The organism is Streptomyces poonensis (assembly GCF_014650915.1).
Lineage (GTDB): Bacteria > Actinomycetota > Actinomycetes > Streptomycetales > Streptomycetaceae > Streptomyces > Streptomyces poonensis.
Genome location: NZ_BMVW01000001.1, coordinates 1,430,168 through 1,539,240 on the forward strand (window position 1 = coordinate 1,430,168; position 109,073 = coordinate 1,539,240).

At 70.8% G+C, this 109,073-nt stretch carries 119 protein-coding genes and 2 pseudogenes; 61 read left to right on the top strand and 60 right to left on the bottom strand.

The features are described 5' to 3' along the window. Positions 1 to 301 precede the first annotated feature (301 nt). Positions 302 to 985 (top strand): copper chaperone PCu(A)C domain-containing protein, encoded by a 684-nt coding sequence (locus IE242_RS06420; RefSeq protein ID WP_189856046.1) that lies wholly within the window; start codon positions 302 to 304, stop codon positions 983 to 985. A gap of 91 nt (positions 986 to 1,076) precedes the next feature. On the opposite strand, the gene phoP is transcribed toward IE242_RS06420, so the two are convergent. Both phoP and phoR read right to left on the bottom strand, forming a co-directional pair. After that, positions 1,077 to 1,748, bottom strand: coding sequence for a two-component system response regulator PhoP (gene phoP, locus IE242_RS06425; protein WP_010985401.1), 672 nt, complete (start codon positions 1,746 to 1,748; stop codon positions 1,077 to 1,079). Between the two features lie 5 nt (positions 1,749 to 1,753). Further along, positions 1,754 to 3,007, bottom strand: a complete 1,254-nt coding sequence (phoR, locus tag IE242_RS06430) for a two-component system sensor histidine kinase PhoR (RefSeq protein WP_189856048.1) — start codon at positions 3,005 to 3,007, stop codon at positions 1,754 to 1,756. A 479-nt stretch (positions 3,008 to 3,486) separates the two neighbouring features. On the opposite strand from phoR, the gene phoU reads away from it, so the two are divergent. Next, on the top strand, positions 3,487 to 4,176 hold the full coding sequence (gene phoU / locus IE242_RS06435; RefSeq protein WP_189856050.1) for a phosphate signaling complex protein PhoU: 690 nt from the start codon (positions 3,487 to 3,489) through the stop codon (positions 4,174 to 4,176). An 800-nt stretch (positions 4,177 to 4,976) separates the two neighbouring features. Then, a complete protein-coding gene (locus IE242_RS06440; protein ID WP_189856052.1) occupies positions 4,977 to 5,150 on the top strand; it encodes a hypothetical protein in 174 nt (57 codons plus the stop codon). A 128-nt stretch (positions 5,151 to 5,278) separates the two neighbouring features. On the opposite strand, the gene IE242_RS06445 is transcribed toward IE242_RS06440, so the two are convergent. After that, complete coding sequence (locus tag IE242_RS06445) at positions 5,279 to 5,776, bottom strand: Tautomerase enzyme (RefSeq protein ID WP_189856054.1); 498 nt, start codon at positions 5,774 to 5,776, stop codon at positions 5,279 to 5,281. A gap of 93 nt (positions 5,777 to 5,869) precedes the next feature. On the opposite strand from IE242_RS06445, the gene IE242_RS06450 reads away from it, so the two are divergent. After that, on the top strand, positions 5,870 to 6,391 hold the full coding sequence (locus IE242_RS06450) for a winged helix-turn-helix transcriptional regulator (RefSeq protein ID WP_229858255.1): 522 nt from the start codon (positions 5,870 to 5,872) through the stop codon (positions 6,389 to 6,391). 281 nt (positions 6,392 to 6,672) lie between these two features. On the opposite strand, the gene IE242_RS06455 is transcribed toward IE242_RS06450, so the two are convergent. From IE242_RS06455 to IE242_RS37380, 5 genes and pseudogenes are all read right to left on the bottom strand, one after another. After that, the gene (locus IE242_RS06455; protein ID WP_189856056.1) at positions 6,673 to 7,539 is read right to left on the bottom strand and encodes a tetratricopeptide repeat protein; all 867 of its coding nucleotides are present in this window, start codon (positions 7,537 to 7,539) and stop codon (positions 6,673 to 6,675) included. 419 nt (positions 7,540 to 7,958) lie between these two features. Continuing rightward, the gene (locus IE242_RS06460; RefSeq protein WP_189856058.1) at positions 7,959 to 8,192 is read right to left on the bottom strand and encodes a YozE family protein; all 234 of its coding nucleotides are present in this window, start codon (positions 8,190 to 8,192) and stop codon (positions 7,959 to 7,961) included. A 332-nt stretch (positions 8,193 to 8,524) separates the two neighbouring features. After that, on the bottom strand, positions 8,525 to 10,321 hold the full coding sequence (locus tag IE242_RS06465; protein ID WP_229858258.1) for an ATP-binding SpoIIE family protein phosphatase: 1,797 nt from the start codon (positions 10,319 to 10,321) through the stop codon (positions 8,525 to 8,527). A 1,146-nt stretch (positions 10,322 to 11,467) separates the two neighbouring features. After that, positions 11,468 to 11,716: a hypothetical protein gene (locus IE242_RS06470; protein WP_229858260.1), complete on the bottom strand. Its 249-nt coding sequence runs from the start codon at positions 11,714 to 11,716 to the stop codon at positions 11,468 to 11,470. A gap of 123 nt (positions 11,717 to 11,839) precedes the next feature. Next, positions 11,840 to 11,983: pseudogene (locus IE242_RS37380) on the bottom strand (ATP-binding protein); the annotation flags it as partial. 20 nt (positions 11,984 to 12,003) lie between these two features. Here IE242_RS37380 and IE242_RS06475 point away from each other — a divergent pair. Together IE242_RS06475 and IE242_RS06480 are read left to right on the top strand one after the other, a co-directional pair. Next, positions 12,004 to 12,189, top strand: a pseudogene (locus IE242_RS06475) (tyrosine-type recombinase/integrase); the annotation flags it as partial. Positions 12,190 to 12,248: 59 nt separating this feature from the next. After that, positions 12,249 to 12,524 carry a ribosomal protein L7/L12 gene (locus IE242_RS06480; RefSeq protein WP_189856062.1) on the top strand — a complete coding sequence of 92 codons (276 nt, stop codon included), beginning with the start codon at positions 12,249 to 12,251 and terminating at the stop codon, positions 12,522 to 12,524. A gap of 103 nt (positions 12,525 to 12,627) precedes the next feature. On the opposite strand, the gene IE242_RS06485 is transcribed toward IE242_RS06480, so the two are convergent. After that, positions 12,628 to 13,389 carry a phosphoglyceromutase gene (locus IE242_RS06485; protein ID WP_189856064.1) on the bottom strand — a complete coding sequence of 254 codons (762 nt, stop codon included), beginning with the start codon at positions 13,387 to 13,389 and terminating at the stop codon, positions 12,628 to 12,630. A gap of 184 nt (positions 13,390 to 13,573) precedes the next feature. Between IE242_RS06485 and IE242_RS06490 the strand changes: the two genes are divergently transcribed. Continuing rightward, positions 13,574 to 14,206, top strand: a complete 633-nt coding sequence (locus IE242_RS06490; protein WP_189856491.1) for an RraA family protein — start codon at positions 13,574 to 13,576, stop codon at positions 14,204 to 14,206. A 129-nt stretch (positions 14,207 to 14,335) separates the two neighbouring features. Further along, entirely contained in the window at positions 14,336 to 15,631 is a 1,296-nt protein-coding gene (locus IE242_RS06495; protein WP_189856066.1) for an MDR family MFS transporter, read from the top strand. A gap of 31 nt (positions 15,632 to 15,662) precedes the next feature. Here IE242_RS06495 and IE242_RS06500 read toward each other — a convergent pair whose 3' ends face one another. Both IE242_RS06500 and IE242_RS06505 read right to left on the bottom strand, forming a co-directional pair. Continuing rightward, positions 15,663 to 16,904 carry a helix-turn-helix domain-containing protein gene (locus tag IE242_RS06500; RefSeq protein ID WP_189856067.1) on the bottom strand — a complete coding sequence of 414 codons (1,242 nt, stop codon included), beginning with the start codon at positions 16,902 to 16,904 and terminating at the stop codon, positions 15,663 to 15,665. Further along, entirely contained in the window at positions 16,901 to 17,221 is a 321-nt protein-coding gene (locus IE242_RS06505; protein ID WP_189856069.1) for a putative quinol monooxygenase, read from the bottom strand. The genes IE242_RS06500 and IE242_RS06505 overlap by 4 nt, the downstream gene beginning before the upstream one ends. 169 nt (positions 17,222 to 17,390) lie before the next feature. Between IE242_RS06505 and IE242_RS06510 the strand changes: the two genes are divergently transcribed. The 6 genes from IE242_RS06510 to IE242_RS06535 all read left to right on the top strand — a co-directional run bounded on the left by IE242_RS06510 (position 17,391) and on the right by IE242_RS06535 (position 19,643). Beyond that, positions 17,391 to 17,735, top strand: a complete 345-nt coding sequence (locus IE242_RS06510) for a hypothetical protein (RefSeq protein ID WP_189856072.1) — start codon at positions 17,391 to 17,393, stop codon at positions 17,733 to 17,735. Beyond that, positions 17,732 to 18,085 (top strand): hypothetical protein, encoded by a 354-nt coding sequence (locus tag IE242_RS06515; protein ID WP_189856074.1) that lies wholly within the window; start codon positions 17,732 to 17,734, stop codon positions 18,083 to 18,085. Before IE242_RS06510 ends, IE242_RS06515 begins: the two co-directional genes overlap by 4 nt. A 203-nt stretch (positions 18,086 to 18,288) precedes the next feature. After that, positions 18,289 to 18,585 carry a hypothetical protein gene (locus tag IE242_RS06520; RefSeq protein WP_189856076.1) on the top strand — a complete coding sequence of 99 codons (297 nt, stop codon included), beginning with the start codon at positions 18,289 to 18,291 and terminating at the stop codon, positions 18,583 to 18,585. An 87-nt stretch (positions 18,586 to 18,672) separates the two neighbouring features. Continuing rightward, on the top strand, positions 18,673 to 18,915 hold the full coding sequence (locus IE242_RS06525; protein ID WP_189856078.1) for a hypothetical protein: 243 nt from the start codon (positions 18,673 to 18,675) through the stop codon (positions 18,913 to 18,915). Between the two features lie 83 nt (positions 18,916 to 18,998). Beyond that, the gene (locus IE242_RS06530) at positions 18,999 to 19,283 is read left to right on the top strand and encodes a hypothetical protein (protein WP_189856080.1); all 285 of its coding nucleotides are present in this window, start codon (positions 18,999 to 19,001) and stop codon (positions 19,281 to 19,283) included. An 87-nt stretch (positions 19,284 to 19,370) separates the two neighbouring features. Further along, complete coding sequence (locus tag IE242_RS06535; protein WP_189856082.1) at positions 19,371 to 19,643, top strand: hypothetical protein; 273 nt, start codon at positions 19,371 to 19,373, stop codon at positions 19,641 to 19,643. Positions 19,644 to 19,693: 50 nt separating this feature from the next. On the opposite strand, the gene IE242_RS06540 is transcribed toward IE242_RS06535, so the two are convergent. Next, positions 19,694 to 20,149, bottom strand: a complete 456-nt coding sequence (locus IE242_RS06540) for a DUF2000 family protein (RefSeq protein WP_373299461.1) — start codon at positions 20,147 to 20,149, stop codon at positions 19,694 to 19,696. 49 nt (positions 20,150 to 20,198) lie between these two features. On the opposite strand from IE242_RS06540, the gene IE242_RS06545 reads away from it, so the two are divergent. After that, positions 20,199 to 21,053 carry a helix-turn-helix transcriptional regulator gene (locus IE242_RS06545; RefSeq protein ID WP_189856086.1) on the top strand — a complete coding sequence of 285 codons (855 nt, stop codon included), beginning with the start codon at positions 20,199 to 20,201 and terminating at the stop codon, positions 21,051 to 21,053. A gap of 3 nt (positions 21,054 to 21,056) precedes the next feature. Here IE242_RS06545 and IE242_RS06550 read toward each other — a convergent pair whose 3' ends face one another. Both IE242_RS06550 and mshA read right to left on the bottom strand, forming a co-directional pair. After that, a complete protein-coding gene (locus tag IE242_RS06550) occupies positions 21,057 to 21,548 on the bottom strand; it encodes a type III secretion system chaperone family protein (RefSeq protein WP_189856088.1) in 492 nt (163 codons plus the stop codon). 32 nt (positions 21,549 to 21,580) lie between these two features. Then, the gene (mshA, locus tag IE242_RS06555) at positions 21,581 to 22,927 is read right to left on the bottom strand and encodes a D-inositol-3-phosphate glycosyltransferase (protein ID WP_189856090.1); all 1,347 of its coding nucleotides are present in this window, start codon (positions 22,925 to 22,927) and stop codon (positions 21,581 to 21,583) included. A 305-nt stretch (positions 22,928 to 23,232) separates the two neighbouring features. Here mshA and IE242_RS06560 point away from each other — a divergent pair, with 305 nt between their 5' ends. The 3 genes from IE242_RS06560 (at position 23,233) to IE242_RS06570 (ending at position 27,450) form a co-directional block, all read left to right on the top strand. Continuing rightward, the gene (locus tag IE242_RS06560; protein ID WP_189856092.1) at positions 23,233 to 24,051 is read left to right on the top strand and encodes a class I SAM-dependent methyltransferase; all 819 of its coding nucleotides are present in this window, start codon (positions 23,233 to 23,235) and stop codon (positions 24,049 to 24,051) included. 275 nt (positions 24,052 to 24,326) lie between these two features. Next, on the top strand, positions 24,327 to 25,445 hold the full coding sequence (locus tag IE242_RS06565) for a C40 family peptidase (RefSeq protein ID WP_189856094.1): 1,119 nt from the start codon (positions 24,327 to 24,329) through the stop codon (positions 25,443 to 25,445). 421 nt (positions 25,446 to 25,866) lie between these two features. Further along, positions 25,867 to 27,450, top strand: coding sequence for a PP2C family protein-serine/threonine phosphatase (locus IE242_RS06570; protein ID WP_189856095.1), 1,584 nt, complete (start codon positions 25,867 to 25,869; stop codon positions 27,448 to 27,450). A 74-nt stretch (positions 27,451 to 27,524) separates the two neighbouring features. On the opposite strand, the gene IE242_RS06575 is transcribed toward IE242_RS06570, so the two are convergent. From IE242_RS06575 to IE242_RS06585, 3 genes are all read right to left on the bottom strand, one after another. Next, positions 27,525 to 27,854, bottom strand: a complete 330-nt coding sequence (locus IE242_RS06575; protein WP_189856096.1) for a DUF2516 family protein — start codon at positions 27,852 to 27,854, stop codon at positions 27,525 to 27,527. 232 nt (positions 27,855 to 28,086) lie between these two features. Beyond that, positions 28,087 to 28,737, bottom strand: coding sequence for a hypothetical protein (locus IE242_RS06580; RefSeq protein WP_189856098.1), 651 nt, complete (start codon positions 28,735 to 28,737; stop codon positions 28,087 to 28,089). Between the two features lie 88 nt (positions 28,738 to 28,825). Then, entirely contained in the window at positions 28,826 to 29,437 is a 612-nt protein-coding gene (locus tag IE242_RS06585) for a helix-turn-helix domain-containing protein (protein WP_189856101.1), read from the bottom strand. A 248-nt stretch (positions 29,438 to 29,685) separates the two neighbouring features. On the opposite strand from IE242_RS06585, the gene IE242_RS06590 reads away from it, so the two are divergent. Together IE242_RS06590 and IE242_RS06595 are read left to right on the top strand one after the other, a co-directional pair. Beyond that, a complete protein-coding gene (locus tag IE242_RS06590) occupies positions 29,686 to 31,005 on the top strand; it encodes an aminotransferase class I/II-fold pyridoxal phosphate-dependent enzyme (protein WP_189856103.1) in 1,320 nt (439 codons plus the stop codon). A 247-nt stretch (positions 31,006 to 31,252) separates the two neighbouring features. Further along, the gene (locus tag IE242_RS06595; protein ID WP_189856105.1) at positions 31,253 to 31,972 is read left to right on the top strand and encodes a glutamine amidotransferase-related protein; all 720 of its coding nucleotides are present in this window, start codon (positions 31,253 to 31,255) and stop codon (positions 31,970 to 31,972) included. Positions 31,973 to 31,996: 24 nt separating this feature from the next. On the opposite strand, the gene IE242_RS06600 is transcribed toward IE242_RS06595, so the two are convergent. Continuing rightward, the gene (locus IE242_RS06600; RefSeq protein WP_189856107.1) at positions 31,997 to 32,548 is read right to left on the bottom strand and encodes a P-loop nucleotide/nucleoside kinase family protein; all 552 of its coding nucleotides are present in this window, start codon (positions 32,546 to 32,548) and stop codon (positions 31,997 to 31,999) included. 553 nt (positions 32,549 to 33,101) lie between these two features. Here IE242_RS06600 and IE242_RS06605 point away from each other — a divergent pair. Beyond that, on the top strand, positions 33,102 to 33,992 hold the full coding sequence (locus IE242_RS06605) for a nitroreductase/quinone reductase family protein (protein ID WP_189856109.1): 891 nt from the start codon (positions 33,102 to 33,104) through the stop codon (positions 33,990 to 33,992). A 30-nt stretch (positions 33,993 to 34,022) separates the two neighbouring features. Here the strand turns inward: IE242_RS06605 and IE242_RS06610 are convergent, their stop codons facing one another. The 5 genes from IE242_RS06610 to IE242_RS06630 all read right to left on the bottom strand — a co-directional run bounded on the left by IE242_RS06610 (position 34,023) and on the right by IE242_RS06630 (position 39,577). Beyond that, complete coding sequence (locus tag IE242_RS06610; protein WP_189856112.1) at positions 34,023 to 36,146, bottom strand: HelD family protein; 2,124 nt, start codon at positions 36,144 to 36,146, stop codon at positions 34,023 to 34,025. A 51-nt stretch (positions 36,147 to 36,197) separates the two neighbouring features. Further along, a complete protein-coding gene (locus IE242_RS38540) occupies positions 36,198 to 36,812 on the bottom strand; it encodes a TetR family transcriptional regulator (protein ID WP_189856114.1) in 615 nt (204 codons plus the stop codon). A 40-nt stretch (positions 36,813 to 36,852) separates the two neighbouring features. Then, positions 36,853 to 37,602, bottom strand: coding sequence for an HAD family hydrolase (locus IE242_RS06620; RefSeq protein WP_229858265.1), 750 nt, complete (start codon positions 37,600 to 37,602; stop codon positions 36,853 to 36,855). 134 nt (positions 37,603 to 37,736) lie between these two features. Continuing rightward, the gene (locus tag IE242_RS06625) at positions 37,737 to 38,612 is read right to left on the bottom strand and encodes a GntR family transcriptional regulator (RefSeq protein ID WP_189856118.1); all 876 of its coding nucleotides are present in this window, start codon (positions 38,610 to 38,612) and stop codon (positions 37,737 to 37,739) included. Between the two features lie 83 nt (positions 38,613 to 38,695). Then, positions 38,696 to 39,577 (bottom strand): GntR family transcriptional regulator, encoded by an 882-nt coding sequence (locus IE242_RS06630; RefSeq protein WP_373299462.1) that lies wholly within the window; start codon positions 39,575 to 39,577, stop codon positions 38,696 to 38,698. Positions 39,578 to 39,807: 230 nt separating this feature from the next. Between IE242_RS06630 and IE242_RS06635 the strand changes: the two genes are divergently transcribed. Next, positions 39,808 to 39,996, top strand: coding sequence for a hypothetical protein (locus IE242_RS06635; RefSeq protein WP_189856122.1), 189 nt, complete (start codon positions 39,808 to 39,810; stop codon positions 39,994 to 39,996). 55 nt (positions 39,997 to 40,051) lie between these two features. On the opposite strand, the gene IE242_RS06640 is transcribed toward IE242_RS06635, so the two are convergent. The 3 genes from IE242_RS06640 to IE242_RS06650 all read right to left on the bottom strand — a co-directional run bounded on the left by IE242_RS06640 (position 40,052) and on the right by IE242_RS06650 (position 43,453). Further along, positions 40,052 to 40,960, bottom strand: a complete 909-nt coding sequence (locus IE242_RS06640) for a winged helix-turn-helix domain-containing protein (RefSeq protein ID WP_189856124.1) — start codon at positions 40,958 to 40,960, stop codon at positions 40,052 to 40,054. A 502-nt stretch (positions 40,961 to 41,462) separates the two neighbouring features. Next, positions 41,463 to 42,440, bottom strand: coding sequence for an asparaginase (locus tag IE242_RS06645; RefSeq protein WP_189856126.1), 978 nt, complete (start codon positions 42,438 to 42,440; stop codon positions 41,463 to 41,465). 317 nt (positions 42,441 to 42,757) lie between these two features. After that, positions 42,758 to 43,453, bottom strand: coding sequence for an RsiG family protein (locus IE242_RS06650; protein WP_229858269.1), 696 nt, complete (start codon positions 43,451 to 43,453; stop codon positions 42,758 to 42,760). Positions 43,454 to 43,746: 293 nt separating this feature from the next. On the opposite strand from IE242_RS06650, the gene dtd reads away from it, so the two are divergent. Further along, positions 43,747 to 44,172 carry a D-aminoacyl-tRNA deacylase gene (gene dtd, locus IE242_RS06655; protein ID WP_189856128.1) on the top strand — a complete coding sequence of 142 codons (426 nt, stop codon included), beginning with the start codon at positions 43,747 to 43,749 and terminating at the stop codon, positions 44,170 to 44,172. A gap of 18 nt (positions 44,173 to 44,190) precedes the next feature. Here the strand turns inward: dtd and ygfZ are convergent, their stop codons facing one another. The 6 genes from ygfZ to IE242_RS06685 all read right to left on the bottom strand — a co-directional run bounded on the left by ygfZ (position 44,191) and on the right by IE242_RS06685 (position 48,983). After that, positions 44,191 to 45,156, bottom strand: coding sequence for a CAF17-like 4Fe-4S cluster assembly/insertion protein YgfZ (gene ygfZ / locus IE242_RS06660; RefSeq protein ID WP_189856130.1), 966 nt, complete (start codon positions 45,154 to 45,156; stop codon positions 44,191 to 44,193). 10 nt (positions 45,157 to 45,166) lie between these two features. Then, positions 45,167 to 45,604: a Fur family transcriptional regulator gene (locus tag IE242_RS06665; protein ID WP_189856132.1), complete on the bottom strand. Its 438-nt coding sequence runs from the start codon at positions 45,602 to 45,604 to the stop codon at positions 45,167 to 45,169. A gap of 86 nt (positions 45,605 to 45,690) precedes the next feature. Continuing rightward, positions 45,691 to 46,266, bottom strand: a complete 576-nt coding sequence (locus IE242_RS06670; protein WP_189856134.1) for a heme-binding beta-barrel domain-containing protein — start codon at positions 46,264 to 46,266, stop codon at positions 45,691 to 45,693. Between the two features lie 232 nt (positions 46,267 to 46,498). Beyond that, positions 46,499 to 47,428 (bottom strand): hypothetical protein, encoded by a 930-nt coding sequence (locus IE242_RS06675; protein ID WP_189856137.1) that lies wholly within the window; start codon positions 47,426 to 47,428, stop codon positions 46,499 to 46,501. Beyond that, positions 47,425 to 48,264 carry a hypothetical protein gene (locus IE242_RS06680; protein WP_229858272.1) on the bottom strand — a complete coding sequence of 280 codons (840 nt, stop codon included), beginning with the start codon at positions 48,262 to 48,264 and terminating at the stop codon, positions 47,425 to 47,427. The genes IE242_RS06675 and IE242_RS06680 overlap by 4 nt, the downstream gene beginning before the upstream one ends. Further along, positions 48,261 to 48,983 (bottom strand): hypothetical protein, encoded by a 723-nt coding sequence (locus IE242_RS06685; protein ID WP_308436751.1) that lies wholly within the window; start codon positions 48,981 to 48,983, stop codon positions 48,261 to 48,263. The genes IE242_RS06680 and IE242_RS06685 overlap by 4 nt, the downstream gene beginning before the upstream one ends. Before the next feature lie 166 nt (positions 48,984 to 49,149). On the opposite strand from IE242_RS06685, the gene IE242_RS06690 reads away from it, so the two are divergent. Then, complete coding sequence (locus IE242_RS06690) at positions 49,150 to 49,512, top strand: DsrE family protein (RefSeq protein ID WP_189856139.1); 363 nt, start codon at positions 49,150 to 49,152, stop codon at positions 49,510 to 49,512. A gap of 41 nt (positions 49,513 to 49,553) precedes the next feature. Here the strand turns inward: IE242_RS06690 and IE242_RS06695 are convergent, their stop codons facing one another. From IE242_RS06695 to IE242_RS06725, 8 genes are all read right to left on the bottom strand, one after another. After that, on the bottom strand, positions 49,554 to 49,853 hold the full coding sequence (locus tag IE242_RS06695; protein ID WP_189856141.1) for a DUF3099 domain-containing protein: 300 nt from the start codon (positions 49,851 to 49,853) through the stop codon (positions 49,554 to 49,556). A gap of 159 nt (positions 49,854 to 50,012) precedes the next feature. Continuing rightward, on the bottom strand, positions 50,013 to 50,300 hold the full coding sequence (locus IE242_RS06700) for a DUF1416 domain-containing protein (RefSeq protein WP_010351646.1): 288 nt from the start codon (positions 50,298 to 50,300) through the stop codon (positions 50,013 to 50,015). 47 nt (positions 50,301 to 50,347) lie between these two features. After that, positions 50,348 to 51,187, bottom strand: a complete 840-nt coding sequence (locus IE242_RS06705; protein WP_189856143.1) for a sulfurtransferase — start codon at positions 51,185 to 51,187, stop codon at positions 50,348 to 50,350. A 151-nt stretch (positions 51,188 to 51,338) separates the two neighbouring features. After that, positions 51,339 to 51,422, bottom strand: coding sequence for a putative leader peptide (locus IE242_RS39055; protein WP_350807544.1), 84 nt, complete (start codon positions 51,420 to 51,422; stop codon positions 51,339 to 51,341). 230 nt (positions 51,423 to 51,652) lie between these two features. Then, positions 51,653 to 52,387, bottom strand: coding sequence for an LmeA family phospholipid-binding protein (locus tag IE242_RS06710; RefSeq protein ID WP_189856145.1), 735 nt, complete (start codon positions 52,385 to 52,387; stop codon positions 51,653 to 51,655). 205 nt (positions 52,388 to 52,592) lie between these two features. Next, entirely contained in the window at positions 52,593 to 53,969 is a 1,377-nt protein-coding gene (locus tag IE242_RS06715; RefSeq protein ID WP_189856146.1) for a hypothetical protein, read from the bottom strand. Between the two features lie 8 nt (positions 53,970 to 53,977). Further along, positions 53,978 to 54,232: a MoaD/ThiS family protein gene (locus tag IE242_RS06720; RefSeq protein ID WP_189856149.1), complete on the bottom strand. Its 255-nt coding sequence runs from the start codon at positions 54,230 to 54,232 to the stop codon at positions 53,978 to 53,980. 150 nt (positions 54,233 to 54,382) lie between these two features. Next, positions 54,383 to 55,342: an alpha/beta hydrolase gene (locus tag IE242_RS06725; RefSeq protein ID WP_189856151.1), complete on the bottom strand. Its 960-nt coding sequence runs from the start codon at positions 55,340 to 55,342 to the stop codon at positions 54,383 to 54,385. 309 nt (positions 55,343 to 55,651) lie between these two features. Between IE242_RS06725 and IE242_RS06730 the strand changes: the two genes are divergently transcribed. The 5 genes from IE242_RS06730 (at position 55,652) to IE242_RS06750 (ending at position 61,008) form a co-directional block, all read left to right on the top strand. Next, on the top strand, positions 55,652 to 56,440 hold the full coding sequence (locus IE242_RS06730) for a winged helix-turn-helix transcriptional regulator (RefSeq protein WP_189856153.1): 789 nt from the start codon (positions 55,652 to 55,654) through the stop codon (positions 56,438 to 56,440). A 113-nt stretch (positions 56,441 to 56,553) separates the two neighbouring features. Continuing rightward, a complete protein-coding gene (locus tag IE242_RS06735) occupies positions 56,554 to 57,576 on the top strand; it encodes a LacI family DNA-binding transcriptional regulator (protein ID WP_189856155.1) in 1,023 nt (340 codons plus the stop codon). 113 nt (positions 57,577 to 57,689) lie between these two features. After that, complete coding sequence (locus IE242_RS06740; RefSeq protein ID WP_189856157.1) at positions 57,690 to 58,757, top strand: S1C family serine protease; 1,068 nt, start codon at positions 57,690 to 57,692, stop codon at positions 58,755 to 58,757. A 71-nt stretch (positions 58,758 to 58,828) separates the two neighbouring features. After that, entirely contained in the window at positions 58,829 to 59,569 is a 741-nt protein-coding gene (locus tag IE242_RS06745) for a response regulator transcription factor (RefSeq protein WP_189856158.1), read from the top strand. Beyond that, the gene (locus IE242_RS06750; protein ID WP_189856160.1) at positions 59,566 to 61,008 is read left to right on the top strand and encodes a sensor histidine kinase; all 1,443 of its coding nucleotides are present in this window, start codon (positions 59,566 to 59,568) and stop codon (positions 61,006 to 61,008) included. The genes IE242_RS06745 and IE242_RS06750 overlap by 4 nt, the downstream gene beginning before the upstream one ends. Here the strand turns inward: IE242_RS06750 and IE242_RS06755 are convergent. From IE242_RS06755 to IE242_RS06770, 4 genes are all read right to left on the bottom strand, one after another. Next, positions 60,983 to 61,342 (bottom strand): hypothetical protein, encoded by a 360-nt coding sequence (locus tag IE242_RS06755; protein WP_189856163.1) that lies wholly within the window; start codon positions 61,340 to 61,342, stop codon positions 60,983 to 60,985. The two genes, IE242_RS06750 and IE242_RS06755, sit on opposite strands and share 26 nt — an antisense overlap. Further along, positions 61,339 to 61,686: a DUF6247 family protein gene (locus tag IE242_RS06760; RefSeq protein WP_189856165.1), complete on the bottom strand. Its 348-nt coding sequence runs from the start codon at positions 61,684 to 61,686 to the stop codon at positions 61,339 to 61,341. Before IE242_RS06760 ends, IE242_RS06755 begins: the two co-directional genes overlap by 4 nt. Positions 61,687 to 61,883: 197 nt before the next feature. Then, positions 61,884 to 62,978: a winged helix DNA-binding domain-containing protein gene (locus IE242_RS06765; protein ID WP_189856167.1), complete on the bottom strand. Its 1,095-nt coding sequence runs from the start codon at positions 62,976 to 62,978 to the stop codon at positions 61,884 to 61,886. 85 nt (positions 62,979 to 63,063) lie between these two features. Next, positions 63,064 to 63,534, bottom strand: a complete 471-nt coding sequence (locus tag IE242_RS06770) for a VOC family protein (RefSeq protein WP_189856168.1) — start codon at positions 63,532 to 63,534, stop codon at positions 63,064 to 63,066. Between the two features lie 99 nt (positions 63,535 to 63,633). Here IE242_RS06770 and IE242_RS06775 point away from each other — a divergent pair, with 99 nt between their 5' ends. Then, positions 63,634 to 64,641, top strand: a complete 1,008-nt coding sequence (locus IE242_RS06775; RefSeq protein WP_189856170.1) for a helix-turn-helix transcriptional regulator — start codon at positions 63,634 to 63,636, stop codon at positions 64,639 to 64,641. Here the strand turns inward: IE242_RS06775 and IE242_RS06780 are convergent. From IE242_RS06780 to IE242_RS38805, 3 genes are read right to left on the bottom strand one after another with little or no spacing between them, the layout of a single operon-like run. Continuing rightward, the gene (locus tag IE242_RS06780) at positions 64,628 to 64,822 is read right to left on the bottom strand and encodes a DUF397 domain-containing protein (RefSeq protein ID WP_189856172.1); all 195 of its coding nucleotides are present in this window, start codon (positions 64,820 to 64,822) and stop codon (positions 64,628 to 64,630) included. The two genes, IE242_RS06775 and IE242_RS06780, sit on opposite strands and share 14 nt — an antisense overlap. Then, complete coding sequence (locus IE242_RS38800) at positions 64,819 to 65,223, bottom strand: DUF5753 domain-containing protein (protein ID WP_308436752.1); 405 nt, start codon at positions 65,221 to 65,223, stop codon at positions 64,819 to 64,821. The genes IE242_RS06780 and IE242_RS38800 overlap by 4 nt, the downstream gene beginning before the upstream one ends. A 7-nt stretch (positions 65,224 to 65,230) precedes the next feature. Beyond that, positions 65,231 to 65,629 carry a Scr1 family TA system antitoxin-like transcriptional regulator gene (locus tag IE242_RS38805; protein ID WP_308436753.1) on the bottom strand — a complete coding sequence of 133 codons (399 nt, stop codon included), beginning with the start codon at positions 65,627 to 65,629 and terminating at the stop codon, positions 65,231 to 65,233. Between the two features lie 127 nt (positions 65,630 to 65,756). On the opposite strand from IE242_RS38805, the gene IE242_RS06790 reads away from it, so the two are divergent. The 5 genes from IE242_RS06790 (at position 65,757) to IE242_RS06810 (ending at position 69,248) form a co-directional block, all read left to right on the top strand. Continuing rightward, positions 65,757 to 66,074, top strand: a complete 318-nt coding sequence (locus IE242_RS06790) for a hypothetical protein (protein ID WP_189856174.1) — start codon at positions 65,757 to 65,759, stop codon at positions 66,072 to 66,074. Next, positions 66,071 to 66,358 carry a hypothetical protein gene (locus tag IE242_RS06795; RefSeq protein WP_189856176.1) on the top strand — a complete coding sequence of 96 codons (288 nt, stop codon included), beginning with the start codon at positions 66,071 to 66,073 and terminating at the stop codon, positions 66,356 to 66,358. The genes IE242_RS06790 and IE242_RS06795 overlap by 4 nt, the downstream gene beginning before the upstream one ends. A 98-nt stretch (positions 66,359 to 66,456) precedes the next feature. Continuing rightward, a complete protein-coding gene (locus IE242_RS06800; protein WP_189856178.1) occupies positions 66,457 to 66,783 on the top strand; it encodes a DUF6247 family protein in 327 nt (108 codons plus the stop codon). After that, positions 66,780 to 67,019, top strand: a complete 240-nt coding sequence (locus tag IE242_RS06805; protein ID WP_189856180.1) for a hypothetical protein — start codon at positions 66,780 to 66,782, stop codon at positions 67,017 to 67,019. The genes IE242_RS06800 and IE242_RS06805 overlap by 4 nt, the downstream gene beginning before the upstream one ends. A gap of 102 nt (positions 67,020 to 67,121) precedes the next feature. After that, positions 67,122 to 69,248 (top strand): pectinesterase family protein, encoded by a 2,127-nt coding sequence (locus tag IE242_RS06810; RefSeq protein WP_189856182.1) that lies wholly within the window; start codon positions 67,122 to 67,124, stop codon positions 69,246 to 69,248. Between the two features lie 27 nt (positions 69,249 to 69,275). Here IE242_RS06810 and IE242_RS06815 read toward each other — a convergent pair whose 3' ends face one another. The 3 genes from IE242_RS06815 to IE242_RS06820 all read right to left on the bottom strand — a co-directional run bounded on the left by IE242_RS06815 (position 69,276) and on the right by IE242_RS06820 (position 73,349). Next, positions 69,276 to 71,000 (bottom strand): ABC transporter ATP-binding protein, encoded by a 1,725-nt coding sequence (locus tag IE242_RS06815; RefSeq protein WP_189856192.1) that lies wholly within the window; start codon positions 70,998 to 71,000, stop codon positions 69,276 to 69,278. A 101-nt stretch (positions 71,001 to 71,101) separates the two neighbouring features. After that, positions 71,102 to 71,224 carry a hypothetical protein gene (locus tag IE242_RS38545; protein WP_268249427.1) on the bottom strand — a complete coding sequence of 41 codons (123 nt, stop codon included), beginning with the start codon at positions 71,222 to 71,224 and terminating at the stop codon, positions 71,102 to 71,104. A 295-nt stretch (positions 71,225 to 71,519) separates the two neighbouring features. Continuing rightward, positions 71,520 to 73,349 carry a bifunctional metallophosphatase/5'-nucleotidase gene (locus IE242_RS06820; RefSeq protein WP_189856194.1) on the bottom strand — a complete coding sequence of 610 codons (1,830 nt, stop codon included), beginning with the start codon at positions 73,347 to 73,349 and terminating at the stop codon, positions 71,520 to 71,522. Positions 73,350 to 73,700: 351 nt separating this feature from the next. On the opposite strand from IE242_RS06820, the gene mshD reads away from it, so the two are divergent. The 7 genes from mshD to IE242_RS06855 all read left to right on the top strand — a co-directional run bounded on the left by mshD (position 73,701) and on the right by IE242_RS06855 (position 81,075). Next, complete coding sequence (gene mshD / locus IE242_RS06825; RefSeq protein ID WP_189856196.1) at positions 73,701 to 74,630, top strand: mycothiol synthase; 930 nt, start codon at positions 73,701 to 73,703, stop codon at positions 74,628 to 74,630. Positions 74,631 to 74,773: 143 nt separating this feature from the next. Continuing rightward, positions 74,774 to 75,196, top strand: a complete 423-nt coding sequence (locus IE242_RS06830) for a GntR family transcriptional regulator (protein WP_189856500.1) — start codon at positions 74,774 to 74,776, stop codon at positions 75,194 to 75,196. After that, positions 75,193 to 76,080, top strand: coding sequence for an ABC transporter ATP-binding protein (locus IE242_RS06835; RefSeq protein ID WP_189856198.1), 888 nt, complete (start codon positions 75,193 to 75,195; stop codon positions 76,078 to 76,080). The genes IE242_RS06830 and IE242_RS06835 overlap by 4 nt, the downstream gene beginning before the upstream one ends. After that, the gene (locus tag IE242_RS06840; RefSeq protein WP_189856200.1) at positions 76,077 to 77,078 is read left to right on the top strand and encodes an ABC-2 membrane transporter-related protein; all 1,002 of its coding nucleotides are present in this window, start codon (positions 76,077 to 76,079) and stop codon (positions 77,076 to 77,078) included. The genes IE242_RS06835 and IE242_RS06840 overlap by 4 nt, the downstream gene beginning before the upstream one ends. 121 nt (positions 77,079 to 77,199) lie before the next feature. Continuing rightward, the gene (locus tag IE242_RS06845; RefSeq protein ID WP_189856202.1) at positions 77,200 to 79,569 is read left to right on the top strand and encodes an RNA degradosome polyphosphate kinase; all 2,370 of its coding nucleotides are present in this window, start codon (positions 77,200 to 77,202) and stop codon (positions 79,567 to 79,569) included. Beyond that, a complete protein-coding gene (locus tag IE242_RS06850; protein WP_189856204.1) occupies positions 79,550 to 80,662 on the top strand; it encodes a CHAD domain-containing protein in 1,113 nt (370 codons plus the stop codon). Before IE242_RS06845 ends, IE242_RS06850 begins: the two co-directional genes overlap by 20 nt. Beyond that, positions 80,659 to 81,075, top strand: a complete 417-nt coding sequence (locus IE242_RS06855; protein WP_229858277.1) for an NUDIX hydrolase — start codon at positions 80,659 to 80,661, stop codon at positions 81,073 to 81,075. Before IE242_RS06850 ends, IE242_RS06855 begins: the two co-directional genes overlap by 4 nt. Here IE242_RS06855 and IE242_RS06860 read toward each other — a convergent pair. Continuing rightward, entirely contained in the window at positions 81,072 to 81,275 is a 204-nt protein-coding gene (locus IE242_RS06860; RefSeq protein WP_189856206.1) for a hypothetical protein, read from the bottom strand. The genes IE242_RS06855 and IE242_RS06860 overlap by 4 nt on opposite strands. Positions 81,276 to 81,391: 116 nt before the next feature. On the opposite strand from IE242_RS06860, the gene IE242_RS06865 reads away from it, so the two are divergent. Both IE242_RS06865 and IE242_RS06870 read left to right on the top strand, forming a co-directional pair. Then, a complete protein-coding gene (locus IE242_RS06865; RefSeq protein WP_189856208.1) occupies positions 81,392 to 82,273 on the top strand; it encodes an SCO4651 family lipoprotein in 882 nt (293 codons plus the stop codon). Positions 82,274 to 82,413: 140 nt separating this feature from the next. After that, positions 82,414 to 82,629 carry a hypothetical protein gene (locus tag IE242_RS06870; RefSeq protein WP_189856210.1) on the top strand — a complete coding sequence of 72 codons (216 nt, stop codon included), beginning with the start codon at positions 82,414 to 82,416 and terminating at the stop codon, positions 82,627 to 82,629. A gap of 59 nt (positions 82,630 to 82,688) precedes the next feature. Here IE242_RS06870 and IE242_RS06875 read toward each other — a convergent pair whose 3' ends face one another. Next, positions 82,689 to 83,048, bottom strand: coding sequence for a metal-sensitive transcriptional regulator (locus tag IE242_RS06875; protein WP_189856212.1), 360 nt, complete (start codon positions 83,046 to 83,048; stop codon positions 82,689 to 82,691). Positions 83,049 to 83,280: 232 nt separating this feature from the next. Here IE242_RS06875 and IE242_RS06880 point away from each other — a divergent pair, with 232 nt between their 5' ends. Together IE242_RS06880 and IE242_RS06885 are read left to right on the top strand one after the other, a co-directional pair. Then, the gene (locus IE242_RS06880) at positions 83,281 to 83,901 is read left to right on the top strand and encodes a DUF47 domain-containing protein (protein WP_189856214.1); all 621 of its coding nucleotides are present in this window, start codon (positions 83,281 to 83,283) and stop codon (positions 83,899 to 83,901) included. A 7-nt stretch (positions 83,902 to 83,908) separates the two neighbouring features. Beyond that, complete coding sequence (locus IE242_RS06885) at positions 83,909 to 84,904, top strand: inorganic phosphate transporter (protein WP_189856216.1); 996 nt, start codon at positions 83,909 to 83,911, stop codon at positions 84,902 to 84,904. Between the two features lie 131 nt (positions 84,905 to 85,035). Here IE242_RS06885 and pstB read toward each other — a convergent pair whose 3' ends face one another. From pstB to pstS, 4 genes are all read right to left on the bottom strand, one after another. Further along, on the bottom strand, positions 85,036 to 85,812 hold the full coding sequence (gene pstB / locus IE242_RS06890) for a phosphate ABC transporter ATP-binding protein PstB (protein ID WP_189856218.1): 777 nt from the start codon (positions 85,810 to 85,812) through the stop codon (positions 85,036 to 85,038). Positions 85,813 to 85,861: 49 nt separating this feature from the next. Beyond that, a complete protein-coding gene (gene pstA, locus IE242_RS06895) occupies positions 85,862 to 86,929 on the bottom strand; it encodes a phosphate ABC transporter permease PstA (RefSeq protein ID WP_189856220.1) in 1,068 nt (355 codons plus the stop codon). Next, on the bottom strand, positions 86,926 to 87,930 hold the full coding sequence (gene pstC, locus IE242_RS06900) for a phosphate ABC transporter permease subunit PstC (protein WP_189856222.1): 1,005 nt from the start codon (positions 87,928 to 87,930) through the stop codon (positions 86,926 to 86,928). The genes pstA and pstC overlap by 4 nt, the downstream gene beginning before the upstream one ends. Before the next feature lie 128 nt (positions 87,931 to 88,058). Next, the gene (gene pstS / locus IE242_RS06905; protein ID WP_189856224.1) at positions 88,059 to 89,186 is read right to left on the bottom strand and encodes a phosphate ABC transporter substrate-binding protein PstS; all 1,128 of its coding nucleotides are present in this window, start codon (positions 89,184 to 89,186) and stop codon (positions 88,059 to 88,061) included. 563 nt (positions 89,187 to 89,749) lie between these two features. Here pstS and IE242_RS06910 point away from each other — a divergent pair. After that, entirely contained in the window at positions 89,750 to 91,342 is a 1,593-nt protein-coding gene (locus IE242_RS06910) for an FAD-binding oxidoreductase (protein ID WP_189856226.1), read from the top strand. A gap of 24 nt (positions 91,343 to 91,366) precedes the next feature. On the opposite strand, the gene IE242_RS06915 is transcribed toward IE242_RS06910, so the two are convergent. The 3 genes from IE242_RS06915 to IE242_RS06925 all read right to left on the bottom strand — a co-directional run bounded on the left by IE242_RS06915 (position 91,367) and on the right by IE242_RS06925 (position 93,912). Further along, entirely contained in the window at positions 91,367 to 92,131 is a 765-nt protein-coding gene (locus tag IE242_RS06915) for a phosphatase PAP2 family protein (RefSeq protein WP_189856228.1), read from the bottom strand. 266 nt (positions 92,132 to 92,397) lie between these two features. Continuing rightward, the gene (locus tag IE242_RS06920; protein WP_189856230.1) at positions 92,398 to 93,399 is read right to left on the bottom strand and encodes a C40 family peptidase; all 1,002 of its coding nucleotides are present in this window, start codon (positions 93,397 to 93,399) and stop codon (positions 92,398 to 92,400) included. A 72-nt stretch (positions 93,400 to 93,471) separates the two neighbouring features. Next, positions 93,472 to 93,912 (bottom strand): ATP-binding protein, encoded by a 441-nt coding sequence (locus tag IE242_RS06925; protein WP_189856232.1) that lies wholly within the window; start codon positions 93,910 to 93,912, stop codon positions 93,472 to 93,474. 142 nt (positions 93,913 to 94,054) lie between these two features. Here IE242_RS06925 and IE242_RS06930 point away from each other — a divergent pair, with 142 nt between their 5' ends. The 10 genes from IE242_RS06930 (at position 94,055) to IE242_RS06975 (ending at position 104,547) form a co-directional block, all read left to right on the top strand. Next, positions 94,055 to 94,903 carry a helix-turn-helix domain-containing protein gene (locus IE242_RS06930; RefSeq protein ID WP_189856234.1) on the top strand — a complete coding sequence of 283 codons (849 nt, stop codon included), beginning with the start codon at positions 94,055 to 94,057 and terminating at the stop codon, positions 94,901 to 94,903. Between the two features lie 126 nt (positions 94,904 to 95,029). Continuing rightward, a complete protein-coding gene (locus IE242_RS39060) occupies positions 95,030 to 95,161 on the top strand; it encodes a DUF397 domain-containing protein (RefSeq protein ID WP_229858280.1) in 132 nt (43 codons plus the stop codon). Next, entirely contained in the window at positions 95,154 to 95,432 is a 279-nt protein-coding gene (locus tag IE242_RS06940) for a DUF397 domain-containing protein (protein WP_189856238.1), read from the top strand. The genes IE242_RS39060 and IE242_RS06940 overlap by 8 nt, the downstream gene beginning before the upstream one ends. Before the next feature lie 76 nt (positions 95,433 to 95,508). Further along, a complete protein-coding gene (locus tag IE242_RS06945; RefSeq protein WP_189856239.1) occupies positions 95,509 to 96,504 on the top strand; it encodes an ArsR/SmtB family transcription factor in 996 nt (331 codons plus the stop codon). 743 nt (positions 96,505 to 97,247) lie between these two features. Further along, on the top strand, positions 97,248 to 97,556 hold the full coding sequence (locus tag IE242_RS06950) for a DUF8827 family protein (protein WP_030576842.1): 309 nt from the start codon (positions 97,248 to 97,250) through the stop codon (positions 97,554 to 97,556). A gap of 235 nt (positions 97,557 to 97,791) precedes the next feature. After that, positions 97,792 to 98,643, top strand: coding sequence for a DUF8175 domain-containg protein (locus IE242_RS06955; protein ID WP_189856240.1), 852 nt, complete (start codon positions 97,792 to 97,794; stop codon positions 98,641 to 98,643). After that, positions 98,633 to 99,964 carry a hypothetical protein gene (locus IE242_RS06960; protein ID WP_189856241.1) on the top strand — a complete coding sequence of 444 codons (1,332 nt, stop codon included), beginning with the start codon at positions 98,633 to 98,635 and terminating at the stop codon, positions 99,962 to 99,964. The genes IE242_RS06955 and IE242_RS06960 overlap by 11 nt, the downstream gene beginning before the upstream one ends. Further along, the gene (locus IE242_RS06965; protein ID WP_189856242.1) at positions 99,961 to 101,523 is read left to right on the top strand and encodes an SCO6880 family protein; all 1,563 of its coding nucleotides are present in this window, start codon (positions 99,961 to 99,963) and stop codon (positions 101,521 to 101,523) included. Before IE242_RS06960 ends, IE242_RS06965 begins: the two co-directional genes overlap by 4 nt. A 10-nt stretch (positions 101,524 to 101,533) precedes the next feature. Beyond that, entirely contained in the window at positions 101,534 to 102,955 is a 1,422-nt protein-coding gene (locus IE242_RS06970) for an ATP-binding protein (RefSeq protein WP_189856243.1), read from the top strand. A gap of 71 nt (positions 102,956 to 103,026) precedes the next feature. Then, entirely contained in the window at positions 103,027 to 104,547 is a 1,521-nt protein-coding gene (locus IE242_RS06975; RefSeq protein WP_189856244.1) for a P-loop NTPase family protein, read from the top strand. Here the strand turns inward: IE242_RS06975 and IE242_RS06980 are convergent. After that, positions 104,544 to 105,140 carry a GNAT family N-acetyltransferase gene (locus IE242_RS06980; protein WP_189856245.1) on the bottom strand — a complete coding sequence of 199 codons (597 nt, stop codon included), beginning with the start codon at positions 105,138 to 105,140 and terminating at the stop codon, positions 104,544 to 104,546. The genes IE242_RS06975 and IE242_RS06980 overlap by 4 nt on opposite strands. A 94-nt stretch (positions 105,141 to 105,234) precedes the next feature. Here IE242_RS06980 and IE242_RS06985 point away from each other — a divergent pair, with 94 nt between their 5' ends. The 4 genes from IE242_RS06985 to IE242_RS07000 are packed head-to-tail and all read left to right on the top strand — an operon-like array spanning position 105,235 to position 108,951. Then, positions 105,235 to 106,176, top strand: coding sequence for an ATP-binding cassette domain-containing protein (locus tag IE242_RS06985; protein WP_189856246.1), 942 nt, complete (start codon positions 105,235 to 105,237; stop codon positions 106,174 to 106,176). Then, a complete protein-coding gene (locus IE242_RS06990) occupies positions 106,173 to 106,958 on the top strand; it encodes an ABC-2 transporter permease family protein (protein WP_189856247.1) in 786 nt (261 codons plus the stop codon). Before IE242_RS06985 ends, IE242_RS06990 begins: the two co-directional genes overlap by 4 nt. A gap of 11 nt (positions 106,959 to 106,969) precedes the next feature. After that, complete coding sequence (locus IE242_RS06995; protein ID WP_189856248.1) at positions 106,970 to 108,286, top strand: sensor histidine kinase; 1,317 nt, start codon at positions 106,970 to 106,972, stop codon at positions 108,284 to 108,286. Then, positions 108,283 to 108,951 (top strand): response regulator, encoded by a 669-nt coding sequence (locus tag IE242_RS07000; protein ID WP_189856249.1) that lies wholly within the window; start codon positions 108,283 to 108,285, stop codon positions 108,949 to 108,951. Before IE242_RS06995 ends, IE242_RS07000 begins: the two co-directional genes overlap by 4 nt. Positions 108,952 to 109,073: the final 122 nt, after the last annotated feature.

The following is a 109,073-nucleotide window of genomic DNA, read 5'->3' on the forward strand; positions in this document are numbered from 1 at the left end:
CCGGAACACCCCGGCACGTCTCCGCGCGTCCTCGGCGCATCTCCGGCGCATCCTTCGGACGTATCCCTTCCGGCCATCCCTCCGCGTCCGTCGAACGGCCCTACCTGATGCGCGCCGCGGGCCGTCGGCGGCGAATGGGCGTGCCCCTGCTCGGGGGAAGCCGGGCACTTGGGGAGGGTCGGGTGCCGCGTCCGGGGAACGGCTCGGTAACCTAAGCGCGCTGACAAACACTTAGGGCGGCTTTACCTCGGTACGGCCACCCGATCCACGTATCGCCCACGTTCAAGGAGTTGCCGCCGCCGTGAGCAGCAGCCTTCGACGCGGCGCCCTCGCCGCCGCCGCCATCGCGTTCTCGATCGCCTCGCTCGCCGCGTGCGGCGCCGGCAACAACGCCCAGACGCTGGAGATCAAGCCGGACCAGGCGGCGACGTCCGTCGGTGACCTCAAGGTCCAGAACGCGATCGTCATCACGCAGCCGGACCGTGAGTCGACGGGTCCGGCCGTCGTCTCCGCGACCCTGTTCAACAACGGCGACAGCGACCAGACGCTGGACGCCGTCAAGGTGGAGGGCACCGGCAAGACCGCCGAGATCCACCCCGCGGAGGGCGACGGCAAGCTGACCGTTCCCGCCGGCGGCCACATCACCCTGGGCGGCGAGGGCAACGCCTCCGCCGTACTGCCGAGCAGCCGTGAGGCCATCCAGGACGGCAACGCCCAGGAGATCACGTTCAGCTTCAGCGAGACCGGCGACGTGTCCCTGCGGGCGCTCGTCGTCCCGGCCGAGAGCTACTTCACCGGGTGGGGCCCGAGCGACGTGCCCGAGATCCCGGACGCCTCGGCCTCCGGCTCCGCCTCGCCCTCCGGGACGCCGTCCGACTCCGCGTCCGCCTCGGCCGACGCCTCGGCCTCGGCCTCGGCGAGCGAGAGCGTCGACCCCGACACGCACCCCTCCGGTCTCCCGACGCAGGGCAGCGACGAGCACTGATCCGTCGTACGGCGCGTCGCGTCGCCGTACAAGAAGGGCGGCCACCCCTGTCAGGGATGGCCGCCCTTCTCTCGTCTTCCCGCGGTCCTCTTTACGGCTCGAACTTGTAGCCGAGGCCGCGCACGGTCACCAGGTAGCGCGGCGCGCCCGGGTCCGGCTCGATCTTGGCGCGCAGCCGCTTGACGTGGACGTCGAGGGTCTTGGTGTCGCCCACGTAGTCGGCGCCCCACACGCGGTCGATCAGCTGCATACGGGTCAGGACGCGTCCGGCGTTGCGCAGGAGCATCTCCAGCAGGTCGAACTCCTTCAGCGGCAGGTCGACCTTGGAGCCCGAGACGGTGACCACGTGGCGGTCGACGTCCATCCGGACCGGGCCGGCCTCCAGCGCGGCCGGGGTGACCTCCTCGGGCTCACCGCGGCGGCGCAGTACGGCACGGATGCGCGCGACCAGCTCGCGCGAGGAGAACGGCTTGGTGACGTAGTCATCGGCTCCTATTTCCAGCCCGACGACCTTGTCGATCTCGCTGTCCTTGGCGGTGACCATGATCACCGGAACGTTGGAGCGGCCGCGCAGCTGGCGGCAGACCTCGGTGCCCGGCAGGCCGGGCAGCATCAGGTCGAGAAGGACGAGGTCGGCGCCGTTGCGCTCGAACTCGTCGAGGCCGTCGGGGCCGGTGGTCGCGATGGCGACCTCGAAGCCCTCCTTGCGGAGCATGTAGGACAGGGCGTCGGAGAAGGACTCCTCGTCCTCGACGACGAGCACTCGGGTCACGGAAGGACCTCCGGGGAGGGAAGCGAAGCGTACGGGGATGACTCGGTGGACTGCCCGTCCTCGTCGTCGAGGAGGGGGTGCTGGTGCGCACGGTCGCGGGACGCGCCCGCCTCCGGCAGCCTCAGGGTGAAGGTGGAGCCCTGACCCTCGGAGCTCCACACCGTGACCTCCCCGCCGTGCGAGGCGGCCACGTGCTTGACGATCGCGAGCCCGAGGCCCGTACCACCGGTGGCACGGGAGCGGGCCGGGTCGACGCGGTAGAAGCGCTCGAAAATGCGCTCCTTGTCCTTGTCCGAGATGCCGATGCCCTGGTCGGTCACCGCTATCTCGATCAGATCGCCGCCCGGAGCGGTCACCCGGCGTGCGGCGATGCCGACGCGGGTGCGGGCGGGCGAGTAGTTGACGGCGTTCTCGACGAGGTTGCCGAGAGCGGCGGCGAGCTGGCCGCGGTTGCCCCACACGTGCAGGTCCGCGGTCCCGCCGGCCGCCATGGTGATCTGCTTGGTCCCGGCCTGGTGGCGGCACCGGTCGATGGCCTCGACGACGAGCTCGTCGACGCGCACCGGCTCGGCGTCCTCCAGGGGGTCGTCGTTCTGGACCCGGGACAGGTCGATGAGCTCCTGCACCAGGTTGGTCAGCCGGGTCGCCTCTATCTGCATCCGGCCGGCGAAGCGCTCCACGGCCTCCGGGTCGTCGCTCGCGCCCATGACGGCCTCGGAGAGGAGCGAAAGCGCTCCCACCGGGGTCTTGAGCTCGTGGCTGACATTGGCCACGAAGTCCCGCCGTACGGCCTCGATGCGGCGGGCCTCGGTGAGATCCTCCACCAGCAGCAGCACCAGCCGTGAGCCGAGGGGCGCGACGCGCGCGGACACGGCGAGGGCCTCGCCGCGACCGGTGCCGCGGCGCGGCAGGTCCAGCTCGACCTGGCGTATCTCACCGTCCCTGCGCGTGTCGCGGGCCATCTGCAGCATGGGCTCGACGGCGAGCTTGCCGCCCCGTACCAGCCCGAGGGCGTACGCGGCGGAGCTGGCCTTCACCACGGCGTCGGCCTCGTCGAGCACGACGGCGGAGGAGCGGAGCACGGAGAGCACGGTGTCGACGCCGGGCGGCAGCACCGGGTCGGTGTGCAGCGAGGACCGGGTCGGACGTTTCTGCTCGCGCTCGCTGAAGCGGAACGCCAGCATGGCGATCACACCGGTGAGCACTCCGGCGATCGCTGCCGCTGCGGCGACCGCCGCGTTCACGTCCATGCATCCAGGTTAGGCACGAGATCAGGCCCGTCCACAGCCGTCCGGGTGGAAGCTGAATCACTCGTCGCCCAGAGTTCACCTTGGGGCCAGTACCGGTTCATTCGAGGTGTCGGAAACGGACGCGTGTGGGGCCGACCGTGGGACGTGGGTTCACAGGGCATACGACGTGTGGTGGCGTTCCCGTCGGCGTACGTCGTGGACATCGGGAGCGTCGTGAGCCTCCCGAGCATCGTAGGCAACGGGAGCTTCCGGAGTGACGGGAGCTTCCTGAGCGCCGTGAGCACGGAAGTACCGGAAATCCGGTGGTACGGGACGTACGGGAGGTACTGGCCTCAGCGAAGCACCGACGGCCGGCACCCCGGAGACGGCACATCCGCGACGACACCGCGGACTCGGGACGGCCACGCCCGGGAACAAGGAAGACCGGACACCAGAACCCTGGCACCCCGGAATGGACGCACAAGGAAGAGAGACCCCAGATGCGGGACGCGTACCACGAGGAACTTGACTCGATCGGTGAGAGCCTGGTCGAGATGGCCCGCCTGGTCGGGTCGGCGATCGGGCGCGCCACGACGGCGATCCTCGACGCCGACCTGAAGCTGGCGGAGCACGTCATCGAGGCCGACAAGAAGATCGACGACCTCCAGCACGACCTGGAGGCGCGTGCGATAGCCCTGCTGGCCCGCCAGCAGCCGGTGGCGACGGATCTCCGTATCGTCGTCACGTCGCTGCGGATGAGCGCCGACCTGGAGCGTTCGGGCGACCTGGCCCAGCACGTGGCGAAGCTGACCCGGCTGCGCTTCCCGGAGCGCGCGGTCCCGCAGGACCTGCACGCGACGATCCTGGAGATGGGCCAGCTCGCCCAGCGCCTGATGGCCAAGGCCGCCGAGGTCATCGTCACCAAGGACGTGGACCTGGCGCTGCAGCTGGAGCAGGACGACGACGCGATGGACCTGCTCCACCGCACCCTCTTCCAGCACCTGATGGACGACCGCTGGAGGCACGGCATCGAGACGGCCGTCGACGTGACCCTGCTGGGCCGCTACTACGAGCGCTTCGCCGACCACGCGGTGTCGGTCGCCAAGCGGGTGGTGTACCTGGTGACGGGTGAGCACGCGGACGAGCTCCAGACGGACATCCAGCCGGTCACGGGGACTGAGGGGGCCTGATCGCAGCGAGGGGAAGGCCGGAGAGCCTCTGTGCGCCGCCGTGTGCGCCGTTGCGGCTTCCACTCGAACGGGCATCCCATGGGCGTAGGCACCATGCTCCCCGCTCGAGGAGGGCCCAGACCGATGTCATCCGAATCCCCCATCACCCCTGACCCCACCCAGTCACGTGAGTCACAGGAACCCGCCGAGCCCAGGACCCTGCCCCTCATCGGCGCCTGCGGCTGCGGCTCGGGCTGCGGCTGCGGCTGCCAGTCGGGGGGTCCGTGTCAGTGCGGCTGACTGACGGCGTACGGGGTGCAGGCCTCGTACGGTGTGGAGGGCTCCGGGAATTCGCCACGTCCCGGGGCCCTTCGTCGTAGGTGGTCGTCGGTGGTGGTCGTCGGTGGTTGGTGGATCTGCACATTCACTGTGCAACTGGGTCACGAGGTTCGCCGGACCCGCACACGTGACGGACGGGCGACGTTCTGTTGGTGCGGAATGTCCCATCGGCCCACAGCCGCAGTACCGCATGACTTCCCGGTACCGCACCGGTGCCATGTGAAGAGGCTGGCCTCAACTCGTGACCGGACCCCCATGGATGAGTAGCCGACGCGCGCAATTTGCCTGGTCAGAGCGCCATTTGAGTGGGCGACCAAAGCACACCGTGATTTGATCCTTCGCACGGCCGGCCGCTTGTCCCCAGCGGAGCCGCGCCCTTGTGGAAATCCACGCACTCCATGCGAAGGGAAGTCTCACCATGAACTCCGCTCCCCAGGTCCGGACCGCCGAGATCTCCGACAACGAGCTCGACACCATCGCCGGTGGCAACCGCCGGTGTCGACAGCGGTGTCAGCACCAGCGCGGGCGCCGGCGTCTCCGTCGGCTTCACCGCGGCCGTCGGCGCGGGCGTGCTGGCCCAGGTCGACGGGCTGACGAGCGAGGTCCTGGGCAGCGCCGACGCGGTCGTCCAGGCCGGTGTCCACGTCTCCCTCTGACCGGCTGGCCGGCTGACCGGTCGGCTGGCTGATCGGTCAGCCGCCTGATCGGTCGGCCGACGCAGCGTCGAAGCCCTCTGCCCGCGGCTCGTCCGGACAGGTCCTGGCATCGACCCGCCGCGGGCTTGTCAGGGAAGGCGGCCGTGTTCGGCCCGGCTGGCGGCGATGCGCTGGGCGGCGAGGGCGCGGGCCCGTTCGGTGTCTCGGCCGGTGAGCCGGTTCAGAATGGCCGCGAGCGGGGTGATCCGCCCGCGGCCGCCCCAGTGGCCCTCGGGAACCTCGGTGGGAAACACCCAGATCCGTCCGGCGTCGCGGGGCCACGCGCCGTTCTCGGCGTCGAGGATCGCCTCGGTGATCTCTGCGACGACACTCGACCGTGCCCGCGCGTCCAACTGCCCTTCGGGCACGGAGGGGACGACCTTGTAGCGCGGCGCGTCCGCAGGCGTCCCGCCGACGTACACGGCCGCCGGGCGATGCACGAAGGCCCACGACACCGCCAAGGTTTCGGGGTCGTCAGGATCGAACCCTTCGTGGCGGATCAGGATTTCGGTGACTCTACGGACGAGGGCCGCCTCGGCCGGCGGGGCGAGCGCTCCCTCGGGGATGTACAGATCCAGCATGGGCATGGCCCACCTCCTGAGTTGCGTTTTTCTACTCAGCCAGCCGGACGCTAGAAGTCCTGAGTAGAAAATGTCAACCCAGGTCGTTAAGGTGGTGACGTGGAGTCAGAGCGCAGGATCGATCCGGTCAACTGCTCGGTGGCGCGCGCCTTGTCGGTGGTGGGCGAGCGCTGGTCGCTGCTCATCGTGCGCGAAGCCCTCGACGGCGCACGGCGGTTCGGGGAGCTCCGCGCCCGTCTCGGCATCGCCGGAAACCTGCTGTCCACCCGGCTCAGCACGCTGGTGGCGGCCGGAGTGATGAGGCGCGTTCCCTATCAGGACCCGGGTGACCGCCATCGCTACGAGTACGAGCTCACCGAACAGGGAATGGATCTGCGAATCACGCTGATGGCGCTGCTGGAGTGGGGCGACAAGTACCTCGCCGACCCACAGGGCCCGTCGGTCGTCGTACGGCACCGGGCCGCCGAGGGGGACGCCACCTGCGAGGAGCGAGTCAGGGTCGTCCTCGAATGCTCCGCGGGGCACACGCATGTGCCGCCGCAGTCCGTCCACCGGACACCTGGGCCTGGGGCCCGCTTCCTGGAGGCCTCTCCACGCCCGGGCGACACCGCTCAGGCCTGAGTGGCGTGAGTGGGCGCTCGGGATCACTCTTGCCGGGCCGGTGGGTGCTGACACACGTCGGCGCGGGCATGGTGGGGCACGCGGCGCACCTCAACGGAGCGACCGCTTCGTCGGCGAATGAGGAGAAGCCGTGCAAGGCGTCAGTCGGCCCTGGCCGAGCCGTCTCCGGGCCGTCAGGGCGGTTGAGTATCTGCGCATGTCAGAGGCTTGGTGTGCATTGGTCTACGTGACCACTGCGCGGCACGATTCTCTTGATCCAATCCCCGCTCACTTCCGGGGGATCAACCAAACAGCTCCAGTCCGTTCCAGCTGCGTTCGCCGTCCGTCGCCCACGCGTCCAGTAGCTGCCGGGCCTCGGTCTCAGGGGCGGCCAGCCAGACAGTCTGTGAGCCGCCGTGCGCCGACACGCTGCCCTCATCCCAGTCGACCCGGCCCTCGCTGCAGCATGCGCACAGCATGTGGAAGCTGCTCGCCGGCTCGGCGCCGAAGTCCTGCGCGAAGAATGAAGTCACCAGGGCGTCGACGTCGGATGCATCCGCCGCGTTCACGGTCGCACGCAGCGTCGGCAACGAAGAGGCCTCGAAGAGCAGCAGTTCGTCGAAGACAGCGACGCTCTGGCCGTTGTACGTCCGCTCGCCGATCGGCTCCCCGTCGTGCACGACGATCTCGCCGAAGCGACGGCCTTTCGTGGCAGGGACGTTCATCACACGTCCCCGCGTCGGGCAGAGCCGCTGGATCCAGACCACCTCGCGCTCGCCACCCGTGTCCAGCCGTACGCACGCCGGGCCGAAGGCGCCGTTGATCTCCCCCTCGCCCTCCGGCATCGGGATCCCGAAACCCTCCCAGGCGTCACGGGCGGTCGCCCAGTCACGCTGGATCGTGGCAGCGACCCCCAGGTTCCAGAACGCCGGGTCCTGCTCGCCGCGCGGCGAGCGGGCGGCAGCCTCACGGCCGAGTTCGTAGGCTTTCGCCCAATTGCGCAAGAACTTGTGCGCAAGCGCTGCGTCGTACCACCACACCGCGCTGGGGCCCTCGTCCGGATAGTGAGCAAGGACCTGCTCGTACAGGTCGGCGGAACGCAGCCACTCCTCCGCATCCCACATCTCGCGAGCCCGTTCCAGCAACTGCTTCGCCTCGGACTTCTCCACGCCCCTGCCCCTCCCTCTGACCAGGAAGGGAGTTTCGCACGACGACTGAAGGGGTGCTGGGAGGGGGCGTCGAAACGGTTGCGTTCAGCGGAGTGGTGTAGGGGTCCGGCCTGGCCGAGGCGGCGCGCACCCGCGCCGTGCGCGGGCTTGACGTCCGCATCCGCCGCTGGCACGGACGCACCTGACGGCCCAAGGACGGCCCAGCATTAATCAGAAGCCCCCTACCAGCGGAGAATCCGCAGGCAGGGGGCTTTCACGTACGCGCTTACTTCTTGCCCTGGGTCTGGCGGGCCCGTTTTCTGCCCCTGGTCAGCGGGTCGGGTACCTCACCTGACCTGCGGTCGAGTCGTCGTCAGCGGTCGTTGTCTGTCGTCGTTGGTCGTCGTCGGAGGGCCCGGAGAGGGCCCAGCCTCAGCCGCTCAGGCATCCTGTTGAGCCGCCCGGTACGCCTCGTACTGCACCCACGCACGTTCCAGTGCATCGACAGCCGCGGGGATGGCGCCGCACTCTTCGAGGTAGTCACGCTGGCCCGGCAGTCCCTTGCGTGAGGGCCAATCAGGATCAGCGGAGACGTCCCGGGCCAGGTCCCCGATAGCGCTGCGCTGATCGGCCTGGGTCTTCAGCCATGCGGTGAAGCTCTTCGACTTGGGCATGTGCGCATCCTTCCGCCGCCGGGTCGGGGCTAGCCCCAGTTGGGAGCGGCCTACAGCCGCGCGTCCCAAAGGGGTAAGACGCTTCCAGTGCGCAGACGCCCAGAACCGGCTATGACCTGGGATCCGACAAGCGACAAGACAGGACAAGGCAAGCCGCACGACAAGAGGGACGACAAGCGACGCGACAAGCGCACCCGCTCACTGAAGTTGCAGATCACGGACGTAAGTACTCACTCGTGGGGCCGCCGGGCCGGCCGGTGCAGTGGGTGGTCATGGACGCAAAACTGGAGGAAAACGAGCCGCAGTCGTAGCAACGCTTCACAGGGGGCGGCCTACGCCTCCGCACTGTGGTTGCTTGTGGCCAGGGTGAACCAGACGGTCTTGCCGTCCTCGGCGGGGCGGGTGCCCCAGGCGGCTGCGAGGGCGCCGACGAGGGCGAGGCCGCGGCCGGATTCGTCGGCGGTGTTGATTTGCCGCGGCTGGGGCAGGTGCGGGCTGCGGTCGGTCACCTCGATGGTGAGGTCGTACTCGGTGCGGCGCAGCAGCAGCCGGATCGGGCCCGCGGCGTGACAGACGGCGTTGGTGAGGATGTCGGAGGCCAGCAGGCAGGCGTCGTCGGCGATGCCGGCCAGGTGCCAGGCGGTCAGGGTGTCGGTGAGGAAGGCGCGCCCTGCGGGCACGGCGGCGGGTGTGGCATCCAGTTCGCGTCCGGCGGTGGCCAGCGGGGCCTGCGGGAGGCGGGCGAGCAGGAGGGTGACGTCGTCGTCGTGCCTGGCGGGCCCGGGCAGCAAGGCGGCAAGCACCTGGTCGGCGGCCTGCTCCAGGTCCGGCGCGGTGGCCAGCGCCGCGCCCAGCGCCGTCGCGAGGGCGTCCAGTCGGGTGTAGATGTCATGGCCAGGGGATTCGACCAGGCCGTCGGTGTACAGGGCGAGGGTGGAGCCTGGCGGCAGGGCGACGGTGACCTGCTGATGTGGTATCGCGCCCACGCCCAGCGGCACACTCACCGGCACCGGTAGGGTGCGGACCTTGCCGTCGGGAGCAACCAGCAGTACCGGCAGGTGGCCGGCGGAGCAGACGATGGCCTCACCGGCATCCGGATGGATCTCCAGATAGCAGCAGGTGATGAACTGGTCGGGCAGGTCAGCCACGACGGCGTCCAGGGTCTGCATCACCTGCCACGGCGGTATCCCGCTCTTGGCCAGCGCATGGGCGGCCGAGTACAGCCGGCCCATGACGGCGGCCGCCTCCAGGCCGCGCCCCATGACATCCCCGATCACGGCACCGACCCGGCGGGCGCCCAGCGGCACCAGGTCGAACCAGTCGCCGCCGACCCCCAGGCCCTGGGTGGCGGGCAGATAGCGGTGGGCGGTGGGCATCCCGGGCACCTTCGGCGGGACACCCATCAGGCTGCGCTGCAAGGTCAGGGCGACGTGCCGCTGCTCCTCGTACAGTTGGGCGAGTTCGGCCGCGGCCCGCTTCTGCTCGAGATCCCGTGCGATGGCGTAGGCACCGATGAGCCGGCCATTGGGCGTGCGGTTGGGCCACAGGGTGAGATCCACGTGAATCCGCCGCCCGGTGCGGGAGACGCGCCGGGCCTCGAAGTGCTCGATCCTCTCACCGCGGCTCAGCCGGCGCAGCAGCATTGCGGTCTCGTGCCCGCGCTCCGGCGGTGCCAGCATGGACACGTGGGCGCCGATGGCCTCCTGTGGCGTGTAGCCGTACAGCTGTTGGGCGGCGGTGTTCCAGTAGGTGATGCGCCCCTCCAGGGTTGTCGCCACGATCGCGTCGTGCGAGGACTCCACCAGAGCGGCGAGGTCGTGGTCGCCCCGGGTGACCCGGCGGGCCAGGTCCAGTGATCTGAGCGCCATCTCAGCCGCGGCACGGCGCCGCGCCACATGGACAACGAGCACACAGCCCAGCAGCAGCCCGCACCACCGCACGGTGAAGCCGACCGTCAGGAAGGTGCCGTCCAGCAGGCCGGCCACCAAGCCGGACAGTGCGGCCCAGCAGCCGACCAGCACACTGTGCCGGACGTCAAGCCAGGCACAGGCCAGCAGCGGGCCGAGCACCAGCAGCGCGATGACCTGCGGCCGGGCGCCGACCAGCACGTCCAGCGCGGCGATCAGCACGCAGATTCCCAGCGACAGAGGTAGAAGACAAGGCGGTGGGAGCGACCGTCCCGCCCCGGGAGCGGCGTTCATGCGCTGCTTCCTGTCGTGCGAGGCAGCGATGCGCCGATCAGTGAGCTTCATCTCGACCACGCAGGTAGTAATGACCCGATCCGATCACGCCACTGTCCCCCGGCGGGCCGGGGCCAACACGGTCTTGACCGCAACTTGGTGGAGCGTTTCCGAAATGGCGCGAAGGGTGTCGGTCCCGACCGCCCGAAGGACCGCCCTTCGGGCGGGCGCTCTTCGGGCGGGCGTTCTTCGGGCGCCCCACTCGCCATGGGAGCTCTCGTACGCGGGCGGCTACTGGGTAGTTGGTAGTGGGGTCTCCAGTAGAAACACCCCAGTAGAGACCTGTGACCGCGCTACTGGGGCGTCCTACTGAGGTGTCGTGCCCGCTACCCACTACCCAATAGCGCCCGCGGCCGTGATCGCGGGCCTGTGCCGGCGCCTGTCTGAGGACGCTGGTACGAGCAAGAAGAGCACCCCGGGCGGAGCATGCTCCTCTTGCTGTTCCGGCGCCCTGCCTGAGGACGACAATCCAGGGGCGGAAAGACGCGCACCCCCCGCTTGGAAGGCCGTCCTGAATGCCTTCCAAGGGGCAGGCGGCAGGTGTGGTCAACCGTCGCCGGGCCGCTCCGCTCTCTCGTGGTCTCGGTGGCTCTTCAGAGGGGGAGGGCGGCCGTACGTACCGCGCTCCTGCCCCTTCTGAAAAGCCCTCCTTCCTCCCCTAGAGAGTTGAGAGGTAACAGCGTCCGCAGCGTCCGCCGGGCCTTGCTCACCCCTGATGACCTGCGCTTTTCCTAGCGGACGCTAAACAAAATGTGTAGCGTCCGCTAGCGTCCAAGCACGCTCCGCTACTAAAAGCCTCCTTTTTCGCAGGTCAGAGCGGCTCTTAGTAGGAGCGGGTTGCGGACGCTGTGGACGCTAGCCCTCTGACGCGCACGATTGAAGAGACCACCCCCGACGGTGGAGGTAGTCTCTTCGATCTTGCCAACAGACTGGCCGCACAGCGCAGCGGCGCCCGTCTCAGCACGGCGGCCGTCGCGCGAGCGGAGCGAGCTGCCAAGGGGTGCGCGGCCGTAGGCCGCACCTTCTAGCCCTTGGCTACTGCGGCAGGAAGCCCGGCACTGCCTCACCAAGCTCCCGTAGACGCGCGAGGTAGTCCTGAGCGGAAGATTCGGACGCGTACCGGCGCCGCATCTCGGCTGCCAGTTCACGGCTCGTCATGATGAGCGACGGGACCGACCGGCGCTTCCCTTCGAGAGCACGCTCTCCCATGATCAACGCCTGTTCCAAGTCGCCCTCTCGCGCGGCCGTCACACCGAGCGTCACACGCGCTTCCGCGTTGCGCATGGGCGCGCGTCGGCGCAGCGTGCGCGGAGCGAGCCGGAGGCAGGAGCGCAGCGCGGAGCCGGGAAGCGCGCCCGGCGGAGCGGCAGCGCAGCCGGGGCTGGAACCCGTAGAGAAGGTTGTAACTCAGTGCCGTTCTGAGTGGCTGGTATCGGTGAAGAGCTCTGCGGTGACAGTGTGGCCGCCGTAGTAGCTGTCGTGGAAGACGACCCGGTGGGCGAGTGCGTTGACCAGGCACAGGCCGCGGCCGTGTTCGGCGTCCTGGTCGTGGTCTTGGTCGGCCTTGGGGGGGCATTCACGCGCTCCGGCACTTCTACGCCTCGGTGCTCCTGGACGCCGGGGAGAACATCAAGGCCCTCGCCGAGTACCTCGGCCACTCGGACCCGGGCCTGACCCTCCGCGTGTACGCGCACCTGATGCCGTCCAGCCAGGAGCGCACTCGCAAGGCCCTGGCCGCTGTCTTCGCTGCACACTGATCGACACGACGTGACAGCTGAAAGCTCGTACGGCTTCGGGCTGAGAAACGGGGAGAGCAATGGAAGACAAGCACTTCTTGCTGGTGTGCGACGACGTGCCCCATGACGTCGTGCTCACCGAACCCGGCGTACGCGTGCTCGACGTCGCCCAGGTGGTGCGCCGCCTGACGGGGTTGAGCGTCTGGCGCAGCAAGATCCTCGCAGCGCAGGTTCCCGCCGTGATCCTCGACGGCGTACCTCAGGAAGACGCCGAGGCAGCGGTCGCGGCCCTCCTCAATGCGGGAGCGCAGGCGGAGGTGAGGGAACGACCGCGGCCGGGCTCCCTCAAGCCTTGAAGACGGCCCGATCAAGCAGCCGACGGCCCAGAGACGGCCCAAGGCCAGCGGAAAGCCCCCTACCGACGGAGAACCCGCAGGTAGGGGGCTTCTTGGTACCGGCTTACTTCTTCTTGCCCTGGTTCTTGACCGCCTCGATGGCCGCCGCGGCGGCGTCCGCGTCGAGGTAGGTGCCCCCCGGGTTCAGGGGCTTGAACTCGGCGTCCAGCTCGTAGGTCAGCGGGATGCCGGTGGGGATGTTCAGGCCCGCGATGTCGGCGTCGGAGATGCCGTCCAGGTGCTTCACCAGGGCGCGGAGGCTGTTGCCGTGGGCGGCGATCAGGACCGTGCGGCCGGTGAGGAGGTCCGGGACGATGCTGTCGAACCAGTACGGCAGCATGCGGTGGACGACGTCCTTCAGGCACTCCGTGCGCGGGCGCAGCTCCGGCGGGAGGGTCGCGTAGCGCGCGTCGTGGAACTGGGAGTACTCGGCGTCCGCGTCCAGCGCGGGCGGCGGGGTGTCGTACGAGCGGCGCCACAGCATGAACTGCTCCTCGCCGAACTCGGCGAGGGTCTGGGCCTTGTCCTTGCCCTGGAGGGCACCGTAGTGGCGCTCGTTCAGGCGCCAGGAGCGGTGGACCGGGATCCAGTGGCGGTCCGCGGACTCCAGCGCGAGCTGCGCGGTGCGGATGGCGCGCTTCTGGAGGGACGTGTGGACCACGTCGGGCAGCAGGCCGGCGTCCTTGAGCAGCTCACCGCCGCGCGTCGCCTCCTTCTCGCCCTTCGGAGTGAGGTTGACGTCCACCCAGCCGGTGAACAGGTTCTTCTCGTTCCACTCGCTCTCGCCGTGGCGGAGGAGGATCAGCTTGTACGGTGCGTCGGCCATGGTCCTGAGCGTAATCGAAGCCCTTGATCCCTTGCGCGGGCGGGCCGGGGGCGAATGGCTGGCGGTGAGGGCGGCGCGTTCCCTGTTGTTCCGCCACCCGCTTCCCCATTTATCTTGACGTCAAGATACTTGCCGGGCAAGCTGCTGTCGGCCGCTCACTTCCGCACGACGCAGGAGGAAGACGATCAGCGAGTTCAGCGAGTTCAGCGAGTTCAAGAGCACGCCATCCACCGCCCTCGCCGACCTCCTCGGACGTCAGCAGGTGATGGACATCGGCATCCGCCCGCTGTGGACCCCGGTGCCACGCGTCGCCGGTCCCGCGTACACCGTGCGGTGCCCTCCCGGCGACAACCTCATGCTGCACGCGGCCATCTACCGCGCGGAGCCGGGATCGGTCGTGGTCGTCGAGTCGGGTGACGTCGACCACGCCCTCGCCGGCGGGAACGTGTGCGCCGTCGCCCAGCGGCGGGGGATCGCCGCGTTCGTGGTCGATGGAGTGATCCGGGACCTGGCCGAGGTGAGGGAGGCGGGCTTCCCCGTCTTCGCCCGGGGCGTCATCCCCATCCCCGGGACCAAGAAGGCCATCGGCTCGCTGGGCGGCGAGGTGCGCTGCGGCGGTGCGCTCGTGCACCCCGGGGACGTCGTGGTGGCCGACGAGGAGGGTGTCGTGGTCGTGCCCGGTGCCCGCCGGAAGGAGGTCCTCGATGCCGCCCGCGCCAAGCTGGCCAAGGAGGCCGGCGAGTCCCTCGACGCGTGGGAGGAGCAGCATCGCGCGCGCATCGATCAGCTCCTCACCCAGCACGGCTTCGACGGGTGACCGACCGGCCTCCCGCACCAGCCCTGACCGCGCCAATTGACTGCTTCCGTTAATTGACTGGCCTCCGCGCCCGTCACGCTCGTAAGTTGTGCCTACTTAGTGAGCCACTTACATCACCGGGGGATCCCCATGCCAGTCACCGCCGTGAGACGTGCCCTGCGGGAGACCGTCTCCGGGCTACCGCGCGAGTTCTGGTGGCTGTGGACCAGCACGCTCGTGAACCGGCTGGGGGCCTTCGTCGCCACGTTCATGACGCTGTACCTGACGCTCGACCGCGGGTACTCCGCCTCGTACGCGGGTCTGGTCGCCTCCCTGCACGGGCTCGGCGGGGTGATCTCCTCGCTCGGCGCGGGTGTTCTGACCGACCGGCTCGGGCGGCGGCCCACGCTGCTCGTCGCCCAGGCGTCGACGGCCGTGTCCGTCGCCCTGCTCGGCTTCATGCGCGACCCGGTCGCCATCGCCGCCGTAGCCTTCCTGGTCGGCGCGGCCAGCAATGCCTCCCGGCCCGCCGTGCAGGCGATGATGGCGGACATCGTCCGGCCCGAGGACCGGGTGCGCGCCTTCTCGCTCAACTACTGGGCGATCAACCTCGGGTTCGCGATCTCCTCCGTGGCCGCCGGGTTCATCGCCCAGGCCAGCTATCTCGCGGGGTTCCTGATCGAGGCCGGGATGACGATGGCCTGCGCGATCCTCGTCTTCGTGAAGCTGCCGGAGTCGCGGCCCGCGCAGGTCGCGAAGGAGCACGCCGGGTCCGGGGCGGAGGCGGAGATCGGGCTGGGCACCGTACTGCGCGACGGTCGCTTCATGAGCGTGGTCGGGCTGTCCTTCCTCGTCGCGCTCATCTTCCAGCAGTCGTCGATCGGGCTGCCGGTGGCCATGGGCGCGGCCGGGTTCACGTCCGCCGACTACGGGCTCGCCATCGCCGTCAACGGTGTGCTGATCGTCGTCCTCCAGATCCCCGTCACGCGTTTCATCGAGCACCGCGATCCGCGTCGCCTGCTCGTCATCTCGTCCGTCCTGGCCGGGTACGGCTTCGGGCTCACCGCCTTCGCCGGGTCGGTCGGTGTCATCGCGCTGACGGTGTGCGTGTGGACGCTGGCCGAGATCGTGAACGCGCCCACGCAGACCGGGCTGGTCGTACGGCTGTCGCCCACGCACGGGCGCGGGCGCTACCAGGGCATGTACACGATGTCGTGGTCCGTGGCCGGGCTCGTCGCTCCGCTGATGTCCGGGGCCATCGTCGACCGGTGGGGCGCGGAGTGGCTGTGGGCGCTGTGCGCGGTCGTGGGGACCGTGGCCGGGGTGGGGTACTGGGTGCTGATGCGGGGGCTGCCGCAGGATCAGGAGGAGTCGCCGGATCCGCTTCTCAAGGAACCTCGCTTGGCCACGTCCGGAGCCGAGGAGGCAGGGGTCGGTACCGCGTGACGGCCGATGGCCCGGCCCGACAGAGCACGGGTCATACCGACGCGTTCACGCGGTCCGCGAGAGCACGCAACTCGGGCGAGGCCGCGCGTCCGGCCATCAGCATCAGCTCCCGGACGACTTCGCGGGCGGTCGGGTGGTTACGGATGACCTCGGGGGTCACCTCCTCGGCTGCCAGCAACGAGGCCAGCGCGTCGCCGAACTGCCGTCGCTGAGTGTGCGCGCGTCCGACGTCCATCAGCATCCGTGCTCGCCGCTCGGCCGACAGCCCGCTCGTGTCCACGGTGTCGGCGATGTCGAGGGCCTCGCCGGCGTCGCCGAGCTCGACGGCGGCGGAGACCGCCTGGATCTCCACGTTGACGGGGCCGAACTCCAGGTTGTAGTCGTTCCGTCCGTCACCGACCCGCTCGGCCACCGCCCGTGCCCTGGAGATCTGCTCCCGTGCAGCCGTCCGATGTCCGGAACGGGCGTGTACCAGCGCGAGGGCCAGGTGCAGGGACCCGAGGACGGACAGCTCCTCCGTTCGCACCGGTTCCGATTCCGCGTGCGGCGCCAGGGCGTTGATGGCCGTCACGGCCGCGTGTTCCGCCTGGTCGAGGTGCTGGAGCCGGACGAAGGCGTGCACCAGGCGGAAGACGCCGACGAACACTCCGAGCTCGTCGTCGGCCTGCTCGGCCGCCCGAATGGCGCGGTCGGCGGCCACCCACGCCGCGTCGGCCTCGTTCTGACGTACGAACGCCGAGGCCAGCGCCTGGTACGTACGGGCCAGCAGCTGACGCGCCACCGAACGGTCCCCGTCCGAGGCCGTGCGGGACACTCGCTCCAGCCGCGGTACGAGCGGTCCGAGCGCCTCACTCAGCTCGGCGAAACGGCCGGCGTGGGTCAGCGCCCAGACCCGGTCCACTTCCTGGCACAGTTCGTCGAGCCTGCCACCGGGGTCCTCCTGGCGAGGGCCGAGAAGGACGTCCAGTGCGGGATGCCCCGAAATCGCCAACCGGGCCTGGTCCAGGTCGTTCCGGCTCTCCGCGGCCGCTGCGGCTTCCGGCTCGGAGGCGGTCGGCACCTCCGGCTGGAGCACGTTGAGCGCCACGTCCAGGCCGTCCGCGAGCAGCCGCAGCACGTCAAGCCGGTTGACCGGCTGAATACCCCGTTCGACCTGCGACACCCAACTGGCGGTACGACCGATCGACGCGGCCAACTCGCCCTGAGTCAGCCCCCGTCGACGTCTCAGCTCCGCCACCCGTGCCCCGAAGTCCTGTCCGCCGGGCGCCGTCACGACTGCGTGGCCACCTTTCCGTCGATCACGTCGAGGAAGGTCACCTCGACGCCCGCGAGGTACTGCTCGCGCTCGGCAAGGAAGTGTCTGGTGTGTTCCTGCGCTTCGTGGGCCGCGAAGGCGTCCCGGTCCGCGTACAGCTCGTAGAAGACGCGAGCCAGTGGATCGTCGGCCGGTGTGTGACGGACGTAGGCCAGTGTTCCGGGCTCGTACGCCTTGATGCCCTCCAGGGTCCGGGCGCAGAGCGCGTCGAATGCGGCTGCCGCCTGTTGACTAGCGAGCGAGAAGCGGACGACAAGACCGAATCCCTGGGTCATGTGCACTCCCTCCAGTGGCGCACAGTGTGGCAGTCACTCTTCAGAGTTACGAGCCGCAGTTTTTCTTAACTCACAGTGCCCCTGCGGCTACGGTCAGATCACGCAAAGCCCCCGCGACCGCGCTGCATGCGGTCCGGAGGCACGGCCCACCTGAGAGAAGCAGGTAGACATGCCGCACCTTATCGCCCTCCTCCTCACCTGGCTGCTGAGACTGCTGCTGCCGCCCCGTGGCCGGCACAGGGCGGTTCCGAGGACCTCCTCGGCCCTCCTTGCCGGACAAGAGATCGGAGAGGGAGTCCGAGACGCTTCCGCGTGCCCACCGGTTCCCCCGTCGCCCTGGCTGCCCGGCGAAGCCTCCCCCCTCGTACGCCCCTACCTCCTCACCCCCGCCGAACTCGCCCACCGCAAGCACGTCCGCCGACAGCAGCGCCACCGTCGTCGCGCCCTCTGGCTCGCCACGTACGGCGTCGACGTGGGGCCCCGTCGTATCCACGGTGTGGAGGTGCCCGCGTGACGTACGACGTCAGCGAGCCGCGACCGGCCGAGTCCGTCACCGTCCCCCGTCTCCTTCCCTGGGCAACGCCCGAGGGCAAACCCTGCTATCTGCTCACCGACGAGCAAGGCGGTCCCCTTTCCCGCAGAGCCGACGCTCTGGAGGCCTCGCAAATCGAGATGGGGCATCGGCTCCTCGGTCACTCCGACGCGTTGGTGGGTGATCCGCAGGTCGGCGCCCCCGAGCTGCGCTACCTCTCCGCCCGGCTGACCGAGGCCCTCCGGGACAGCCTGCGGATCGCCGAGAGCCGCGGGGCCCGGTTGTCCGGGGCGACGGCGGGAGCGACGGAGGCGGAGTCGGCCGTGGAGTGAGTGCCTGTGCCAAGTGGGCGGGGCGTCAACATGGCGGCCTCCTGGTTGAGGCTTCCGGTTGCGTGTCCCCGGGGCGGTGCGGCCGTTGACCGGTGCGTCAGGTGTTCATCCGACGACACGGAGATGTGACGAACCGTGTGCGGACCGTCTGACCATCCGTCCCGGCCGGCCCCGATGCACGGGGCAGCGAAACGAGGAGACCCATGAGGCGATACGCCCTGCCCGCGTACTGGAAACCCCGCCTGATCGCGCTCGGCCCCGTCGCCGCGCTGTCCGGCATGGTCCTCCTGGCCGGGGCCGGGGTGGCGACCGCCGACACCAACACCGGCACCGAGAAGTCCACCATGCTCTGCAACGTGGTGCTCCTCTCGCCGGGCGCGGACGTCGGCGGCTGCCGCAACGTCCAGGTCACCGGCCAGGACATGGTGAAGAACGGCACCGCCAACACCTCGGTCGTCGACTACGCCAAGGCCGAGACGGTCGCTGGACTGCTGCCCTGACCGCCTTCTGGCGCTCGTCCGGCCGAGCTTCGGCCGCGCGCAGGCGCCACCCGTCCCCCTCCCAGCATCTTCTCGAAAGGCACGTCCATGTACGCGTTCGTGCGCCCCACCGCCCTGCTGGTTGTCGTCGGCGCCCTCGCAGCGGCCACCGCGGGCGCCGCCGCGGCCGACACCAACAAGAGCCAGCAGACCTCCAACATCAGCGGCCCCATCATCCCGCTGCTGTCCCCGGCCGGTGCCCGCCCCGACAACGGTCAGACCAGCCGGCAGTTCAGCGACAAGGCTTACACCACCAACTGGGCCGTCCTCGACTACTTCGGGCCCTGGTGATGTCCGCCACCAGCAGCACATCTTCGGCCAACACGCACTCACGAAGGCAGGCCCGTCCCGTGAACACAACCATCACACGATCCGTGACACTCGCCCTGGCCACCGGTGCACTCGGCCTGGCCGCAACCGGCATCGCCAGCGCGGACACCAACAAAAGCCAGCAAGCCTCCAACGTCAGCGGCCCCACCGCCCCCGTCCTGTCCCCGGCCGCCGCCCGCCCGGACGACGGCCAGGGCAGTCGGCAGACGATGGACAAGGCCCACAGCACCAACTGGGCCGTCCTCGACTACCTCGGCGACAAGCCGTTCGATGACGACAACGAGCGCCACGGGATCCTGAGCGGAAACAACATCCTTTCCGACAATTGATCACCGTTCTAGCTGCTACTTCCCCGGCCCCTCGTCAGCAGTGAACGCCCCGCCCATCACCCACCGAAAGCAGGTACATCCATGGCCATGACCAAGAGCATCACGCGGCCGGTCACGCTCGCCCTCGTCACCACCGCCCTCGCCCTGGCCGCCACCGGCTCCGCCACCGCCGACACCAACAAGAGCCAGCAGACCTCCAACATCAGTGGTTCCACCGCGCCCGTCCTGTCCCCCGGCACCGGCCCCGGTGACAACCACCAGAGCAGCGAGCAGGCCATGATCAAGCGCCACACCAGCAACTGGTCGGTCATCGACTACATCGAGGCCCCGAGCCTCCCCAGCGTCGCCGCCGGCGTCTGACCCGCCCCTGCACCACTGTGACCGCGCACGCGGACACGCGTCCCGCACCCTCACGGATGCATCCGCGCCCCCTTCAGCACCTTGTCCACCGCGTTGCGCGGGCCGTACACCGACAGGCCCACCAGGTCCAGGTCGGCCGTTCCCACGGCCCGTACCGCCGCACGGTTGTCGCGGTCGTTGCCCGTGGTGAAGAGGTCCGACGTGAACACCGCGCGCGGGAGGGCGCGGGAGAGCACGCGCGCGTGGGCCGTCTTCAGGGTCTCCTTGGTGCCCTGGAAGACCAGGACCGGCTGGCGGAACATCGGCAGGTACGCGACGCCGTCCGCGTCCTCGTACGGGTCGCCGATCACTTCCGGCACCTGCGTGGCCAGACCGCTCACCAGGAAGGCGGTCACGTTGAGGCGCTGCCAGGGCTCCAGGTCGTCCCGCAGCAGGACGGCGATCTTGGTGTCGAAGCGGATGGGCTCCGCGGTGTTCTCGGTGTACTCGGTGGTCATCGTGCTCATGCCTTGAGACTGCCGATCGCCGCACGGCCGCGTCTTGTACGTTCTTTGCATGCCCTCTCGGACCTCTCGGGCGGAAGGCCGCGAGATACGCGACGTCACCGCCTGGCGCCCCCACGTCCCGGGCATCGTCGAGGTCTTCCACGCCCACTACACCGAGTACGCGTACCCCATGCACGTCCACGACGCCTGGACCCTGCTCATCGTCGACGACGGCGCCGTACGGTACGACCTCGACCGGCACGAGCACGGCACCCCGAACGGCACGGTGACCCTGTTGCCGCCGCATGTGCCGCACAACGGGGAACCGGTCACGGAGGCGGGGTTCCGCAAGCGGGTGCTGTATTTGGATGCGACCGCACTCGACACCGGTCTCACCGCGCTGGACACCGGTCTCATCGGGGCGGCGGTCGACTCGCCCGATCTGAACGATCCGCTGCTGCGGCGGCGGATCGGGCAGGTGCACACCGCGCTCGCGCGGCCCGGTGACGAGCTGGAGGCGGAGAGCCGGCTCGTGCTCGTCCGGGAGCGGCTGCGGGGTCATCTGCGGCCCCGTCACGGCGGCGAGCACGGGAGCCGTCCACTCGACGGCCGGCCGGTCGCCGGGCAGCTGCGTGAGCTGCTCGACGAGCGCGTCACCCAGGGTGTGACCCTGGACGAGGCCGCCTCCCTCGTGCACGCCCACCCCGCGCACCTCGTCCGGGCGTTCAGCAACGCCTTCGGTATCGCGCCGCATCAGTACCTGATGTCACGGCGCGTGGACCGCGCCCGGCGGCTGCTGCTCGACGGGCGGCCGGTGAGCGAGGTCGCCGCGCTCACCGGCTTCTACGACCAGGCCCATCTGAGCCGCCACTTCAAACGGCTGGTGGGGGTGCCGCCCGGACGGTACGCGCGGACCGCCCGGTGACCGTCAGTCGTCCGCGCGTCGCGTCAGATGCGCGAACGCCTCCAGGTTCCGCGTCGACTCCCCCCGCGACACCCGCCACGCGTACTCCTTGCGGATCGCCGAAGCGAAGCCCAGTTCCAGAAGTGTGTTGAAGGAGCCGTCGGCCGCCTCCAGGACCGAGCCGAGCAGGCGGTCGATCTCCTCGGGGGTGACGGCGGCGAGGGGCAGCTTGGCCACCACGTACACGTCGCCGAGCGGGTCGACCGCGTAGCTCACGCCGTAGAGCTTGAGGTTGCGCTCCAGGAGCCAGCGGTGCACGCCCTCCGCGTTCTCGTCCGGGTGCCGGATCACGAAGGCGTTCAGGGAGAGCGAGTGCCTGCCGACGATGAGGGAGACGGTCGTCGACAGTTTGCGGGTGCCGGGGAGCTTCACCACGTAGTTGCCGGGGGCGGGGCTCTCCCACTCGAGTTCCGCCTCGGCGAGGAACCCCTCGATGATCGACGCTGCGTCAGCCATGCAGGGAGCGTACGTCAGCCGTATCGGCCGTCTCAGCCGCGGTGGGCACGCGCGCGGACCTTGCGGCGGTGGGACTGGACGGCTTCCGTGTAGACGTCCGCCGTCGTGGCGGCCGCCGTGTCCCAGCCGAAGGACTGGGCGTGCCGGGCCGCCGCCGCGCCCATGCGGTCGGTCAGGTGCGGGTTCTCGGCGAAACGGCGCAGCACGCGCGCGTAGTCCACAGGGTCGTGGCCGGGGACGAGGAAGCCGGTCTCCTCGTCGCGTACGGCTACGGGGAGGCCGCCGACCGCGGCCGCCAGCACCGGCGTACCCGCCGCTTGTGCCTCTATGGCGACCAGTCCGAACGACTCGCTGTACGACGGCATGACCAGCACCGACGCGGCCCGGAACCAGTCCGCGAGCTCGTCCTGCCGTACGGGCGGGCGGAAGCGGACCACGTCGGCGATGCCGAGCCGGGCGGCGAGCTTCTGCAGGCCCTCGGGTTTGGCGAGGCCGCTGCCGCTGGGGCCGCCCACGACCGGGACGACGATCTTCGACCGCAGTTCCGGGTGCTCGCCGAGGAGCGCGGCGACCGCGCGCAGCAGGACGTCGGGGGCCTTCAGGGGCTGTATGCGGCCCGCGAAGAGGGGGATCAGCGCGTCCTGCGGGAGGCCCAGGCGGGCCCGGGCGGCGGCGCGGCCGTCCGCGGGGCGGAAGCGGTCGAGGTTGACGCCGGGGTGGACCACGGCGACCTTGGCGCGCTCGGCCTCGTAGTGGCGCACCAGTTCGTCGGCCTCTTCGGCGGTGTTGGCGATGAGGCGGTCGGCCGCGCGCACGATCTGCGTCTCGCCGATGACACGGGCGGCGGGCTCGGGGGTGTCGCCCTCGGCGAGCGCGGCGTTCTTCACCTTGGCCATGGTGTGCATGGCGTGGACCAGGGGAGCGCCCCAGCGTTCGGCCGCCAGCCAGCCGACGTGGCCCGACAGCCAGTAGTGCGAGTGGACCAGGTCGTAGTAGCCGGGGCGGTGGCCCGCCCACGCCTGCATCACGCCGTGGGTGAAGGCGCACAGCTGGGCGGGCAGCTCCTCCTTCGCCAGCCCCTCGTACGGGCCCGCGTCGACGTGCCGGACGAGTACACCGGGCGCGAGTTCGACCGAGGGCGGGAGGGCCGCCGTGGTCGCCCTGGTGAAGATCTCGACCTCGATGTTGATCGCGGCGAGGCGCTGGGCGAGCTCCACGATGTAGACGTTCATGCCGCCGGCGTCACCCGTGCCGGGCTGGTGCAGCGGCGAGGTGTGCACCGAGAGCATGGCGACCCGGCGGGGTCTGCGGGAGGGCAGCCGGAGCCGCGGCGATGCCGACGGAGAGCGACGCACGAGCCTGCTCGCGTACTGGCTCACGGGGCGTTCCTCCTTGTAGGGGCGGTACGGGCGCCTCGTGTTCTGGTACGACGGTACGGGCGCCGCGCGTCGGGCCTGCCGGTCGGAGGGCACAGGTTCCCCTCCGGAGAGGGGAAACACCGGAGCTCGTCGCTCCATTTCCGCTTTGCTGAATTATTACGAAGATCGCTCAACCGTTCGACACAGGGTGGGCGTACGGGTGACCCCGCACTGGGAGCGATGCACCCCGTACGGGTGACATCGCAGGGAGATACGGGTGACTCCGCGCGGTGAGCGGTACGGGCCCGCCGCCTACCCTCGTATCCATGACATCCCGCGCAGCGTCCCGCCCCCGCCCCGTGGGCACGGTGACGCGCGGGACCACGAACCCCAACCGGCTGCGCCGCATGGACCGCTGGATCGCGGCGGTCCACGGCGCCGAACTGCGCCGCGCCACGGACCCGGTGGCCGTCGACCTCGGCTACGGGGCGGCCCCCTGGACCGCGGTCGAACTGCTCCGGCGACTGCGTACGGCCGCGCCCCGCACCCGGGTCGTCGGCGTCGAGATAGAACCGGCCCGGGTCGCGGCCGCGCTGCCGTACGAGCGCGAGGGCCTGGTCTTCCGGCACGGCGGCTTCGAGATACCCGTGCCGGGCCGGCCGGCGCTGATACGCGCGGCGAACGTGCTGCGCCAGTACGACGAGGACGAGGCGGCAGCCGTCTGGGAGCGGCTGTGCGCCCGGCTCGCCCCGGCGAGCGACCGCTCCCGGGGCGGGCTGCTCGTGGAGGGGACGTGCGACGAGATCGGCCGCCGGCACGTCTGGGTCGCCCTCGGCCCGGAGGGCCCCCGCACAGTCACCTTCGCCGCCCGCCTCGGCTCCCTGGACCGCCCGTCCGACCTCGCCGAACGCCTGCCGAAGGCACTCATACACCGCAATGTCCCGGGCGAGCCGGTGCACGCCTTCCTCCGCGACTTCGACCGCGCCTGGGCGGCTGCCGCCCCCTACGCCTCGTACGGCGCGCGCCAGCGCTGGATCCGCGCGGTCCGCGACCTGGGCACCGACTGGCCGGTCCGGGACGGGGCCGCGCGCTGGCGCCAGGGTGAGGTCACGGTGGCGTGGGAAGCGCTGGCGCCCCGCGGTTGACCCCCTCACGGGCCTCTTGCCTACCTCTTGCGGGCCTCTCGCGCGCTTCGGATCGCCTTCGGGTGCCGCCGATGGGAACGCCGCGGATGAGTCGTACGTCACATGGTCGGGGAGACCGCCACGTAGGAGACCGCGCACGGGGAGGGAGTTCTCCCCGGAGTAACTTCTCGTATCCGTCGCGGTCTGTCGCGGAACGAGCCGACGTGGCACGATCCTCCAGACGTTCACAAGCTACCGACGATTAATCTGACGGTTCATCAGGTAGGGGGCAGCGGATGGGAACCCGTAAGCGGACTCTGACCACGGCTGCCGCGGCCCTGGTCTGCGCGGTGACCGTACTGGGCGCACCGGGCATCGCCTACGCGAGCCAGATGAAACCGTTCCCCGGCCCCTCCCCCAGCGCGACGAGCCCCTCCGGCTCGGAGAGCTCCCGGAGTTCGGCTCCCGTCAGCAACGAGGAGATCGAAGCCGTCCGCAAGCAGCTGGAGAAGCTCTACCACGACGCGGCGGTGGCCACCGACCGGTACAACGCCGCCGAGGAGAAGGCCGAGAAGCAGTCCGCCGAGGTCGTCGAGCTGGCCCACGAGATCGCCCGGGGCAAGGCCAAGCTGGCGGAGCTGAAGGACCTCATCGGCGCCGCGGCCCGCGCCCAGTACCGCGGCACCGGTCTGCCGCCCGAGGTCAAACTCTGGCTCAGCGAGAACCCGCAGGAGTTCCTCGACGGCGCCGGCCGGGTCCGCCAGGGCCAGCGCGCCTCCCAGGGCCTGCTCGCCGAACGGGAGCGGACGCAGGAGGATCTGGAGCAGTACGCGCAGGACGCCTCCGCCCGGATGAAGCAGCTGGAAGCCAACCGCAAGGCCAGGGCCGAGGCCAAGAAGAAGATCACGAAGCAGATCGCCGCGGCGGAGGAGCTGGAGTCCCAGCTCGAGCAGGAGGAACGGGAGCGGCTGGCGCAGCTGGAGAAGGAGGCCGCGCAGAAGGCGCAGACCGCGTGGCTGGGCTCCGGCGTGCTGGACGACATCACCGGCACCGCGTCCGAGCGGGGCAAGAAGGCGGTGGCCTTCGCGACGAAGCAGATCGGCAAGGCGTACGAGTGGGGGGCCGAGGGCCCGAAGACGTACGACTGCTCGGGGCTGACCTCACAGGCCTGGGCCGCCGCCGGCGTGCCCATCCCGCGTACCTCGCAGGAGCAGTGGAAGCGGCTCGAACGCATCGGCATCGAGGACATGCGCCCCGGCGACCTGATCATCTACAACAAGGACGCGAGTCATGTCGCCCTGTACGTGGGCGACGGCATGATGGTCCACGCCCCGCGTCCGGGGCGGACGGTGACGCTCGCCGGCGCGGGCACCATGCCGATCCTGGGCGTCGTACGACCGGACACGGACGCCTGATCGTTACGGCCACCTTCGCGGCGTCGGCACGGGCCGCGCGGATTCACGCGAAGTCACTCGGCTTCACGCGAAGTCACTCGGCTTCACGCCGATGCACTCGGACTCACGCCGATTCAGCCGATTCACGCGCTCCGCATGACGCGACCGCGTACGCGTGTGACCCGCCCGACGTGACCCGTCCCATGTGACGCCCGGCACGCTCCTCTCTCCGCACCGACCGGTGCGTGACATTGGTCATCCCCGGTGCGGGCCGGGCCGTGTCCAAGTGCGTTACAGCTTGCGGCATATGCCGGTGGCCGAATGCCAGTCGGCTCGCCGCCGACCATTCCGCTGTGGCGCCGCCTGACGCTATGGTCCCCGTCGGTGGGTCGACGTCCTTCGAGCCACTGTGCCCTCGGGGGGAGGGAAGGAACCCAAGACGATGCCCGTACCCGTACCGCGGCAGAGGGCGATCCCGGCCGTGGAGAGTGGTCAGGCGCCCGCCGTGCCCGCACCCGACAGTCCGGCCGGACACCCGTCCGGCGGCCCGGCGGGACACCCGTCCGGCGATCCGGCGGGACACCCGTCCGTCGGCCCGGCGGTGATTCCCGGGAACCCGGCCGGAGAGGGGGCGGACCCGCACATGGGCGTCAGGACCGCCGCCCCCGCCGACAGCGGCACCAACCTCACCGTGCTGCTGATCGAGGACGACCCGTCGGGCGCCCTGAGCGTGCCCGACCTGCTCGACGCCGCGGGCAAGCCGATCAAGGTACGCACCGCCCGGAACCTCACCGAGGCCGAGCGGCTGCTCACCGACGACGTCCACTGCATCCTGCTGGACCTCGCGCTGCCGGCCCCGGGGCTGCCCCAGACGGCAGGCTCCGCCCGTACACAGGCAGCTCAGGCCACACAGGCCACACAGGCGGCACAAGCGGCGCAGGGAGCCCTCTCCGGCGACCCCTCCGCCGCCGAGTTCGACGAGCTCGCCGTGCTGAAGCACGTCCTGCGGCTCGCGCCCCGGCACGCCGTCCTCGCGCTCACCGCGTCCGGCGACGCGGAGCGCGGCGCCGAGGCGGTGCGCGTCGGCGCCCAGGACTACCTCTTCCGTGACGAGCTGGACGCCCGTCTGCTGAGCCGGGCGATCCGGTACGCGGTGGAGCGGAAGCGTTCCGACACGGCCGAGCGGCGCCTCACCGAATCCAGGCTGCGCGCCCAGGAGAACGCCCGCCTCGAACGCGGCCTGCTGCCCACCCCGCTGCTGGAGGGCTCCTCGCTCCGCTTCGCCGCCCGCTACCGCCCGGGCCGCTCCCGCGCCCTCCTCGGCGGTGACTTCTACGACACCGTCCGCACCCCGGACGGCACCGTCCACGCCATGATCGGTGACGTCTGCGGGCACGGCCCCGACGAGGCGGCGCTCGGCGTGGAGCTGCGGATCGCCTGGCGGGCGCTGACGTTCGCGGGGCTGTGCGGTGACGAGCTGCTCTCCACGCTGCAGCAGGTGCTGGAGCACGAGCGTGAGAACGACGAGATCTTCGCGACCCTCTGCACGGTCGACATCGCGCCGGACGGCCGCAGCGCGGGCCTGTGCCTGGCCGGCCACCCGTCCCCGCTGATCGTCCGTCCCGGCCCCGCCCGGGTCCCGGCCGCCCCCGGCACGGGCGGGGCCGGCCCGACGGCCGAGCTGCTGCCGTACGAGAACAACGGCCCCGCCCTCGGCCTGCTGCCGGAGGCCCGCTGGCCGCGCACGCAGATCGAGCTGGGCGGCTCCTGGAGCCTGATGCTCTACACGGACGGTCTGATCGAGGGCCGCGTCGGCGACAGCGGCGACCGCCTCGGCCAGGACGGCATGGTCGCCCTGGTCCACCGGCTGCTCGCGCAGGGCCTGCACGGCGAGGCGCTGCTGCGGGCCGCCGTGAACGAGGCCCGCGATCTCAACGGCGGCGAACTGACGGACGACGTGGCGGTGCTGCTGCTGGACCGGGAGCCGGATCAGGGTCAGGGTCAGGAGCAGCATCAGGCGGGCTGATCCCGGTCCCGGCGGGTGCCGCCGGGACCGGCCGCAGGGCCGACCCGCCGACCCTGCGGCGCATACCGACCGGCTCAGCGGCCTCCGTTGTACGGCCCGTACGGTCCGTCGCTGCTGGAGCCCTTGCGGCCGCCGCCGGAGACCTGCCGGAGCGCGGGCCGTACGTCGACGAAGAAGACGATGGTGGCGATGAGTCCGGCGATCTGCAGGAAGAGGAACGGCACGAAGAGGTTCACGGCGACCGTGACGCCCAGGATGATCATCCAGAACATCTTGTTCTGCTTGTCGGCGGCGCGATACGCGTCCTCGCGCGCCAGTGCGGCCATCACCAGCGCCACCACCGCGAGCACCAGCATGGCGGTGTAGATCAGCCACATGAGGCCACCGAATGCCGTCAAGAGCACAATGCCCACCACCCGATCGAGTCGTCCTACGGCCACCGTACCCGGAGAACGGGCCGGGGCATCCTGAAGTGCCCCGGCCCGTTTCACAAGTGCGCCGACCGTCCAGAAGTACGTCCAGTACGTCTGCCGCGTCCGCTGCGACTGCCGACCAGAGGCACGCCCACCGCGCCTCGGCCCCATGACCGCCCGCCCGCATCCGCCGTGACCTGGCGGGCGGCAGCGGGCGGCACGGTCACTTGGCCGTCGGGGTGGTCTTCTTCGCCGTCGTCGTCTTCTTGGCGGCCGGGGCCTTCTTCGCCGGGGTCGCGGGCTTCCTGGCGGAGGCGGGCGCGGACGCGGTCCTGGACTCGGCGGCCACGGCCGGCTTCACCTCCTCCTTGCCCTCGGCCGGCTTCGTCTCCGGCTCGACCGCGATCGCGAGCTCCTCGATCTCCTGGGCGGCCTCGCCGCGCCACTGCCGCACGGCCTGCTCGCCGTGCTCGGCGACCTTCTCGTAGGTCTCCCGGGCCTTCACGGCGTACTCGGCGGCGACGCCGACACCCCGCAGCGCGAGGTCCTGGGCGGTCTCGCCGAGCTTCTTCAGGTCGGTGTCCAGGGTGCTGAGGAACTCGTTGACCTTGGTCTGGAGGGTCTCCTGCGTCTCCTTGACGCGGGCGGCGGCCTTCTCCTGGGTCTCCTTGACCCGGGCGGTGGCCTTCTCCTGCACGGCCTTGGGGTCGGTGTGGCGGACGGCCTCGATACGGGCCGGGGCCTCGGCCCGCAGCTGCTCCACCAGGTGCGGGACCTTCTTGGCCTGCTGGAGGGCCAGGTCGGCGGTACCGGCGGCGAAGTAGAGCGGGGTCGGGTCGCTGAGGGTCTTGCGCAGGTCGTCGGTGATGGCCATGGTGATGGTCCTCCCGGATTGGCTTTCGGCTGAGGGTTTTGGGGTGGTACGCGGTGACGACCGCCGTGCCGCCCTGTGAGTCGCCGGGTCAGCTGGCCGTCTGCTGCGGACCGGCATCGCTCCCGTCGTCCGCGCGGAGTCCGGCGCCGGCGCCGGCGCCGGCGCCGGCGCCGGCGCTGTCGCTGCCGCTGTCGGTGGACTGGACGGCGGATATGTCCGTGCGCATGTCCGGACGTATGTCCGCATGCGCGTCTCCCGCCTTCCGCGCGCCTCGCGCGCCTTGGGTGCCCTGGGTGCCCTGGGTCTCCTGAGCGCCCTGACCGTCCTCGTCCGTTCCCGGTCCCGTGCCCTCGAACCCGTTCTCCTTGCGGAAGGACTCGTAGATCTGGAGCAGCACCTGCTTCTGCCGCTCGTTGAGCGTCGGGTCGGCGAGGACGACGGCGCGTGTCTCCACCTCGACCCTGTCCCGCTCGGCGTCGAGGATGCCGGCGCGGACGTACAGCGTCTCGGCGGAGATCCGCAGTGCCTTGGCGACCTGCTGGAGCACCTCCGCGCTGGGCTTGCGCAGCCCGCGCTCGATCTGGCTCAGATACGGATTGGACACCCCGGCGGCGTCGGCGAGCTGCCGCAGCGACAACTGCGCGTTGCGCCGCTGCTCGCGGAGGTACTCACCGAGGTTGCCGACGTTGAGCGATGCCATGTCTCCACCATGCCCCACCTCGCTAACTGTTGCAAGCACCTCGCTAGCAAAAGTGAGCCGCGTCGTGACGGGCCTTCCGGGCCCTCGCCCCCACCGAACCCGCTCTCCGACCGGTCCGCGACTGGTCCTCGACTGGTCCGCGACTGTCCGCGTGAAGCCAGGACGCTCATTTGACATAGGACATAATTTGTTATGACCTATGTCAAACGTTGTGATCGCGGGATCGCGGGAGGAGGTGGTGGTGCCCCATGCAGATCAGCGGGACGACGGCGGCGGAGATCGCGGGCAGTGTGCGGGACCTGATCGCGTCGGGCCGGTTGGCGTCGCGGGACCTGCTCCCGCCGGTCCGCAAGCTGGCCGCGGAGCTGGGGGTGAACCGGAACACGGTGGCCTCGGCGTACCGGCAGCTGGTCGCCGCCGGTGAGGCGGAGACCCGCGGCCGCGGCGGGACGGTGGTGACGGGGGTGCCGCAACTGGCCGGCGAGGGAGCGTGGTTCGGCGGCCGCCTGATCGATCTGGCCAGCGGCAACCCCGACCCGGAGCTGCTCCCCGATGCGCTGCGGGCGCTCCGGGGCGGTGAGTACCGGCCCGCGCTGTACGGCGCGCCGTCGGTCGATCCGGACCTCGCCGACTGGGCGGCGGCGCAGTTCGGGCCGGACGTTCCCGTGGACGGCTTCCGGGTGCTGGTCACGCATGGCGCGGTCGACGCCACGGAGCGGCTGCTGAACACCTATCTCACCAGGGGCGACGCGGTCGCGGTGGAGGATCCGTGCTTCCTGGCCAGCATCGGCACGCTGCGGCTGAACGGTCTTCGCACGGTCGCGGTCCCGGTCGACGAGGCGGGAATGCGGCCGGAGGCCCTGCGAGCGGCGCTGGAGGGCGGGGCCCGTGCGGTGGTGTGCACGCCGCGGGCCCACAACCCGACCGGTGTGGGCGTCACCCGCGAGCGCGCCGCCGAACTGCGGTCGGTCCTTGCGGCGCATCCCCAGGCCCTGGTCATCGAGGACGACCACTTCTGGGCCGTCTCCGGCGCGCCGTATCACCGGATCACGCCGCCCGAGGTCTCGCGGTGGGCGTTGGTGCGCTCGGTGTCGAAGTTCCTCGGGCCGGATCTCCGGCTCGCGCTGGTCGCGACGGACGAGGAGAGCGCCCAGCGCCTGCAGACGCGGCTGAACACCGGGACGACGTGGGTGAGCCGGCTGCTGCAGCACGCCGTGCACCGGCTGCTGAGTGATCCGCAGGTGCACGAGCTGACCGCCCGCGCGCGCGAAACCTACGCCGAGCGCAGCGGGTTGCTGCTCGCCGAGCTGGGCGAGCGGGGCATCGGGCGTCCGGCCGGCTACCGGCCGGACGGCCTGAACGTCTGGGTGCCGCTGGGTACGGAGGCCCGTGCGGTCGCGGATGCGCTGGCGCGGCGCGGGTGGGCGGTCCAGCCCGGCCACCTCTTCGCCGCCGGGTCCGGCGGCGGCGGCCAGGAGATCAGGGTGACCACCTCCACGCTCACCGCTCAGCAGGCACGCGAGTTCACCGACGACCTCGCCGCCGTCCTCCACGTCCACCCCGTTTGACCCGCCCCGGGCAATCGCCGGGGATGTCCGGCACATGCCCACTGCCGAACGCCCGCCGCGCGCCGCGCCGGGACCGGCCGGCTGCCGTCGAGGCGCCCGGCCCGCCGTCGAGGCACCCGGCCCTCCGTTCTCGGCCACCGTCCGCCGCCGACGGCACGGGCCACCGCGGCGGCCCACTCCCACGACACACAGATGACACAGACACACAGACACACAGACACACAGAGACAGAGAGACCGGCACAGCCATGCGCACACACATCGTCGTCCACGAGGCGTTCGAGGCCCCGGGGGCCTTCGAGGACTGGGCCCGATCCCGGGGCCACGACCTCGGCTTCTCGCGGGTCTACGAGGGTGACGCGCTGCCCGCGTCCGGCCAGGACATCGACCTGCTGATCGTGATGGGCGGCCCTCAGCAGCCCAGCACGACCGTCGAGGAGTGCGCGCACTTCGACGCCGCCGCGGAAAAGGCCCTCATCTCCTCCTGCGTCGAGGCGGACAAGGCGGTCATCGGCGTCTGCCTCGGTGCCCAGCTCATCGGGGAGTCGCTCGGTGCCGCCTCGGTACCCAGCCCGAACACGGAGATCGGCTCCTTTCCCGTCACGCTCACCGACGCCGGCCGTGAGCATCCCTTCCTCACCGGCTTCGGGGACTCCTTCAGCACGGGCCACTGGCACAACGACATGCCGGGCCTCACCGCCGACGCGACCGTGCTGGCCACCAGCGCCGGATGCCCCCGCCAGATCGTCGCCTACGGTCGCCACGTGTACGGCTTCCAGTGCCACATGGAGTTCACCCCGGACTGCATCGAGGCCCTGATCGAGCACGACGAGAAGGAGCTGGCCGCACTCGCCGACCGGCCCTACGTCCAGCAGCCCGCCGAGCTGCGCGCCAACGACTACACCGAGATGAACGTCAGGCTCATGACGTTCCTCGACCGGCTCGCCGCGGACCATGCCGCCCGTTGACCAAGGCCCTACCCGGTCAAGGCCCTACCCGGTCGAGGCCCTGTCACCAGGGCTCATCCGACGAGAAAGGGCATCCGCGATCTGCCCGGCGGCCTGGGCGGGCGTGAGGTGTGTGGTGTCGACGACCTCGGCCTCGCCGTGCAGCCACGTACGAGCCGCCTCGGCATAGGGCTCGAGGTGATTGAGGCGGAACGGGGAGGGGACGGGAGAGGCCCCCTCGATACGCCGACGGAGGGTGTCCTGGTCGGCGTGGAGGACGAAGTGCCGCACCGGGATGGCGTGGTGGGCGAGGCCCGTGCTGATCTCACGCCAGTACTGCTCGACCAGGACCGTCATGGGCATCACCAGAGTGCCGCCGGTGTAGTCGAGTATGCGGCGGGCGGTCTCGACCACGAGCGGCCGCCACGGCGGCCAGTGCTGGAAGTTGTCCGTCTCGGGCAGCCCAGGCGTGATGTCCATGAGCGTCTCGCCGACCTTCTCGGCGTCGAACACCCGTGAATCCGGGATCAACTGCTGCACGAGTGCACTGGTCGTCGTCTTGCCTGCGCCGTGGGTGCCGTTGAGCCATACGATCACGGGATCCGACGCTAGCGCAGACAGCGAGCCCATGGACGGCCGTGCGACCAAGTCCCGGACAGGGCAAGACCCACGAAGACTCGCGAAGTCGCGTGAAGACTCGCGAAGACTCGCGAAGACGCACCGAATACGGCATTGCCTTTTCCTCACCCAGGGCATTACTCTCCTGCCCATGACTGCCGGGTCGGCCTTGTGCCGTGAGCGAGTTGGGTGCCCGGCCTCCGAGTGAGGTCGGCGCGGGCGAGAGGCCCGCCTGTTTTCTGTTCTTTTCTCTTCTCCGGGTGCACTGGTCACTGGACACCTCTTTACCGTGCACCGATCACCGCCGGCGACCGCAGGTCACCGCGCCCGTACGGCGCCACCACGGCCTCCATACGGCGCCGTCGCGGCCCCCGTACGCCGCCTCCGGCTCACCCGCTCCCGGATTTCCCTTTCCGTATCGAGCGTCCTTATTCAGCGTCCGCGCCCATGACATTTCGGCCTGCCCGAAAACGAATGTGCGCCGATGTCCTCGTGCGCGAAATACCGCGCCCTCACCGCAGGAAAGCAGGCAATGCCCCACCCCATCGCCTCCTTCAACCAGCAGATCATCGACGAGTTCCGCGCCCACCACGGACGGGTCGGCGGCCCCTTCGAGGGCGGCCGGCTCCTCCTGCTCACCACCACCGGCGCCCGCACCGGCACACCGCACACCACCCCCGTCGGCTACCTCCCCGACGGCGACGGCAGGGTCCTGGTCATCGCCTCGGCGGGCGGCGCGCACCGGCATCCGGACTGGTTCCGCAATCTCCTCGCGCACCCGCGCGTGACCGTCGAGGACGGCGTGTTCACCTACGAGGCCGAGGCCGTGGTCCTGGCCGGGGAGGAGCGCGACCGGGCCTTCGTCCGGGCGGTGGAGGCCGATCCGGGGTGGGCCGAGTACCAGCGGAAGACCGACCGCGTCATCCCCGTGATCGCCCTGCACGAGATCGCCCAGGGCGGCCCGCCGAACGTCAACGCCGGCTCCCCGGGCGAAGCCATCAAGGTCGTCCACGACGCCTTCCGCCGCGAACTGGCGCTCATCAGGCGTGAGTTGACGCGGACGGGCGGCAGTTCGGGCACCCTCGGCGCCCAGCTGCGCATCAACTGCCTCACTCTCTGCCAGGGCCTGCACAACCACCACACCGGCGAGGACACGGCCCTGTTCCCCCGCCTCCGCGACCGCCACCCCGAACTGGCCCCCGTCCTGGACCGCCTGCGCGAGGAGCACGAACGGATCGCCGCGCTCCTGGAGGACCTCCGCCGGGTCCTGGCCGACGCGGCGGCCGACGGCACCGGGCCCGGCCGCGACCGCGACACCGACCGCGTACGCCACGAGGTCGAGCGCCTGACCACCGAGCTCGAGGCCCATCTGACGTACGAGGAGGAACAGTTGGTGCCCCTGCTGGGCGCGGTCACGATCTGAGGGGAGCCCGGGCGGCGGTGACGGCCCGCGTCACCGGTCAGCGGTGGCGAGCCCCGGGGGCAGCGGGCGCTCGTGGACCACGTCGAGGCGGGACACGGCCCGCGTCAGCACCACGTACAGCCGGGCGAGCCCCCGTGCCTCCGCCGCCGCGATCGCCGCCGGCTCCACGGCCACGACGTGGTCGTACTCGAGCCCCTTGGCCGCGCCCGCACCCAGCACCGTGACGCGGGTGCCGTGCGCGCCGGGCCCGTCCGGTCCGGCGTACGGGACGCCGGCCGCGTCGAGTGCCTTCCGCAGCCGTACGACGTCGGCGTCGGCGGCGATGACGCCGACGGACCCGGACCCGGCACCGTCCGCCAGCGCATCCCGCACGGCGTCGACGGCCATGGCGAGCAGGTCGTGGCCGTGCCGCAGCCGCACCTCGCCCCCCGGCCGCAGCGACCGGGCCTCCGGCACCCGGACGTCCAGGCGGTGGAGCAGCCGGTTGGACAGCCGTACGACGGCCGCCGGCACCCGGTAGCCGGTCGTCAGCGGGACGAACTCCGCGTCCGGTTTCCCCAGGTGTGCGAGGAGCGCGGGCCAGGAGCGGGCCGCCCACGGCGTCGTGCCCTGCGCGAGGTCGCCCAGCACGGTGAGCGAGCCGAAGGCGGCCCGGCGGGCGATCGCCCGGCACTCCATCGGGGAGAGGTCCTGGGCCTCGTCGACGACGACATGTCCGTACCCCTCCGGATGTTCGACGAGCCCCGCCACCTCGTCGAGGAGGACGAGATCGGCGGCCGACCAGCGCGCGGACCGGGGCGAGCGCGGCGGCCGGGTCCAGGACACGGCCTTCTGCTCGTCCGCGTCGAGCACCCCGTCCGCGGCCGTGGCCAGCGCCCCGGGGTCGCCGAGCAGCCCGGCGACCACTTCCTCCGGCCGTACGCGCGGCCATACGGCGTCGAGGTACGCACCGACCGGCCGCGACCGGGAGACGCGCCGCACCCAGGAGTCCGGCCGCGGGCCCGAGCGCCGCTCCGCCTGGAGCTGGACCAGCCGCACCACGCGCGTCCGCACCCGCTCGCGCCCGGTGCCGTACGGCGGTTCCTCCGCCCGTACGTCCTCGACGATCCGCCGCAGGTCGTCCTCGGGCACGCGCCAGCGGTACGACCCGTCCGGTACGACGAGGGGACCGGTGGGCGGTGCGATCCGCGCGTACAGGGCCCGGCGCAGCACCTCGGCCATCCGCGCGTCGTGCTTCAGCACGGCGGCCCGCTCGTCGTCCTCCCCGGTGACGGGGTGCCGGGCGATCTCGTCGAGCACGGTCGACTGCCGTACGCCGGTCTCGCCGAGGGCGGGCAGCACCTCCGCGATGTAGGAGAGGAACATGCGGTTCGGGCCGAGGACGAGCAGTCCGTCGCGGCGGATGCGCTGTGGGTGGGTGTAGAGCAGATACGCGGCGCGGTGCAGGCCGACGGCCGTCTTGCCGGTGCCGGGGGCGCCCTGCACACACAGGGAGACGGTGAGGTCCGCACGGACGAGGTCGTCCTGCTCGGGCTGGATGGTGGCCGCGATGTCCCGCATGGGGCCGATGCGGGGACGTTCGATCTCGGCGGTGAGGATACGGCTGCCGGGTTCCGGTCCGCCCGGTCCGCCCGGTGTCAGGCACTCGCCCGTCAGGTGCTCGTCCTCCAGACCGGTGAGGTCGGCCGAGTCGCTTCGGCTGCCCGGGGCCCAGCCGAAGCGGCGGCGTACGGCGACGCCCTGCGGGTCGCGGGCGCTCGCCTGGTAGAAGGCGCGGGAGACCGGGGCGCGCCAGTCGACGACGAGGGGCGGGGCGGCCGCGTCCCGGGTGATGCGCCGACGGCCGATGTGGTAGCTCATGCCGGCGTGCCGGGAGCTCGCAGGGGAGGCTGAGGCGAAGTCGAGCCGGCCGAAGAACAGCGGGCCTTCGGGGGACTCCCGCAGCTCCTTGGCCCAGCTGCGCAGCCAGTAGCCGAGCACCTCGGCGTCGGCGCCGGAGGCGGCCGCGTCCTCGCCGATGACGACCTGTTCCCGGGCCCGGCCGACCATGGCGGCGAGTGCGTCCCGGCAGGTGTCGTGGTAGGCGCGTTCCTCGGTGAGGGCCTGCTGGAGGCTGCCTTGCCGGGGGCGGGATGCAGGGTCGGGTGACGTCATTCCGTCGAGCGTACAGGAATAACGTAACCAGGTTACTTTTTTTACCGAGTCTTACAGGATTCCGGCTTTCCCCAGCCGCCCGAACGCCCGCTCGGCCGCCACCACGGCGTCCTTCTCCACGTCCTCCAGCCGCTCGCCCCGCTCCACCCGCCGCCAGTTCTCCTGGGCGAGCACCCGCCGCACGGCGACGATCTGCCCGGCCGCCACCCGTGCGTCGAGATCACCGCCGAGCGTGCCGGCGAGCGCGGCCTCGGACCGCTCCAGATGGGCGTACAGCCGCGCGACCAGGGACGGCGTCCCGTACAGCAGCCGGTGGTAGGCGAGCACGTCCGGGTCGCCGTTCAGCCCGGTGACGGGGTCCCGGCGCGCGAGCCCGTCCAGGAAGTGCGCCAGCAGGGCGGCCACGGGCGACTGTCCCTCCGGGCGTTCCGCGACGACCCGCGCGGCCTCCCCCTCGTGGTCGGCGAGCCGGTGCAGCACGAGGTCCTCCTTGGCCGGGAAGTACCGGAAGAGGGTCGGCTTGGAGATCTCGGCGGCGGCGGCCACCTCGGCGACGGACACGGCGTCGAAGCCCCTCTCGACGAAGAGCCCGATGGCGATGTCGGACACCACCTGGTACATCCGCTGCTTCTTGCGTTCACGCAGGCCGATTTCCGTGGTGCTCATGACCCCGAGCGTATGCGGCCTCGTCAGCCTCCCGGCACCGTCAGCCCTCCCGTACCGCCCGCAGCAGCACGTCCAGCGAACTCACCAGATGCCGCCGCGGCACGCCCGCCTCCAGCAGCCGCCGTTCCCCGCGCTCGTTCGGGGCGTAGCCGACGAACGCCGTGCCCGCTTCCCGGGCGGCGGCGAAGTCGGCCGGCGTGTCACCGATCACCAGCGATGTCCCGGCGGCCGCGCCCAGGGCGTTCAGGGCCCGGCGCACGGCGTGCGGGTGGGGGCCGGGAAGCCGGAGGTCCGGGACAGGGGTACGGCCGTAGACGTGCGGCGCGAAGCACCCCGTGAGCCCCCGGCTGTCCAGGTACGACAGCACCGGGCGGTCGGAGGTGTCCGTCGCTATGGCCAGCCGGGCGCCCAGCGCCGTCCAGGTGCGGACGAGGACGTCCGCGTACGGGGTGGGCCACGCCCTCGGCACCTCCGCCAGTTCCTGCCGGGTGAGCCGTTCCTCCAGCTCGGCCACCAGGTCGCTGCCGGGGTGGCGGCCCGCCACGGCGCTCAGGACGAGGTACGGGTCCGGGTGACCGCGGTCCTCCTCCATGAGGAGCCCGTGCAGTCCGTGCTCCCTGAGCCACTCCGCCCGGTCCCTGGCGACACGTTCCGCCGAGCTCCCCGGGAAGAGGAAACAGACCGGGCCGTCGAAGTCGAACACCACGTGCCGCGCCCGGGCCACCAGCTGCCGCAGGTGCCGGAGATCCTCGGTCCTGTCCGCTGCCGGCCCGCTCTCGGTCGTATCCACCGCCGGGCCGGTCCCGGTCGCATTCACCGCCGGGCCGGTCCCGGTCGTGTCCACCGCCGGACCGGTCCCGATCGTTCCCGTCGGTCCCGCCGTTCCCGTATCGATCGTTCTGGTCTCATTCGCTTCGGAATCCACTAGGTGAGTGTCGATTCCCGAGCGATCGTTGCCCAGAGGGCGTCGAACCATTTCCGCGACTGTTCCACGAACGCGGCGTCCCGTCCGCCCGCGTCCCGTTCGAAGCGGAACAGCAGCGACTGCTTGCCCCAAGCGTCGTACACCTCGATCTCACCGCCCGGGAGCTGCTTGGTGTGCCGGGCGACCTGGTAGTGGCCGAGCAGTGCCTCCCGGTCGTTCAGCACGAAGAGCTTCACCGGCGGGGTGAACGGCAGCAGGCGGAAGGAGACACGGGCGTCGATGCCGCTCTCGGCGCGGATCCGCCGCATGGTCAGATCGAGGACCCGGGCCTGCGACGTGCGCTGCGCGGCGAGGGACCGGCGGATCTCCGCCGTCTTCCCCTCGTCCCCGTCGACCGGTACGGGAAAGGCCGGTGCGAGGCCGGGGTCGGGCAGCAGGCACCGCATCTCGATGGACTCGGGCCGCAGCCGCCCCGCCTGGGTGTGCAGCCGCACGGCGTGCATCGCCTCCATGAGCGTCTCCGCCGTGAAACAGACGGCGTCGATCCGCGCGTGCGCGGCCGCGCACGCCTTCCTCAGGTGCTCGGAGAGCATCACGGTCGCCGGCTGCGGCTCCGCCGGGCCGCGGTCCGGCGCGGCGATCTCCGGCGGCCTGCCGCGGGAGACGTTGCTGAGCAGGCCGTCCCGCTGCAGGAGGCGCAGCGCCTGCCGTACGGCACCGCGCTCGACCCCGTACCGCTCCGCGAGTTCGGCCTGGGTGGGCAGCCGCTCGCCGGTCTTCAGCTCGCCCGTCCGGATCCGCTCCCGCAGGGCGTCGGCGATCTCGCGCGGGGACCGCCTCCCGCTGCCGTTCACTTCCACGTACTCCTGAGTCATGACCTGGCTCCGGACCTGGTGCTGGTACTGGTGCTGCCAACTTCTGTCAGCTTGGGCCGGTTGGCCGCCAACTCAGCCGGCCCCTAGGAGAGCGTCAGGTCCGTGGTGATCGTCTCCCAGAGGGCGTCGAACCATTTCCGGGCCTCGTCCACGAACGCGGCGTCCCTCTCCCCGGCCCGCCGGGCGAAGGAGAAGAGCAGGGACGTGGGCCCGAGGGCGTCGTACATCTCCAGTGTCCCGGTCTCCGTCTCCTCCTCGCGCCGCGTCAGCATGTAGTACGCGAACAGCGCCTCCGCGTCGTTGAGCAGGTACAGCTTCACCGGCGGGGTGAAGGGCAGCGCGCGGAACGTCACCCGGACGTCGATGCCGTGGGACGAACGCAGGGACAGCAGGTTGTGCCGGAGCACCTGGCCCTGGGCGTTGCGCTGGGCGAGCCAGCGCCGGTGCACCGGATCGTCCTCCTCCGCGCGGCCCTCCACCGGCACGGGGAACGCCAGGTCGATGTCCCGTGACGGCAGCAGGACACGGACGTCGACGGACTCGGGACGCAGCCTGCCCTCGTGGATCAGGCGGACCGGCTCGCCGAGCGCCAGCATCAGGGTCTCGGCCGTGAGGCAGGCCGCGTCGATACGGACGTGCGGTGCGGCGAACGCCTCGGTGAGGCGCGGCGCCAGCCCCACCGGCGTCGGCTGCGGCTCGCTCCTGGCCGGGGTCGGTGGCGCGATCCGCGGCGGGCTGCCCTTGCTCACATTGCTGAGCAGCCCGTCCTCCTGCAGCGCGCGCAGGGCCTGCCGGACGGCCCCCCGCTCCACGCCGAACTCCTCGGCGAGCTCGGCCTGGGTCGGCAGGCGGTCCCCGGCCCTGAGCGTGCCGGTGCGTATGCGGTCGCGCAGGACATCGGCGATCTCCTGGGGCGAGCGCCTCCGACGGCCGTTCACTGCGACGTTCTCCTGGGTCACGGCCAAAACGGTACAACCCCCATCCATCTCCGAGGACTTGTCGGAAAGTTGTTTTCAACCTACGACCAAGTGGGCACAACATCCATAGAGTTGGTCGCCAACTTCACTGAGTTGGCGGACGGTTCGCTCCCTCCCCCAGCCGGTTGGCAGCATCGGAACGGCCGTAAATGGCAGGTCCGTACCGGAGCTTCCCCCTCCCGCGCCGCTCCGCCTCACACCTCGAAGGAGGAACCACCATGCCCGTCCTGGCACTCATCGCCGCCGTCCTCCTCATCGGCGTCGAACAACTCATCGAGTGGCGGTACGGCCCGATGGGCATCGTCGGCCTGCTGCTCCTCACCATCGGGCTGAAGGCCAGAAGCCCCCTGTGCAGCTCCACCGGAGCCGTCGTCCTCGCCCTGGTGGTGGCCGGACCGGCGCTGTGAGCCACGGGGACGGTGCGCGAGCCGTACGGACGACCGAACAGCGTCCGGGAGGCGGTCAGTCCGTGAGCAGCAGCTCCGTGCTGATCGTCTCCCACAGTGCGTCGAACCACCGCTGCGACTGTTCCACGAAGGTCGTGTCCCGCAGGGCCGCCCCCTGCTCGAAGGCGAACAGCATCGACTGGGTGCCCTCGGTGTCATAGGTCTCCAGGGACTCGCTGTCCACCTCCTGCTCCCGCCGCTGCACGGTGTAGTACGCGAACAGCGCCTCGGAGCCGTTGAGCAGGTACAGCTTGACCGGTGGGGTGAAGGGAAGCGCGCGGAAGGAGACATGGACGTCGATGCCGTGGGTCGCGCGCAGGGTCAGCAGATTGTGCCGGAGCACCTGTCCCTGGGCGTTGCGCTGGGCGAGCCAGCGGCGCTGCAGCCGGCGGTCGGCCGAGGGGTCCACCGAGGTCGGGAACGCGAGGTCGATGTCGCGGCTGGGCAGCAGGACCCGGACGTCGACCCTGGCCGGTTCTATGCGCCCCGCGTGAATCTCGCGCAACGGCTCACCCATGGCGAGCGTCAGCGAGACGGACGTCAGGCAGAGGGCGTCGATCCGCACGTGCCGCGCGGCGAAGGCGGCGGAGATGCGGGGGGCGAGCGCCACCGTCGTGGGCTGCGGAGGGGCTTCGGGGCCGATCAGCGTCTCGCCCAGGTTCGACGCCACGGTGGCCGGGCTGCCCTTGGACACGTTGGTGAGCAGACGCTCGGACTGCAGAATGCGCAGCGCCTGCCGTACGGCGCCCCGCTCGACGCCGAACTCGTCGGCCAGCTTGGCCTGCGTGGGCATGCGCTGCCCCGGCTGCAGTTCTCCGGACCTGATCCGGTGGCGCAGCTCGTCGGCCACCTCACGGTGGGATCTCTGTGGCCGTTGTGCCCTCTTCCGCCCATTGACGGCGGTGCTTTCCGGCTCCACGGCCAAACAGTACAACTTCGCGCCATCTTTGGGCAGTTCATGGGAAGGTGGTTATGAGACGACTCCAAGAGGAGATAAGTATGGTGGAGTTGGTCACCAACTTCAGCAACATGGTCAAGCTTACGAGGGGTTGGTGACCGCCGGTCACCACGGATCGCTGAGGGTGACCCCGTCGACCGGATGGGCACCGCCGGGCCGGCCGGTCGGACTCCCCACGCAAGGGGGGTCGGGAGCCCGACCGGCCCCACCGCACAGTCACAACCGCATACGGTGACAACTTCACACACCACAACCGAATACGGAGCCGTACAACTGCATACGGGGAGCCTGCACAAACGCACCACCGCATCACTGCGGCCACATCGACTCGCACGGAAGGAGCGCGGCTCTACGCATCAGGGCGTCGCCCATGGGGGCGGCGCCCCAGCGCTGTTCCCGCGGCCCGCACCCGACCACGCGCTCGGCCACGCGCTCGGCCACACGCCCAGCTACGCGCCCGGCCACGCCCTCAGAACGTCGCCCTGATCTCCCCGACCTCGCGGCCCCCGCCCAGCAGCGGCGCGCTCGCGATGCGGGAGACCACCGGGCCCTCCACGCCCAGCAGCGCGAGGGCACGGCCGAGGATCGGGCCCAGGGCCCGCAGCCCGCCGTCGTCGACCTTGAGCGCCAGTGCCCGGCCGTCCGGCAGCGCGACCGCCTGGACGGCTTCCGCGCCCATCTTGGACAACGCGCCCGGCACCTCGCTCATCAGCCAGGTGTCGTGCCGACGGGTACCGGCGACGTACTCGGGGTGGGCCCGCATGGCGTCCGCGACCCGTCGTTCGGCGGAGCCGGGGGCCGCGAGGACGAAGGAACGGAAGGCGCGGGCGAGCCCGGCCAGGCTGATCGCCATCAGAGGCGCACCGCACCCGTCCGTACCCACCGCCGCGACCGGTTCGCCCGCCGCCTCCTCGACCACCGTGTGGATCAGCCGCTGGAGGGGGTGGTCCGGGTCCAGGTAGGACTCGGTCGGCCAGTCCCTCAGCACACAGGCCGCGAGCATCGCCGCGTGCTTGCCGGAGCAGTTCATGGTGACCCGGTCGCGCACCGCGCCCGAGGCCAGGTACGTCTCCGCCTCCTGCGCGTCCAGCGGCAGGTCCGGCGGGCACTGCAGCTGTGCCGGGGTGAGCCCCTGCTCGGCGAGCATCTTCTGCACGAGGTCCCGGTGGAACGGCTCCCCGGAGTGGCTCGCGGCGGCCAGCGCGAGGCGCTCCCCGGCGAGATCGAGTCCGGCCCGCAGGATCCCCGCCGCCTGCATCGGCTTGTTGGCGGACCGGGGGAAGACGGGCGCCGCCACGTCCCCGAGCGCGAGCTCCACCGACCCGTCGGCGCCCAGCAGCACCAGGCTTCCCCGATGACGTCCCTCGACGAATCCGGAACGTACGACTTCGGCGAGCACGGGAGGTGCGGGGGATATGACAGGGGGTGTGTCAGGTGCGACGGTCATCGACGGCTGGCCTTCCGGAACGGGGACCTGCTCCCGGGCCCCGGCCGGGGTTCTCCCGTCCGGCACCCGGTGACGGTGACCGCGATTCCGGGCCCCGGCACCACCGGAACCGCCAGGCTGCCGTACCCGGCACCACCAGAGCCGCGAGGCTTCCGTACCCGGCACCACTGGAGTCACCAGGCTGCCGTACCCGGCACCACCGGAACCGCCAGGCTTCCGCGGCCGGCGCACCCGGTGCCCGGCACCCGTGCCCGGGCACCAGGCCCGGGGCGGCCTCCGTCGCCCCGGCCGGCCACGCTCCTCGCGGAGCGCCCGTGTCACATGAGCAGGTCGTCTACTTGTGCTTCCCCTTCACGGTACCTGCGGGCGATCTCCGCACTGCAATCGTCGGCCGTGCGCTGGAGGTGCTGCCGCCGGCGGGAGATCTGCCGCTCGTAGCGGGCGAGCCGGACCAGGCCCGCGGCCAGTTCCTCGTCCGTACGGGCCTTGAGGTCGGAGAGCTCCACCTCGCCGAGCATCTCGGCGGCCAGGGCCCGGTACTCCTCGCGACGCGGTGTGCCGACCGTCACATGGCGGACGGAGGACCGCTGGCGGGCGGGCGCGTCCTTGAGGATCTCCGGGAGCCGGTCGACCAGGCCCAGGGGCGCCGCCGTGCCCCCGCGCCGGGCCTGTTCCGCGCGCAGGATGTCGATCCGCCCCTGGAGCAGCCGCCGCACATAGCTGAGATCGGCCTCGTCCCGCTGGGCGTCCCGCCGCATCACCCGCAGCTCGGACAGCCGGAGCACCGCCAGGCCGGGGCGCGGGGGGCCGGAGTCGGGCGGCGCTGCGGCGGGTGCCGAGCGCGGGGGCGTACTGTCCGTGCGCTGCGCGGGCGGACGAGGCGCCCCCGCGGCGGCCCACTCCGCAGCCCACTCCGCGGCCCACACCCCGGTGCTCACTCCCGCGCCTCCGCTTCCGTCCGTACCCGCACCCGCGTCCGTACGCGCGCTCGCACCCGCACTCGATGTGCTCATACCGTCGTCCACCGTCCCCTCGACCGGCGCGGTCCGCCCCACGCACGCACCGCAACACCCCGCATGGTGCCACCAGAAGTGCACGCTATGTGACCGAGTGCCCTTGATCGGCCCAGATGGCCGGTTAAGGATCATTAAGAACGACCATCCTCTCTGTGCACCGGAAACACGCACGGCGAAACGATTACGCTGGGTGCGCGCCGGTCGCCGCACCGGCCGCCGGCCCCGCTTCCGCCCGCTCCCGCCCTTCCCCCCGAACGGATGAAGCCGCGTCGCACGGCATCATGGTCCCCATGCGAGCGGTGGTGCAGAGGGTGGACGGCGCGAGCGTCGTCGTCGACGGCGAGACGGTCGGGGAGATCCAGGGCGAGGGGCTGTGCGTCCTCGTCGGCGTGACCCACGAGGACACCAAGGAGAAGGCGGACCGGCTGGCGCGCAAGCTCTGGTCGGTGCGCATGCTCCACGACGAGAAGTCGTGCAGCGACATCGACGCGCCCCTGCTGGTCATCAGCCAGTTCACGCTCTACGGCGACGCCCGCAAGGGCCGCCGCCCCACCTGGAACGCCGCAGCGCCCGGCGATGTCGCCGAGCCGCTCGTGGACGAGGTGGTCGCTCGGCTCCGCGCCCTGGGCGCGACAGTGGCGACGGGCCGGTTCGGCGCGCACATGCGTGTCTCGCTGACGAACGACGGCCCGTTCACGGTGCTGATCGAGGTCTGACCACCCCGGCCGCAGCCCCTACGGCTCGACGACGACCTCCTGCGCCGCCGCCGTGTCCCCCGCCAGCAGCCGCGCGTCCAGCGGAACATTCCGCTTGACCAGCGCCAGCGCGACCGGGCCGAGCTCGTGGTGGCGTACGGAGGTGGTGATGAAGCCGATCTTCCGGCCCTCTCCCCCGTCCTCCGCGACGCGGATCTCGGTGCCGGCCGCGGGCAGGTGGACCTCGCTGCCGTCCAGGTGCAGGAAGACCAGGCGGCGCGGGGGCTTGCCCAAATTCTGCACGCGGGCCACGGTCTCCTGGCCGCGGTAGCAGCCCTTCTGGAGGTGCACCGCGGTGCCGATCCAGCCCAGCTCGTGGGGGATGGTCCGGTGGTCGGTCTCGAAGCCGAGGCGGGGCCGGTGGTGCTCGACGCGCAGGGCCTCGTAGGCGAGCAGCCCGGCGGCCGGGCCGGCCTTCGCCGCGTACGACTCGAGGTCCGCGCGCGGCAGGAACAGATCACGGCCGTACGGCGTCTCGCGGACGACGACGCCCTCCGGGACCTCGGCGATGGACCCGGCCGGCAGGTGCACGACCGCGACATCGTCCGTACGGTCCGCCACGTCGACCCGGTAGAAGAACTTCATCGACTCCAGGTACGCGATCAGCGCGTCCTGTGTGCCGGGCTCCACATGGGCCCAGACCGTCTCCCCGTCGTCGACGAGGTACAGCGCGTGCTCGATGTGGCCGTTGGCGGACAGCACGAGCGCCTCGGTGGCCTGGTGTGCCGGCAGGTCGCTGACGTGCTGGGTGAGCAGCAGATGCAGCCAGCTGAGCCGGTCCTCGCCGGTGACGGTCACGACCCCCCGGTGGGAGAGGTCCACGAATCCGGTGCCGTCGGCGAGGGAGCGCTGCTCGCGGAACAGATCGCCGTAGTGGGCGGCGACGCCTTCGTCCACGCCCTCGGCGGGGACGGCGCCGGGCAGGGACAGCAGAGGGCTCTTCATGGGGCCAAGCCTACGACTTGGTAGTTGAAGCCTTGAGCGAGCAACTCTCGCATCGGCCGAAGATCGCGAAGTGCTTCATGTCCGTGTCGAAGCCGAAGGTCTCGCGGAGCTTGGCCGTGAACTCGGCCGCCACCTCGACGTCCGCCTCGATCACGTTCGTGCAGTCGCGGCAGACGAGATGGAGATGCTGGTGCCGGGCGGCGAGATGGTAGGTGGGCGCCCCGTGCCCGAGGTGGGCGTGCGAGACGAGCCCGAGTTCCTCCAGCAGTTCCAGCGTGCGGTACACGGTGGAAATGTTGACCCCCGACGCCGTCTTCCTCACTTCGCCGAGGATGTCGTCGGGGGTCGCGTGCTCCAGGGTCTCCACGGCTTCGAGCACGAGTTGCCGCTGCGGGGTCAGCCGGTAGCCGCGCTGCCGCAGATCACTCTTCCAGTCGGTGCTCACCACACAGAAAGTCTAGGACCAGTTGCGTGGGGACCGGCAGAGGAAGTCGGCGGAAAGACCTTCGGGTCCGGCTGCCGGGCCTGCTCGGCCTACTTGAAGAAGGCGATCCCGTCGTCCGGCATGTCGTCCGGCAGGGCCTTCGCCCAGCGCTCGACGTCCTCGGGCGTGACGACCTTCTTCAGGTGGGCCGACATGTAGGGGCGCAGCTCGACCTCGGGGGTCTGCTTCTCGCCGACCCACATGAGGTCGCTCTTCACATACCCGTAGAGGCGCTTGCCGCCGCTGTACGGGCCCGAGGCGGCCGTCCGGGCCACCGCGTCCGTGACCAGGTCGATCTGCGGCTTCTTGTCGGCCATCTCGCCGTACCAGACCTCGACGACGCCGTCGTCGCGGACCATCGTGACCTCGACCTTGCGGTCGGCGTCGATGCGCCAGAAACCGGACTCGGACTCCAGCGGACGGACCTTGTTGCCGTCGTTGTCCAGCACCCAGGTGTGGGAGTGGTACTCCAGGAAGTCCCGGCCGTCGTGGGTGAAGCTGACCTCCTGGCCGAAGTTGCACTTCTCGGCGCCGGGGAAGTCGTGCACGCCCGCGCCGGCCCAGTTCCCGAGCAGGAAGGCGAGCGGAACCAGGTCCTTGTGCAGGTCGGACGGGATCTCGATCATGAGCGGCTCAGCAGTCTCGTACGGTGTCGGGCGGGGGTCAGCGCTGGCCCTGGTACAGCTTCTTCACGGCCAGCCCGGTGAAGGCGAGAACGCCGACGCAGACCAGGACCAGCAGGGCTGAGAAGAAGATCTCCACGGGGTGCTCCTCGGTTGAGCGGGGTGTAGCTGTACGTGTACAAGGCCGGGCCCCAGCTTACGCGGCAGGGGCCCGGCTTTCCTCGTGAGGTGGGACTCAGCCCAGCAGCTGGCTCTGGAGCACCACCGTCTGCTGGAACGGGACGGCCTTCGCGTCCCCCTTCCGGGACTGGACGACGACCGCGATCGTGTCGCCGGCCGACAGATACGCCTGCCGGACGTGCTCACCGCCGTACGGCTTCGCCTCGTCGTACGCGGTCCGGGTCACGTCCTGGACCACGGCGTCGGGGGAGAATCCCTCGTCGAGCACCACCTCGGGGGCACCGCGCAGCCCGTGGTCGGGTGCTCTGGGGCCGGTGAGCCCGTCGAACACCACGTCGGCCACCGCGCCCGTCCCGAACTGCAGCAGGTAGATCCGCGTGCGGGTGCCGTCCTGCGTGGTCCAGCCGCGGGCGGCGATGTGCCGCAGGGCGTGATCGGTGAGCAGCTGCCCGATCTCCTCGCGGTCCTCCTTCTCCGCGTACTCCGCCAGGAGCTCCTTCGTCGCCAGCCAGCCGTCCGTACCGCGCAGCGCCTTGTCCTCCACGGCGCCCTCGGGTGCCGGCAGCACGAGTTCGCGCAGGTCGGCGTGGTGGGCGCCCGCCGCGTTGCCGTCGGCGAAGGGGGCGGGGCTACCGGCGGGCAGCGGGGGGAGGGTGATCTCCGGGTACGCCCAGCGGCCGTCCGGCTCGGTGGCGAGGCCCGGGACGTCGGTGCGTTCCCGGTCCGCGATGCCGTACGCCGTCGCCGTACCGACCGCCGCGAAGACCAGGGCGGCGGCGGTCCAGCGGAGGACGGCGCGCAGGACGCGGCGGTCCTTCGCGGGGGGCGGGGCGGGGGCCGGAGCCGGGGACGGAGCCGGATCCGGTGTGCTCGGGTCGAGGAGTGCGGGCGCAGTCGGCGGCGCGGTCGGCGGCGTGGTCGGCGGCGCGGTCGGCGGCTCGGGCGGGGCCGTGGGCTGCCGGGGCCCGGTGTGCTGGTCGGTCATGCCGCCTCTCCCGTCTCGCCGATGCGGTCCAGCTGGGTGCGCAGGAGCGCGGCGACTTCCTCGGCGTCCAGCGGCTTCGCGCCGGCGGCGCTCACGGTGACCAGGACGTCTCCCCGGTAGGCCGAACAGAACACCGAGTCGAGCTCCGCCTCGGAGTCCTTGGGCGGCAGGAAGCAGCGGGCGTCCTCGTACTCCTTGACCTTCGGGCCCTCGCGGAGAACACCGAGGGCGTCGAAGAACTCGCTCTGGAAGGCCGCGATGTTCCGGGCGGCCGCCTTGTCCATCCGGGCCAGCACGACGCTCGCGGTGAAGACCTTCTCCGGGGCGGTGAAGTAGCCGTCCGCCGTGCTGAGGTAACTGCGCATCGCCATGCCCTCGACCCGCTGCCGGTCGATCTGCCGCTCCAGCAGCTTCCGCTGGGTACGGGGCAGATCCCGGAGGGACTCCTTGCGCAGGGCGGTGGCCTCGGCACCGCTGAGCTCGGTGTCCGAGCCGAACTCGCCGAGGTCCGGGCCGCGACGCCAGGTGTCACCGTCGTACGGCACGAGGTCGCCGGCCAGCCCGCCGGTCTCGCCGCGGTGCGGGTCGTCCGCCTTCGTCGTCTTCGGGAACTCCCACCGGGGGGCGCCCGCGGACCGGTCGGCGTCCCGCACGGTGACGGCCGTGTAGCCGGTACCGGCGACGACGGCACCGGCCAGGAGCAGGGAACCGGCGATCACGGCGACACGGCGCCGGCGTGCGGCCTTCTCCGGGGCGGCCTGCGCCGGCGTCGGGGGCATCCCACCGAGCCCGGACCCGGGCGCGGGCGCAGGTACGGAGGTGTCGTTGTCGGTCACAGCCGCTCCATCTGCCGCTTGGCCAGGTCCATGATCGTCGACTGGGAGAGGGGCTTCGTGTCGGAGACCCAGACATGTACGGCGATGTCACCGCGCCAGGCGTGCGCCTCGGCGGAATAGACCGGCTTGTAGCCGGGCTCGGTCTCGGGCCGTGTGTGGACGTACGCCATGCCGTCGCCCGTGCCGGGTATGGGCCGGCTGTCGGTGCCGTCCTCCTCCTCGGCCCAGTAGCAGGCCGACTCGGCGACTTCCCGCGCGGCGAGGGACTCCTCCTGGTGGTACTGCGCCAAGCGGATCTCGACGGTGCGCTCGCCGACCGTCCAGCCGGTATCGGTCGCGCGGCGGAACTCGTCCTGGACGAGGTCGCCGAAGGCGCCCCGCGGCGAATCGTAGAAGTCCGCGTACTCGGCGAGGTCCAGCCACCCGTCATCGTCCGCCCACTCGGCCTCCCGCGCCCCGTGCGGCTTCTTCAGCAGCAGCTCGCGCAGGTCGCCGTCCGTCCTCACCCTGCGGTCCTGCGCGGCCGGCAACGACTCCGGCCCCTCGCCCCGGGCCTGCGTCAGCACCGGCTGCGAGAGCGGCGGCAGCTCGGTGGGCTCGCGGTCGGCCTGGATCAGGTACCCGGCACAGGTTCCGGCGAGTATCCCGAGCACAGCGGCACCGGTGACGATCAGGGCCGTACGGCCGCGCCGGCGCCGCGTGGGCCCGGCCGGCGGCACAGCCGGTCCAGGCGCTTCGGCCGCTTCCGGCACTTGCGAGACATCCAAGGCTTCCCCCACGGAACCAGAGGCACGGACTCCGTGTCCGCGCACGCGCACAGGAGACTCATGGCCTACACATGGAGTTGCCTTCGGAGTTGATCACGATTCGGACTACCATTCCGGCATGGCGAAGAAGCTCGTGATCAAGGTGACGGCCGGGGCCGACGCTCCTGAGCGCTGCTCCCAGGCGTTCACCGTCGCGGCCGTGGCCGTGGCCAGCGGTGTGGACGTGTCGCTCTGGCTGACCGGCGAGTCATCCTGGTTCGCCCTTCCGGGCCGTGCCGCCGAGTTCGAACTGCCGCACGCGGCCCCGCTGCCCGATCTGCTCGACTCGATCATGTCCGCCGGCCGCATCACCCTGTGCACGCAGTGCGCGGCCCGCCGCGACATCACCGAGGAGGACGTCATCCAGGGCGTCCGCATCGCCGGCGCCCAGGTGTTCGTGCAGGAGGCCATGGCGGACGGGACGCAGGCGCTCGTGTACTGAGGGACCTCGCGTACTGAGGGACCTCGCGTACTGAGGAACAGCTAGCGAGGACGCTTCTTGCCGTCCAGTTCGTCCCACCACTCGTCGGACTTCGGGTCGCCATGGGGGTCCCCCCTGCTCGAGCGAAGCCGAGAGCTTGGGGGAGGGTCGTCCCACCAGCGGTCGTCGGGGCCGCGGGCGTTGGCGACGATGGCGGCCAGCGGCGGGATGACCATGGCCACGACACACATGCCCACGGCCACGGGGACCGACCACAGCCGCACGACGCTCCAGGCCAGGACGAAGAGCACCACGCAGGTGCCCATCATGGCGAAGTACACGCGACGCCGGCGGGCGAGCATGGCTCCAGCGTAGGCCCGGCGGCGGGCGCTGTCAGGGTGCGAGGGACCGGTGTGCGCGGGACCGAGCGCACGGGGCCGCGCGCACGCCGAAGGGCCGCACCACCCCGGGTTGTCCCCGTGGGGTGCGGCCCTTGAGCCGTCAGGTGCCGTCGCGTGCCGTCAGACGGCGATCGCGACCTCGGCCAGGCCGCCCTGCTGGGCGACGACGGTACGGTCCGCGGTGGCGCCGGGCACGAGGGCGCGCACGGTCCAGGTGCCCTCGGCCGCGTAGAAGCGGAACTGTCCCGTCGCCGAGGTGGGGACCTCGGCGGTGAACTCGCCGGTCGAGTCCAGCAGCCGGACGTAGCCGGTCACCGGCTCGCCGTCGCGGGTCACCTGACCCTGGATGGTGGTCTCACCGGGCTTGATCGTCGAGGCGTCCGGGCCGCCGGCCTTCGCTCCACACATGTGCTTCTCCAGAGGTTCCGAGCGTTCCGAGCAGGGGGGATGGTTGCTTACTTGGCGGGGCCGAGCTCGATCGGCACGCCGACGAGGGAGCCGTACTCGGTCCAGGAGCCGTCGTAGTTCTTGACGTTCTCCACGCCGAGCAGCTCGTGCAGCACGAACCAGGTCAGCGCGGAGCGCTCACCGATGCGGCAGTAGGCGATGGTGTCCTTGGACAGGTCGACCTGCTCGTCCTCGTAGAGGGCCTTGAGCTCCTCGTCGGACTTGAAGGTGCCGTCGTCGTTGGCGTTCTTCGACCACGGGATGTTGCGGGCGGACGGCACGTGGCCGGCGCGCTGCGACTGCTCCTGCGGCAGGTGGGCCGGGGCGAGCAGCTTGCCCGAGAACTCGTCGGGGGAGCGGACGTCGACCAGGTTCTGGGCGCCGATGGCCGCCACGACGTCGTCGCGGAAGGCACGGATCGAGGTGTTCTGCGCCTTGGCCTTGTACTCGGTGGCGGCGCGCTCGGGCACCTCCTCGACCAGCTCGCGGGCGTCCAGCTCCCACTTCTTGCGGCCGCCGTCGAGGAGCTTGACGCTCTCGTGGCCGTAGAGCTTGAAGTACCAGTACGCGTAGGAGGCGAACCAGTTGTTGTTGCCGCCGTAGAGGATCACCAGGCTGTCGTTGGCGATGCCCTTGGCCGACAGGAGCTTCTCGAAGCCCTCCTGGTCGACGAAGTCGCGGCGGACCGGGTCCTGGAGGTCCTTCGTCCAGTCGAGCTTGATCGCGTTCTTGATGTGGTTCTTGTCGTACGCGGTGGTGTCCTCGTCCACCTCGACGACGACGACGTTCTCGTCGTCCAGGTGGTCCTGCAGCCAATCGGCGTCGACCAGGACGTCGCTGCGGCTCATGCTCTTCTCCTCCGGGGCAGTTGCGGCGGGGCTGTGCGTGACTAGAGAGGGGAGTGCGCGGTCGAACCTCGGCGGCTATGCGGCGCACGGGCGGCCCTGAACTGGGATGACTCGGGTCCAGGGCCCGGGAATCGGGAGCCGGCGCTCCCGCTCAGACGGCGCGACAGAGCATGGCGGCGACGCGGCACAGGTCTACTGCCCGCCGCTTCGTGAGATCCGCCTGTCGCTGCTTCATGCGCTCGATCGTAAGGACGGACAGGCGGGCATGTCACCGACGTGTCGCATACTGAGACAAGACCATCCGGCATGTGGAAAAGGCCGGGCACCCGAAAGGGACTCTCCCCGCATTCGGTCGCGGGCTCCGGTCGGCACATCTGCGGTACGGACAGCCGCGTCTCGCCTGACGGACAGACGGACAGCCGGGCAGCCGGACGCCGGACAGTCGGCCCCGCCCGATGAGGCGTCCTACCCGGCGAGCTTGATGTCCGAACCCTTGACCGTGATCTTCACGCCGTCCGCGGCGCCCTCGACCTTGTCGAGCGCGATGCCACCGGGAAGCCGGTCGACGGCCTGCTGGAAGTCGGTGATCGAGCGGATCGCGGTCTCGGTGAGGTTCACGCCCAGGTCGGGCAGGGAGTCGGCACGCAGCCGGACGGTGTCGCCCTCGACGGCGACCGAGCTGAGCACGGAGACCGGGCGGGGCAGGTCGACCCCGAGGACGGTGGCGTCGATCTCGATCTTGATCTTGCCGTTGCCGCCGTCGGAGAGACCGGCCACGCGGGCCGTCACCCCGGAGGCGATCTGGGTGGGCTCCGACTTGGCGGCCTTGAGCAGCTCGTCGTACGGGATGGTGGCGGTGCCGGTCGCGGAGCGCGCGGTGGCCGAGCTGAAGTCCCCGGAGAACTCGACGCCGCGCATGTCGGCCTTCAGACCGGTGATGCGGATGGTGGAGTCGCCGGAACCGGTGGACGCCTCGTAGTCCGGGATGCCGACCTCGACGTCGTCCAGCTCACCGCTCGCGACCTGGGTCAGGAAGGGGAAGCCCTTGATGGACACGTCCGGCGCCTCGGCCAGGCCCTCGGTCGTCCGCAGCCGGTCGGCGGCCTGGTCCTCCGCGAAGCCGACCGCGACCCGGTCGGCTACCACGAAGAGACCGCCGAGGATGACGGCGACGACGATCAGTATTCGCAGTGCGCGCATGTCCGCTTGTCCTTGCTTCCGCCCGAATCCCCGCCCGCCGGTCGTCGGCGACCCGAGTGAACGACCGGCGTGCGGCCTGAGTGGCCGCTGCACGCGACCCTAGTCCGGCGGGACGGGCGGCACGGCGCCTTCCGGGCAGTTGTCGATCAGCTGTGACGATCGAGCGCGACGGCCCGGAAAAGCCACACGGCCGAGGAAGGCGCGCCTACCCCAGTGCGCGGCCCAGCAGGTACACCGCGGGGGCCGCCGCCGTCAGGGGCAGGGCCACGCCCGCCGTGAAGTGCACGAACCGCGACGGGTAGTCGTAGCTGGCGACGCGGTGGCCGATCAGCGCGCAGACGGCCGCGGCCAGGCCGACGAAGGCACCGTGCGTGCCCAGGTCGGCCAGTGAGCCCACCGCGATCCCGCCGCCCGCACCGGCCAGCAGCGCCACGACCACCGAGGCCGCCGTGGGCAGCGGCAGCGCACGGGCCAGGATCACCACGGCCACCGCCGCCGCGCCCGCCGTCACCGCGTCCGGGTCGGCCGCCAGATGTCCGGCCGCGACGATCGACAGGGCCGCCGACGCGACCGTCGCCGTCAGGCCGTACATGCGCTCGTCGGGGTCGGCGTGGCTGCGCAGCTGGAGGACGAGCGTCAGCAGGACCCAGACGCCGAGGGTGCCGAGGATGGCGGCCGGCGCGTGCTCCCGGCCGACCGCGAACAGGGCCACGTCGGCGGTCAGCGCACCGGCGAAGGCCAGCACGATGCCCTGCCGGGCGGGCCACATGCCGTTGAGCCGGAACCAGCCGGCCGCGGTCACCGCCTGGAGGATCACCAGCGGCACGACCAGGGCGAACTCGCCGATCGCCGCTGTCACGGAGAGCAGGATCCCGAGGACGGCGGTGAGCAGCGCGGGCTGCATCCCGGGCTCGATGATCGGCGACCGGCCCTCGGCGCGGGCGCGCTGGGCATCGGTGATCCGGGAATTGCCGGTGACGGTAGGGGGGCCGTAGCCGGGTCCCTGCTCCTCCTGGGAGGCGGGCTCCGGCTCGGGCGCGGGTGCCGGGGTGGGGATGGGTGCGAACTGGGCCTGGGCTTGCGCCTGGGCCTGGGCTTGCGCCTGGGCCTGGGCTTGGGCCTGAGCTTGTCCCTGCGGTCGCGGCTGCGCGTGCGGCTGGCCGTGTGTGTGCGGCCGGCCGTACGCCTGCGGCTGGACATGACCCTGCGGCTGGGCGGCGTACTGCTGCCACTGCTGGGGCTGAGGCTGGCCCTGATGCGGCTGCTGCGGGTGCTGCGGGTGCTGCGGGTGCTGCGGCTGATGGGGGACGGCGTGCGGCGTGCCGTAGGCCTGGTGCTGTGGCTGCCCGTATCCCTGCTGGGAGGGCAGGTAGGCCGTCTCCGTCACGTCCGCCGCGGGGACCGGCGGCTGCATCTGGGTCTCCCAGGTCTGGCCCGCCCACTGCTGGGTGTACTGCTGGTCGTGCGCCTCGGCGTACTGCCACTCGGGCTGCCCGGGCTGGGCGGGCTGAGCGGGCTGAGCCGACTGCTGCCGGTACGGGTCGTACCCCTCGTAGGAGGAGCCGTAGGGCTGGTTGCTCATGGTCTGGTTCACCCTCCTGCGAACGGCGGGAGCACCTCGACCGTGCCGCCCTCGGCCAGCCGTACCGTCTCATGTCCACGGGTGCCCACGGGATCACCGTCGACGAGGAACGAGCATCGCCGCAGCACGCGGACCAGTTCGCCCGGGTGTCGCTCACGGGCCGCGGCCAGCGCCTCGGCGAGCGTGTCCGCCTCGTACGGCTCCTCGGCGGTCCCGGCGGCGGCCTTGGCTGCGGCCCAGTACCGCACCGTGCCCTTTGCCATCTCGTCCCTCAATCTTCGTGACGCACACCAGTGTTGGTGCACGCTGTGAACACCGTCAGGCTAGCCGCCCGCACTCCACCAGGAGGCCGCGGGACCGAACGCCCACCGAACACCGTACGAAAGCCGTACGAAAGCCACCCGAAAGCACGGTCAGAGCCGCAGGTCGCGCTCCTGCGAGCGTCCCCGCGGACGCTGCCGCGGGACGGTCGCCGCCGCCCATCGTCCGATGCGGTCCAGCAGCTCGTCGTCCGCCGCGTTCTCCGCGTGGCCCATTCCCCGCTCCAGCCACAGCTCGGCGTGGCCGCCGGACGCCTCGGCCAGCATGCGCGGGTGGTCCAGCGGGAAGTACGCGTCCCGGTCGCCGTGCACGACGAGGAGCGGGGTGGGAGCGATCAGCGGCACCGACTCGACCGGGGACGACGGGACCGGGTCCCAGTCGCGGTGGTGGATGCGGGTGCGGAAGCCGTAGCGGCCGACCAGGCGGCCCGCCGGCCGGGTCACCAGCCAGTGCAGCCGCCGCATGGGCGCGGTGCCGCGGTAGTACCAGCGGGCCGGCGCACTGACCGACACCACCGCGTCGGTGTGCGCGTTCCGGTACGCATCCACGCGTGCATCCGTGCGCCCCCCGTGCTCCGTGCCGCGGCCCTCGCCGTGCTTCCCGTCCGCGTGCAGCGCCGCGTGCCGCAGCACCACCGACCCGCCCATGGAGAAGCCGACGGTGACCACGCGCGCGTGCCCGAGCTCCCGCGCCCACGCGACCGCGGCCGCCAGGTCGAGCACCTCCCGGTCGCCCACGGTCGAGCGGCCGCCCGACGCCCCGTGGCCGCGGAAGGAGAAGGTGACGACGGCCCCGTACCGGGCGAGGGCCCGCGCCACGCGCCGTACGTGCGGCCGCTGAAGATCACCCGTGAAGCCGTGCGCGACCACGAAGACCGGGTGACGTGAGAGGGGCGTTCCGGCTTCGTATACGACGCCGCCCGGCTCGTATACGGCATCGATCGTCACACCGTCGAACGTACGAAGAAGCCTCCTCAGGGGCGTGCGCCCGCCCCTTTCGGAGTGCGTGACGACGGGCGACCGCGTCATATGACCTGCCGGACCAGTGCTCATGTGGGCTATTCTGCTGGGCGAAGGACTCGGGCAGCGTTGCCTCCGGGTCCTTTTGTGCTTTCGGGAGCGTTGTATACGACACGGGAAACCGCAGGTGTACGGGGCCTCGGATCGCATACGCGGAGCCCTGGGCGCGGGATCCGCACCGTACGAAGCAGTGCCGCAGACTCCCCCACCGCCCTGAGGACGTGGGAGTGCCCCCATCGCAGGGACCGAGGAGGAACCGAACGTTATGGGCGAGCGAACCGTGCACGAACCGACGACGACCCAGATGCTCGAGCGGGGCCGGAAGCACGAGGGAGGCGCGCGATGAGCTCTCTGCTGCTGCTGACCAACGCACTCCAGCCGTCGACGGAGGTGCTCCCCGCCCTCGGCCTGCTCCTGCACAACGTACGCGTGGCCCCCGCGGAGGGCCCCGCCCTGGTCGACACCCCCGGTGCCGACGTCATCCTCATCGACGGGCGCCGTGACCTCCCGCAGGTCCGCAGCCTGTGCCAGCTGCTGCGCTCGACCGGTCCCGGCTGTCCGCTCGTCCTCGTCGTCACGGAGGGCGGTCTCGCGGCCGTCACCGCCGACTGGGGCATCGACGACGTCCTGCTGGACACCGCGGGTCCCGCCGAGGTCGAGGCCCGGCTGCGGCTCGCCATGGGCCGCCAGCAGATCGTCAACGACGACTCGCCGATGGAGATCCGCAACGGCGACCTGTCGGTGGACGAGGCGACGTACAGCGCCAAGCTCAAGGGCCGGGTGCTCGACCTGACCTTCAAGGAGTTCGAGCTCCTGAAGTACCTCGCCCAGCACCCGGGCCGCGTCTTCACCCGCGCGCAGCTGCTGCAGGAGGTCTGGGGCTACGACTACTTCGGCGGTACGCGCACCGTCGACGTGCACGTACGGCGGCTGCGGGCCAAGCTCGGCCCCGAGCACGAGTCGCTGATCGGCACCGTCCGCAACGTCGGCTACCGGTTCGTGACCCCGGAGAAGGTGGAGCGCGCCGCCGAGGAGGCCAAGGCCAAGACGCCCCGGAAGCAGCCGGAGAAGGCCGAGGACGCCGACGGGACGGCGCCCGCGGACGCCGCCGGGGTGGGCGCGGAGGCCTGACCCTCGCGCCGGGGAGCGGTCGGGGACCGGTCCCGCGCATGGAGCGGAACCGGTTCCGTACCAGCAACCGGTACGCCCTGCCCCGTGCCTTTCAATCCGCGTAGACTCCGCGCGTGGCCAAGGTGACTCGGGACGATGTGGCACGGCTGGCGGGGACCTCCACCGCCGTCGTCAGCTACGTCATCAACAATGGACCCCGGCCGGTCGCCCCGGCCACGCGCGAGCGCGTCCAAGCCGCGATCAAGGAGCTGGGGTACCGGCCCGACCGGGTGGCCCAGGCCATGGCGTCGCGGCGGACCGAGCTCATAGGCCTGATCGTGCCGGACGCCCGCCAGCCCTTCTTCGGGGAGATGGCCCACGCGGTCGAACAGGCGGCCGCCGAGCGCGGCAAGATGGTCCTCGTCGGCAACTCCGACTACGTCGCCGAGCGCGAGGTCCACTATCTGCGGGCCTTCCTCGGGATGCGGGTGTCCGGCCTGATCCTCGTCAGCCACGCCCTGAACGACAACGCCGCCGCCGAGATAGACGCCTGGGACGCGCGCGTGGTGCTGCTGCACGAGCGGCCCGAGGCGATCGACGACGTCGCGGTGGTCACGGACGACATCGGCGGCGCCCAGCTCGCGGTGCGCCATCTGCTGGAGCACGGGCACCCGTACGTGGCCTGCCTGGGCGGTGTCGCGGAGACCCCGCTGGTCGGCGACCCCGTCTCCGACCACGTCGAGGGCTGGCGGCGCGCGATGCAGGAGGCGCGGATCCCCACGGAGGGGCGCCTGTTCGAGGCGCCGTACAACCGCTACGACGCATACCAGGTCGCCCTGGAGCTGCTGGCCGGGCCGCACCGCCCGCCCGCGATCTTCTGCTCCACCGACGACCAGGCGATCGGCGTGCTGCGCGCCGCGCGCGAGCTGCGGATCGAGGTGCCGGAGGAGCTGGCGGTCGCCGGCTTCGACGACGTGAAGGAGGCCGCGCTGACGGATCCGCCGCTGACGACGGTCGCGACGGACCGTACGGCGATGGCCCGGGCGGCGGTGGATCTGGTGCTCGACGACGGGCTGCGGGTCGCGGGATCGCGGCGGGAGCGGGTGAAGCTGTTCCCGTCGCGGCTGGTGGTGCGGCGGTCGTGCGGGTGCCGGTAGCTCAGCTCGTACGTGACTGAGCCGTCCGTCTTTATATCGGGCGAACGAGGTTCTGCCGGGCTTCTCAGCCGACGCTCAGGGAGCTCTCATGGACGGGCGAGAGGCTCATGGACATGACCGAGAGCAGCTTCCGCCGCAACGGCGAGTACGAGCCCGAGTACCCCCAGAGTCACGGACAGCACGCCTACACTCCCGTCACTCCCGTCAACCCGGAGTGGCCGCCCCCGCCGGCGTACGAGCCGGAGGCGGCGCGGGTCATGCAGGAGGCCGCTCCGGTACAGGAACCCGCGCCCGCCCCCAAGAAGCGCGCCCGCGGCCCGGTCGCCCTGCTGGCCGCCGTGGCGATCGTCGCCGCGGCCATCGGGGGCGGCACCGCGTACGGCATCCAGGAGCTGACCGGCAACGACACGGTCGCCGCCAGTTCCTCCACCAGCACCAGCGTGGTCCCGACCAGCGAGAAGGGCACCGTCGCCGGGGTCGCCAAGGCGGTCAGCCCGAGCATCGTGGAGATCAGCGCCTCCTCGAACGCCGGTGAGTCCACCGGTTCCGGCGTGATCATCACCAGCGACGGCGAGATCATCACCAATAACCACGTGATCTCCGGCGCCTCGCAGATCAAGGTGTCGACCAGCGACGGCAAGGAGTACAGCGCCCAGGTCGTCGGCACCGACAGCGCGAAGGACCTGGCGCTGATCAAGCTGGACAACGCCTCCGGCCTCACGACGGCCACCCTCGGCAACTCGGCGAACGTCCAGGTCGGCGACGAGGTGGTGGCGATCGGCTCCCCCGAGGGCCTGACCGGCACCGTCACCAGCGGCATCGTGTCCGCCCTGGACCGGGACGTCACCGTCTCCACGGACGAGAGCCAGGGGCAGCAGCAACAGCAGCAGGGCGGCGGCTGGCCGTTCGAGTTCGGCGGGCAGCAGTTCAACGGCGACACCGGCTCCTCGACGACCACGTACAAGGCGCTCCAGACCGACGCCTCGCTCAACCCGGGCAACTCCGGCGGCGCCCTGATCGACATGAACGGCAACATCGTCGGCATCAACTCGGCGATGTACTCGGCGAGCGACGCGACGTCCTCGTCCAGCGCGGGCAGCGTCGGCCTCGGCTTCGCCATCCCGATCAACACCGTCAAGGCGGACCTGGAGACCCTGCGGGCGGGCGGCTCCGACAGCTGAGCCGGACGTGCGAGGCTGAAGACGCAAGGACATGTCCGCTCGTCCCATCGCACCCGAGGAACGACACCACCATGAGCCCCGCCGAAGGCGACCGTGACCCCCAGCGCATCCTGATCGTCGACGACGAGCCGGCGGTGCGCGAAGCACTCCAGCGCAGCCTCGCCTTCGAGGGCTACGACACCGAGGTGGCCGTGGACGGCGCGGACGCGCTGGAGAAGGCCACCGCGTACCGGCCCGACCTGGTCGTCCTCGACATCCAGATGCCGCGCATGGACGGGCTGACCACCGCGCGCCGGATGCGCGGCGCGGGCGCCACCACGCCCATCCTGATGCTGACGGCCCGCGACACGGTCGGCGACCGGGTCACCGGCCTGGACGCGGGCGCGGACGACTACCTGGTCAAGCCCTTCGAGCTGGACGAGCTGTTCGCCCGGGTTCGCGCGCTGCTGCGGCGCAGCTCGTACGCGGCGGCCGCGGTCGCACAGGACGGCGGGCCGCAGGAGGAGGTACTGGCCTTCGGCGACCTGACCATGAACCTGGCGACCCGCGAGGTCACGCGCGGCAGCCGCCCGGTCGAGCTGACCCGTACGGAGTTCACGCTCCTGGAGATGTTCATGGCCCACCCGCGCCAGGTGCTCACGCGCGAGCAGATCCTGAAGGCGGTCTGGGGCTTCGACTTCGAGCCGTCCTCGAACTCCCTCGACGTGTACGTGATGTACCTGCGGCGCAAGACGGAGGCGGGCGGCGAGCCGCGTCTGGTGCACACGGTGCGGGGCGTGGGGTATGTGCTGCGCCAGGGCGGCACGGAGTGAGGCAGTTCCTGCGCCGGGTGCGTTCGTTGCCCATTCGCTCACGGTTGTCGTTGCTGGTGGCGGCGGCGGTGGCGTTCGCGGTGGCGGCGGTGTCGGTGACGTGCTGGTTCATCGTGCACGAGAAGCTGTACGGGCAGCTCAACGACGATCTGCGGAGGGGCATGCGGGCCCCCGACCAGGCGCTGAACTCCGCTCTCAACAACTGCTTCGAGACCCCGCAGAACACCGACAGCCCCTATCGGAACAACTACGTCCAGCTGGTCAAGGAGGACGGGACCGTCTGCGTCCTCGACACCTCCGTCGGCAAGGTCAAGGTCACCCAGGCCGACAAGGACACGATCACGAACGGTGACACCGGCAAGGACTACTTCCGCGACGGCACCGACGGGGACGGCAACGCGGTCCGCGTAATGCTCCAGCCGATGCCGACCACCACCCTCACCGGAGAGCCCGGTCCCAACGTCGGCCTCATGGTCGCCGTCTCCCTGAACAGCACCAAGGGCACGCTGAACGATCTGGCGCTGATCCTGCTCCTCGTCTCCGGCATCGGAGTAGTCGGCGCCGGAGCCGCCGGTCTGGCGGTCGCCCGTGCGGGTCTCCGCCCCGTCGACAAGCTCACCGAAGCCGTCGAGCACGTCGCCCGCACCGAGGACCTGGCCATCCGTATCCCCGTCGAGGACGACAGCGACGACGAGATCGCCCGGCTGTCCCGCTCGTTCAACTCGATGACATCGTCCCTGGCCAGCTCCCGGGAGCTGCAACAGCAACTGATCGCGGACGCGGGCCACGAGCTCCGTACGCCCCTGACGTCCCTACGGACCAACATCGAGCTCCTCACCCGCAGCGAGGAGACCGGCCGCCCGATCCCCGAGGCCGACCGCAAGGCGCTGCTCGCCTCGGTGAAGGCGCAGATGACGGAGCTGGCCGCGCTCATCGGCGACCTCCAGGAGCTGTCGCGCTCGGAGAAGGGGCAGCACGCCGGGAAGGTGCAGGTGGTGGCCTGGCAGGACGTCGTCGAGTCGGCCCTGCGGCGGGCCCGGCTGCGCGGCCCTGAGCTGACGATCACGGCGGACGTCCAGCCCTGGTACGTCCGCGCGGAGCCGTCCACGCTGGAGCGGGCGGTGGTCAACATCCTGGACAACGCGGTGAAGTTCAGTCCGGGGGGCGGCACGATCGAGGTGTCCCTGGTGGACGGCGTCCTGACGGTGCGCGACCACGGCCCCGGCATCCCGGCCGAGGAACTGCCGCACGTCTTCGACCGCTTCTGGCGCTCCCCGAGCGCGCGGGCCCTGCCGGGCTCGGGGCTGGGTCTGTCGATCGTGGCGCGTACGGTGCGGCAGGCGGGGGGCGAGGTGACGCTGGCCCGGGCCGAGGGTGGGGGGACGGTGGCGACGGTGCGGCTGCCGGGTGCGCCTATGGCTCCGCCGGAGATTCCGTAGGGGGTTCGTAGGCCTGCCAGAAGACCTCTATGACCATGATCTGCGGATCCGCGGAGCGTCGAACGAAGGTGTAGACCAGCCAGCCATACTGGTTGTCGAAGTACACGATGCGCGGACCCTTGGGATCGCTGGACCGTACCGGCTCGACGTACATGGTCTCCGGGAGGTCGCCATCGGTATCGACTCCGCGGAAGTACGGATCCTTCGCGGTGACCAGCTCGGCCCGGATCTCGTCAACCATTCTCCGCACATGGTCCGGCAGTGCGTCACGGCCGACGAGGGCATCGAGCCGCCAGTCCATCTGCCAGGGTGGTCCCATGAACTCGTCGGTCACTCGCCGGGCTCCAAGTCCCGCGTGCCGTAACGGATCTTCGCCACCTCTTCGAGAAGAACCCTGGCCTCCGCGATGTCCGTCGCTTCCGCCGCCCGGTGCTGAAGCCCGATCACGTGAGCGTCAAGCTCCGGATCACGTGCGATCGCGTACTCACACCACCAGCGGGCCAGGAACGCGGACACGGGACCGACGTCGTACGTGTCGCCGATCGCCCGCTTCCAGTGCGCGTCGAAGTCGGGGAGGAGCTGGGGCGTGTACAGAGCGATGGCCCTGCGCAGGGCCATCGGCGTCCGCTCGGGCATAGGAGGGACGAACCGATCGGGATCCGCAACGTGAGCAGCCATGACGGAAGTCCTCCTTCGACGCGATGTCTCCACGACCATAGCCGCGCTCACCGCACCCACGCGGAGCGTTCCCGCACCGGCTCCGGCGGGTCCTGGACACAAGTCTTTTCGACGCTCATATGCTCTGCCATGAGGACACCATGACCGAACCGCGTCCCTTCCCGTGCCGGTACCCGGCCCGCCTCACTCGACGGTGTTCACACCCCCTGCGACTTTGACGTCGTCCTTCCTGACACGCCGTGCAGGAAGGACGCGAGGCGGTCGGCCTCGTCGTTGATCGCGGTGTGGTCGGCGGGGCTGAGGGTGCGTAGTGGTGTGACGGTGAGGGTGCCGTTGCCGCTGGTCCAGGTGGCGGCCACCCGGCCGTCGACGAGTACGAGGCGTTCACCGGCGACGGAGAGGCCGCGGTGGGTGTCGTCGATGATGCGGGTGCGGTCGTGATAGCCGAGGACCGCGTTGTCGAAGGCGGGCAGGAAGCGTACGGGGGCCGGGGTGTCCGGGTCGGGTCTCGGGGCGTCGGGCAGATCGAGCAGTTCGCGGCCCCGGTCGTCACGGAAGCTGATCAGTTCGTCCCCGTCGCGGAGGGCGGCGACGGCCTCCGGCAGGCCGGCCAGGCCGCACCAGGCGCGCAGGTCGCTGCTGGAGGCGGGCCCGAAAGCACGCAGGTAACGGCGGACGAGTTCCGTGTCGACGCCGCCGGGGGTGGGCGGGTCGGTGCGGGTGAGCCAGGTGGACAAGGGCAGATACGTCGCTCCGGCCTTGCTGCGCCAGGTGCCGCGCGGGGGAAGCTGCACGGTGGGGACGAGAGCGGCGACGACGGCTTCACCCAGGACCCGGGGCCTGATGTCGGGCCAGTACGTGGCGAGGTCCCGGCCGATGTCGCCGAGGGAGCGGGGCAGGCCGTCGGCCATGAGGTCCCGGGCCCGTGCGGCGAGGACGTCCGGGTCGAGGTCGGCGAGGTCGCGGCGGTACGTGCCGAGGGTGCGCTGGCGGAGCAGGGTGTGGTGGCGGGGCCGCCAGTTCCACGCGTCGTCGGCGGTGACCAGGTGCACGGTGCGGCGCATGAGGTGCAGCCGGACGAGCGTGCGCTGTTCGAGCAGGCGCGACAGCTCGTCGGGGACAAAGTCGCGCACCCGGGACCAGAGTCCGGTGAACGGCTCCTGGGGCTCCTGCGCCTGCAGGCCGCCGAGGTGGGCGACGACGTCGGGAAGGCCGGCGTCGGTGCGGTCGAGCAGGAACTGGCGGGCCAGGGTCGCGCGGTTGAGGGCGCGGGTGCTGATGCGGGTGGTCACAGGTGCTCCGTGCGGGGTGAGTCGGCGAGTGCGTGCCACGCACAGGTGCGGGGCACGCACTCCCTGGGCCTGGGAGAACTCCCTGTCAGCCGGCGTCGTGCGCGGCGGCCACGTCGAGGACCCAGGTGACGCCGAACCGGTCGGTCAGCATCCCGAAGGCCGGTGCCCACTGCGCGGGCCCGAAGTCCTCGACCACGGTGGCGCCCTCGGACAGCTTCTTCCACAGCTCGCCGACCTCCTCCACAGTCTCGCCGCGGAGGGACATGAAGAACGGCTCGTGGGTCAGCGTCATGCCGTTCTCGCGCCGGGTGGTACCGGCCGGGCCCGCCTCGGCACCGGCCTGGCCGGGGATGTCGTACGCCATGACGCGGAAACCATTGTCGGCGTTGTCGATCCGACCGAAGACGATCTTGTCGGCGTCGGGCAGTTCCTTGGGCATGCCGAAGTCGCCGTAGGTGACGGCGGTGAGCCGGCCGCCGAAGACGGACCGGTAGAACTCCAGCGCCTCACGGGCGTTGCCCCGGAAGTTGAGGTGGGCGGTGGTGGCGAAAGCCATGGTGACTCCGTACGGATCGAGGCGGGGTGTCGGTTCGAGTCCGAGGTTCGCAGGGGAAGGTGCCAGGTTGTGTCACCTACTCCGGGCAGAATCCGCAGCATGCCGAAGACTTCCGCTCGTCTGCTGACTCTGCTGTCGCTGCTGCAGACCCGCCGCGACTGGCCCGGCACCCTCCTGGCCGACCGCCTCGGCATCAGTCTGCGTACCGTGCGCCGTGACGTCGACCGCCTCCGCGAGCTCGGTTACTCCATCGCTGCCGTGAAGGGACCCGACGGCGGCTACCGGCTCAGCGCGGGCACCGAGCTGCCGCCGCTGCTGTTCGACGACGAACAGGTCGTCGCACTCACCGTCGCCCTGCGGACCGCCGCGACCCGGCCGGACGACACCCTCGCCGAACCTGCCGCGCGGGCGCTGAACACCGTCCGCCAGGTCATGCCCGCCCGGCTGCGCCATCGCATCGACGCCCTGCGGGTCACCGCCGTGGATCCGCCCACCACACGGCCGTCCGCCGCGGTCGGCAGCGACGTGCTGCTCGCGCTCAGCGCCGCCGTGCACGCCCGCGAGGTCCTGCGTTTCGACTACGTCAGCGGCAGCGGAAGCGGGTGGACAACCGAGGAGCCGCCGCGCCGCGTCGAACCCCACCACGTCATCACCTGGGACGGGCGCTGGTACCTCATCGCCTTCGACCTCGACAGGCAGGACTGGCGCACCTTCCGCGCCGACCGGATCACCCCGCGCACCCCCACCGGCCCCCGGTTCACCCGGCGCGAGCTCCCCGGCGGCGGCGACATCACCACCTACGTCACCGGCGTCTTCCGCGGCTCCACCGACGACTCCGGGGACTGGCCGTGCCGGGGGACGGTGATCCTCGGTCTGGACGCCGCCACCGTGGCCACCTACACCCGTGAGGGCCTCGTCGAGGAGCTCGACGACGGTCGCTGCCGGCTCACCCTCGGGTCATGGTCCTGGACGGGCCTGGCCTCGGCTCTTGCCATGTACGACGCCGAGATCGAGGTGGTCGGCCCGCCGGAACTCGTGGATGCCTTCGCTCAGCTCGGCAAACGTTTCCTGCGTACGGCGAAGGGGTCCCCCGCTACCTCGCCATGAGCACGAAAGCGGACCAGGAAGCGGCGGAGAAGATCAGCGGTGCCGCTTCGGGCGCCTTGCTGTCGCGGACGGGGACTATGCCGGGGTAGCCGTCGGCGACCTCGACGCAGTTGTTGTCTCCCCCGTCGCTGTAGCTCGACTTGCGCCAGGCGGCGGTGCTGAGGTCGGGGGTGGACTTCATGATGTGTGCTCCTTCAGAACGCCCCGGATGAACGTCAGCGAGTCCGCCGGGGACAGCGCCACGTCTCGGAGCCGATCGTAGGACAGACGGTGGCGGGTGACATCCTCCGCTTCGTTCATCAACACCCCGAGGCCGTTGCCTTCCTTGTAGGCAACGGCACTCCCGGACTCCTGCCACAACAGGGTCAGCGATACGTCCATGCCGTGAGGGCCTGCCGTGAAAGGCAGCACCTGGATGACGACGTTGGGCCACATCGCGGCCGTCTCGATGCGGAGCAACTGATCCTCCCAGGTCCTCGCGGTTTGCGAGGGGCGCCGGAAGGCGTACTCGTCGACGACGAAACGGACGTCTGGCACGGGACAGCGGTGCAGCAGGAGCTGCCGCCCCAGGCGGGCGGCCACCTGTTCGTCAATTGCTCCCGTCGTTGTCACCCGTTGTCTGGCCGCCAGACAACACCTCACGGGCGAAGTCCTCGGTCTGCAGCAACCCTGGGACGCCCAGCGTGAATTTGTGCATGACCCGCGCCGTGGCCTCAAGCCGCATGAACTCCTTGTACTGATCCTTGTAGGCGTCGTGCCGAGCTACCTTCCACAGCTGAACCAGCAGGTCACCCGACCCGTAGAACCGGTCCAGCTCCTCCATCACCGACACCTTCGACAGCCGCTGCCCCGACTCCAGACGGCTCAGATAGCTCTTGCCGTAAGACGTCTCCTGCGCCAACTGCCCGAGCGACTTCCCGGCCTGCTCCCGCAGATACCGAAGCGCCCGCCCCAGTCCAGCAAGCCCATCGTCAACCTTTTCCCCCACGTCACCCCTCCCCGTTGTCTGGCGCTCAGGCAACACCAGACCTCTTCCGCAGCGTACGCGCCACCAGTGACGATCGGAGCACGAACCGTAATCGCCGCTCGTCACCCGCACCGAGAAGGGAACCGACATGCGCGTACGTCTCGCCGAAGCCTGCGAGTTCGTCCTGCTGGTCCTCCTGCGGGCGCTGCTGCCCGCCCGAGGGCGGCACCGATCCGTCGTCGTACCGGCCCAGTCCCCGGCCTGCTCCCCGCCCGTACGCCCACAGGCCACCCACGACGCACAACCCCGCGAGTGGGACACCCCCCTCGTACGCCCCTACCTCCTCACCCCGGACGAGCGCCGCGAGCGCAAGCTGCAACGCCGGCGCCGCCAGGCCCTCTGGCTGGCCACCCACGGCATCGACGTCGGGCCCCGCCACATCCACGGGATGGAGGTCTCGGCATGACCACGAACCTGCGCCTGCTCCCCTGGACCACACCCGAGGGCAAACCCTGCTACCTGAGCTCGGACGGCGGTGACAGCACACTGTCCCGGCTCGCCGACGACATGGAGGCGGCCCAGCTGGCCTCGGGCGAGCAAGTGCTCGCTGGGTCCAGAGCAGTGCTCGCCGATCCGAAGGCCGGTGAGCGGGCGATGCGCTTCGCGCTCACCAGGGCGACGGAGTGCCTGGAGGACGTCATCCGGATCGCGGTCAGCCGGGGCGAGCGCGTCCCAGGGGGCGAACAGTGACACCGCCGCTCTCGTCCTCCAGCACCCGGCACCCATCACGCCCTACCGTGTACCTCCGGTCACCACACCCCGCCCCCGCCGGAGAAGAGAAACCGATCATGGCCCACGAGGTGGATCCGAACTCCTGCGAGAGGACTCCCGAGGCGATCCGCGCGGCCCTGCAACGGCGGCCCGACTGGTTGCGGGCCTTCGAACAGGACTGGCTCAGCGCGGCGGCGGACTTCGACCGGTCGGCGCTCGACGCCGTGACCGACAAGTGGTTCCCCTTCGCCTGCGCCTGCGCGACGCCCGGTTATCTGGACGAGGTGGAGCAGGCGGTCAAGCGGATGACCGAGGGCGACACCGAGGGCATGGTCTTCCGCGACACGGACGGGAACGCCTACGACGCCGACAACCGGCCCATCGACGCGAGCAGGCCAGGGTGAGCGCGTACGCGATCAGATACGTCGACCGCGCGGCTCAGCGCAGGGCCGCGTTGCAAGCGCCTCAGCGTGCGTCGCTGGAGGCGCTGGAGAAGCGGCTCAGCCTCAATCCGTTCGGCGCGCCCGCGATCAGCAACCGGGACAACAGCTGGTCGGCGTCGTTCACGGGCGGCTTCATCACGTACGTCGTATCCAACCGGCATGTGGTGATCAACGTCATCGACCTGGTGGCTCCCTGATCACCCCAGGCCTCCCGCAACAACCCGGCAACCTTTCCCCCCACGGCTCCCACAAGCAAGTGACCCCACTCACCCCTCACTTGACCGGACCGGGAGCAGCCCGTGGATGAGACACGCGATGAGACCCCCAGCAAGGCAGCCCGCAGCAAGGCACGGCACCGCAGGCGGCGGACGACGGCGGTGACGGCCGGGGTGCCGCTGGCCGTGGTGGCCGCGGCGGCGCTGGCGTACGGCAACGGCTTCGGAGTGTTCGGCGAGGGCTCGCAGGCCCATGCCGACACGGTCGCCGACGTCGCCACGGCCGCCTGGGCCACCGACGTCGCCGACGGCTTCGCCTCCGTCAACGCCCTCGGACAGAACGGCACGTACGGCGGGCGGGACGGCAAGACCGTCACCGTGAAGACGCTCGCGGATCTGGAGAAGTACGCGACCGCCGCCGAGCCGTACGTCATCGTCGTCGCCGGGACCATCAACATGAACCCGGTCGGCAAGGAGATCAAGGTCGCGTCCGACAAGACGATCGTGGGGTCCGGGACCTCCGGGCACATCGTCGGCGGCGGCTTCTTCCTCGGCTCCGGCGTGCACAACGTGATCATCCGGAACCTGACGATCCGGGACTCGTACCAGGGCACCTGGAACGACAAGGACCACGACTTCGACGCCATCCAGATGGACGGCGCCCACCATGTCTGGATCGATCACAACAACCTGCGGCACATGGCCGACGGGCTGATCGACAGCCGCAAGGACACCACCTACGTGACCGTGTCCTGGAACAAGCTGAGCAACAACAACAAGACATTCGGTATCGGCTGGACCGAGAACGTCACCGCCGATCTCACCATCCACCACAACTGGTTCAGCGACACCGAGCAGCGGAACCCCTCCGCCGACAACATTGCGCACGCGCACCTCTACAACAACTATCTGGAGGACGTCGCCGGGACGGACATCGCCTCCTCGTACGGCAACTACGCGCGCGGCGCCACCAAGATGGTCCTGGAGAACTCCTACTTCCAGGGCATGAAGAACCCCGTCCAGAAGGACAGCACCGCCGCCCTCGTCCAGCGCGGCAACGTCTTCTCCGGGACGAGCGGGCGCAACGAGAGCGGCGGTACGGCGTTCGACCCGAAGTCGTACTACAGCTACACGCTGGACAAGGCGGCCGATGTGCCCGCGCTGCTCAAGGCGGGCGCCGGGCCGCGGAGCACGATCGGTACGACGGCCACGGCGGCCACGACCGCCACGGCGTCCACCAAGGCGGCCGCCGCCACCACCCTCACCGTCGCCAAGGACGGCTCCGGCCAGTACTCCTCCGTCCAGGCCGCCGTGAACGCCGTGCCCGCGAACAACCCCTCCCGCGTGGTGATCTCCGTCAAGCCGGGCACCTACCGCGAGCTCGTCAAGGTGCCCTCCAACAAGCCGCACGTCACCATCCAGGGCACCGGGAGCAGCCGCAAGGACACGGTGATCGTCTACAACAACGCCGCCGGTACGCCGAAGCCGGACGGGTCCGGTACGTACGGCACGGGCGGCAGCGCCACCGTCGCCGTCGAGGCCGACGACTTCCAGGCCCGCAACCTGACCATCCTCAACGACTTCGACGAGAAGGCGAACCAGTCCCTCTCCGGCCACCAGGCCGTCGCCCTGCGCACCGCCGCCGACAAGGTGTTCCTCGACGGCGTCATCGTCGAGGGCGACCAGGACACCCTGCTCCTGGACACCGCGTCCAAGGACAAGCTGGGCCGGGTCTACATGAGCAACTCGTACGTCATCGGCAACGTCGACTTCGTCTTCGGGCGGGCCACCGCGGTCATCGACAAGTCCGTGATCACGCTGAAGAAGCGCTGGGACGGCACGTCCGCCGGGTACATCACGGCGCCCAGCACCGCCGCCAACCGCAAGGGCTTCCTCATCAACCGGACGACCGTCAACGGTGATGTGTCCGCGTCCTCCTTCTACCTGGGCCGTCCCTGGCACGCCGGTGGCGACGCCACCCTCGACCCGCAGACCACCGTCCGGAACAGCACGCTGAGCTCCGCGATCAAATCCACCCCGTGGACCGACATGAGCGGCTTCTCGTGGAAGGACGACCGGTTCGCCGAGTACAAGAACACCGGGGCCGGGGCGGGGAGCGCGAGCAGCAACCGGCCGCAGCTGACCGACGCCCAGGCGGCGGACCAGGAGGTCGCCGACTGGCTGGGGGACTGGACGCCCACCGCTTCCTGACGTCCTGACCGGGCTACCGGCCTGTGGTCAGCCCGCCAGACGCGCGTACGTCCCGTGGCGCACCCCCGCCAGCTCGGCGTGCGTGCCGCTCTGCACCAGGCGGCCCCGGTCGACGACGAGGACGCGGTCGGCGTCCGGGGCCAGACCCAGATCGTGCGTGATCATGATTGTCGTACGGCCGGCCATCAGCCGGCGCAGCGGCCGCACCACCTGCCGGGCGGCCACCGCGTCCAGGCCGGCCGTCGGCTCGTCCAGGACCAGGACGGGGGCGGCGCGCAGCATCGCGCGGGCGATGGTGATCCGCTTGAGCTGGCCGCCGGACAGGGCCGCCGCGCCGGGGGCGATGAGCGTGTCGTACCCCTCGGGGAGTGCCGTGATGAAGTCGTGGGCGGCGGCGTCCCGCGCGGCCCGCTCCACGTCCGCCTCGCTCGCGTCCGGGCGGCCGCAGGCGATGTTCTCCCGGATCGTGCCGTTGAGGATCAGCGTCTCCTGCGGCAGGAGCGTGACGTTGTCCCGGAGGAACTCCAGCGGTACGTCCGTGAGCGGCACCCCGTCCAGGGAGATCACGCCCGCCGACGGGTCGTAGAAGCGGGTGAGCAGCTTGGACAGGGTGGACTTGCCGGCGCCGCTCGGGCCCGTGATCAGGACCAGTTCGCCGGGGGCCGCGGTGAACGTCACGTCGCGGACCGACGCGCTCTCCGCGCCCGGGTAGCCGAAGGACACATCGTGGAAGGCGACCCGGCCGCGTACCGGCCACGGGGCCACCGGAGCAGCCGGGTCCGTGACGGCCGGGCGGGCGTCCAGGATCTCGCCGAGGCGTTCCGCGCCCGCCGTCGCGGCGGTGAGCGTCAGGCCCAGCTGGCCGAGGTTGCGGACGGGCGGGTAGAGGTAGCCGATGAACGCGGCGAAGGCGAGCAGCTGGCCCAGCGTCATGCGGTCGGCGGAGATCTCCCAGACGCCGAGGCCGATCACCGCGAGCACGCACAGCGTCTCGACGACCTCGACGAACTGCTCGTACATCTCGCTCAGCCGGGCCCCGCGCACCGATGCCCGCATCCAGGCGCGGGCCTCGCGGTCCAGGCGCCGTTCCTCGTCACGGCGGCGGTTGTACGCCTGGGTGAGGACGATGTTGCCGAGGGACTCCTCGACGACCGACGTGATCGCGCCGTCGGCCACCCGCTCGTCCTGGGACGCCGTCCTGATACGGCCGGAGAAGCGGCGGGCGGCGAGCAGGAACAGGGGCGCGAGGACGAAGGTCGCCAGGGCCAGGTCCCAGCGCAGGTACAGGGCCGCGCAGGCGTAGAAGACGGCGGAGAAGGCTGCGGCGAGCGTGCCGACGACCCCGGAGACAACCATCTGCTCGATGGCCTCGACGTCCCCGGTGAGCCGTTCGACCAGGTCACCGCGGCGGTGGCGCTGGAAGAAGTGCGGCGGCATGTCCTGCACATGCCGGAAGACGCTCGCCCGGAGGCGCAGGACGAATCTCTCCGCGGTCCAGGTGGCGAGCGAGTTGCCGAGGTAGCCGACGAGCGCGCCGAGCACGGCGACGGCGAGCCAGGCACCGGCCGGGCCCCAGAACGCGGAGAGCGAACCGGCCGCCAGGGCGTGGTCGGTCAGCTCCGCGAACAGCAGGATCGACGCGGTCTCGGCGAGTGCGGAGACCACCACGCAGGCCACGATCACCGCGAGCCATCTGCGGTCGCCGCGGGTCAGCGGCCAGAAACGGCGGAAGGCCTCGCGGACTTCCCTCATCGTCGGTCGGTTCCTTTCGTACGCCGCTGTCGCGGGCGGACATGCCGAGGCGGGGTCCCCGGAAAGCGCGTTCGCTCGGGGACCCCGCCTCGTGGCGTGTGTCAGCCCTTGTGGGAGACCGGGCGGCGCTTCGGGGCGGCCTTCTTCGCGGGCGCCTTCTTCTTGGGGGCCGGGGCGGCCTTGCGGGCGGTCTTCTTCACCGGGGCGACCTTGTGGAAGCTCATGAATGTCTCCTCGTTCGTTCGTACCGTTTGATTTCGCGTCGTTCGCTTTCGCTTTCGACATGGAAAACATTACGGGACCCGAAAGCCCGAGAACGCCAATTCCGCTGAGACCTCGATGAAATGCGCCTGAGCCCATTCTCAGGCGCCTTCCGGAACCGAACTCGAATTCACACAGACTTTATTACGGCACTCACCCGGAATTTATTTACCCAGCCGGATCGGGCGAGAACGCAAGAGGCGGCCGACGTCGATGACGTCGGCCGCCTCGAGCACGCTGCTGCGCGGTGATGGACGGTTACTTCACGATCGTGATCCGGTCCGCCGCCGGCACCGCCAGCGGGCTGCCCGCCGAGGTGGTGGCCAGCAGGTACTGCTCCAGCGCCGCCAGGTCGTCCGCGCCGACCAGCTCGTCCGTGCCCTGGCCCAGCGTGGTGAAGCCGTCGCCGCCGCCCGCGAGGAAGCTGTTCATCGCGACGCGGTAGGTGGCCGCCGGGTCGATGGCCGCACCGTTGAGCTTGATGGAGTCGGTGACCACGCGGTCGGCACCCGACTTGGTCAGGTCCAGCGTGTACGTCAGCCCGGAGGAGATCTGGAGGATCTTCGGCGAGGCCGCGTTGGAACCGCTCACCTGCTCCTTCAGGACCTGGATGAGCTGGGCGCCCGTGTAGGTCTGGAGGTTCACCGTGTTGGCGAACGGCTGGACCGTGAAGGCCTCCGCGTACGTCACCACGCCGTCGCCCTCGGAGCCCTTGGCCGCGTAGGTGAGCGGTGCCCGGATACCGCCGGGGTTCATCAGCGCGAGGTCGGTCTCGGGGTCGAGCTCCCTGCCGTACGCGAGCTGCGCGTCCGCGATCAGGTCACCGAGCGGGGACTCCGTGCCGGAGTTGCCGATGTCGCCCGCGATGTAGCCGATGGCGCGGTTGCCGATCGGGGCGGCCAGCGTGTTCCACTCGTCGATCAGCTGGGTCATGTCGGGGGCCTTGGCGACGTCCCGGGTGACCACGTGGTTCGCGGACTCCACGGACGTACGGGCGATGTCGCCGGTGCGGCGGTCGTACGTGAGGGTGGTGTCCGTGTAGAGGCGGCCGAAGGACGAGGCCGAGGTGACCATGCGCGGGTTGCCCGCCGGGTCGTCGATGGTGCAGACGTAGGCGTTGTGCGTGTGGCCGGTGACCAGCGCGTCGACCTTCGGCGTGATGTTCTTGGCGATATCCACGATCGGGCCGGAGATGCCGTCGCCGGCGCCCGGGGAGTCGCAGTCGTAGTTGTACGCCGTCGAGGCGGGCTGGCCGCCCTCGTGGATCAGCGCGACGACCGACTTCACGCCCTGGCGCTCCAGCTCCTTGGCGTACTTGTTGATCGTCTCGACCTCGTCCTTGAACGTGAGGCCCTTGACGCCCTCGGCGGTGACGACGCCCGGCGTGTCCTCCAGGGTCACACCGATGAAGCCGACCTTGACGCCGTCCTTCTTCCACACCCAGTAGGGCTTGAGGATCGGCTTGCCGGTCTTCTCGTCGAGCACGTTCGCCGCGAGGTACGGGAAGTCGGCGCCCTGGAACTCCTTCCCCTCGACGTAACAGCCGTCGGTGGGGTGGCAGCCGCCGTTCTGCAGCCGGGCCAGTTCCTTGGCGCCCTCGTCGAACTCGTGGTTGCCGACGCTCGTGACGTCGAGGTCCAGCTTGTTCAGCGCCTCGATGGTGGGCTCGTCGTGGAAGAGGCCCGAGAGCAGCGGGGAGGCGCCGACCATGTCGCCGCCGGCCGCGGTGATGGAGTACTTGTTGCCCTTGCGCGCCTGGCGCAGGTGCGTGGCCAGGTACTCGACACCACCGGCGTCGACGGTCGTCGTCGTGCCGTCCTCGTGCTGGTGCGTGACGCGCCCGGAGGAACCGGACGGCGGCTCCAGGTTGCCGTGCAGGTCGTTGAACGACAGCAGCTGCACGTCCTGGTAGCGGCCCGGCTGGGAGGTGCCGGGCGTGCCGTGGCCCGGCTCGTGCTGCGCCCCCGACTCACCGGCGGAGGCCGGGAGCGCGGCGACGAGGGCACCGACGGTGGTGAGGCCGGCGGCCGCGGTGAGGATGCGGTGCGTGCGGCGTCTGCCGTGGTGCCGATGGGGTGTGGCGGACATCTGCCCCCCTGGGATCTGGATGAGATGAAGACGAATGGGCCCCGTCCGGCGCAGCCTAAGGTCAACGCGCGTAGCGCGACAGGGGGTTCCTGGTTACGGCCTGGTGACCGCCGAGCATGATCCACCATGAACAGGACAAGGTGGCACACGGGCCTGGCACCGTCCCCGCCCGGCGCGCACGCTGATCCCACGTCTCGCGGATGCCGTTCCCGTGTTCCGCGGATGCCGTCCTCACGTCTCCCGGATGCTGTCCTCACGTCTCCCGGATGCCGTCCTCACGTCTCCCGGATGCCGTCCTCACGTCTCCCGGATGCTGTCCCCGCGCGCCCGACCCGGCCTACTCTCGTAGGCATGACCAGCCGAGACACCACGGCCCCACGGGGCCCCGCCCGCAGCATCGAGAGCCTCGCCGCACCGAGCGCCGAACAGATCGAGACCGTGTCCGCCCTGCTCGCGGAGGCGGCCCGGACCGACGGGCAGATGGCGGTGTCCGAGCAGGGCCGGCTCCAGCTGCGCGGCGGCGAGCGCGAGGGCGTACGGCATCTGCTGCTCACCGCGAACGGCACCCTCGTCGGCTACGCGCAGCTGGAGGACACCGACCCGGTCGAGGCCCCGGCCGCCGAGCTGGTCGTGCACCCCGCCCACCGCGGTCACGGCCACGGGCGCGCCCTCGGTGCCGCGCTGCTCGCGGAGTCCGGCAAGCGGCTGCGGGTGTGGGCGCACGGCGGGCACTCCGCCGCCCGGCACCTCGCCCAGGTCCTGGGCCTCACCCTCTTCCGCGAGCTGCGCCAGATGCGCCGCCCGCTGGACGGCTTCGACCCGCCGGAGCCGGCGCTGCCCGAGGGCGTCACGGTCCGCGCCTTCGTCCCCGGCAAGGACGACGCCGCCTGGCTCGCGGTGAACGCCGAGGCCTTCGCCCACCACCCCGAGCAGGGCTCCCTGACCCAGCGCGACCTCGACGACCGCAAGGCCGAGCCGTGGTTCGACCCGTCCGGCTTCTTCCTCGCGGAACGCGGCGGCGAGGTGATCGGGTTCCACTGGACCAAGGTGCACGAGCGGGAGGGCCTCGGCGAGGTGTACGTGGTCGGCGTGCGGCCCGACGCGCAGGGCGGCGGCCTCGGGCGGGCGCTCACCACCATCGGCCTGCGGCACCTCGCCGGGCGGGGCCTGCCGACCGCGATGCTGTACGTCGACGCGGACAACAAGGCCGCGGTGACCGTGTACGAGCGGCTGGGCTTCGTCACGCACGAGACGGACCTGATGTACCGCACGGAGACCTGAGCGGTCTGAGCGGTCTGAGCGATCTGAGCGGCCGAACCACCGCAGACGCCTCAGACGCTCCCCAAGGGGGCGGCGCGCTTGACGCCGCCCCCTTCTTTGCACCACCCTTTCACTACTCAATTAGTGAAAGGGTGGTGCAGCAAGTGGTCGACTACCGCATCGACCGGCGCAGTGGCGTCGCCACCTACCTCCAGATCGTCCAGCAGACCAAACAGGCCCTGCGCCTCGGCCTGCTGGAACCCGGCGACAAGCTGCCCACGGCCCGCGAGGTCGTGCAGGCCACCGCGATCAATCCGAACACCGTGCTCAAGGCCTACCGCGAGCTGGAGCGCGAGGGCCTGGTCGAGGCCCGCCGCGGCCTCGGCACGTTCGTACGGAAGTCCCTGGGCACCGCCCCGGCCGACTCCCCGCTCCGCGCGGAACTGCACGCCTGGGCGGACCGGGCCCACGCCGCCGGACTCGAACGGGACGACGTGGCGGCACTCTTCACCGCCGTACTCGACCAGCGATTCCCGCACGACCACGTACAGCACGACGAACAGCACAACAAGGGGGACAAGGCATGACCGACACCGCCATCGAGGCGGCCGGACTGGGCAAGACGTTCGGGCGGCGGCGGAAACGGGCGCTGCACGAGTGCGCCTTCCGGCTGCCGGCGGGGAGCGTGTGCGCGCTCATCGGACCGAACGGCGCCGGCAAGTCGACGCTGCTCGCCCTCGCCGCCGGACTGCTGCGGCCCACGGAGGGCACGGTCACCGTGCTCGGCACGACCCCGGCGGCGGCCCGCGAGCGCGTCGCGTACGTCGCCCAGGACAAGCCCCTGCACCGGCAGCTCACCATCGCCGACACCCTGCGCATGGGCCGGGACCTCAACCCGGGGCGCTGGGACGCGGCCGTCGCCGAGCGCCTCGTCACGGACGGCGGCCTCGACCCGGCCGCCAAGGTCCGCACCCTCTCCGGCGGCCAGCGCACCCGCGTCGCGCTCGCCCTCGCCCTCGGCAAGCGGCCCGAACTGCTGCTCCTGGACGAGCCGATGGCCGACCTCGACCCGCTCGCCCGGCATGAGCTGATGGGCGCCCTGATGGCGGACGCCGCCGAGCACGGCACGACGGTCGTGATGTCCTCGCACGTGATCGCCGAGCTGGAGGGCTCCTGCGACCACCTGCTCCTCGTCGGTGGCGGCCGGGTGCGGCTCGCGGGCCCCGTCGACGACCTGCTCGCCGCCCACGCCCTGGTCACCGGGCCGGACGGCGACCTCGCCCCGCACACGGTGGTCGAGTCCCGGGTGACCGGACGGCAGCTCACCGCGCTCGTCCGCCCGGCGGGCCCCATCGGCGCGGGCCTGCGGTCCGGCGAACCGTCGCTGGAGGAACTGGTGCTCGCCCACCTCCGCTCACCGGACGCCCCCGCACTCACCCTGACCGACGAGCGCCGGGAGGCCGCCGCATGAGCACCGTGTCCGCCGAGGCGACGACCGCCGGGGCAACGACCGCGGAGGCCCCGTCCACCCCCTTCCGGGGCCTGGTCCGGACCGTGCTGCGCCTGCACCGCTCGGCCCTGTGGTTCTGGGTGCTGTTCCTGGCCGTGGCGGCCGGGGCCCTGCTGTGGGCGTACGGGCCGGGGTCCGACGCCGCCTGGCAGGAGTACCGGACGGCGGGCTGCGCCCAGGGCGGGCTCAGCCCGGGCTGCAACACCAGAGTCCCCGCGTACCAGTGGTTCTTCACGGTGACCGATACCGCCTCCGAGCTGCTGTACTCCGTACCGCTGCTGACCGCCGCCTGGGCGGGCTCGGCCCTGATCGGCCGCGAAATAGAGAACGGCACGACGGCCGTCGTCTGGACCCAGTCGGTGTCCCCGGCCCGCTGGCTGGCGGCCAAGCTCGCCGTGCCGGCCGCGCTCCTCGTCGCCGGAACGGCCGTCCTCAGCCTGCTGCACCGTACTGTGTGGTCGGCCGACCGCGAACTGTGGGACAGCATGGGCCTGGAGTGGCACGAGGGAAGCATCTACACCGCCAATGGCACCCTCCTCACCGCCTACACCCTGCTCGGCCTGGCCGTCGGCGTCCTCGCGGGCCTGATCGTGCGGAGCGCCCTGCCCGCCCTCGCCGGCGCCGCCATCGGCTTCGCGGTACTGCTGAACGTGATCGACTCCCTGCGCACCCACCTCTGGCCGGTCGAGACCCTGACCCGCGAGGACGGCTACCCGGACTACATCGGGATGGTGGTGGGCGACGGCGCCCTCACCTCCACCGGCGCCCGCGTCTCCGACCCGATCTGCGTGGACGACGCCGCCTGCCTGGCCCGGCACGACGTCGTCGGCTTCTACCGCGACTACCACCCGTCCTCGCACTTCTGGCCGCTCCAGCTCATGGAGACCGGCATCGTGCTCGCCGTCGCCGCCGTGGCCGTCGCCGCCGCGTTCGCCCTGCTCCGCCGCCGTACGGCCTGACCGGGCGGCGCCTGCCGGTACGCCGGCCCACGAGGGGAGGACCCCCGCGGTCCTCCCCTCGCTATCCCATACGTCATGTCCTCTTAACCAGCGATTCAGACGGCCTTGCAACGCTCGCTCAATGAATCCCGCCGTACCCGAGCCCTCGCCGCCCCCACAGAACGGGGAGAGCGCGGGGAGCGGCCCGTTTCTCGCCGCGCTCCCGCCAGCCCGTTCCGACGCGCCCGTGTCCCCCTCGGCGCGGAACAATGGGGCCATGAGCCAGCCCAACGCCCAGGCGCCCGCCCCGGTCCAGCACCCGCAGCCCTCCGTGGGCTCCATAGCCGCACACCGTCCGCACACGGTGGCCGCGGCCGTGTCCGACCTGGAGCCCGACCTCGACGCCGACCTCGACATCTACGAGGAGTCGACGGACGGCGCCGAGCTGCCCCAGGGCCGCTTCCTGGACCGGGAGCGCAGCTGGCTCGCGTTCAACGAGCGCGTCCTCGAACTCGCCGAGGACCCGGCCACGCCGCTGCTCGAACGGGCGAACTTCCTGGCGATCTTCGCCAGCAACCTGGACGAGTTCTTCATGGTCCGGGTCGCGGGTCTGAAGCGCCGTATCGCCACCGGCGTGGCCACCCGCTCCGCCTCCGGGCTCCAGCCGCGCGAGGTCCTGGAGATGATCTGGGCGCGCTCGCGCGAGCTGATGGCACGTCACGCCGCCTGCTACCAGGAGGATGTGGCTCCGGCGCTCGCCGACGAGGGCATCCACCTGGTCCGCTGGAACGAGCTGACGGAGAAGGAGCAAGCACGTCTCTTCACGCTCTTCCGCCACCAGATCTTCCCGGTGCTGACCCCGCTCGCCGTCGACCCCGCGCACCCCTTCCCGTACATCTCCGGCCTCTCGCTCAACCTCGCGGTCGTCGTACGGAACCCGGTCAGCGGCCACCGCCACTTCGCGCGCGTCAAGGTGCCGCCGCTGCTGTCCCGCTTCCTGGAGGCCTCCCCGAACCGCTACGTGCCGATCGAGGACGTCATCGCGGCCCACCTGGAGGAGCTCTTCCCGGGCATGGAGGTGCTGGAGCACCACACCTTCCGGCTCACCCGGAACGAGGACCTGGAGGTCGAGGAGGACGACGCCGAGAACCTGCTCCAGGCCCTGGAGAAGGAGCTCATGCGGCGCCGCTTCGGGCCGCCGGTGCGCCTGGAGGTCGAGGAGTCCATCGACCGGTACGTCCTGGACCTGCTGGTACGGGAACTGAAGATCTCCGAGGCCGAGGTGTACCCGCTGCCGGGCCCGCTCGACCTCACGGGCCTGTTCGGCATCGCGGCGCTCGACCGGCCCGAGCTGAAGTACCCCAAGTTCATCGCGGGCACCCACCGCGACCTCTCCGAGGTGGAGTCGGCGTCGGCGCCCGACATCTTCGCCGCGCTGCGCGAGCGGGACGTGCTGCTGCACCACCCGTACGACTCGTTCTCCACCTCCGTGCAGGCGTTCCTGGAGCAGGCCGCGGCCGACCCGGACGTCCTCGCCATCAAGCAGACCCTGTACCGGACCTCGGGCGACTCGCCCATCGTCGACGCGCTCATCGACGCCGCCGAGTCCGGCAAGCAGGTCCTCGTCCTGGTCGAGATCAAGGCCCGCTTCGACGAGCAGGCCAACATCAAGTGGGCCCGGAAGCTGGAGGAGGCCGGCTGCCACGTCGTGTACGGGCTGGTCGGCCTGAAGACGCACTGCAAGCTGTCGCTGGTGGTGCGCCAGGAGGGCGAGACCCTGCGCCGCTACTCCCACGTCGGCACCGGCAACTACCACCCCAAGACGGCCCGCCTCTACGAGGACCTGGGCCTGCTGACCGCCGACCAGCAGGTGGGCGCCGACCTTTCCGACCTGTTCAACCGGCTCTCCGGCTACTCCCGCCGCGAGACCTACCGCCGGCTCCTGGTGGCCCCCAAGTCGCTGCGCGACGGCCTGGTCTCCCGGATCAACAAGGAGATCCAGCACCACCGCGCCGGCCACCCCGCGTGCGTCCGCATCAAGGTCAACTCGATGGTGGACGAGGCGGTCATCGACGCCCTGTACCGCGCCTCGCAGGCGGGCGTCCCGGTGGACGTGTGGGTGCGCGGCATCTGCGCGGTGCGGCCCGGCGTCCCGGGTCTGTCGGAGAACATCCGGGTGCGGTCCGTGCTCGGCCGCTTCCTGGAGCACTCGCGGGTGTTCGTGTTCGGCAACTGCGGCGAGCCCGAGGTGTGGATCGGCAGCGCCGACATGATGCACCGCAACCTCGACCGCCGTATAGAGGCACTGGTACGGGTCACCGACCCGGCCCACCGGGCGGCCCTCGACCGGCTGCTGGAGACCGGCATGTCCGACACGACCGCCTCCTGGCACCTCGACCAGGACGGCGAGTGGACCCGGCACGCGACGGACGCCGAGGGCCAGCCCCTGCGCAACGTCCAGGAGATGCTCATTGACGCCCGGAGGCGCCGGCGTGGCACAGCGACACCTTGACCCCATGGACCCGGCGACCGGGTCCCCCGCGGCCGATGTCCTCCCGGACTACCTGCGGGCCCAGGCCACGGAGTTCCTCCGGGCGCTGCGCGCCCACCGGGAGGCCGGGAGCAACGGGGGCGCCCCCGCCCGGTCCAGGCCGGCCGCGGGAACGGGAGCGGCCGGGGGCCGGGCACCCGGTACGGGCGACCACGGCGGCGAGGACACCGCCGACGCGGTCCTCGCCCTGCGCCGCTCGGCCCGCCGGATCAGCGGCACCCTGCACACGTTCCGGCCGCTGCTCGACGCCGCCTGGTCCGAGCACATCCGGCCCGAGCTGGCCTGGCTGTCCGGCACCCTGGCCCGCGAGCACGCGTACGCGGCCCGGCTGGAGCGCCTGGTCGCGGCCCTGAACCGGCTGTCGGGGGCGGCGGCCTTCCCCACCCAGCCCCGGGGCACCGCGCAGTCGGCGGGTGACGCCACCGCGAAGGGCAGTCTGACGGTCGGCGCCGCCAAGGCCGGTGCCCTCCTCGACCGGCAGCTCACCCTCGCCCGCACCCGCGCCCACTCGGCGGCGCTCCAGGCGCTCGGCTCGTCCCGCTTCCACGCGGTCGCCGACAGCGTGGCCGTCCTCGCCAGCGAGGTGCCCCTCGCCCCCGCCGCGGCCGGCGCCGAGCTGCGCCCCCTCGCCGACGCCGCGCACGAGCGGCTGTGCGACGCGGTCGCCGCCCTGCCCCTGGTCACCGCGGGCCTGCCCTACAACGCCGAGGCGCTCGTCCACGGCCTCTCCCCCGACCCCGCCCCGCACCCCCAGGACGCGCCCTGGCACCAGGTCCGCCTGCTGCTGCGCCTGTACCGCTACTCCCGTGAGGTCCTGCACGGCCGCGACACCCTCGACGACGTACGCCTGCTCGCGGCGGGCGAGGCCCTGAACCGGCACCGGGACGCCTCCGAGGCGGCGGCCGCGGCGGCGTCGGCGGCCCGCACCCCGCGCATCGCCCCGGCGACGGCGTACGCGCTCGGCGTCCTCCACGCCGACCAGCGCCACGAGGTGGAGGCGGCCCGGTTCGCGTTCCAGCAGTGCTGGCAGAAGGAGGCGGTGAGCACCGCGTGAGCGACGACGGCACGATCCTCGCGGCGGGCTGCGTCCTGTGGCGCCGCTCCGCCCCGTCCGGGACGCTGGAGCTCTGCCTGGTCCACCGGCCCAAGTACGACGACTGGTCGTTCCCGAAGGGCAAGCTGAAGCACGGTGAGGACCCGCTGGCCGGTGCCCTGCGCGAGGTCGAGGAGGAGACCGGCCGGCGCTGCGCGCCCGGCCCCCGCCTCGCCACGTCCCACTACCTCGTCGACGGCCGTCCCAAGCAGGTGAGTTACTGGTCGGCCGAGGCGCTCGGCGGCCGTTTCGAGCCGAGCCGCGAGGTGGACCGTGTCGTCTGGCTGCCGGCGGCCGAGGCCCGTGAGCGCCTCACCCAGCCCCGTGACCGTGACCTGGTGGACGAGCTGCTGACGGTCCTCCAGCGGGCCTAGGACGGTTCCGCGTCCACGCGTCCCTCGCTGCGTCCCTCCGCGTGCTCCAGGTGTTCCGCCGCGTCCGCCCGCGCCCGGCTCCGCGCCCTGCGCGCCGGTCCCCGCCAGCCGCAGGTGCACCGGGCCAGACAGAACCGCCCCTGCTCGACGGTGGTCGGATGGTGCTCCTGAAAGGGGGTGATCTCGTCCTGCTGCGCCACGGCGGGCACGTTACCCGCCGTAGGTGAACGGCCGACCGGGCGCGTGACGGTCGCCCCCGCTCCGTCGTTGACCCGGCGACGACAGGCCCGGGACCGACCGGCTGGGGGTTGAGACCATGGTGGCGCGGCAGCACAGGACGGTCCCGGGGGCTCTCCCGCTCGGGCGACGCCGGGTGTGGACGAGGGCGGGCGCGGCGGCCGCCGCGGCGGGACTCGTCATGGTGTGCGGCGCCGGCTGCCGGTCCATCCCGCTCACCAGTGACGCGCGCGGCGCCGCCGACCCCGTCGGACTGCTGCAGCGGGCCGCGGACACCCTGGAGCGCGCGGGCACCTCCAAGGTCCGTACGTCCATGGAGATGGCCACCGGAGGCACCCGTGTCACCATCCGCGGCGCGGGCGTGTACGACTACGCCGAGCGGCTCGGCCGGCTCCAGGTGCGGCTGCCGCAGGACGCCGCCGGGTCCTCCGAGCGCCGCCCCATCACGGAACTCCTCGCGCCGGGCGCCCTGTACATGAAGAACCGCGGCGCCGGGGTGCCCGCCGACAAGTGGGTCCGCGTCGACACGGCCGGCCTCTCCGACGGCAACCTCGTCACCGGCGGCGCCACCGACCCGCTCGCCGCGGCCGAGGTGCTGCGCGGCACCCGGACGGCCCGTTACGTCGGCGAGAGCGAGGTCGGGGGCACCGCGGTGCGCCACTACCGGGGCACCGCGGATCTCGCGCGCGCCGCCGAGCAGGCGTCGAAGGGCAACCGGGCACCGTTGCGGGCGGCAGCGAAAGGGTTCGCCAGCCCCACGGTCCGGTTCGACGCGTACCTCGACGACCAGGGCCGCGTCCGCGAGGTGCGCCACCGGTTCAGCTTCCTCAACGGGCGGCACGACGGCGCGGTCCCGGTCGCGGTCGCCTCCACGACCCTGCTGTACGACTTCGGCGTCCCCGTCTCCGTACGGCTGCCGGAGCCGGCGGACATGTACGCGGGGAAGATCGCCGAGAACTGACCGGCCCGGCGGACGGATGGCCGGGCCACGCGGATGACGCCCGGTCGGATCCCGCCGGAATAGCCCACCTGGGCCATGCGCGGTATGGAGGGCGCTCCCTACTCTAGGAAGTCGGTAACGACGGAGAAGAGGTGAGGCACGTGGCTCCGGCAGGCGGTACGGCGGTTCAGGACCACGTGGCCCTCGCCGAGATCGAGCTGTGCGGCGAGCTGATCATCGCGGCCTCGGCCGCGCGCGGGGACCGGCTGAGCCCGGACCGCATCGACGAGGTCCTGCGGGTCCGCGAGGAGCCGGCGCACGACGCACGCGACTCCCGCGGCTCCCGTGAGGACACCCCGAGGCGCCGGGGCGCTTAGGTGCCCTCCCGGTCGCGTGCGCGAGCGGCCGGTGCGCCCGGCCGCCGCCGTACGGACCCTCAGGTGCGCAGCAGCCGCCCGATCGCCTTCGTGGCCTCCTCGACCTTCGCGTCGATCTCGCCCCCGCCCTTGAGCGCGGCGTCCGCGACGCAGTGGCGCAGATGCTCCTCCAGCAGCTGGAGGGCGAAGGACTGCAGGGCCTTGGTGGAGGCCGAGACCTGGGTGAGGATGTCGATGCAGTAGACGTCCTCGTCGACCATCCGCTGCAGACCCCTGATCTGGCCCTCGATCCGGCGGAGACGCTTGAGGTGTTCATGCTTCTGATGGTGGTACCCGTGGACACCCCGGTCGTGATCGGTGACCACGGTGTCGGGGGTGTCCTCGGAGGGCGCCGTCGCGCCGGCCTCGGTGGTCGTCATCGCGTCCTCCCACAGACGTAAGCGGCGTATACCCCAGGTAGGTATATGGTAACGAATTTTGCTGGGTAGGGGCTCCTTGGCCGAGGACCCACCCACAGCCGCAGAACCGGCGGCGCCGCCCCCCTGCTGATCGCTCTGCCTGATGGGCGACACTGGGGACGGCCCGTTAGCCGTGGCCGAATGTTGCGCCTAGCATCAGCCTGACCGAACCGAAGCACCCCGAGGACCCCACGTGCGCTTTCGTCTGACCCCCAGGGAGACGAGCTTCTACGACATGTTCGCCGCGTCCGCGGACAACATCGTCACGGGCTCCAAGCTCCTGATGGAACTGCTCGGGGCGGACGCTCCCGCCCGGGCCGAGATCGCAGAGCGTATGCGGGCCGCGGAGCACGCCGGTGACGACGCCACGCATGCGATCTTCCACCAGCTGAACTCCTCGTTCATCACGCCGTTCGACCGCGAGGACATCTACTCCCTCGCGTCGTCCCTCGACGACATCATGGACTTCATGGAGGAGGCCGTCGACCTGGTCGTCCTCTACAACATCGAGGAGCTGCCCAAGGGCGTCGAGCAGCAGATCGAGGTGCTGTCGCGGGCCGCCGAGCTCACGGCCGAGGCCATGCCGAACCTGCGGACCATGGACAACCTCACCGAGTACTGGATCGAGGTCAACCGGCTGGAGAACCAGGCGGACCAGATCCACCGCAAGCTGCTCGCCCACCTCTTCAACGGCAAGTACGACGCCATCGAGGTGCTCAAGCTCAAGCAGATCGTGGATGTGCTGGAGGAAGCGGCGGACGCGTTCGAGCACGTGGCGAACACGGTGGAGACCATCGCGGTCAAGGAGTCCTGACCCGTCCATGGACACCTTCGCTCTGGTCGTGACCATCGGGGTCGCGCTCTTCTTCACCTACACGAACGGCTTCCACGACTCGGCGAACGCGATCGCGACCTCGGTCTCGACGCGGGCGCTGACGCCGAGGGCCGCGCTGGCCATGGCCGCGGTCATGAACCTGGCGGGCGCCTTCCTCGGCAGCGGCGTGGCCAAGACGGTCAGTGAGGGCCTGATCGAGACCCCCGAGGGCTCCAAGGGGATGGGCATCCTCTTCGCGGCGCTCGTGGGCGCGATCGCCTGGAACCTGATCACCTGGTACTTCGGCCTGCCGTCGTCCTCCTCGCACGCCCTGTTCGGCGGCATGGTGGGCGCGGCGCTGGCGGGCGGGACGACCGTCTACTGGCACGGCGTGGTCGACAAGATCGTCATCCCGATGTTCGTCTCCCCGGTGGTGGGCCTGCTGGCCGGCTACCTGGTGATGACGGCCATCCTGTGGATCTTCCGCCGGGCCAACCCGCACAAGGCCAAGCGCGGCTTCCGTATCGCGCAGACCGTGTCGGCGGCCGGCATGGCCCTCGGCCACGGCCTCCAGGACGCCCAGAAGACGATGGGCATCGTGGTGATGGCCCTGGTCATCGCCGACGTCGAGGACTACGGCGACCCGATCCCGGTCTGGGTGAAGGTCGCCTGTGCGCTCATGCTCTCGCTCGGTACGTACGCGGGCGGCTGGCGCATCATGCGCACGCTGGGCCGCAAGATCATCGAGCTGGACCCGCCGCAGGGTTTCGCTGCGGAGACGACCGGTGCGTCGATCATGTTCACCACGTCGTTCCTCTTCCACGCGCCGATCTCCACGACCCATGTCATCACCTCGTCGATCATGGGCGTGGGTGCGACGAAGCGGGTGAACGCGGTCCGCTGGGGCGTGGCCAAGAACATCGTCCTCGGCTGGTTCATCACGATGCCGGCGGCCGCCGTGGTGGCGGCGGTCTGCTACGGGCTGGTGCACCTGGTGAGCTGACAGCTCCACGACGACGCAGAAGGGCCCGCCCCCCGGGAGCCAGGGGGCGGGCCCTTCTCGTTCCTCGCGGTGGCACCGCCATGCAGCACCGCGAGGCGTTCCGGACGCGGCGGAGCGCCGGTCGGGACCGGTCAGCCGAAGCGGCCGGAGATGTAGTCCTCCGTGGCCTGGACCGACGGGTTGGAGAAGATGCGCTCCGTGTCGTCGATCTCGATCAGCTTGCCGGGCTGGCCGACCGCCGCCAGGTTGAAGAACGCCGTACGGTCGGAGACGCGCGCCGCCTGCTGCATGTTGTGGGTCACTATGACGATCGTGAACCGTTCCTTCAGCTCGCCGATCAGGTCCTCGATCGCCAGCGTGGAGATCGGGTCGAGGGCCGAGCAGGGCTCGTCCATCAGCAGGACGTTGGGCTCGACCGCGATCGCGCGGGCGATGCACAGACGCTGCTGCTGACCGCCGGACAGACCGGAGCCCGGCTTGTTCAGGCGGTCCTTGACCTCGTTCCAGAGGTTCGCGCCCTTGAGGGACTTCTCGACGATGTCGTCGAGCTGGGACTTCTTGTACTTGCCGTTCAGCTTCAGGCCCGCCGCCACGTTGTCGTAGACGGACATGGTGGGGAAGGGATTCGGGCGCTGGAAGACCATGCCGACCTCACGCCGCACGGACACCGGGTCGATCCCGGCCCCGTACAGGTTCTCGTCGTCGAGCATGACCTTGCCCTCGACGCGCCCGCCGGGCGTCACCTCGTGCATCCGGTTCAAGGTGCGCAGGAAGGTCGACTTGCCGCAGCCGGACGGGCCGATGAAGGCCGTCACGGAGCGGGGCTCGACGGTCATCGAGATGTCCTCGATGGCCAGGAAGGAGCCGTAGTAGGCGTTGAGGCCGCTGACATCGATGCGCTTGGCCATGTGAATCACTGCTTCTTTCGAGGGGGGAAAGCTGGTCGCTGTGGCCGCGTCAGCGACCGGTCTTCGGGGCCTTCCAGCGGGCGATGCCGCGGGCCGCCATGTTGAGGATCATGATGAAGGCGATGAGGACGAGCGCCGCCGCCCAGGCCCGGTCGTACGCCGCACCGGCGCCGCCGCTGTTCGCGTACTGCAGGTAGATGTACACCGGCAGCGAGGCCTGCGGGTCGGAGAACGGGTTGGTGTTGATGAGCGGCGTCACCCACACCAGCAGCAGCACAGGGGCGGTCTCACCGGCGATACGGGCGATCGCGAGCATCACACCGGTGGTGATACCGCCGATGGAGGTCGGCAGAACCACCTTGAGGATGGTCCGCCACTTCGGCACGCCCAGCGCCAGCGAGGCCTCGCGCAGCTCGTTCGGCACGAGCTTGAGCATCTCCTCGGTGGAGCGGACGACGACCGGCAGCATCAGGATGGTCAGCGCCATGGAGCCGGCGAAGCCGGAGTAGCCCATGCCGAAGGTGATGATCCACAGGCTGAGGATGAACAGACCCGCGACGATCGACGGGATGCCCGTCATGACGTCGACGAAGAAGGTGACGGCCTTGGCCAGCTTGCCCCGGCCGTACTCGACCAGGTAGATCGCGGTCAGCACACCGATCGGCACGGAGATCAGCGCGGCGAGACCGACCTGCTCCAGGGTGCCGATGATGGCGTGGTAGATGCCGCCGCCGGGCTCCTTGTCGCCCACGATGCCCATCGAGTGGGTGAGGAAGTACCCGTCGAGGACCTTCACACCGCGCCGGACGGTCTCCCAGATGAGGGAGGCCAGCGGCACGACGGCCAGGATGAACGCGACCCACACCAGACTGGTCGCCACCCGGTCCTTGGCCTGCCGGCGCCCCTCGACCTTGGCGGCGATGGCGTACGAGCCGAGGACGAACAGGATCGCGGCGATCAGGCCCCACTGGATGTCGCTGTCCAGCCCGGCCACGGCGCTGATGCCGATGCCGAGGACGATCGAGCCCGCCGCGGTCGCCCAGGGGAACCACTTGGGCAGCGTCGCGCCGCGCAGGCTGCTGCCCGGGCGCTTGTCGGAAAGGGATGCGTGGCTCATGCGTTGGCCCCCGAGTACTCCTTGCGGCGGGCGATGATCATGCGGGCCGCACCGTTGACCAGCAGCGTGATGACGAAGAGCACCAGACCGGAGGCGATGAGCGCGTCCCGGCCCAGCGGGTTGGCCTCGTTGAACTTGCTGGCGATGTTCTGGGCGAAGGTGCCGCCGCCGTAGTCGAGCAGGCTGACCTGGATGTCGAAGAGCGGGGAGAGGACCATCGCGACCGCCATGGTCTCGCCGAGCGCGCGGCCGAGGCCGAGCATCGAGGCGGAGATGATGCCGGAGCGGCCGAAGGGCAGGACGGACATCCGGATGACCTCCCAGCGCGTGGCGCCGAGGGCCAGGGCCGCCTCCTCGTGCATCTGCGGGACCTGCCGGAAGACCTCACGGCTCACGTTGGTGATGATCGGCAGGATCATGATCGCGAGCAGGATGCCGACGGTGAACAGCGAGCGGGGCGCGCCGCCCTGCCACGAGAGGATGCCGGTCCAGCCGAAGTAGTCGTCCAGCCAGCCGTAGAGGCCGTCCAGCTTCGGTACGAGGACGAGGATGCCCCACAGGCCGTACACGATGGACGGCACGGCGGCGAGCAGGTCGATCACGTAGGCGACGACGCCGCCGAGCTTGCGCGGGGCGTAGTGCGTGATGAACAGGGCGATGCCGACCGAGACCGGGACCGCGATGGCCATGGCGATGATCGACGACACGATGGTGCCGAAGGCCAGGACCGCGATGCCGAACATCGGCGGGCTGCCGGTGGGGTTCCACTCGAAGGTGGTGAAGAAGTTGGCCTCGTCCTTGCTGATCGCGACCGCGGCGCGGTAGGTCAGGAAGACGGCGATGGCCGCCATGACCACCAGCAGGAAGATGCCGGAGCCGCGCGAGAGGCCGAGGAAGATCCGGTCTCCGGGGCGGGTGGTGGCCCGTGCGGCGCGCTTCTGTTCGGCGGCCGGAGGCTGGGCGGGAAGGGGAGGAGCTGTGGTGTTCGTAGAAATATCCATCGGGTTCTCCGGTCTGCGGAGCCACGTGGGGGGCGGCTCACGAGGGAGCTCACGCGCGAGCGGGCTCCTGGCGGCGGTGCACCGGACGGTGCGGGCCCGCCCTCGGGGGACGGGCCCGCACACTCAGGTCAGCTCAGGCTCGAGACGGTCTCGCGAACCTTGGTGATGATCTCGTCGGGGATCGGGGCGTAGCCGGCGTCCGACAGCTGCGCCTGGCCGTCCTCGGAGGCGATGTAGTTCAGGAAGGACTTGGTGGCGGGCAGGGTCTCCGCCTTGTTGCCCTTCTCGCAGACGATCTCGTAGGTGACCAGGGTGATCGGGTAGGCACCCTCGGCGGACGGCGTGTAGTTCAGCTCCAGCGCGAGGTCCTTGCCCGTGCCGACGACCTTGGCCTCGGTGATGGACTTGGTGGCGTTCTCGGTGGTGGCCTTGACCGGCTCGGCGGCCTCGGTCTTGATGTCGACCGTCTTGATGCCGTCCGTGGCGTAGGAGAGCTCCATGTAGGAGATCGCGCCGGGGGTCTGCTGCACCTGCTGGGCGACGCCCGAGGAGCCGTTCGCCGACTGGCCGCCCTTGGCCTGCCAGGCCTTCTCGGGCTCGTACGTCCAGTCCTTGGGGGCCGCGGCCTTCAGGTACTTGGTGAAGTTCTCCGTGGTGCCGGACTCGTCCGAGCGGTGGAAGGCCTGGATCTTGAGGTCGGGCAGCTTCGCGTCGGGGTTGAGCTTCGCGATCGCCTCGTCGTTCCAGTTGGTGATCTTGCCGTCGAAGATCTTGGCGAGGGTGGCGGCGTCCAGGGTGAGGGTGTCGACGCCCGTCACGTTGAAGCCGACGGCGATCGGGCCGACCACCATCGGCAGGTCGACGGCCTGGCTGTCGGTGCAGACCTTCTTGGACTCGGCGATCTCCTCGGAGTCCAGCGCGGAGTCGGAACCGGCGAAGGCCGTCTGGCCCTGCAGGAACGCGGTGATGCCGGCGCCCGAACCGGTCGGGTTGTAGTTGATCTGCACCTCGGGGCAGGCGGTCCGGTACGCCTTGATCCAGGCGTCGACGGCGTTCTTCTGCGCGGAGGAGCCGGACGCCTGCAGCTGCCCCTTGGCGTCACCGCAGTCGATGTTGCTCTTGGTGGCGGCCGCGCTGCTGTCGCCGCCCTCGGTACCGGCCTCGTCGGAGCCGCACGCCGTCAGGGCCAGGGCGCTGGAGACGGCCACCGCGCCGAGGGAGAGGGCGCGGAGCCGGTTCTTGCGCTGAAGCTTCACTTTCGGAGTTCCTTCCAGGAGCCGCCGTCGAGGTGGCGGCGTGCGAAGTCGTCGTGTCAGCCGTGGGAGCCGTGCGCCGGGACCCCGTCGTGTCCCGCCCCCCGCCCTCAGGCTGCTCTCGTAGCGAGCCGCGCGCCGCGTTTTCGGCCCGCATCCCGCACCGGGTAGGGCCGAAATTAGGCAGAACAGGTGAAGTGGCCGATGGTCGAGAGTGAACGGCGGGTGAACCCCTGCCGTCGGCCCGGTGAGGTCACGGAACGCTCACATGGAGGACACGCGGCGATTGCGGGCCGGGGCCGGGGAGGCGGCCCGCACCAACCGGCACGGATGCCCACCTCGCCCCCACCGGGGACCACGATCCACCCACCGGGCGCCCGCGGAACCTCGCCGTCGGCGGCGGGGGGCCGGCTACCGAGCCGTGTGCCGCCACGACGCCGGAGCCGCCACCAGTTGGCCGGAAGTCGCCGGTGGCGGGCCGCGAGGAGACTGCGCGCGGTGGAACCCCCGTACACAGAGATCCGTCTCGCTCCACGGGACCGACGCAGGCGCAGCGGGAGGCGCACATGGAACGGCGCACGTTCATCGGCGGCACCGCCGCCGTCCTCACGGCGGCGGCCACGGCGGCGGTGACGACGGCCTGCAGCGGCGGCGGTCCGGCCGCTCCCCAGGACACCACCGGATCGACGGCCACCGACACCCCGACCGGTAAGGCCACGACCACGGCCACCGCCACGCCCACCCGCGCCGCCGCGGCCGACTGGCAGGCCCTCGCCGGTGACCTGGACGGTTCGCTCGTCCGCCCCGGCGACGACTCCTGGGGCACGGCCCGCCTGCTGTACAACACCCGCTTCGACGGCCTGAAGCCCGCCGCGATCGCCTATCCCTCCCACCCCGACGACATCGGCACCCTCCTCGCCTACGCCAGGAACCGTGACGTACGGGTCTCGATCCGCAACGGCGGCCACTCCTACGCCGGCTGGTCCTCGGGCGACGGCCGCCTGGTGATCGACGTGTCGGAGCTGGGCACGATCCGCGCCTCCGCGAACGAGGCGGTGATCGGCGCCGGCGCCAAGCTGATCGACGTCTACCGCGCCCTCGCCGCCAAGGGCGTCACCATCCCCGCCGGCTCCTGCCCGACGGTCGGCGTCTCCGGCCTCACGCTCGGCGGCGGCCACGGTGTCGCCTCCCGGGCGTACGGCCTGACCTGCGACAGCCTCACCCAGGTGACGTTGATCACCGCGGACGGCAAGCGGCACACGGCGAACGCCGGCGAGAACGAGGACCTCTTCTGGGCGCTGCGCGGCGCGGGCAACGGCAACTTCGGCGTGGTCACCGAGCTCCGCTTCCGCACCCACCCGGCACCCCGGTCCGTGACGGCCGACATGCGCTGGCCGTGGTCGAGAGCCGCCGACGTCGTCACGGCCTGGCAGGAGTGGGGCCCGGACCAGCCCGGCGAGATCTGGTCGGCGTGCCATCTGGCGAGCGCGGCGGGCGGCACCCCGTCGGTCTCCGTCACGGCCTTCTCCCTCGGCACGTACGGCGAGCTCCAGAACGCGGTGGACCGTCTGGCGGACCGGATCGGCGCACCGGCGAGCGGCGTCTCCCTGCGGCGGCGCTCCTACGAGGAGTCCATGGAGGTGTACGCGGGCTGCTCGTCCTTCGCCACGGACGCCCAGTGCCATCTGCCGGGCGCGACCCCGGGCCGTACGGCCGCGGGCGCCCTGGGCCGGGAGACGTACGCGGCCCGCTCCGACTTCTTCGACCGCTCGCTCCCGCCGGCGGGCGTGCAGGCCCTGCTCACCCGGATCTCCGGGGTGAGCGGCGGCACGGGCAGCATCGTGCTCACCGCGCTCGGCGGGAAGATCAACGAGGTGTCCCCCACGGCGACGTCGTTCGTCCACCGCCGCTCGCGCATGCTGGCCCAGTACCTCGTCTCCTGGCCTGCGGGCGGCTCCGGGACGGCGGCCGAGTCATGGCTCGCCTCGGCCCACCGGGCGATGTCCCGGTACGCGTCGGGCGCCGCGTACCAGAACTACACCGACCCCACGCTCACGGACTGGCGCGAGGCGTACTACGGGGAGGCGGCGTCCCGGCTGACGGCCGTGAAGAGGAAGTACGACCCGGAGAGGTTCTTCACGTTCCCGCAGGCGCTGTAGGGGCGCGGCGCCGTGCTCGTCTCCCTACGCGGCCAGGTCCCGCTGCCCCGCCGAGCCCGCCGAACCCGCCGTCGGCTCGACCCGGGCGTCCGCGACGACCCCGTTCCGTCCCCGCGCGCCACGGGCCCGGATCAGCCACCCCACCCGCGGCGACCGCTCGATCGCCTTCATCACCGGGGTGAGCAGCGCCATCGCCACCGGCGACAGCAGCAGGGCAACGGCCGTGCCGAGGGCGAAGCCGCCGATGACGTCCGTCGGGTAGTGCACGCCCATGTAGATCCGGAGCGTGCCGCCCAGCACACCGAAGAGGAGCCCGACGAGTCCCCACTTGCGGTTGGCGAGGAACAGGGCGACGCCCATCGCCATGGTGAGCGTGGCGTGATCGCTCACGAACGAGTAGTCGTTCTTGCCGTCGATCAGGACTTCCAGGCCCTCATGGTCCAGGAAGGGCCGTGGGCGCTCCACGAAGTTGCGTATCGGGACGTTGACCAGCACCGCGACACCCGCGGCCAGCGGTACCCACACGAGCGCGGCGACGGACGATGCGGCGTCCTCCGCGCCCCGCTTGCGCACACCCCACCAGCACCACAGCACGATGAGCACCGTGGCCAGGAGCAGGCCGTACTCACCGATGAACATCATGATGTGGTCGACCCAGCCCGGCGCGTCCTTGGCCAGGCCGTTGATGTCGTAGAGGAGCTCGACGTCGGGGTTGGACCCGGACTCGGCGAGATACGCCCCGGAGTGCGCTCCGGCTTGCGTTACGGACTCGGCGAGTGCACCAGCCATCGTGCAGCGGCCCCTTCGTCATCTGTTCCATGCTCCGCGGCGCACCCGTGTGTGCGCCGCTGCTGCCACCCCCGTGGTCGTAGAGCCACTCGACCCGCATGCGAACCTCTACCGCTACGTTCGCAAACGCGTCAATGCACTACTTCAAAGGAACGCACAGTCACCCTGACAACGTTCCACCCTCCACTGAATGATCACGCAGACGTTATCGAAGAGAGACACGTCTTCGCAGCTCAGCGCAGGGGTTTACGCGGTATTACGTGACATCAGATGGATGTCGGCAATGCTTTCGCGCCATCTTCGGTCACCCGGGTCGCCCCGAAGTAATCCGGGGTGTCGATCGGGTCGAAACGGATGACGGCTCCCGGCCGCGGCGCGTTGATCATGTACCCGCCGCCGACATAGATGCCCACGTGCCGGATGGCCCGCGAGTTCGTGAGGTCGTCGGAGAAGAACACGAGATCTCCCGGCATCAGCTCGTCCCGTTCCGGGTGCGGCCCGGCGTTGTACTGGTCGTTCGCGACGCGCGGCAGCTCGATCCCCACGCTCTCGTACGCGGCCTTGGTCAGCCCGGAGCAGTCGAAGCGCCCGCCCTGGTCGGCGGTGCCGTTGCCGCCCCAGAGGTAGGGCGTGCCCAGCTTCTTCTGCGCGTACGAGATGGCCGCGGCGGCCTGCTCCGACGGATCCACCCGGGCCACGGGCGCCGCGAAGCTCTCCGCCAGCGCCGTGATCCGCTTCACATAGTTCTGCGTCTCCTCGTACGGCGGGACACCGTCGTACCTGTTCACCGCGTCCGGCCCCGCGTTGTAGGCCGCGAGCATGTTCTCGGTGGGGTCACCGGAGGCGGTCTTCACATACCCGGCGAGGCTGCAGTCGTACGAGGCGGCCGAGGGAATCGCGTCCTTGGGGTCCCACACATCCCGGTCGCCGTCACCGTCGCCGTCGATTCCGTGGATGGCCCAGGTGCCCGGAATGAATTGCGCGATGCCCTGGGCGGCGGCCGGGCTCTGCGCCTTCGGATTGAACCCGCTCTCCTGGTACAACTGCGCGGCGAGCAGGGCGGGATTGATGGCGTCGCACAGATTGCCCCACCTCTGCACGAGCTTGTCGTACGCGGCGGGAACGGAACCCTTGGCGAGTGCGACGGGCCCGCCGCCGGCACCGTTGACGAGGTTCCCGGCGACGACGTACACCCCGACGACGAGCAGCATCACGAAGCTCAGCCCGGCACCGAGGGCGGCGACCGCCACGATCCATGCCTTACGCACCGTCAGCCGCCCTTCACCCTCTGGGAGTACACCGCAACGAAGTGTAAGGCGGTATGGCCAGCTGGGGAACGATCACTGACCTGGGCTTCGGCACTCGGCCCAAAGCAGCTTGCCCCCCTTGGACACACCGAGCTCCCGCAGCACGGACACACCCCAGGCATCGGCGCAGGCCCGGAGCAGATGAAGGCCGCGGCCGTGCTCCGCGTCTTCCGGCGGTACGTCGACGGGGGCACCCTGCTGGAAAGCGGCCGGAACTCGTGGGTCGGTGTCCCAGACGGCGACGACGAGCCGGCCGCCGGGTTGGAGGGACCGGATACGGAGGGCGTAGGGGCCGGCGGTGTGGAGGTGGGCGTTGGTGAGGAGCTCGGAGGCCAGGAGTTCGGCGGTGGGGAGGAGTTGGGCGAGACCGTGGGCGGTCAGGACGGTGCGGAGGGTGGCGCGGGCGACGCCGGGGGCCTTCGGGTCGCGGGGGAGGTGGAGGGTGTAGTTCCAGGACGGGGATACGGTGGCCATGGAAGTCTCCGATCACGGAGGGGAGTTGAGCGGTGACTTCAAGGTAGCGGCAAGGTTGTAAGTTGTTAGACCTGAAGGCTCAAAGTGCTTCAGTATTCAGGCTTGTGGGTGACACCACGGCCGAGGGAGAACCACGTTGGCCATGAGAGGCACCCCGACCGGACGTCAACTCCGACTGGGCACCGAACTCCGCAAGATGCGCGAGCGCGCGGGCCTGACCTCGACGCAGGCCGCGCAGCTCCTCGGCATCAGGCAGAACCAGGTCAGCAACATCGAGGCTGGTCGGCATGGGGTGAGTCCGGAGCGTTTGCGCACGATCGCCTGCCATTACGCCTGCTCGGATACGGCACTGGTCGAGGCACTGGCGGCCATGACTCCGGATCGGAAGCGGGGCTGGTGGGAGGAGTACCGCGAGTTGCTCCCCGCTCCGCTACTGGACCTCGCCGAAGTCGAGCACTACGGGTCTGCCCTGCGCACCGCGCACACATCAGGAATTCCCGGTCTCCTGCAGACCATGGACCACGCCCGTGAGGTCTTCCGTCAGGTCGTTCCCGAGCTGTCACCTCCAGAGGTGGAGCACCGCACGTCATTCCGGATCAAACGCCAGGGGATCATCTTCAACAATCGGAACCCCGTCCCCTACCAAGCGGTCATTCACGAGGCAGCACTGCGTATGCGGTTCGGCGGGCGCGATGTGGCCAGGAGGCAGCTCAAGCATCTACTCAAGATGAGTGAGCATCCCAACATCACCGTCTTGGTCATTCCGTTCGACGCCGGTGGCTTCCCGGGAGCCGGGCAACCTATCTACTACGTGCACGGGGCGGTGCCGCAGCTCGACACCGTCCAACTCGACCAAGCCCATGGAAGCACCCTGCTGGACGCTGAGGCGCAACTCGACAAGTACCGCCGAGTCCTGGACCGTCTGACAGCGCTCAGTCTGATCGAGACCGAGTCCCGGGCCCTCATCCACCACATCGTCCAGACCACCTGAGAGGTGAACGTGCCCACTCCCGCCTGGCAGAAGTCGTCCTACTGCGGCGAAGGCGAATCCTGCGTTCACATAGCCCGCACCTGGCAGAAGTCAGCTCACTGCTCCGAAGGCGAAGCCTGCGTACAGGTGGCCGCCACCCCCCACCCCACCATCCACCTCACCGAATCCGCCGACCCCACCCGGACCGTCCTCACCACCACCCCCCACGCCTTCCACTCCCTCCTCCGCACCCTCAAAAAGGAACGTCACCGTGGCTGACATCCCCACCGACCTCGACTGGATCCGAGCCGCCCCCGAGAACGCCACCGGCCCCGGCCCCTGGATCGAGATCGCCTTCGGCGAGGGGGACGACGACGAGGCACCCGTCTACCTCCGCGAGACCAGCGACCCAGCCACCGTCGTGACCACCAACCGCCGCAAGTGGGACGCCTTCGTCCTCGGCGTACAGGCGGGCGAGTTCGACCACTTCGTGGAGGGCGTCGAACTCGACGGAGTCGACGGCACGGCGCCGGCGCGGCCGGAAAAATGACCTGATCTCGATCAATATGCCGCTGGATCAGGCCAGCCGCACATGCTTATCGTCCCCCTACGCGAAGGGGGACCCCATGCTGCGCATCCATTTCACCGGCGAGGACCTGCGCAACATCACCGTCGCCGAGCACACCGATCCGCTCTGGGACGTGCTGCTGAGTCTGCACACACTGCAGGAGAAGGAAGGGTCACTCGTGTTCGGCGAGTGGCGGCGCAGAACACTCGCCGCGCTGCCCGCGTCGGCCCGGCTGCTCATGGAACTGGCCCGGCCGTGGGGCTACTCGCCCGACTTCCTCACGCCGGGCCGCGGCGAGGCGGACTTCGCGACCCAGGTGGACCGTGTGCTGTCCACTCCCCGCAGCGCATTGCGGGCGGATCTGGCCACGCTGGCGAACGACACACCGCCCACCCCCTGGACCCGGGACCTGGCCGACGCCAAGGCCCCGGTCCTGCGGAAGCTCGGCGAGGCGATGGCCGCGTACCACCGGGTGGCGCTCGCGCCGTACCAGGAGCGCATGCGCGCACACACCGAGGCGGACCGCGAACGGCGCGCCAGAGCGTTACTGTCCGGCGGCGTCGACCGGCTGCTCGCGGAGCTGCACCCGCGGGCCCGCTGGGAAGCGCCGGTGCTGCACATCCCCGTCTACGCCGAACAGGACCTCTACCTCGAGGGCCGCGGCCTGGTCCTCGTACCGTCCCTCTTCCTGCGCATCCAGCCGATCACGCTCCTGGACGCGGACCGCCCGCCGGTGCTGGTCTACCCGCTGCGGCAGCAGTTGGGCTGGCTGACTCCGGGACTCCCCGAGGAGGGTTCCGGATCCCCCGGCGGCCCGTCCCCGCTCAGCGGCCTGCTCGGCCGTACGCGCGCGGCGATCCTGGAGTCGGCCGTCACGCCCGGTACGACGACGGAACTCGCCGCCCGGGCGGGGGTCGCCCTGCCGGTGGTCAGCCGCCATGCGTCCGTACTGCGCGCGGCGGGCCTCCTGGAGACGCGGCGCGCCGGCCAGGCGGTACGGCACCACGTGACGGGCCTGGGCCTGGCCCTGCTGAACGGCCGCCTCCCCGACTGACCGCCTCCGACCGAAGATTTGCGCACAGCGGCAAACCCTGGAACACCCCCGTCCCCCGTCGCACAGTGGTAAGGCACTCGCCGCGTCCGGAGGGTCCCACGACTCGTCCGGACCCGGTGCCGCGCCCGCACGGGGGAGGGGCGCGGCACCGCCGTACGGCCGCGCCCGCCGGGGGGACGGGCGCGGCACGACGGCCTCCTCGCGCGCGGCGACCGCGGCGGCACCCGTCTACTTCCGGCCAAAGTCACCCGGGCCGCGCCACCGCCCACACGGGACACCGGCACCTCCCGCGCCCCCCACACGCACGCCTCACGGCCCCTTCCGGCACACTCGAAACGCTGAACACGCCGACCGACACCCCGTCAAAACCGGACAGTGATCGGCCTCCGCTCGGCTGCCGGGCACACAGACCGTCCGCAGTCACCCACGCCGCACCCTGCCACGCACCCGTGGAGCGGGAGCGAAGAGGGACTAACGACAGACCCTCGCCCCGGGTTCCGGTTCGCCCTCATTGCCGGGCGTGATCAACCGTGATACACAGAGTGACAAAACGACCCTTCACATGCCGCTCCGCGCCCCCCGCTAGGGGCTCGTACCGGCCGGTTGCAAGGGATACATACGAAACCCGCCAATCAATGACGCCAAGTCGACATACGACAGCGGCATTGTCGGCGAGAATGGGCCCGACCTCTGCGCACCCGTGTCAGAGGGTGCAGAACTACCCACTAGGGGCGGTGACTTACATGTTCCTTGCGGCCGAAAAGGGCGACATCACCACCATCATCGGCGGTATCGCCCCGGACTGGGGACCCTTCGGCAGCCTGGGCAACGAGGCGCGCGTGATGATCGAGGTGGTGATGGCGATCGCCATCCTGCTCTGCCTGGGCATCGCGATCTGGGGCGCTGCCAAGCAGCGCATCGGCGCCACGGCCCTGCGCGACACGTTCAGCGCCGAACAGGGCAAGGGCCTCATCATCGCGGGCCTGACCGGCGTCTTCATCATCGGTTCCCTGGGCACGCTCTTCACGATCGTGTACGGCATGGCCGTATAGCCCGGCCGGCCGAGAGCCCACGGCTCGTCAGGTCCCTGCCCCGTCCGTCCGTCGTGCCCACCGGCTGAGGTTGCGTCCCTTTGATGTCAAGTCACCACACCGCTCCCGCACGGGTTTCAGCACGGCTACCTTCGTACTGCTATGCGTTCCGGTACGAGAGGCTGGTCCGTGAGGTGCCGGACGCACTTCTGCCACACCAGGTCGTTCCGTGCGAGGTCGAGGGGGCGTACACGGCATGAGTGCCGGTGAGGAACACGGCGGCGGGCCGTACGGCGACTCGTACGGCGACTCGTACGGCGGTACGGGCCAGACCCGCACCCGGCTCCCCGACTCCCACGACGACGTGTACGGGGGTGCCCGGCGGGGCCGTTCGTCCTCCCCGCGCAACCTGGTGACCGTGGTGGGCGTGGTGGTGCTGCTGATCGCCGCCATTGCGTTCGCCAACCGCGGAGGCGACGACTCCGGGAGCGGTTCCACCGGGGGCGACAAGGCGGAGAGCGCGCCCACGGCCGCGTCGGGCGAGCAGGCGGTGGAGGGCGAGACGGCGGGCATCCCGACGGGGTACGCGCATGACGAGCAGGGGGCGCAGTCGGCTGCCGCCAACTACGCGGTGACGCTCGGCTCGACCGGCATGTTCCGCAAGGACACCCGGCAGAGAATCGTCGACACCGTCTACACGTCCGCCGCGGCCGCCGAACTCCAGGGCCCCTTGGACAAGGCGTACTCGGCCGAGTTCCTCAGCAGGATGGGCCTCGACGCCGAGGGCAACCCACCGGACGGCGACACCTTCGTCTCGCGCGTGCTCCCCGTGGGCACGACGGTCCTGGAGTACCGCGACAGCACGGCCAAGGTGTCGGTCTGGTACATGGGTCTCATCGGCATGTCCGGCGAGAAGTCCACCGATCCCGTCACCACCACGTGGAAGACGTGGACGTTCAGTTTGCAGTGGTCCGACGGCGACTGGAAGATCGCCGCAGACTCGCAGAAGGACGGCCCCGCGCCGGTCCCCGGTGACGACAAGGCCGCCACCTCCGAAGAGATCAGCAAGGCCGTCGAGGAGTACGGAGGGTTCACGTATGCCCGATAGCCCGAACCGTGCGCTCAGGCTCACCGGAGCGGTGGCAGCCGTACAGACGGCACTCGTGCTGCTGGCGACCCGCGCCCACGCCGAGCCGACGCCGAGCCCCTCGGACGACAGCTGTGACCTGATCGTCGGCGACGCCAAGAAGTACTGCGAGGAAGACAACGGCAGCGGCGGAGGCGGCGGCACCACCTCCAACGACCTCACCGACACCCTCGACCCCCTCTCCTCCCTCGCCCAGGGCTGCGCCGACGCCGCCTCCTGGACGGTCAAAAAGCTGTCCGAGGCCGTCGAGGAGACCGCGAACGTCGACTTCACGAACTCGACGTTCCTCCAGCAGTACGCCGTCGTCTTCGCCGCCTCCACGATCCTCACCCTGATCCTGTGGCTGCTCGCGGTGGCCAAGCGGGCCGTGCGCGGGGTGCCCCTGACCACGGCCATCTCCGAAGCCGTCGGGTTCCTCTGGCTGACCGTGCTCGCCTCGGCCTTCACCCCGCTGATCCTCTACACCGTCGTCTCCGCGACCGACGGCGTCAGCGACGTGCTCGCCAAGGCGACCGGCGACCAGACCGACACCTTCTTCGGCAACTTCGCCGGCGCCCTGGAGAAGGGCGAGGACATCGGCGGCGGACCGATCATGCTGATCGTGGTGTCGTTGGTGTCCATCCTCGCGGCCGGTGTCCTGTGGCTGGAGCTGGTGATCCGGGCCGCGCTGCTGTACGTCGGCGCCCTGCTCGGCACCGTCGTGTACGCCGGTCTCGTCGACAAGAACCTGTGGGGCCACGTCCGCCGCTGGGCCGGGATCATGATCGCCGTGATCCTGGTGAAGCCGGTCATCGTGATCGTGCTGGGGCTGGCGGGCGCGCTCGCGGGCGACGACGGGCCGGACGCCTTCTCCGCGGTCGTCTCCGGCCTCTCCATCATCCTGCTGGCGATCTTCGCCTCGGCGATGATCTACCGCTTCGTGCCCGGCTTCGGCGACGAGATCGCCGGCTCCCGCAACAACCGCATCATGCAGGGCGCCGAGCGCAAGGCCGCGGCCGTCATCAGCTCGCCCGCCACCCTCGTCGCCCAGGGCATCAAGACCCACAGCACCCGGGCGGACAACAACGGAGGCGGCGGAGGGGGAGGCGGAGCCTCGGCGGCCCGCCAGACCAACCCCGCCTCTTCGGGCGTGGCCGCGCACAGCACGCGTACGCCCGCGGGCGGTGGCGGCGGAACTGTCCCCTCCGCCGCACCCCCGCCACGTACGAGCCCGGCCAACACCCCACATGCCAGCAGCACCCGGAACAGCAGTACGAACCGCATGGGAGGTGAGGGGCGTTGACGACCGAGTCCCATACGTCCCATCCGGTCACGCCCCGCCGCACCTATCTGATCGGCCGCGCCCGGCCCAACGCGATGATCGGCCGCAACCGTGAGACCGGCGAGATCACGCTGATCATCGCGGGCGCGTTCCTCGGCATGATGTGCGGGCTGCTCGTCCCGGTCCTGTCCCTGCGGATCGTGCTGCTGATGGGTTTCCCGATGCTGGCGCTGGCGGCCGTGTACGTGCCGTACAAGCGCCGGACGTTCTACAGGTGGTTCGAGATCAACCGAAGCTTCAAGCGCACCCTGCGCAGGGGCGCGACGTACCGTTCAGGCTCCATGGAGGCCGGCACCCGGCTCGACGGACGCGAGGTGGAGGTCGGGCCCCCGCCGGGCATCGGCCGCATCGCCTGGCTGGCCGCGCCGTTCGGCCCCGACGAGATCGCCGTCCTGCTCCACGCCGACCGGCGCACCGTGACCGCCGCCATCGAGATCGAGGGCCCCGGCGTCGGCCTGCGCGACTCGGAGGACCAGGAGGCCCTGGTCGACCGTTTCGGCACGCTGCTCAAGCACGTGGCGAACGGCGACGGCTTCGTCACCCGCCTCCAGATGCTCGCCCGCACCCTCCCCGCCGACCCCGACGCCCACAACAAGGACGTCGCCCTGCGCGGGGACGAGCGGGCCCCGGGGTGGCTCCAGCAGTCGTACGACCAGCTGCAGTCCATGGTGTCCACCAGCAGCGAGCAGCACCGCGCGTACCTGGTCGCCTGTATGCACTACACGCGCGAGCTGGCCGCCGAGGCGCACGCCATGGCCCGCGCCATCCGCCCGCAGGGCGGCGGCAGGAGGCTCGACAAGGACGCGGGGCTCGCCGTCGTCATGGCGCGCGAGCTGACCGACATCTGCTCGCGCCTCCAGGAGGCCGACATCCGCGTCCGGCAGCCGCTGGGCCAGGGCCGCCTCGCCTCCCTCATCCACTCCATGTACGACCCGGACCACCCCATAGACCACATCCAGGCCATGAGCAGGCGCAACACCTGGCCGGCCGAGCTGGACGCGCGGGAGCCCACGTTCCTCCAGGCCAAGACCCGCGAGTCCCTCAGCCGCGCCCCCTGGTGCCACGCCACCGCCTGGATCAAGGAGTGGCCGATGACCCCGGTCGGCGTGAACTTCCTGGCGCCGCTGCTCGTCCACACCCCGGACGTCATCCGCACGGTCGCCGTGACGATGGACCTCGAACCCACCGAGATCGCCATCGAGCGCATGCTCACCGAGAAGACCAACGACGAGGCCGAGGCCAGCCGCGCCGCCAAGATGAACCGCACCGTCGACCCGCGCGACCTCGCCTCCCACAGCCGTCTGGACCAGCGCGGCGAGGACCTCGCGAGCGGCGCCGCCGGCGTCAACCTGGTCGGCTACATCACCGTCTCCTCGCGCAACCCGGAGGCCCTCGCCCGCGACAAGCGGACGATAAGGGCGTCGGCCGGCAAGTCGTACCTGAAGCTGGAGTGGTGCGACCGGGAGCACCATCGCGCCTTCGTCAACACCCTTCCGTTCGCCACCGGCATTCGAAGGTAGGACTGCTGCCATGCGGGACCCGCTGTCCGCTCTCACGGACGCCTTCACGTCCTTCCTGTTCGGCAAGGTCGAGACGACCAGACTCCCGGTGCGCACGTCGACAGGCCAGGCCCAGGCGGTCTACCTGCCGACCGCCGCCCCCGGCCTCGGCGACTCGGGCGTGATCATCGGCCGTGAGGTGTACTCCGGGAAGGGCTACATCTACGACCCCTTCCAGCTGTACGGTCAGCAGCTCCCCGCCCCGCACTGGCTGGTCCTCGGCGAGTCCGGCAACGGCAAGTCGGCGCTGGAGAAGACGTACGTCCTCCGCCAGCTGCGCTTCCGCGACCGCCAGGTCGTCGTCCTGGACGCGCAGGGCGAGGACGGCGTCGGCGAGTGGAACCTCATCGCGGAGCAGCTGGGCATAACGCCCATCCGGCTCGACCCGACGGCCGCCCTCGACCACGGCATCCGCCTCAACCCGCTCGACCCGGCGATCACGACGACCGGCCAGCTCGCGCTGCTCCGCACGATCATCGAGGTCGCGATGGGGCACGGCCTGGACGAGCGCTCCGGCTTCGCGCTCAAGGTCGCGCACGCGTACGTCAACGAGACCGTCCTCGACCGCCAGCCGGTCCTGACGGACATCGTCGAGCAGCTCCGCCACCCCGAACCTGAGTCCGCGGAGGCCATGAACGTCGCCATAGACGACGTACGGGCCTGGGGTCTGGACGTAGCGCTCGTCCTGGACCGCCTGGTCGACGGTGACCTGCGCGGCATGTTCGACGGTCCGACCACGGTCGGCATCGACCTGGACGCCCCGCTCATCGTCTTCGACCTGTCCCACATCGACCGCAACTCCATCGCCATGCCGATCCTCATGGCGATCGTGGGCGTGTGGCTGGAGCACACCTGGATCCGTCCCGACCGGAAGAAGCGCATCTTCCTGGTCGAGGAGGCCTGGCACATCATCAACAGCCCGTTCGTGGCCCAGCTCTTCCAGCGGCTGCTGAAGTTCGGCCGGCGGCTCGGCCTGTCCTTCGTGGCGGTCGTCCACCACCTGTCCGACGTGGTGGACGGCGCGGCGGCGAAGGAGGCGGCCGCGATCCTGAAGATGGCGTCGACGAGGACGATCTACGCCCAGAAGGCCGACGAGGCGAGGGCGACGGGCCGGGTCCTCGGCCTGCCCCGCTGGGCGGTCGAGATCATCCCCACCCTCACGCCCGGCATCGCGGTGTGGGACGTCAACGGCAACGTCCAGGTGGTCAAGCACCTGGTCACCGAGACCGAACGCCCCCTGGTCTTCACGGACCGCGCGATGACGGAGTCCGCCAGCGACTACGCGGACGACGCCCTGCGCGCCGCCGAGCTGGAGGCCGAGGAGCGGGCGGCCGCGTTCGTCGAGCAGCACCTCGCCGACCTGGACGGGTCGTCGGAGTCGACGGTGGCGTGAGTGTGGCGGGCAGGGTGAGCACGAAAGCTTTTCGAGCACGTGAGCACGATGGCTGAGAACGGTGGCACGGGATGAGAGCGGACGAGCGTGACCGGCACGGCGCGGGCGAGCGGGGCATCCCCGACGGACTGCTGCTCGGGATCATCGCCTTCCTCCTCGGCATGACCGTCCTGGTGTGGACGGCCACGGGCCTCGCCGGCCTCTTCGCCCACGGCGGCTGGCCGGACGGCGTCACCTTCGCCCGTACGCCCCTCGCGATGCGCCACCTCATCGCCAACCCGCACGACCTCGCGGGCGCCTGGCCGGACGCCCCCGCGGACCAGTTCTCCGGTTACGGCCTCTTCTGGGGGCTGCTCATCGGCCAGGTGATGGTGCTGACGGTGCTCACCGTGTTCGTGGTGGGGACGGTGGCGCGGTGGCGGGCGGTACGGGCACGGGAGAAGGCGGAGAAGGCGGAGAGGGCGAGGCACGCGGCCGTACGTCCACCGGCTCCCCCGGAGCCGCAGCCGCAGCCGCAACCGGAACCGGAACCGCACTTCGTACCGAAGGCCGCGCCCGAGCCCGCACCGACGCCTCTCCTCACCACGGAGGCGAGTGCACCTCCGCAGGGCGAGACCGGCCCTTCCCCGAACCTCACCGTCCCCTTTCCCGCCCCCCGCAGCAGCCCGCGCGGCCCCGTGATCCTCGGCTCCGCCGACACCCGTCATCCCCTCGCCGCCCAGGCGCTCCGGGACGCCGAGGGTCCCGCCCTGGTCGTCACCTCCAGTGCCGCCCTGTGGTCGGACACCAAGGACGCCCGCGCCAAGCTGGGCCCGGTGCTCCTCTACGACCCGTCCCACCTGTGCGACACCCCGGCCCGCCTCCACTGGTCGCCCTCCCGCGGCTGCGAGGACAAGGCGACCGCGGCGGCACGGGCGGCGGCCCTGCTCGCTCCCGTCCGCCCCACCGCCAAGATCGACCAGGCCCTCGCGGACGTCGCCGAAACGCTCCTCCGCTGCTATCTGCACGCCGCCGCCGTGGACGGCCGCACCATCCGCCACGTCCACCGCTGGGCCCAGGGCAGCCAGGTACAGGACGCGGTACGGGCCCTGCGCACCAATCCGAAAGCGGTGTCGGGCACGGCGGGCGAACTCGAGTCGGCCCTCACCTCGCACCCCGAACGACGCGACATGGCCCAGGAACTGACGGCCCGCGCCCTCTCCGCCCTCTCCACGGTCAACGTCCGCGAGGCCTGCACTCCCAACCGGACTGACTCCCTCGCCTTGGATTCCTTCATCAACGAGGGGGGAACGCTTTACGTGGTAGGGGAACCCATCGAGGACCCCCGGGCGACTCCAGGGGCCATGCCCCTCCTCACCGCCCTCACCGCAAGCGTGGTCGAGCGCGGCCGGCGCATGGCCGAACGGTCATCCTCCGGCCGCCTCGACCCACCACTCACCCTGGTCCTGGACGACGTCGCGGCGGTCGCGCCGCTCCCCCAGCTCCCCGAGCTCCTGACGAGCGGAGCGGACGGCGGCCTGCCGACGCTGGCGCTGATGCGCTCCCGGGAACAGGGCCGGGCGAGGTGGCCGCAGTACGAACTGCCGGTCTAGTACGAGCCGCCGGCTTCGTGCGAATTGCTGGTCTCGGACCGCTTGATCTCGTACTCCAGCTCCTCCCCACCGGTCTCGGAGGGCGCCGCCGCCCTCACCCCGGCGGCCACGAACCCGGCCTTGCGGTAGAACGCCTCGGCCCGCCCGTTCCGCTCGTGCACGAACAGCCGCACCCGCTCCACGCCCGCCGCCCAGGCCCACTCCAGCGCGGCATCGAAGAGCGCCCGGGTCACCCCCGCCCCGTCACCCCGGTACCCGGGCCGCACGTACACCCCGACGACGTGCCCCTGGTCGCGCTTGACCGTCCCTCCGAACGGGTCCTGCGTACCGGCCCGCTCCAGGAGGACGGTCACCGAGCCGACCCATTCCCCGCCGGCCGTCTCGGCGATGAACTGCCGCCGTTCCCGCTCCCCCTCGGCCGCCCCGGCCGTCCGTTCCCGCCAGTAGGAGTCCGGCCTGGTGACAGCCGTCCCGTACGTCTCCAGGAACGCCAGGTCCGCCACCGGATCGCGCAGCGCCTCCAGCCGCAACCGCCTGACCCGCACCCACTCCTCGGCCCGGATCGCCCGTACGACGACACCCTCAAGGTCCATACGGGCCACCGTAGTACCGGGGTACCACCCCCCTCACCCCATATACGGCCGTCGTCCGACGCCCCACGCCCCCACGCGGACGAGCATCGACGGCATGATGAAGATCAGTCACCTCACCAAGCGCTACGGCGACAAGGCAGCCGTCGACGACCTGACCTTCACGGTCCGCCCCGGCGCGGTCACCGGTTTCCTCGGCCCGAACGGCGCGGGCAAGTCCACGACCATGCGCATGATCCTCGGCCTGGACGCCCCCACCCGCGGCCACGCCACGGTGGGCGGCCGCGCGTACGCCGGCCATCCCGCGCCCCTGACGGAGGTCGGCGCCCTGCTGGAGGCCCGCTCGGTCCACCCCGGCCGTACCGCGTACGACCACCTCCGCGCGCTCGCCCTCACCCACGGCATCCCGCGCGACCGCGTCACCCACGTCCTGGAACTGACCGGCCTCGCCGAGGTCGCCCACCGCCGCGTCAAGGGCTTCTCCCTGGGCATGGGCCAGCGCCTCGGCATCGCGGCCGCGCTGCTGGGCGACCCGGCGACCGTCATCCTCGACGAGCCGGTCAACGGACTCGACCCGGAGGGCGTGCTGTGGGTGCGCAACCTCCTCAAGTCCCTCGCCGCGGAGGGCCGTACCGTCTTCGTCTCGTCCCACCTGATGAGCGAGATGGCCCTCACCGCCGAGCACCTGGTCATCATCGGCCGCGGGCGGCTGCTCGCGGACACCACGGTCGCCGCGTTCGTACGCGACGCGGGGGCCGGCAGCGTCCAGGTCGCCACACCCGAGGCGGCCCGGCTGGCCTCCCTGCTCGCCGGACCGGGCATCGAGATCAGCCCGGACGGCGACGGGCGGCTCGACGTACGCGGCACGGACGCCCGGCACATCGGCCGCACGGCCGCCACCCACGGCATCCCCCTCTTCGAACTCACCCCGCAGACCGCATCGCTGGAGCAGGCCTTCATGGACCTGACCAGGGACTCGGTCGAGTACAACGCCTCCCTGAAGCCCACCGCACCCACCATGGAAGGAGCCTCGGCGTGACCGCGGCCACCACCTCTTCCCCGTACGTCGTCACTCCGGCCCGTGTCCTGCGCTCCGAGTGGCACAAGTTCTGGACCCTGCGGTCCTCCTGGATCACTCTTGCCGCCTCGGCCGTCCTGATCGTCGGCACGGGTCTGATCGTCGCCGCCAACTACGACACCGGCGGCCGCGAGCAAGTCGACCCCATCCAGCTCGGCCTCGCCGGGATCCAGCTCGCCTGGATCACCCTGCCCGTGCTGGGCGTACTGGTCACCGCGGGCGAGTACACGACGGGCTCGATCCGCGCTTCCCTCACCGCCGTACCCCGCCGGGTGCCGGTCCTGTGGGCGAAGGCCGCCGTCCTCACGGCCACCGTCTTTCCCGTCACCTTCGCCGCCTGCCTGATCGGTTACCCGCTGGCCCAGGCCCTGCTGTCCGGCACCGACCAGGAGGCGCCCCTCACCGACCCGAACGTACTGGGAGCGGTGGCCGGCACCGCGGCGGGCGTCACCGCGCTCTCCGTGTTCGCCCTCGGCCTCGGCGCGCTGCTGCGCTCGGTCGCGGGCGGCATCGGGGCCTTCGTCGGCGGCGTCATGATCCTCCCGGAGATCGTGGGCATGATCCCGATCGACGCCGTGGACACCGCCGTCGAGTACTTCCCGGCCCAGGCCGCGGGCAACGTCTCCGCCCTCGACGCCCTGCCGGGCCTTCCCTCACCGGCCGCTTCCCTGCTGGCGCTGGGCCTGTGGGCAGTGGGGACGGTGGCGGTGGCCGGTGTCCTGCTCAAGCACCGGGACGTATGACGGAACGTGGGATGCGAAAGGGGGCTGCGGCCGTGACCGGAATTGCCGAAGATGGCCCCGTGACCACGCCCCACCCGTTGACCACCCTTGTGCAGGGCCTGCTCCAGCGGATACGCGCCTTCGACGAGCGCCGCCCGCGGGCGTGGGACCTCACTCTCACCTCGTTCTGGGTGATCGCGGCCCTGACGGACTACGCGAGCAGCGGATGGCGCCGCACCGCGCAGAACACGGACGTACCGGGCTGGCTGCTCATCTGCATGAGCCTCGGCTTCACCGTCCCGCTGCTGTGGCGTCGCAGCCGCCCCCTGACGGTGCTCCTGGTGATCGCGCCGTTCTCCCTCCTGAACGGGTGGACGGGGGCGATCCTCCAGGCTTCCCTGGTGCAGGGCGTCGTGATCTTCCACGTCGCTCTGCACCGGCCGATCCGGGAGCTCGCCTGGGCGGCCTCGATGACACTCGCGCCCCTCGTGGTGGGTACGGTGCGCTACCCACAGGGCGCCTGGGACTGGCAGCTCGGCCCCGGCATCTGGACCTTCACGCTCACGGCACTCCTCGGCATCGCGGTCCGCTCCCGCAAGGAGTACACGGACTCCCTTGTGGACCGGGCCCGCCGGCTGGAGGTGGAGCGCGACCAGCAGGCCCAGCTCGCGGCCGCGGCCGAGCGCGCCCGCATCGCGCGGGAGATGCACGACATCATCGGCCACAACCTCTCGGTCATCACCACGCTCGCCGACGGCGGCGCGTACGCCGCGAGGAAAAGCCCGGACCGCGGAGTCCAGGCCCTGGAGGCGATCGGCACGACGAGCCGACAGGCCCTGTCGGAACTGCGCCGACTGCTCGGCGTCCTGCGCGAAGGGGAAGGGACGAGCGACAGCCCCACCCGCGCACCGCAACCGGGCCTGGCGGATCTGGCCTCACTCGTCGAGTCCGTACGGTCCACCGGCCTACAGGTCTCCCTGACCGTCAAGGGGACCGCACCCGCGCAGTCGGCCGGCCGCCAGCTGACTGTCTACCGAGTGGTCCAGGAGGCCCTCACGAACACGCTGAAGCACGGCGGGGAGGCTGCGTCGGCGACCGTCGACGCGACCTACGCACCCGACGGCATCACGGTCACGGTGACCGACACGGGTGCGGGCCGGTGCGGGAACGGAGGCTGGGACGGCGCCGAGGGCCGCGGCATCACCGGAATGCGCGAGCGAACCGCGTTGTACGACGGCACACTTGAGGCCGCCCCACTACCCGGCGGCGGCTGGCGGGTGCACCTGCGCCTGCCTCCTGAATCGACGGCACTCGACACTCGAAGAGAGAACGGGAACCCCGGCACGTGACGACCGTACTCATCGTGGACGACCAGCCGATGCAGCGCTTCGGCTTCCGCATGCTCCTGGAGAGCCAGGACGACATGGAGCTGCTCGGCGAGGCATCCAACGGCATGGAGGCGGTACGCATGGTGGACCGGCTCCGCCCCGACGTCGTCCTGATGGACATCCGCATGCCGGGCCTCGACGGCATCGAGGCGACACGGCGCATCGTGGCCTCGGGAGACCGCACCCGCGTTCTGATCCTCACCACGTTCGACCTCGACGACTACGCGTACGCCGGTCTGCGCGCCGGTGCCTCGGGCTTCCTGGTGAAGGACGCACTGCCGGAGGAGCTCCTGTCAGGCATCCGCGCGGTGGCTTCCGGCGACGCGGTGGTGGCACCGAGCCTGACCCGCCGGCTCCTGGACGCGTACGTCGACCACCTCCCGACCGGCAGCGACCATTCGCGCGCCGAGGACACCCGCCTGGCCACCCTCACGGAGCGCGAACGCGAGATCCTCACGGCGATCGGCCAGGGATCGACGAACACGGAGATCGCCGAGCATTTCCATCTCGCGGAATCCACGGTGAAGACACATGTGGGCCGCATACTCGCGAAGACCGGTTCACGTGACCGGGTGCAGGCAGTGATTTTCGCGTACGACACGCGTCTGGTGAAGCCGTCACCCTGAGCACATCGTCAACGCAGAAAGGCCCCGAACCATAAGGTTCGGGGCCTTTCTCAAGAATTGTTCGGCGGCGTCCTACTCTCCCACAGGGTCCCCCCTGCAGTACCATCGGCGCTGTAAGGCTT

Excerpts from the sequence above, each read along its gene's own strand:
- pstB (WP_189856218.1), bottom strand. The coding sequence starts at position 85,812 with ATGGCCAAGCGCATCGATGTCAGCGGCCTCAACGCCTACTACGGCTCC.
- IE242_RS06505 (WP_189856069.1), bottom strand. The coding sequence starts at position 17,221 with ATGACCCAGGGATTCGGTCTTGTCGTCCGCTTCTCGCTCGCTAGTCAA.
- IE242_RS06445 (WP_189856054.1), bottom strand. The coding sequence starts at position 5,776 with ATGCCCATGCTGGATCTGTACATCCCCGAGGGAGCGCTCGCCCCGCCG.
- IE242_RS06980 (WP_189856245.1), bottom strand. The coding sequence starts at position 105,140 with ATGGACCTTGAGGGTGTCGTCGTACGGGCGATCCGGGCCGAGGAGTGG.
- IE242_RS06835 (WP_189856198.1), top strand. The coding sequence starts at position 75,193 with ATGACCGACACCGCCATCGAGGCGGCCGGACTGGGCAAGACGTTCGGG.
- IE242_RS06580 (WP_189856098.1), bottom strand. The coding sequence starts at position 28,737 with ATGGCCATCACCGACGACCTGCGCAAGACCCTCAGCGACCCGACCCCG.
- IE242_RS38545 (WP_268249427.1), bottom strand. The coding sequence starts at position 71,224 with ATGAGCTTCCACAAGGTCGCCCCGGTGAAGAAGACCGCCCGCAAGGCC.
- ygfZ (WP_189856130.1), bottom strand. The coding sequence starts at position 45,156 with ATGAAGAGCCCTCTGCTGTCCCTGCCCGGCGCCGTCCCCGCCGAGGGC.
- IE242_RS06910 (WP_189856226.1), top strand. The coding sequence starts at position 89,750 with ATGGAACGGCGCACGTTCATCGGCGGCACCGCCGCCGTCCTCACGGCG.
- IE242_RS06520 (WP_189856076.1), top strand. The coding sequence starts at position 18,289 with ATGAGGCGATACGCCCTGCCCGCGTACTGGAAACCCCGCCTGATCGCG.
- IE242_RS06780 (WP_189856172.1), bottom strand. The coding sequence starts at position 64,822 with ATGAAGTCCACCCCCGACCTCAGCACCGCCGCCTGGCGCAAGTCGAGC.
- IE242_RS06790 (WP_189856174.1), top strand. The coding sequence starts at position 65,757 with ATGCGCGTACGTCTCGCCGAAGCCTGCGAGTTCGTCCTGCTGGTCCTC.
- IE242_RS06480 (WP_189856062.1), top strand. The coding sequence starts at position 12,249 with ATGGAAGACAAGCACTTCTTGCTGGTGTGCGACGACGTGCCCCATGAC.
- IE242_RS39055 (WP_350807544.1), bottom strand. The coding sequence starts at position 51,422 with ATGAAGCAGCGACAGGCGGATCTCACGAAGCGGCGGGCAGTAGACCTG.
- IE242_RS06925 (WP_189856232.1), bottom strand. The coding sequence starts at position 93,912 with ATGGCCACCGTATCCCCGTCCTGGAACTACACCCTCCACCTCCCCCGC.
- IE242_RS06745 (WP_189856158.1), top strand. The coding sequence starts at position 58,829 with ATGAGCCCCGCCGAAGGCGACCGTGACCCCCAGCGCATCCTGATCGTC.
- phoR (WP_189856048.1), bottom strand. The coding sequence starts at position 3,007 with ATGGACGTGAACGCGGCGGTCGCCGCAGCGGCAGCGATCGCCGGAGTG.
- IE242_RS06840 (WP_189856200.1), top strand. The coding sequence starts at position 76,077 with ATGAGCACCGTGTCCGCCGAGGCGACGACCGCCGGGGCAACGACCGCG.
- pstA (WP_189856220.1), bottom strand. The coding sequence starts at position 86,929 with ATGAGCCACGCATCCCTTTCCGACAAGCGCCCGGGCAGCAGCCTGCGC.
- IE242_RS06915 (WP_189856228.1), bottom strand. The coding sequence starts at position 92,131 with ATGGCTGGTGCACTCGCCGAGTCCGTAACGCAAGCCGGAGCGCACTCC.
- IE242_RS06540 (WP_373299461.1), bottom strand. The coding sequence starts at position 20,149 with ATGAGCACGATGACCACCGAGTACACCGAGAACACCGCGGAGCCCATC.
- IE242_RS06470 (WP_229858260.1), bottom strand. The coding sequence starts at position 11,716 with ATGCGCAACGCGGAAGCGCGTGTGACGCTCGGTGTGACGGCCGCGCGA.
- IE242_RS06565 (WP_189856094.1), top strand. The coding sequence starts at position 24,327 with ATGGGAACCCGTAAGCGGACTCTGACCACGGCTGCCGCGGCCCTGGTC.
- IE242_RS06795 (WP_189856176.1), top strand. The coding sequence starts at position 66,071 with ATGACCACGAACCTGCGCCTGCTCCCCTGGACCACACCCGAGGGCAAA.
- IE242_RS06975 (WP_189856244.1), top strand. The coding sequence starts at position 103,027 with ATGAGAGCGGACGAGCGTGACCGGCACGGCGCGGGCGAGCGGGGCATC.
- IE242_RS06695 (WP_189856141.1), bottom strand. The coding sequence starts at position 49,853 with ATGCTCGCCCGCCGGCGTCGCGTGTACTTCGCCATGATGGGCACCTGC.
- IE242_RS06485 (WP_189856064.1), bottom strand. The coding sequence starts at position 13,389 with ATGGCCGACGCACCGTACAAGCTGATCCTCCTCCGCCACGGCGAGAGC.
- IE242_RS06525 (WP_189856078.1), top strand. The coding sequence starts at position 18,673 with ATGTACGCGTTCGTGCGCCCCACCGCCCTGCTGGTTGTCGTCGGCGCC.
- IE242_RS06875 (WP_189856212.1), bottom strand. The coding sequence starts at position 83,048 with ATGACGACCACCGAGGCCGGCGCGACGGCGCCCTCCGAGGACACCCCC.
- IE242_RS06740 (WP_189856157.1), top strand. The coding sequence starts at position 57,690 with ATGACCGAGAGCAGCTTCCGCCGCAACGGCGAGTACGAGCCCGAGTAC.
- IE242_RS06590 (WP_189856103.1), top strand. The coding sequence starts at position 29,686 with ATGCAGATCAGCGGGACGACGGCGGCGGAGATCGCGGGCAGTGTGCGG.
- IE242_RS06720 (WP_189856149.1), bottom strand. The coding sequence starts at position 54,232 with ATGGCAAAGGGCACGGTGCGGTACTGGGCCGCAGCCAAGGCCGCCGCC.
- IE242_RS06710 (WP_189856145.1), bottom strand. The coding sequence starts at position 52,387 with ATGCGCGCACTGCGAATACTGATCGTCGTCGCCGTCATCCTCGGCGGT.
- IE242_RS06650 (WP_229858269.1), bottom strand. The coding sequence starts at position 43,453 with ATGAGCACATCGAGTGCGGGTGCGAGCGCGCGTACGGACGCGGGTGCG.
- IE242_RS06985 (WP_189856246.1), top strand. The coding sequence starts at position 105,235 with ATGATGAAGATCAGTCACCTCACCAAGCGCTACGGCGACAAGGCAGCC.
- pstC (WP_189856222.1), bottom strand. The coding sequence starts at position 87,930 with ATGGATATTTCTACGAACACCACAGCTCCTCCCCTTCCCGCCCAGCCT.
- IE242_RS06865 (WP_189856208.1), top strand. The coding sequence starts at position 81,392 with ATGGTGGCGCGGCAGCACAGGACGGTCCCGGGGGCTCTCCCGCTCGGG.
- IE242_RS06930 (WP_189856234.1), top strand. The coding sequence starts at position 94,055 with ATGAGAGGCACCCCGACCGGACGTCAACTCCGACTGGGCACCGAACTC.
- IE242_RS06675 (WP_189856137.1), bottom strand. The coding sequence starts at position 47,428 with ATGACCGACCAGCACACCGGGCCCCGGCAGCCCACGGCCCCGCCCGAG.
- IE242_RS06550 (WP_189856088.1), bottom strand. The coding sequence starts at position 21,548 with ATGGCTGACGCAGCGTCGATCATCGAGGGGTTCCTCGCCGAGGCGGAA.
- mshD (WP_189856196.1), top strand. The coding sequence starts at position 73,701 with ATGACCAGCCGAGACACCACGGCCCCACGGGGCCCCGCCCGCAGCATC.
- IE242_RS06610 (WP_189856112.1), bottom strand. The coding sequence starts at position 36,146 with ATGACGTCACCCGACCCTGCATCCCGCCCCCGGCAAGGCAGCCTCCAG.
- phoU (WP_189856050.1), top strand. The coding sequence starts at position 3,487 with ATGCGGGACGCGTACCACGAGGAACTTGACTCGATCGGTGAGAGCCTG.
- IE242_RS06585 (WP_189856101.1), bottom strand. The coding sequence starts at position 29,437 with ATGGCATCGCTCAACGTCGGCAACCTCGGTGAGTACCTCCGCGAGCAG.
- IE242_RS06605 (WP_189856109.1), top strand. The coding sequence starts at position 33,102 with ATGCCCCACCCCATCGCCTCCTTCAACCAGCAGATCATCGACGAGTTC.
- IE242_RS06595 (WP_189856105.1), top strand. The coding sequence starts at position 31,253 with ATGCGCACACACATCGTCGTCCACGAGGCGTTCGAGGCCCCGGGGGCC.
- IE242_RS06545 (WP_189856086.1), top strand. The coding sequence starts at position 20,199 with ATGCCCTCTCGGACCTCTCGGGCGGAAGGCCGCGAGATACGCGACGTC.
- IE242_RS06535 (WP_189856082.1), top strand. The coding sequence starts at position 19,371 with ATGACCAAGAGCATCACGCGGCCGGTCACGCTCGCCCTCGTCACCACC.
- IE242_RS06670 (WP_189856134.1), bottom strand. The coding sequence starts at position 46,266 with ATGATCGAGATCCCGTCCGACCTGCACAAGGACCTGGTTCCGCTCGCC.
- IE242_RS06645 (WP_189856126.1), bottom strand. The coding sequence starts at position 42,440 with ATGACCGTCGCACCTGACACACCCCCTGTCATATCCCCCGCACCTCCC.
- IE242_RS06715 (WP_189856146.1), bottom strand. The coding sequence starts at position 53,969 with ATGAGCAACCAGCCCTACGGCTCCTCCTACGAGGGGTACGACCCGTAC.
- IE242_RS06800 (WP_189856178.1), top strand. The coding sequence starts at position 66,457 with ATGGCCCACGAGGTGGATCCGAACTCCTGCGAGAGGACTCCCGAGGCG.
- IE242_RS06690 (WP_189856139.1), top strand. The coding sequence starts at position 49,150 with ATGGCGAAGAAGCTCGTGATCAAGGTGACGGCCGGGGCCGACGCTCCT.
- IE242_RS06950 (WP_030576842.1), top strand. The coding sequence starts at position 97,248 with ATGTTCCTTGCGGCCGAAAAGGGCGACATCACCACCATCATCGGCGGT.
- IE242_RS06775 (WP_189856170.1), top strand. The coding sequence starts at position 63,634 with ATGCCGAAGACTTCCGCTCGTCTGCTGACTCTGCTGTCGCTGCTGCAG.
- IE242_RS06495 (WP_189856066.1), top strand. The coding sequence starts at position 14,336 with ATGCCAGTCACCGCCGTGAGACGTGCCCTGCGGGAGACCGTCTCCGGG.
- IE242_RS06730 (WP_189856153.1), top strand. The coding sequence starts at position 55,652 with ATGAGCTCTCTGCTGCTGCTGACCAACGCACTCCAGCCGTCGACGGAG.
- IE242_RS06725 (WP_189856151.1), bottom strand. The coding sequence starts at position 55,342 with ATGAGCACTGGTCCGGCAGGTCATATGACGCGGTCGCCCGTCGTCACG.
- IE242_RS06460 (WP_189856058.1), bottom strand. The coding sequence starts at position 8,192 with ATGCCCAAGTCGAAGAGCTTCACCGCATGGCTGAAGACCCAGGCCGAT.
- IE242_RS06770 (WP_189856168.1), bottom strand. The coding sequence starts at position 63,534 with ATGGCTTTCGCCACCACCGCCCACCTCAACTTCCGGGGCAACGCCCGT.
- IE242_RS06945 (WP_189856239.1), top strand. The coding sequence starts at position 95,509 with ATGCTGCGCATCCATTTCACCGGCGAGGACCTGCGCAACATCACCGTC.
- IE242_RS06625 (WP_189856118.1), bottom strand. The coding sequence starts at position 38,612 with ATGACTCAGGAGTACGTGGAAGTGAACGGCAGCGGGAGGCGGTCCCCG.
- IE242_RS06510 (WP_189856072.1), top strand. The coding sequence starts at position 17,391 with ATGCCGCACCTTATCGCCCTCCTCCTCACCTGGCTGCTGAGACTGCTG.
- IE242_RS06970 (WP_189856243.1), top strand. The coding sequence starts at position 101,534 with ATGCGGGACCCGCTGTCCGCTCTCACGGACGCCTTCACGTCCTTCCTG.
- IE242_RS06760 (WP_189856165.1), bottom strand. The coding sequence starts at position 61,686 with ATGGCTGCTCACGTTGCGGATCCCGATCGGTTCGTCCCTCCTATGCCC.
- IE242_RS06960 (WP_189856241.1), top strand. The coding sequence starts at position 98,633 with ATGCCCGATAGCCCGAACCGTGCGCTCAGGCTCACCGGAGCGGTGGCA.
- IE242_RS06635 (WP_189856122.1), top strand. The coding sequence starts at position 39,808 with ATGCCCGTCCTGGCACTCATCGCCGCCGTCCTCCTCATCGGCGTCGAA.
- IE242_RS06815 (WP_189856192.1), bottom strand. The coding sequence starts at position 71,000 with ATGAGGGAAGTCCGCGAGGCCTTCCGCCGTTTCTGGCCGCTGACCCGC.
- IE242_RS06845 (WP_189856202.1), top strand. The coding sequence starts at position 77,200 with ATGAATCCCGCCGTACCCGAGCCCTCGCCGCCCCCACAGAACGGGGAG.
- IE242_RS06705 (WP_189856143.1), bottom strand. The coding sequence starts at position 51,187 with ATGAGCCGCAGCGACGTCCTGGTCGACGCCGATTGGCTGCAGGACCAC.
- IE242_RS38540 (WP_189856114.1), bottom strand. The coding sequence starts at position 36,812 with ATGAGCACCACGGAAATCGGCCTGCGTGAACGCAAGAAGCAGCGGATG.
- dtd (WP_189856128.1), top strand. The coding sequence starts at position 43,747 with ATGCGAGCGGTGGTGCAGAGGGTGGACGGCGCGAGCGTCGTCGTCGAC.
- IE242_RS06885 (WP_189856216.1), top strand. The coding sequence starts at position 83,909 with ATGGACACCTTCGCTCTGGTCGTGACCATCGGGGTCGCGCTCTTCTTC.
- IE242_RS06700 (WP_010351646.1), bottom strand. The coding sequence starts at position 50,300 with ATGTGTGGAGCGAAGGCCGGCGGCCCGGACGCCTCGACGATCAAGCCC.
- IE242_RS06955 (WP_189856240.1), top strand. The coding sequence starts at position 97,792 with ATGAGTGCCGGTGAGGAACACGGCGGCGGGCCGTACGGCGACTCGTAC.
- IE242_RS06570 (WP_189856095.1), top strand. The coding sequence starts at position 25,867 with ATGCCCGTACCCGTACCGCGGCAGAGGGCGATCCCGGCCGTGGAGAGT.
- IE242_RS06560 (WP_189856092.1), top strand. The coding sequence starts at position 23,233 with ATGACATCCCGCGCAGCGTCCCGCCCCCGCCCCGTGGGCACGGTGACG.
- IE242_RS06820 (WP_189856194.1), bottom strand. The coding sequence starts at position 73,349 with ATGTCCGCCACACCCCATCGGCACCACGGCAGACGCCGCACGCACCGC.
- IE242_RS06995 (WP_189856248.1), top strand. The coding sequence starts at position 106,970 with ATGCGAAAGGGGGCTGCGGCCGTGACCGGAATTGCCGAAGATGGCCCC.